This window comes from Pseudoalteromonas aquimarina (assembly GCF_049257255.1).
In the GTDB taxonomy this organism is placed as follows: domain Bacteria; phylum Pseudomonadota; class Gammaproteobacteria; order Enterobacterales; family Alteromonadaceae; genus Pseudoalteromonas.
Genome location: NZ_JBMMUG010000003.1, coordinates 115,343 through 230,685 on the forward strand (window position 1 = coordinate 115,343; position 115,343 = coordinate 230,685).

103 protein-coding genes and 2 pseudogenes (2 of these 105 running past the window's edge) are annotated in these 115,343 nt (G+C 39.4%); 56 read left to right on the top strand and 49 right to left on the bottom strand.

The window, feature by feature from the left end; all coding sequences use genetic code 11:
• Window positions 1-2,917: the 5' portion of a TonB-dependent receptor gene (locus AAEU29_RS08510; RefSeq protein ID WP_421972923.1), read on the bottom strand. The gene continues 5 nt to the left of window position 1, outside the view; the window shows 2,917 of its 2,922 coding nt (coding positions 1-2,917); it begins with the start codon at window positions 2,915-2,917; the stop codon falls past the left edge of the window.
• Between the two features lie 429 nt (window positions 2,918-3,346).
• Between AAEU29_RS08510 and AAEU29_RS08515 the strand changes: the two genes are divergently transcribed.
• Window positions 3,347-4,966 (top strand): cyanophycinase, encoded by a 1,620-nt coding sequence (locus AAEU29_RS08515; RefSeq protein ID WP_421972924.1) that lies wholly within the window; start codon window positions 3,347-3,349, stop codon window positions 4,964-4,966.
• 61 nt (window positions 4,967-5,027) lie between these two features.
• Here AAEU29_RS08515 and AAEU29_RS08520 read toward each other — a convergent pair whose 3' ends face one another.
• From AAEU29_RS08520 to AAEU29_RS08530, 3 genes are all read right to left on the bottom strand, one after another.
• On the bottom strand, window positions 5,028-5,909 hold the full coding sequence (locus AAEU29_RS08520) for a D-Ala-D-Ala carboxypeptidase family metallohydrolase (RefSeq protein ID WP_421972925.1): 882 nt from the start codon (window positions 5,907-5,909) through the stop codon (window positions 5,028-5,030).
• An 8-nt stretch (window positions 5,910-5,917) separates the two neighbouring features.
• Window positions 5,918-7,480 carry a L,D-transpeptidase family protein gene (locus tag AAEU29_RS08525; protein ID WP_421972926.1) on the bottom strand — a complete coding sequence of 521 codons (1,563 nt, stop codon included), beginning with the start codon at window positions 7,478-7,480 and terminating at the stop codon, window positions 5,918-5,920.
• Between the two features lie 149 nt (window positions 7,481-7,629).
• Window positions 7,630-8,046, bottom strand: coding sequence for a DUF2541 family protein (locus AAEU29_RS08530; protein WP_421972927.1), 417 nt, complete (start codon window positions 8,044-8,046; stop codon window positions 7,630-7,632).
• A 225-nt stretch (window positions 8,047-8,271) separates the two neighbouring features.
• Between AAEU29_RS08530 and AAEU29_RS08535 the strand changes: the two genes are divergently transcribed.
• Together AAEU29_RS08535 and AAEU29_RS08540 are read left to right on the top strand one after the other, a co-directional pair.
• Entirely contained in the window at window positions 8,272-8,688 is a 417-nt protein-coding gene (locus AAEU29_RS08535; RefSeq protein ID WP_421972928.1) for a hypothetical protein, read from the top strand.
• Between the two features lie 70 nt (window positions 8,689-8,758).
• Entirely contained in the window at window positions 8,759-9,163 is a 405-nt protein-coding gene (locus AAEU29_RS08540) for a DoxX-like family protein (protein ID WP_421972929.1), read from the top strand.
• A 100-nt stretch (window positions 9,164-9,263) separates the two neighbouring features.
• Here the strand turns inward: AAEU29_RS08540 and AAEU29_RS08545 are convergent, their stop codons facing one another.
• Both AAEU29_RS08545 and AAEU29_RS08550 read right to left on the bottom strand, forming a co-directional pair.
• Entirely contained in the window at window positions 9,264-10,046 is a 783-nt protein-coding gene (locus AAEU29_RS08545) for an AsmA family protein (protein WP_421972930.1), read from the bottom strand.
• Window positions 10,047-10,143: 97 nt separating this feature from the next.
• A complete protein-coding gene (locus AAEU29_RS08550; protein WP_421972931.1) occupies window positions 10,144-11,370 on the bottom strand; it encodes a benzoate/H(+) symporter BenE family transporter in 1,227 nt (408 codons plus the stop codon).
• Between the two features lie 32 nt (window positions 11,371-11,402).
• Here AAEU29_RS08550 and AAEU29_RS08555 point away from each other — a divergent pair, with 32 nt between their 5' ends.
• Both AAEU29_RS08555 and AAEU29_RS08560 read left to right on the top strand, forming a co-directional pair.
• The gene (locus AAEU29_RS08555; protein ID WP_421972932.1) at window positions 11,403-11,942 is read left to right on the top strand and encodes a helix-turn-helix domain-containing protein; all 540 of its coding nucleotides are present in this window, start codon (window positions 11,403-11,405) and stop codon (window positions 11,940-11,942) included.
• Window positions 11,943-12,134: 192 nt separating this feature from the next.
• Window positions 12,135-12,587 (top strand): hypothetical protein, encoded by a 453-nt coding sequence (locus AAEU29_RS08560; protein WP_421972933.1) that lies wholly within the window; start codon window positions 12,135-12,137, stop codon window positions 12,585-12,587.
• 367 nt (window positions 12,588-12,954) lie between these two features.
• On the opposite strand, the gene AAEU29_RS08565 is transcribed toward AAEU29_RS08560, so the two are convergent.
• The 6 genes and pseudogenes from AAEU29_RS08565 to AAEU29_RS08590 form a co-directional block, all read right to left on the bottom strand.
• Window positions 12,955-13,419: an Sbal_3080 family lipoprotein gene (locus tag AAEU29_RS08565; protein WP_421972934.1), complete on the bottom strand. Its 465-nt coding sequence runs from the start codon at window positions 13,417-13,419 to the stop codon at window positions 12,955-12,957.
• Window positions 13,420-13,798: 379 nt separating this feature from the next.
• Window positions 13,799-15,271, bottom strand: coding sequence for a sensor domain-containing diguanylate cyclase (locus AAEU29_RS08570; protein ID WP_421972935.1), 1,473 nt, complete (start codon window positions 15,269-15,271; stop codon window positions 13,799-13,801).
• A gap of 161 nt (window positions 15,272-15,432) precedes the next feature.
• Window positions 15,433-15,552, bottom strand: a pseudogene (locus tag AAEU29_RS08575) (DUF6500 family protein); the annotation flags it as partial.
• Window positions 15,553-16,132: 580 nt separating this feature from the next.
• Window positions 16,133-16,636: a nucleotidyltransferase family protein gene (locus AAEU29_RS08580; RefSeq protein ID WP_421973335.1), complete on the bottom strand. Its 504-nt coding sequence runs from the start codon at window positions 16,634-16,636 to the stop codon at window positions 16,133-16,135.
• A 96-nt stretch (window positions 16,637-16,732) separates the two neighbouring features.
• Window positions 16,733-17,179, bottom strand: a pseudogene (locus tag AAEU29_RS08585) (GNAT family N-acetyltransferase); the annotation flags it as partial.
• Entirely contained in the window at window positions 17,115-17,528 is a 414-nt protein-coding gene (locus AAEU29_RS08590) for a GFA family protein (RefSeq protein WP_421972936.1), read from the bottom strand. The pseudogene AAEU29_RS08585 and the gene AAEU29_RS08590, both read right to left, overlap by 65 nt.
• Before the next feature lie 104 nt (window positions 17,529-17,632).
• Here AAEU29_RS08590 and AAEU29_RS08595 point away from each other — a divergent pair, with 104 nt between their 5' ends.
• From AAEU29_RS08595 to AAEU29_RS08615, 5 genes are all read left to right on the top strand, one after another.
• Complete coding sequence (locus AAEU29_RS08595; protein WP_421972937.1) at window positions 17,633-18,871, top strand: alpha/beta hydrolase; 1,239 nt, start codon at window positions 17,633-17,635, stop codon at window positions 18,869-18,871.
• Between the two features lie 134 nt (window positions 18,872-19,005).
• Window positions 19,006-19,404 (top strand): hypothetical protein, encoded by a 399-nt coding sequence (locus tag AAEU29_RS08600; protein WP_274760316.1) that lies wholly within the window; start codon window positions 19,006-19,008, stop codon window positions 19,402-19,404.
• Window positions 19,405-19,509: 105 nt separating this feature from the next.
• Complete coding sequence (locus AAEU29_RS08605; RefSeq protein WP_421972938.1) at window positions 19,510-19,887, top strand: BlaI/MecI/CopY family transcriptional regulator; 378 nt, start codon at window positions 19,510-19,512, stop codon at window positions 19,885-19,887.
• Entirely contained in the window at window positions 19,884-21,161 is a 1,278-nt protein-coding gene (locus AAEU29_RS08610; protein WP_421972939.1) for a M56 family metallopeptidase, read from the top strand. Before AAEU29_RS08605 ends, AAEU29_RS08610 begins: the two co-directional genes overlap by 4 nt.
• Window positions 21,162-21,429: 268 nt before the next feature.
• A complete protein-coding gene (locus AAEU29_RS08615) occupies window positions 21,430-21,864 on the top strand; it encodes a hypothetical protein (RefSeq protein ID WP_421972940.1) in 435 nt (144 codons plus the stop codon).
• A gap of 81 nt (window positions 21,865-21,945) precedes the next feature.
• On the opposite strand, the gene AAEU29_RS08620 is transcribed toward AAEU29_RS08615, so the two are convergent.
• The 8 genes from AAEU29_RS08620 to AAEU29_RS08655 all read right to left on the bottom strand — a co-directional run bounded on the left by AAEU29_RS08620 (window position 21,946) and on the right by AAEU29_RS08655 (window position 30,353).
• A complete protein-coding gene (locus AAEU29_RS08620) occupies window positions 21,946-22,362 on the bottom strand; it encodes a GFA family protein (protein WP_421972941.1) in 417 nt (138 codons plus the stop codon).
• Between the two features lie 66 nt (window positions 22,363-22,428).
• A complete protein-coding gene (locus AAEU29_RS08625) occupies window positions 22,429-23,796 on the bottom strand; it encodes an MFS transporter (protein ID WP_421972942.1) in 1,368 nt (455 codons plus the stop codon).
• A 38-nt stretch (window positions 23,797-23,834) separates the two neighbouring features.
• Complete coding sequence (locus tag AAEU29_RS08630) at window positions 23,835-24,251, bottom strand: VOC family protein (RefSeq protein ID WP_274760322.1); 417 nt, start codon at window positions 24,249-24,251, stop codon at window positions 23,835-23,837.
• Between the two features lie 353 nt (window positions 24,252-24,604).
• Window positions 24,605-25,621 (bottom strand): DUF1254 domain-containing protein, encoded by a 1,017-nt coding sequence (locus AAEU29_RS08635; RefSeq protein ID WP_421972943.1) that lies wholly within the window; start codon window positions 25,619-25,621, stop codon window positions 24,605-24,607.
• 104 nt (window positions 25,622-25,725) lie between these two features.
• Window positions 25,726-26,544, bottom strand: coding sequence for an arylamine N-acetyltransferase family protein (locus AAEU29_RS08640; RefSeq protein WP_421972944.1), 819 nt, complete (start codon window positions 26,542-26,544; stop codon window positions 25,726-25,728).
• Between the two features lie 10 nt (window positions 26,545-26,554).
• Window positions 26,555-27,058 carry a flavodoxin family protein gene (locus AAEU29_RS08645; protein WP_421972945.1) on the bottom strand — a complete coding sequence of 168 codons (504 nt, stop codon included), beginning with the start codon at window positions 27,056-27,058 and terminating at the stop codon, window positions 26,555-26,557.
• A 134-nt stretch (window positions 27,059-27,192) separates the two neighbouring features.
• Window positions 27,193-29,673 carry an ABC transporter permease gene (locus tag AAEU29_RS08650; RefSeq protein WP_421972946.1) on the bottom strand — a complete coding sequence of 827 codons (2,481 nt, stop codon included), beginning with the start codon at window positions 29,671-29,673 and terminating at the stop codon, window positions 27,193-27,195.
• Window positions 29,667-30,353 carry an ABC transporter ATP-binding protein gene (locus tag AAEU29_RS08655; protein WP_421972947.1) on the bottom strand — a complete coding sequence of 229 codons (687 nt, stop codon included), beginning with the start codon at window positions 30,351-30,353 and terminating at the stop codon, window positions 29,667-29,669. Before AAEU29_RS08655 ends, AAEU29_RS08650 begins: the two co-directional genes overlap by 7 nt.
• A gap of 154 nt (window positions 30,354-30,507) precedes the next feature.
• Between AAEU29_RS08655 and AAEU29_RS08660 the strand changes: the two genes are divergently transcribed.
• Window positions 30,508-31,209 (top strand): hypothetical protein, encoded by a 702-nt coding sequence (locus AAEU29_RS08660; protein ID WP_421972948.1) that lies wholly within the window; start codon window positions 30,508-30,510, stop codon window positions 31,207-31,209.
• A gap of 3 nt (window positions 31,210-31,212) precedes the next feature.
• Here the strand turns inward: AAEU29_RS08660 and AAEU29_RS08665 are convergent, their stop codons facing one another.
• Window positions 31,213-32,175, bottom strand: a complete 963-nt coding sequence (locus tag AAEU29_RS08665) for an AraC family transcriptional regulator (protein WP_421972949.1) — start codon at window positions 32,173-32,175, stop codon at window positions 31,213-31,215.
• A 100-nt stretch (window positions 32,176-32,275) separates the two neighbouring features.
• Here AAEU29_RS08665 and AAEU29_RS08670 point away from each other — a divergent pair, with 100 nt between their 5' ends.
• Window positions 32,276-32,704: an SRPBCC family protein gene (locus AAEU29_RS08670; protein ID WP_421972950.1), complete on the top strand. Its 429-nt coding sequence runs from the start codon at window positions 32,276-32,278 to the stop codon at window positions 32,702-32,704.
• Entirely contained in the window at window positions 32,691-33,500 is an 810-nt protein-coding gene (locus AAEU29_RS08675; RefSeq protein ID WP_421972951.1) for a sterol desaturase family protein, read from the top strand. Before AAEU29_RS08670 ends, AAEU29_RS08675 begins: the two co-directional genes overlap by 14 nt.
• Here AAEU29_RS08675 and AAEU29_RS08680 read toward each other — a convergent pair.
• From AAEU29_RS08680 to AAEU29_RS08695, 4 genes are all read right to left on the bottom strand, one after another.
• Window positions 33,490-34,227: a substrate-binding periplasmic protein gene (locus AAEU29_RS08680; RefSeq protein WP_421972952.1), complete on the bottom strand. Its 738-nt coding sequence runs from the start codon at window positions 34,225-34,227 to the stop codon at window positions 33,490-33,492. The two genes, AAEU29_RS08675 and AAEU29_RS08680, sit on opposite strands and share 11 nt — an antisense overlap.
• Window positions 34,228-34,439: 212 nt before the next feature.
• Entirely contained in the window at window positions 34,440-35,789 is a 1,350-nt protein-coding gene (locus AAEU29_RS08685; RefSeq protein ID WP_421972953.1) for a class II 3-deoxy-7-phosphoheptulonate synthase, read from the bottom strand.
• 76 nt (window positions 35,790-35,865) lie between these two features.
• Entirely contained in the window at window positions 35,866-36,645 is a 780-nt protein-coding gene (locus AAEU29_RS08690) for an ATP-binding cassette domain-containing protein (RefSeq protein ID WP_421972954.1), read from the bottom strand.
• Window positions 36,645-37,628, bottom strand: a complete 984-nt coding sequence (locus AAEU29_RS08695) for a FecCD family ABC transporter permease (RefSeq protein ID WP_421972955.1) — start codon at window positions 37,626-37,628, stop codon at window positions 36,645-36,647. Before AAEU29_RS08695 ends, AAEU29_RS08690 begins: the two co-directional genes overlap by 1 nt.
• Before the next feature lie 119 nt (window positions 37,629-37,747).
• On the opposite strand from AAEU29_RS08695, the gene AAEU29_RS08700 reads away from it, so the two are divergent.
• Complete coding sequence (locus AAEU29_RS08700; RefSeq protein ID WP_421972956.1) at window positions 37,748-38,611, top strand: DNA replication terminus site-binding protein; 864 nt, start codon at window positions 37,748-37,750, stop codon at window positions 38,609-38,611.
• Window positions 38,612-38,617: 6 nt separating this feature from the next.
• Here AAEU29_RS08700 and AAEU29_RS08705 read toward each other — a convergent pair whose 3' ends face one another.
• On the bottom strand, window positions 38,618-39,835 hold the full coding sequence (locus tag AAEU29_RS08705; RefSeq protein ID WP_274760339.1) for a replication protein A: 1,218 nt from the start codon (window positions 39,833-39,835) through the stop codon (window positions 38,618-38,620).
• Window positions 39,836-40,691: 856 nt separating this feature from the next.
• Between AAEU29_RS08705 and AAEU29_RS08710 the strand changes: the two genes are divergently transcribed.
• The 4 genes from AAEU29_RS08710 (at window position 40,692) to AAEU29_RS08725 (ending at window position 47,258) form a co-directional block, all read left to right on the top strand.
• A complete protein-coding gene (locus AAEU29_RS08710; protein ID WP_372770021.1) occupies window positions 40,692-41,927 on the top strand; it encodes an AAA family ATPase in 1,236 nt (411 codons plus the stop codon).
• A 13-nt stretch (window positions 41,928-41,940) separates the two neighbouring features.
• On the top strand, window positions 41,941-42,909 hold the full coding sequence (locus AAEU29_RS08715; protein ID WP_421972957.1) for a ParB/RepB/Spo0J family partition protein: 969 nt from the start codon (window positions 41,941-41,943) through the stop codon (window positions 42,907-42,909).
• Window positions 42,910-43,080: 171 nt separating this feature from the next.
• Window positions 43,081-46,212, top strand: a complete 3,132-nt coding sequence (locus AAEU29_RS08720; RefSeq protein WP_421972958.1) for an SNF2-related protein — start codon at window positions 43,081-43,083, stop codon at window positions 46,210-46,212.
• A gap of 230 nt (window positions 46,213-46,442) precedes the next feature.
• Window positions 46,443-47,258 (top strand): helix-turn-helix transcriptional regulator, encoded by an 816-nt coding sequence (locus AAEU29_RS08725; RefSeq protein WP_274760343.1) that lies wholly within the window; start codon window positions 46,443-46,445, stop codon window positions 47,256-47,258.
• Between the two features lie 12 nt (window positions 47,259-47,270).
• Here the strand turns inward: AAEU29_RS08725 and AAEU29_RS08730 are convergent, their stop codons facing one another.
• On the bottom strand, window positions 47,271-47,513 hold the full coding sequence (locus tag AAEU29_RS08730; RefSeq protein ID WP_274760344.1) for a hypothetical protein: 243 nt from the start codon (window positions 47,511-47,513) through the stop codon (window positions 47,271-47,273).
• Between the two features lie 263 nt (window positions 47,514-47,776).
• Here AAEU29_RS08730 and AAEU29_RS08735 point away from each other — a divergent pair, with 263 nt between their 5' ends.
• Together AAEU29_RS08735 and AAEU29_RS08740 are read left to right on the top strand one after the other, a co-directional pair.
• On the top strand, window positions 47,777-49,141 hold the full coding sequence (locus tag AAEU29_RS08735; protein ID WP_421972959.1) for a DNA recombination protein RmuC: 1,365 nt from the start codon (window positions 47,777-47,779) through the stop codon (window positions 49,139-49,141).
• A 223-nt stretch (window positions 49,142-49,364) separates the two neighbouring features.
• A complete protein-coding gene (locus tag AAEU29_RS08740; protein WP_421972960.1) occupies window positions 49,365-49,760 on the top strand; it encodes a DUF3465 domain-containing protein in 396 nt (131 codons plus the stop codon).
• Window positions 49,761-49,821: 61 nt separating this feature from the next.
• Here AAEU29_RS08740 and AAEU29_RS08745 read toward each other — a convergent pair whose 3' ends face one another.
• The gene (locus AAEU29_RS08745; protein WP_421972961.1) at window positions 49,822-50,583 is read right to left on the bottom strand and encodes a DUF4097 family beta strand repeat-containing protein; all 762 of its coding nucleotides are present in this window, start codon (window positions 50,581-50,583) and stop codon (window positions 49,822-49,824) included.
• A gap of 341 nt (window positions 50,584-50,924) precedes the next feature.
• Between AAEU29_RS08745 and maoP the strand changes: the two genes are divergently transcribed.
• Both maoP and AAEU29_RS08755 read left to right on the top strand, forming a co-directional pair.
• On the top strand, window positions 50,925-51,263 hold the full coding sequence (maoP, locus tag AAEU29_RS08750) for a DUF413 domain-containing protein (RefSeq protein ID WP_274760349.1): 339 nt from the start codon (window positions 50,925-50,927) through the stop codon (window positions 51,261-51,263).
• Entirely contained in the window at window positions 51,250-51,396 is a 147-nt protein-coding gene (locus AAEU29_RS08755; protein WP_274760350.1) for a hypothetical protein, read from the top strand. The genes maoP and AAEU29_RS08755 overlap by 14 nt, the downstream gene beginning before the upstream one ends.
• A 70-nt stretch (window positions 51,397-51,466) precedes the next feature.
• On the opposite strand, the gene AAEU29_RS08760 is transcribed toward AAEU29_RS08755, so the two are convergent.
• Together AAEU29_RS08760 and AAEU29_RS08765 are read right to left on the bottom strand one after the other, a co-directional pair.
• The gene (locus tag AAEU29_RS08760; protein ID WP_421972962.1) at window positions 51,467-52,045 is read right to left on the bottom strand and encodes a GNAT family N-acetyltransferase; all 579 of its coding nucleotides are present in this window, start codon (window positions 52,043-52,045) and stop codon (window positions 51,467-51,469) included.
• A 27-nt stretch (window positions 52,046-52,072) separates the two neighbouring features.
• Entirely contained in the window at window positions 52,073-52,474 is a 402-nt protein-coding gene (locus tag AAEU29_RS08765; protein WP_421972963.1) for an MAPEG family protein, read from the bottom strand.
• 318 nt (window positions 52,475-52,792) lie between these two features.
• On the opposite strand from AAEU29_RS08765, the gene AAEU29_RS08770 reads away from it, so the two are divergent.
• Window positions 52,793-53,944 carry a capsular polysaccharide export protein, LipB/KpsS family gene (locus AAEU29_RS08770; protein ID WP_421972964.1) on the top strand — a complete coding sequence of 384 codons (1,152 nt, stop codon included), beginning with the start codon at window positions 52,793-52,795 and terminating at the stop codon, window positions 53,942-53,944.
• Window positions 53,945-54,052: 108 nt separating this feature from the next.
• Here the strand turns inward: AAEU29_RS08770 and AAEU29_RS08775 are convergent, their stop codons facing one another.
• Both AAEU29_RS08775 and AAEU29_RS08780 read right to left on the bottom strand, forming a co-directional pair.
• The gene (locus tag AAEU29_RS08775; RefSeq protein ID WP_421972965.1) at window positions 54,053-55,189 is read right to left on the bottom strand and encodes a porin; all 1,137 of its coding nucleotides are present in this window, start codon (window positions 55,187-55,189) and stop codon (window positions 54,053-54,055) included.
• An 11-nt stretch (window positions 55,190-55,200) separates the two neighbouring features.
• Complete coding sequence (locus AAEU29_RS08780) at window positions 55,201-55,572, bottom strand: substrate-binding domain-containing protein (RefSeq protein ID WP_421972966.1); 372 nt, start codon at window positions 55,570-55,572, stop codon at window positions 55,201-55,203.
• A gap of 481 nt (window positions 55,573-56,053) precedes the next feature.
• Here AAEU29_RS08780 and AAEU29_RS08785 point away from each other — a divergent pair, with 481 nt between their 5' ends.
• The 8 genes from AAEU29_RS08785 to AAEU29_RS08820 are packed head-to-tail and all read left to right on the top strand — an operon-like array spanning window position 56,054 to window position 61,917.
• Complete coding sequence (locus AAEU29_RS08785; protein ID WP_421972967.1) at window positions 56,054-56,851, top strand: DUF3450 family protein; 798 nt, start codon at window positions 56,054-56,056, stop codon at window positions 56,849-56,851.
• On the top strand, window positions 56,851-58,113 hold the full coding sequence (locus tag AAEU29_RS08790) for a MotA/TolQ/ExbB proton channel family protein (RefSeq protein WP_421973336.1): 1,263 nt from the start codon (window positions 56,851-56,853) through the stop codon (window positions 58,111-58,113). The genes AAEU29_RS08785 and AAEU29_RS08790 overlap by 1 nt, the downstream gene beginning before the upstream one ends.
• A gap of 3 nt (window positions 58,114-58,116) precedes the next feature.
• A complete protein-coding gene (locus AAEU29_RS08795) occupies window positions 58,117-58,521 on the top strand; it encodes a MotA/TolQ/ExbB proton channel family protein (protein ID WP_421972968.1) in 405 nt (134 codons plus the stop codon).
• Window positions 58,509-58,916: an ExbD/TolR family protein gene (locus tag AAEU29_RS08800; protein WP_105172298.1), complete on the top strand. Its 408-nt coding sequence runs from the start codon at window positions 58,509-58,511 to the stop codon at window positions 58,914-58,916. Before AAEU29_RS08795 ends, AAEU29_RS08800 begins: the two co-directional genes overlap by 13 nt.
• Window positions 58,916-59,602 carry a hypothetical protein gene (locus AAEU29_RS08805; RefSeq protein WP_421972969.1) on the top strand — a complete coding sequence of 229 codons (687 nt, stop codon included), beginning with the start codon at window positions 58,916-58,918 and terminating at the stop codon, window positions 59,600-59,602. Before AAEU29_RS08800 ends, AAEU29_RS08805 begins: the two co-directional genes overlap by 1 nt.
• A gap of 3 nt (window positions 59,603-59,605) precedes the next feature.
• Window positions 59,606-60,988: a tetratricopeptide repeat protein gene (locus tag AAEU29_RS08810; protein WP_421972970.1), complete on the top strand. Its 1,383-nt coding sequence runs from the start codon at window positions 59,606-59,608 to the stop codon at window positions 60,986-60,988.
• Between the two features lie 9 nt (window positions 60,989-60,997).
• Window positions 60,998-61,456, top strand: coding sequence for a DUF2799 domain-containing protein (locus AAEU29_RS08815; protein WP_421972971.1), 459 nt, complete (start codon window positions 60,998-61,000; stop codon window positions 61,454-61,456).
• Window positions 61,457-61,470: 14 nt separating this feature from the next.
• Window positions 61,471-61,917: a DUF2799 domain-containing protein gene (locus AAEU29_RS08820; RefSeq protein ID WP_421972972.1), complete on the top strand. Its 447-nt coding sequence runs from the start codon at window positions 61,471-61,473 to the stop codon at window positions 61,915-61,917.
• A 34-nt stretch (window positions 61,918-61,951) separates the two neighbouring features.
• On the opposite strand, the gene AAEU29_RS08825 is transcribed toward AAEU29_RS08820, so the two are convergent.
• Window positions 61,952-62,845, bottom strand: coding sequence for a LysR family transcriptional regulator (locus AAEU29_RS08825; RefSeq protein ID WP_421972973.1), 894 nt, complete (start codon window positions 62,843-62,845; stop codon window positions 61,952-61,954).
• A gap of 139 nt (window positions 62,846-62,984) precedes the next feature.
• On the opposite strand from AAEU29_RS08825, the gene hutH reads away from it, so the two are divergent.
• Both hutH and hutU read left to right on the top strand, forming a co-directional pair.
• Window positions 62,985-64,484 (top strand): histidine ammonia-lyase, encoded by a 1,500-nt coding sequence (hutH, locus tag AAEU29_RS08830; protein ID WP_421972974.1) that lies wholly within the window; start codon window positions 62,985-62,987, stop codon window positions 64,482-64,484.
• An 11-nt stretch (window positions 64,485-64,495) separates the two neighbouring features.
• Entirely contained in the window at window positions 64,496-66,505 is a 2,010-nt protein-coding gene (gene hutU, locus AAEU29_RS08835; protein ID WP_421972975.1) for a urocanate hydratase, read from the top strand.
• 86 nt (window positions 66,506-66,591) lie between these two features.
• Here hutU and AAEU29_RS08840 read toward each other — a convergent pair whose 3' ends face one another.
• Complete coding sequence (locus AAEU29_RS08840) at window positions 66,592-67,878, bottom strand: diguanylate cyclase domain-containing protein (RefSeq protein WP_421972976.1); 1,287 nt, start codon at window positions 67,876-67,878, stop codon at window positions 66,592-66,594.
• A gap of 228 nt (window positions 67,879-68,106) precedes the next feature.
• On the opposite strand from AAEU29_RS08840, the gene AAEU29_RS08845 reads away from it, so the two are divergent.
• Together AAEU29_RS08845 and AAEU29_RS08850 are read left to right on the top strand one after the other, a co-directional pair.
• Window positions 68,107-69,015, top strand: a complete 909-nt coding sequence (locus AAEU29_RS08845) for a histone deacetylase family protein (protein WP_421972977.1) — start codon at window positions 68,107-68,109, stop codon at window positions 69,013-69,015.
• A 48-nt stretch (window positions 69,016-69,063) separates the two neighbouring features.
• Complete coding sequence (locus tag AAEU29_RS08850) at window positions 69,064-69,282, top strand: TIGR02450 family Trp-rich protein (protein WP_421972978.1); 219 nt, start codon at window positions 69,064-69,066, stop codon at window positions 69,280-69,282.
• Between the two features lie 58 nt (window positions 69,283-69,340).
• On the opposite strand, the gene AAEU29_RS08855 is transcribed toward AAEU29_RS08850, so the two are convergent.
• Complete coding sequence (locus tag AAEU29_RS08855) at window positions 69,341-70,381, bottom strand: OmpA family protein (protein ID WP_421972979.1); 1,041 nt, start codon at window positions 70,379-70,381, stop codon at window positions 69,341-69,343.
• Between the two features lie 139 nt (window positions 70,382-70,520).
• Window positions 70,521-72,683 carry an exonuclease domain-containing protein gene (locus AAEU29_RS08860; RefSeq protein WP_421972980.1) on the bottom strand — a complete coding sequence of 721 codons (2,163 nt, stop codon included), beginning with the start codon at window positions 72,681-72,683 and terminating at the stop codon, window positions 70,521-70,523.
• Between the two features lie 155 nt (window positions 72,684-72,838).
• Between AAEU29_RS08860 and AAEU29_RS08865 the strand changes: the two genes are divergently transcribed.
• Both AAEU29_RS08865 and AAEU29_RS08870 read left to right on the top strand, forming a co-directional pair.
• A complete protein-coding gene (locus AAEU29_RS08865) occupies window positions 72,839-74,320 on the top strand; it encodes an FG-GAP repeat domain-containing protein (RefSeq protein WP_421972981.1) in 1,482 nt (493 codons plus the stop codon).
• Between the two features lie 64 nt (window positions 74,321-74,384).
• Window positions 74,385-75,107, top strand: a complete 723-nt coding sequence (locus AAEU29_RS08870) for a substrate-binding periplasmic protein (RefSeq protein ID WP_421972982.1) — start codon at window positions 74,385-74,387, stop codon at window positions 75,105-75,107.
• Between the two features lie 363 nt (window positions 75,108-75,470).
• Here the strand turns inward: AAEU29_RS08870 and AAEU29_RS08875 are convergent, their stop codons facing one another.
• Entirely contained in the window at window positions 75,471-76,700 is a 1,230-nt protein-coding gene (locus AAEU29_RS08875; RefSeq protein ID WP_421972983.1) for a NupC/NupG family nucleoside CNT transporter, read from the bottom strand.
• 21 nt (window positions 76,701-76,721) lie between these two features.
• Window positions 76,722-77,348, bottom strand: a complete 627-nt coding sequence (udk, locus tag AAEU29_RS08880; RefSeq protein WP_274761334.1) for a uridine kinase — start codon at window positions 77,346-77,348, stop codon at window positions 76,722-76,724.
• A 273-nt stretch (window positions 77,349-77,621) separates the two neighbouring features.
• Here udk and AAEU29_RS08885 point away from each other — a divergent pair, with 273 nt between their 5' ends.
• The 5 genes from AAEU29_RS08885 to AAEU29_RS08905 all read left to right on the top strand — a co-directional run bounded on the left by AAEU29_RS08885 (window position 77,622) and on the right by AAEU29_RS08905 (window position 82,787).
• Window positions 77,622-78,833: a phosphopentomutase gene (locus tag AAEU29_RS08885; RefSeq protein WP_421972984.1), complete on the top strand. Its 1,212-nt coding sequence runs from the start codon at window positions 77,622-77,624 to the stop codon at window positions 78,831-78,833.
• Window positions 78,834-78,849: 16 nt separating this feature from the next.
• Window positions 78,850-79,551, top strand: coding sequence for a purine-nucleoside phosphorylase (gene deoD / locus AAEU29_RS08890; protein WP_421972985.1), 702 nt, complete (start codon window positions 78,850-78,852; stop codon window positions 79,549-79,551).
• 221 nt (window positions 79,552-79,772) lie between these two features.
• Window positions 79,773-80,111, top strand: coding sequence for a DUF3718 domain-containing protein (locus tag AAEU29_RS08895; protein WP_421972986.1), 339 nt, complete (start codon window positions 79,773-79,775; stop codon window positions 80,109-80,111).
• 157 nt (window positions 80,112-80,268) lie between these two features.
• Window positions 80,269-81,942: a substrate-binding domain-containing protein gene (locus AAEU29_RS08900; protein WP_421972987.1), complete on the top strand. Its 1,674-nt coding sequence runs from the start codon at window positions 80,269-80,271 to the stop codon at window positions 81,940-81,942.
• A gap of 200 nt (window positions 81,943-82,142) precedes the next feature.
• The gene (locus AAEU29_RS08905) at window positions 82,143-82,787 is read left to right on the top strand and encodes a hypothetical protein (RefSeq protein WP_421972988.1); all 645 of its coding nucleotides are present in this window, start codon (window positions 82,143-82,145) and stop codon (window positions 82,785-82,787) included.
• 796 nt (window positions 82,788-83,583) lie between these two features.
• Here AAEU29_RS08905 and AAEU29_RS08910 read toward each other — a convergent pair.
• On the bottom strand, window positions 83,584-85,191 hold the full coding sequence (locus AAEU29_RS08910) for an isocitrate lyase (protein WP_421972989.1): 1,608 nt from the start codon (window positions 85,189-85,191) through the stop codon (window positions 83,584-83,586).
• Between the two features lie 254 nt (window positions 85,192-85,445).
• Between AAEU29_RS08910 and AAEU29_RS08915 the strand changes: the two genes are divergently transcribed.
• Window positions 85,446-87,614, top strand: a complete 2,169-nt coding sequence (locus AAEU29_RS08915) for a malate synthase G (protein ID WP_421972990.1) — start codon at window positions 85,446-85,448, stop codon at window positions 87,612-87,614.
• A gap of 69 nt (window positions 87,615-87,683) precedes the next feature.
• Here the strand turns inward: AAEU29_RS08915 and AAEU29_RS08920 are convergent, their stop codons facing one another.
• Both AAEU29_RS08920 and AAEU29_RS08925 read right to left on the bottom strand, forming a co-directional pair.
• The gene (locus AAEU29_RS08920; RefSeq protein ID WP_372766718.1) at window positions 87,684-88,406 is read right to left on the bottom strand and encodes a YebC/PmpR family DNA-binding transcriptional regulator; all 723 of its coding nucleotides are present in this window, start codon (window positions 88,404-88,406) and stop codon (window positions 87,684-87,686) included.
• A 281-nt stretch (window positions 88,407-88,687) separates the two neighbouring features.
• On the bottom strand, window positions 88,688-89,560 hold the full coding sequence (locus AAEU29_RS08925) for a hypothetical protein (RefSeq protein ID WP_421972991.1): 873 nt from the start codon (window positions 89,558-89,560) through the stop codon (window positions 88,688-88,690).
• A 160-nt stretch (window positions 89,561-89,720) separates the two neighbouring features.
• Between AAEU29_RS08925 and AAEU29_RS08930 the strand changes: the two genes are divergently transcribed.
• Window positions 89,721-89,963: a hypothetical protein gene (locus tag AAEU29_RS08930; RefSeq protein ID WP_421972992.1), complete on the top strand. Its 243-nt coding sequence runs from the start codon at window positions 89,721-89,723 to the stop codon at window positions 89,961-89,963.
• A gap of 275 nt (window positions 89,964-90,238) precedes the next feature.
• Entirely contained in the window at window positions 90,239-90,472 is a 234-nt protein-coding gene (locus tag AAEU29_RS08935) for a hypothetical protein (RefSeq protein ID WP_274761346.1), read from the top strand.
• 18 nt (window positions 90,473-90,490) lie between these two features.
• On the opposite strand, the gene AAEU29_RS08940 is transcribed toward AAEU29_RS08935, so the two are convergent.
• A complete protein-coding gene (locus AAEU29_RS08940; protein WP_421972993.1) occupies window positions 90,491-91,114 on the bottom strand; it encodes a lytic transglycosylase domain-containing protein in 624 nt (207 codons plus the stop codon).
• A 212-nt stretch (window positions 91,115-91,326) separates the two neighbouring features.
• Complete coding sequence (locus tag AAEU29_RS08945) at window positions 91,327-93,225, bottom strand: beta-ketoacyl synthase (protein WP_421972994.1); 1,899 nt, start codon at window positions 93,223-93,225, stop codon at window positions 91,327-91,329.
• Window positions 93,226-93,353: 128 nt separating this feature from the next.
• On the opposite strand from AAEU29_RS08945, the gene AAEU29_RS08950 reads away from it, so the two are divergent.
• From AAEU29_RS08950 to AAEU29_RS21000, 3 genes are read left to right on the top strand one after another with little or no spacing between them, the layout of a single operon-like run.
• Entirely contained in the window at window positions 93,354-94,346 is a 993-nt protein-coding gene (locus AAEU29_RS08950) for a GlxA family transcriptional regulator (RefSeq protein WP_421972995.1), read from the top strand.
• Between the two features lie 43 nt (window positions 94,347-94,389).
• A complete protein-coding gene (locus AAEU29_RS08955; protein ID WP_421972996.1) occupies window positions 94,390-94,773 on the top strand; it encodes a hypothetical protein in 384 nt (127 codons plus the stop codon).
• Between the two features lie 19 nt (window positions 94,774-94,792).
• Window positions 94,793-94,936, top strand: a complete 144-nt coding sequence (locus tag AAEU29_RS21000; protein ID WP_498049600.1) for a serine protease external chaperone — start codon at window positions 94,793-94,795, stop codon at window positions 94,934-94,936.
• A 30-nt stretch (window positions 94,937-94,966) separates the two neighbouring features.
• On the opposite strand, the gene AAEU29_RS08960 is transcribed toward AAEU29_RS21000, so the two are convergent.
• Complete coding sequence (locus tag AAEU29_RS08960) at window positions 94,967-97,084, bottom strand: EAL domain-containing protein (RefSeq protein WP_421972997.1); 2,118 nt, start codon at window positions 97,082-97,084, stop codon at window positions 94,967-94,969.
• A gap of 113 nt (window positions 97,085-97,197) precedes the next feature.
• Window positions 97,198-97,764 (bottom strand): DUF6942 family protein, encoded by a 567-nt coding sequence (locus AAEU29_RS08965; RefSeq protein ID WP_421972998.1) that lies wholly within the window; start codon window positions 97,762-97,764, stop codon window positions 97,198-97,200.
• A 56-nt stretch (window positions 97,765-97,820) separates the two neighbouring features.
• Between AAEU29_RS08965 and AAEU29_RS08970 the strand changes: the two genes are divergently transcribed.
• Entirely contained in the window at window positions 97,821-98,174 is a 354-nt protein-coding gene (locus AAEU29_RS08970; RefSeq protein ID WP_421972999.1) for a gamma-glutamylcyclotransferase family protein, read from the top strand.
• A gap of 272 nt (window positions 98,175-98,446) precedes the next feature.
• On the opposite strand, the gene AAEU29_RS08975 is transcribed toward AAEU29_RS08970, so the two are convergent.
• Complete coding sequence (locus tag AAEU29_RS08975; RefSeq protein WP_421973000.1) at window positions 98,447-99,562, bottom strand: anhydro-N-acetylmuramic acid kinase; 1,116 nt, start codon at window positions 99,560-99,562, stop codon at window positions 98,447-98,449.
• 175 nt (window positions 99,563-99,737) lie between these two features.
• Between AAEU29_RS08975 and AAEU29_RS08980 the strand changes: the two genes are divergently transcribed.
• The 4 genes from AAEU29_RS08980 (at window position 99,738) to AAEU29_RS08995 (ending at window position 108,081) form a co-directional block, all read left to right on the top strand.
• Window positions 99,738-102,068 carry a S8 family serine peptidase gene (locus tag AAEU29_RS08980; protein WP_421973001.1) on the top strand — a complete coding sequence of 777 codons (2,331 nt, stop codon included), beginning with the start codon at window positions 99,738-99,740 and terminating at the stop codon, window positions 102,066-102,068.
• 12 nt (window positions 102,069-102,080) lie between these two features.
• On the top strand, window positions 102,081-102,617 hold the full coding sequence (locus AAEU29_RS08985; RefSeq protein WP_421973002.1) for a serine protease external chaperone: 537 nt from the start codon (window positions 102,081-102,083) through the stop codon (window positions 102,615-102,617).
• 316 nt (window positions 102,618-102,933) lie between these two features.
• Window positions 102,934-106,311 (top strand): S8 family serine peptidase, encoded by a 3,378-nt coding sequence (locus AAEU29_RS08990; RefSeq protein WP_421973003.1) that lies wholly within the window; start codon window positions 102,934-102,936, stop codon window positions 106,309-106,311.
• 189 nt (window positions 106,312-106,500) lie between these two features.
• Window positions 106,501-108,081, top strand: a complete 1,581-nt coding sequence (locus AAEU29_RS08995) for a methyl-accepting chemotaxis protein (RefSeq protein WP_421973004.1) — start codon at window positions 106,501-106,503, stop codon at window positions 108,079-108,081.
• A gap of 103 nt (window positions 108,082-108,184) precedes the next feature.
• Here AAEU29_RS08995 and AAEU29_RS09000 read toward each other — a convergent pair whose 3' ends face one another.
• From AAEU29_RS09000 to AAEU29_RS09010, 3 genes are all read right to left on the bottom strand, one after another.
• Window positions 108,185-110,362, bottom strand: coding sequence for a M3 family metallopeptidase (locus AAEU29_RS09000; protein WP_421973005.1), 2,178 nt, complete (start codon window positions 110,360-110,362; stop codon window positions 108,185-108,187).
• A 78-nt stretch (window positions 110,363-110,440) separates the two neighbouring features.
• The gene (locus tag AAEU29_RS09005; RefSeq protein WP_421973006.1) at window positions 110,441-111,448 is read right to left on the bottom strand and encodes a S66 family peptidase; all 1,008 of its coding nucleotides are present in this window, start codon (window positions 111,446-111,448) and stop codon (window positions 110,441-110,443) included.
• Window positions 111,448-111,981, bottom strand: a complete 534-nt coding sequence (locus AAEU29_RS09010) for a dihydrofolate reductase family protein (RefSeq protein WP_421973007.1) — start codon at window positions 111,979-111,981, stop codon at window positions 111,448-111,450. The genes AAEU29_RS09005 and AAEU29_RS09010 overlap by 1 nt, the downstream gene beginning before the upstream one ends.
• A gap of 549 nt (window positions 111,982-112,530) precedes the next feature.
• On the opposite strand from AAEU29_RS09010, the gene AAEU29_RS09015 reads away from it, so the two are divergent.
• The 3 genes from AAEU29_RS09015 to AAEU29_RS09025 all read left to right on the top strand — a co-directional run.
• Window positions 112,531-113,256, top strand: coding sequence for a substrate-binding periplasmic protein (locus tag AAEU29_RS09015; RefSeq protein ID WP_421973008.1), 726 nt, complete (start codon window positions 112,531-112,533; stop codon window positions 113,254-113,256).
• Between the two features lie 231 nt (window positions 113,257-113,487).
• The gene (locus AAEU29_RS09020; RefSeq protein ID WP_421973009.1) at window positions 113,488-114,399 is read left to right on the top strand and encodes a DMT family transporter; all 912 of its coding nucleotides are present in this window, start codon (window positions 113,488-113,490) and stop codon (window positions 114,397-114,399) included.
• Window positions 114,400-114,485: 86 nt separating this feature from the next.
• Window positions 114,486-115,343, top strand: the 5' end (the start) of a protein-coding gene (locus AAEU29_RS09025; RefSeq protein WP_421973010.1) for a TonB-dependent receptor domain-containing protein. 1,188 nt of this gene lie beyond the right edge of the window; the window shows 858 of its 2,046 coding nt (coding positions 1-858); it begins with the start codon at window positions 114,486-114,488; the stop codon falls past the right edge of the window.

Genomic DNA, 115,343 nt, shown 5'->3' on the forward strand with positions numbered 1-115,343 from the left:
AACGGTAAGTTACACCAAGGTTATACGTAGTACCGTAAGCATCGTGATTAATTGAGTCAAAACCACGTGATGAGCCGTAAACGCTCGGTGGCTTTTTATCGAATAAGTTATCGATACTGGCGCGGATCATCACTGAATCTGATACTTCATAACCCGCACTTAAGTCCACCACAGTCCAGCTTTTCACATCGCGCTGTTCGTTGTCATCTAATTCGCCAAGTTCAATTAACTCGTCGATTTCACGGCCGCGTAAACCTTCTATATCATCTTGATAACTATCAGTATAGTTTGCACCAAGCGAGATGTAATAACGCTCTGCATCAAATGAAATTGAAAAACGACCGACATTTTCAGGGTAGCGGAATGTGCCAACAAGTTGCTCAATGTCGTCTGAGCCAGGCTTATTACGGTCGTAATCAAGGTAGTGCGTGGCGTCGAGTTTTAACGTTAAATCACCCGCATCAAAACGAAAACGCTGATCAATTTTAATGTCTAAACCACGAATATCTTGGCTACCGGTGTTTTCTAATTGAATCACATGGTCGCGATAAAGCTCTAGGCTGTACGAACGCGGATCATATTCATTGATGTAAGCCGCTAAAATTTCATCTAAGTTTGCACCCGCTTGGTCAATGTAAAGGCCGCTATTATCGGTCACACTACATACGTCTTCACCGTATGAAATACCCATTTCACCATTAGGAACTAAACCACAGTGGCGCAATGATTCATCAGTAATAGCACGGGCAAGTACCCCAGTCATATTGGTATCAATGACATCGTCGTAATTAAATTGCCAGTAATCTAATGTGACGGTGGTATCGCGACTTGGGCTCCATGCAAAACCAAGCGATAATGACTCAGATTCTTCGGCATTTAATGCGCTGTTACCTAACTCAAGACTATTTACCGTCACTTGTGTGCCGTCACCTTCGCAGTATAAATCAGCTACCGCTTGGTTAGCGCCACAATCAAAAGTTGATGTGGTTGTTCTTAGTTTTACACCTGCTTGGGTAAGCGAAGGTGCTCTAAACGAGGTTGCCCACGCTGCGCGTAACATTACTGAATCAACTGGACGATAGCTTATGCTCACTTTAGGGTTAAAGGTCGAGCCAAAGTCATCAAAATGGTCATAACGCCCTGCAAGTTGCATTTCAATTTTGTCACCTACTGGTACATAAAGCTCGGCAAATGCGCCAAATTGCGCGCGTTCAGCTTCGGCAATGCTCGAACCATAACCAAATACATCTACTAAGTATTCGTTGTCAGCATTTGCTACCGCGTTAGTTGATGGAATATCTGAAAGCTCTTCTTTGCGGGCTTCTAAACCAAATGACGATTGAATATCCATGTCGCCAATTGACATTAGTTCGCCAGAAAGCGTGAAATCCCAACCGTAAACACGGCTTTTACCGTTACGCGTTGGTGTTTCTTGCGTAAGCGCTAATGTTGCATCGTTAGTGCCATCACCCACTAAAAATGGGTTATAAAAATCAAGTAACGAACCTGCACCACAGCTAATATCGCCATTATTTTGCTGTGCAATTGTGCCATCTGAACACAACTCACCTGCTAGTGCTGCATGGAATTTATAGCGGTTGTAAACGCCCTTTACAGCCACTTGATCTGAGCGTGATTCAGAAAACATGATGCCTGTTTCCCAATCCCAATCTGCTAACTGCCCTTCAAGACTAGTAACAAAACGCATGTTTTCAGATTCAACTTCCACCGTGCGAGGGTCGTTAAAGCGCGCATCAAATTGGAAACCCCACTGCTCTTGCCCTAGCAAAGTATCAAACGGGTCAATATACAGCGAATCAAGTAATGGGTTATTGCCGTTAGCATCATCATAAATAAACAAGGCATCTTCTTTTACCCACGGGCCTTCGCTGTCATCCAGCTGGTTAATTGCTGCAGGTGTTGAATACGCAGTAGATTTAGTTTTGCTATAGAACATCTCGGTATTCCAAACAAGGTTACCCACAGCTTGGTTAAACATGAAACCACCCGACATACTTTCAAACGGTGCACGTAATACATCGTCTTGATTACCGTAGTAAGCACAAATTTGCTCGCCATATTCGGTTGTAACCGTCTCTGTTAAACAGCCTGGTGCAGGCTGTTCATTACCATCACGGCTGCTGTAGTAATAAATATTTGGCGTGTTTTCAAGCTTTGGTAAGTATGAATAACTGTTAACTAAATTAGGTGAAGCAAGGTAATCGCGGTCGCTTGCATTAAACTGGTTGCGGTCATAATAATCGGCAAATACGGTTAAGTTACCTTCGCCAATTTTGGTGCCCCAAATAAGGTTAATTTGTTTTTTACTTTCATCTGAATTTTCAAAGCTATCACCGTAACTCACTTCAACTTCACCGCCATCGAAGTCTTTTTTCAAGATGTAGTTAATAACACCCGCAACCGCATCTGCACCATAAATTGCCGACGCGCCTGTCGCTAAGATTTCAACGCGCTCAATTGCTGCTAATGGAATAGAGTTTACGTCGACAAAGTTTTGCGTGCCTGCAGCAAATGAACTTGGCGCAACGCGACGACCATTAATCAACGTAAGTGTTGCCGATGGTCCCATACCACGTAAGCTTGCTGCCGCTTGTCCTGCTGGTGTAGCGGTTGATGTACTGCCACTTTCACTGGTTGAGAATGTGCCTGCGCCGCCTTTTAGCTGAGGAATATCTTGCAGTAATTCGTAAATGGATGAAGCGCCTGAACGCTCGATGTCTTCTGCACTTAAAATTGTGATTGGCTGGGTGCCTTCAAGGTCAACGCCTTTAATGCGAGAACCTGTGATCTCAATGCGTTCTACTGATTCTGCTTCTGAATTTTTGGCTGGTTGCTCTGCAGCATGTGCTGACACTGACAGCGCTGCAAAAATGGCTAAGGTTAACTTGTTATACATACTTCACCTGTTTCTGATTAGGTGATTAAACAAAACAGACATATCCCATAAATTTGAGGGATCGATTGCGCAATTTAGACGCAACTATGCCGTGTTTTAGCCAATGTAATTGTGACAGTGCACAGTCAAAAGGCGTGTTTAATCAAAGAAATTTTATTTTTGTAATTTTTTTGGGGTGGGTTGCATACCAATAGACAACACCACGGTTGAAAACCGTGTGTCTACTCGTCGAACCACTCAGAAAGGTAGTGTGGTGAGTAGAAGTAACAAACAAGCTGATTCGCTTTTTTTAACATTTCTTCATCTCGTGTTTTTTGACATTACAAACTGGCGTGTGCTAGTTTGCATCCCGCAAAGTTCATAATTTTTATATCACAGCTTTTTTTGTGATGACAAGCCATTTTTTTAAAACTTGATTGGAAATTAATCATGAACCTTGTGTCTTTTGTAAAAAATTTCACCCTCGCGTTTTCGTTTTTTTATAGCCTAACATCCTCTGCGCAAACACTTTATTTAGCGGGCGGCGCACTTAAAACGTGTTCGAGTTTAGCGCCAAAAAACTGCATTGAAAAAACTTCATTTTCATCACATGCAAAAACCCATTCACTCTATTTAGTTAACGAAACAGCCATCACTGCGATTAACTCAAATTGGCCAAATAACAACACACAACATAAAATTGCCACGCGTAAATTGCTCAACAAAATAAAAAGCAAAAACGCCATTTCAAAAGCAGAGCTTATTGATAATTTTAAAGCGGAAAATGCCGCTTTATATCGCGCTTTAAGCAATCAAGAATATTACTTTGTATTTGATATGCTTGAACTGCCACTTATTGTGAATAATAAACGCATTAGCGAGCAAGTACTCACAAACAAAAACAAGATTAAAGGCACAACTGAGATTTTAAACGCCATTAGTTTAGATATTAAAAACGCGCCAAATAAAACCCTGTATTTAGTCACAGCGTCTTCTCGCGATCCATATGAATCCGCAGATTTTTATAACGGCTTATTTAGCCAGTACAACATAAATGCAAAGTGGTTAGCGCTGACCCCAGCGCTTGCTAAAGCCATTTCAAAACAAGATTGCGAAAACCTTGATAACTACCGTAACAAAATTAATTTAGCCTATAACCGAGACACGGTTTACCCCGATTTAACAACGCAAGAAAAAGCCTTGTGTGATGCTGGCATCGACAATTTAATCACTACCCTTAAAAACTCCGATGGCCTGTTTTTTAATGGCGGGGATCAATCGCTTACTAAGCAGGTGTTTATTAATGCTGAGACAAAAGAACCTTACCCTTGGTTTAAGGTTATTCAAAGCCGAGGAATTTTAGTAGGCACAAGTGCTGGCACGGCCATGCAATCAGGCGGCCAAAATAATTATGGCAATGTACCTATGATCACTAACGGCAGTAGCTTAAATGCTCTTAAAAATGGCGCGTTTGATGCGCCGCCTCCAGCTGAAAACTGTCAAAACCAAGGCGGCTGCCAGCACCTTGAGTTTGATGCGCTAACTTTTGATAAACACGGTGGCTTAGGTAGTTTTGATTTCGGTATTTTGGATACCCATTTTAGCGAGCGCGGCCGTACCCCTCGCTTAGCCGTTTTGATGCAAGCAACTAAGCAACAATTTGGCTTTGGTGTAGATGAAACTACTGCGCTTAAAGTGGAAAAAAGCACAGGGAAGATGTCGGTCATCGGTAAAGAAGGTGTTGTAATATTAGAGCATACGGCAAAGAACACCTTTCGTTATCACTTTATGCCTAATGGTGAAGAATTTACGCTCTCAAGGCTAAAACAAGAAAAAAGTGATGATGTAAAAGCAATATCAGGTGAAGAAAACGTTTTTAAAAATGCCATTTCAAATGGGCAAATTCGTCGCACATTGCAAGACTTTTGCAACAGCGAAAAGCAGGCAATTAGACTCGTTGAAACCGCGCAAAAAGACACACCAGTGACATTTAAAAAAGATGCAAACACGACTTGTGTAAAAACGCATACAGGTGCTTACCGCATTGAAAATATGCTAATGCGACTATAAGAAGTGATTTATCGCTGTCAGAATTTTTTGCCTTTCTACTGACAGCGATAAATTTAAAGGGTTACCAACGGGCGTTAAAACCACGGTTATCAATATGCACAAAACCGCCATGACGCGCATTTGGATAATACTTGCCAACACCGCCTTGGCGGTTGTCATGGTCTAAAAATGCGACAAAAAGGGTGTATAGATAGTCCACATCTTTTTTGTTTTGCACACCATCCCCATTTAAATCGTCCATTCGCTGATCGCCATTTTCATCAATGTATAAATCAAATGCATCACCGTATTGGTGCCTGCTGTGCTTGCCATTGCCAATCATGCGATTGTAATACGGCGTACGATAGCCACTAATGAAAGAAAAACGTTTAAATTTTATACCTTTAGAAATTAAAAAATCCTTCAAACGATTAAGCATTTTAAGCCCTTCGGTGGTGGCTAAAAAGTACTTGGGAAAGTCGGATTTTTGTTTGCTCAGCATGTTTTTAACTTGCACAAGGTCTGAAAGATAAATATTCTCATCACCTTTTTTCACCTCAATTAATCCTTTGGGCTGTGCGTACTGAGCGAGCGATTTATATGCTTGAGGATAGGTATTAAAACGATACCCTTTTAGTGCACTTATTTTTGCCGTATCGACGGGAGTTTTAACTACAAGTTGCAGCAAGGTTTTGCGGTTTGCACGATCACCGAGCGCCACGTGATAAAAGCCAGGTTCAGATGGCGCAGTTGCCAAATACACATGCTGCGATTTTTGGCTAAGCCACGGCACTGTGTTTGAAAGCGCAAACTCATCTGATAACACAATATGCAGGCGCTCATTAGGCATCAACACCACGCTATTAATGCCAGATTCAACAACAAACTCGGGCAGTGAACTTGCCTTAACTTTGCCCATTAGCATCACACAAACCACTAATCCAAATAAAAAATAACGAGCCATATTTTGCCTTACAGCGGTTGATTAAGCTTTGCTAATAGCTTTTTATCACGCTGATATATATCAGGATAAAAATGCAGGCCATCAAAGTTATGCGACACCGTCCAATACATTAAGAATACATCGAGTGGTTTGTTTAAATTAATGCGCGTTGTTTCACGGGTCTCTAAAGTATTTTGCAGTGCCTGTGCTGACCATTTTTCATCATCAGCTAAAATTGCTTCCGCTAATTTAAAGGGCTCTTTTACCCTAACGCAGCCATGGCTAAATGCACGTTGCTCTTGACCGAACAAGCTTTTAGCAGGCGTGTCGTGCAAGTAAATTGAATACTTATTTGGCAACATAAACTTAATTAAGCCCAAGGAGTTTTTCTCCGATGGACGCTGTACAAACCAATAAGGGAATGAGCGCGAAGTGATGTTTTCCCAATCAATCTCATTGGCATCTACAGGGTTGCGTCTACTGTCGACCACCATAAAATCTTTTTTATCTAAATAACCAATATCTTCTTTTACTTTTGGAATAATGCCGCGTGCAATACTGCGCGGTACAGTCCATGTTGGATTAACCACTAAATAACGCATTTGGCCTTTAAATACGGGTGTTCGCGTATAATTTCGTCCTACTACTACATTGGTTTTCCAGCTCAATTTACCTTGCTGATATAAATACAATTCATAGCCTGCAATGTTCACAATCAAAAACTCATCATCAATGCTATTTTCGACCCAACGAATGCGCTCTAAATTGGCATTAATGGTTTCTATGCGCTGTTGTTTTGAGATATTTAAAATTGCGAGTGTGTCTTTACCAATAATGCCATCTGCGGCAAGTTGGTTGAGCGATTGCAGTTTTTTAACGCCCATCACAAGATCTTCTGAATAAAGCGTGCTATCAACGCCTTGTACTTGCGTCACTAGTTGAAGGTCGTGCAATTTTTGGCGAATAAGAGGCACCGCGTCATCACGTTTTTGCGGTTTTAACACACGTCCACTAAGCGCTATTTCAGCACGTTCGGGTAAGTTATGATAAAAAATAAGCGCATCTTTTAACAACGCATATTGCGGTAATTTAGGTTTTAGTTTTGCCAATCCTTGTGGAATTGAATTGCGTGAAACATGGTAAAGCAATTGTTCGGATGCTTTTTTCGGAGATATTTCATATTGCTGATAATTCCAGGTATTTGAAATAGCCTCAGGGTTGACTTTACCTCTAATTAAATGAGTTGCGTAGGTCATTACGGCATCAGTCAGCAGTAAATCAAACGTGAGCGTGTGCTGTTTTTTACTGTGCAAGGTATGAAGTGAGTTAAGGTGATAATCTTGTGGCTTTAAACCTTCTTGCCATGCATTTTCAAGAGCCGTTATTAGCTGAGACACTGCGACATCATTTTGCCAAATCAACTCGTAGTTATTGGTTTGGTAGGCGTAGTTAACCAGCTCTTTGCTATGAAGTTTTTGCCCTTCGATTACTGGCGTTGGCGACATTAAAATCAGTTCTAATTGATCAAGATAAGATGCCTTGCTTGAAAAAGATGCCAGCAAAGCCAACATTAAAGCCATTAATGCACGCATAAAAGTCCCTTTTTTGTATGTAACTTAGTTGCTTCTGTACCAAGTTGATTAGTTTTATACCTTAAATAAACTGCCCTTTTCTTAGCGCGTAAAATGCAAAACGCGCTAACCTTCAAGGCCTAAATATGAAAATGCACAATTAAGTGCATTTAGTCTTTTTTCGCCTCAGGTTTAAAACCTAATACTGTCACTTTCGCTTTTTTGCTGATCAGTATATTGCCCATCGAATCGTAGCTTAATAGCACTTTCTTCAGTTTAATTTTTTCGCCTTTTGGTAAGGTAAGTACACGTGTTTCCATGCCTTTATTGAGCACGCCTAAAACATCGTACTCTTTTTCTTGGCCATCACTCATTACAACTTTGATATTTTTAATATGCACCGTGCCCTGATCTACATGTAATTTAATTTTAGTAACATAGCTTTCAGAATAACTCGGTTTCACTTCATCCGTTTCAGCTTTGAAAGAAACTAATTTATGGGCAACCTCAATCCATTCACCCTCCGTTTTAGCGATTGCTGAGTAGCTAAAAAATAAAGCCAAAATTATTATTAAACGTTTTATCATCATGATCCCTTTTGATATCTAGCAACATTAAGTACTTAGTTTAATTCAAAAATATATCTATTAGGTTGATTAACATCAACTAAAACAGGTACAAAAGATACAGTACATAAAATCAGCGATATATAAAAGAGCTTATGCATTTTATAAATGAAAGCACAAACTTTGCTTTTAAATTAAACGAATAAAAAAGTATACTGACCCCAAATTAAATACACTGATATTGCAATGGTTGCTCACGGTAAAATTAAATGCACTTGGCAAGATAATTTACTTCGCTTGGATGTTTTTGGTCCTTTTAATGTGATTGGCGTAAATAAAGCATTCGACGAATTAAGGCATATTGCACAGCAAGCAAAATATGAAACTTGGTTTCGCATTGATATTATCGATGAGGAAACGCTTGGCTGCCCGCAAGTAATGAAAACCATTGGCCAATCTTATATGTGGAGTTTAAATAATCACTGCCAAATGATTGCTATTGTGTGTGCTAATCGCGTACAGCTGAGCTTGCTAAATTCATTTATTGAAACATCAGGGTTAAATGTAAAAGCATTTACAGATACTGACGAAGCGCTCGCAGCCATAGCAAAATTGAACCCTGATAATACTGCACACACTCAAGAACAGCGTGAAGTTAGTTAACACTTTCACTTTAATTTGCACTTAACGTTTGTGCTGGTTCTGATTTTAATTTGCAACAAGGAAGTCGCTGTTGTCATCTATTCAAATTGCCCGCTTTATTGTGAGTTTTAGCTGGCTTTACCATGGCATTGCACCAAAACTAATACAGATTGCCCCACTAGAAAAACTCATGACTGCAAGCTTAGGTTTTAGCGAAGACATGTCTTATTACATCACAAAAAGTGCAGGGGTTGGTGAGCTGCTTTTTGGATTGCTGTTGTTTTTCTTTTACCGTTCTAAACCATTGCTTATATTAAATATTTTGGCACTTATTGGGTTACTACTATTTGTTGCAGTTTTACAGCCACAATTACTTTTTGAAGCCTTTAACCCTGTTACCACTAACCTTGGCATTATTGGTTTAAGTATGGTGCTATTGAATGACTTAAAAAATGACGCTGCAAAAACGAACTTAAAAGGTCAACAGACCCAATAACAAACAAGAATAAAAAATCAGCTTACAGTTTAAGGCTGTAAGCTGATTTTATCATTTCAAAGAGGCATCACATCAAAGTGGTGCCTTTTTTAAATAACTATTAGTTATTCGCCGCATCTTTTAACTTTTGCAGTTTATCTTTGGTGTCTTGCGATAAGTTTTTATCTAGTTCGTTAGTAATAGCTTTTTTAGCCTCTTCTTGCGCCTTTTTCTTAAGCGCATCGGTTGCTGCTTTTTCTACCGAACGCACGAGACGTTTTACCACTTCGCTGCTCAATTGCTCTGGTGTAAGGCCATTATCAGCAGAGCCTAAATTATTCATTACGATATTTGGTACAGATAGCACCTGTGGCGCCCATTTTTCGGTATGTAATTCAGCCTTATTATTAATAAAGCTAAATTTGGTAATTGCTAAACGTACTGGCTTTGCATTTGGATCGGCAGGCTTTTCTTCTGCTGGCGCGCTCTCTGATTGCGAGCCTGAGCCATTTTGTTCAAGTTGCTTAAGTAATACTTGTAAGTTTGTTTGCTGCCCTTTTTGTTCGGCGATGATATCTGCGCCATCAATTAACACCTCGTCAATCACAATAACATCACCAAACAAGCTGTTTGGTTTAATATCAAGTGCCACTTGGTTTAAATGAAATAAGTGCTTGCTGTCGAAACCTGTTGGATTTGCTAAATTTAAACCGCTTATTTCACCGCGCCCTTCTTTTAGTGAAATACTCACAGAATCAACGGCAACTTGTGAGCCTGTAACATTAGTACCAACCTGCACAATGACATGCTTCACAATGGCATCCAGATTTTTCAGACCGTAATAGGCGATAGCCAATATCATCACTAATGCAGCGGCAAATATAAAACCAATGACTTTTTTCATAAAATATCCTTATTAAATTTCAATAGCTAAATTACCCAAATAAGCTACAAGGTAAATAGCCTATTGTAAAGATGCTAACTCATTAACAAATAAAAATTTATTTTGTATAACCTAGTTTCATCAACCTTGCGTAGAGCCAACCAATTAACAGCCCCCAAACTATCGAATTAACTCCTAAAAAGCTTACGCCAGATAAAGTGATTAAAAAAGTTAACAGCGCAGGTTCACGGTAATCGTCTTCTAAAAATGCTTTTTGTAAGCACATTAATAACGTGCCAAGTAAGGCAAAACCAGCCAACATATTGGTAACGTGTATTGGAAATGCCAAAAACATCGCAACTAAACTCGAAGCTAAAATGCCAGCCAAGAGATAAAATACCCCCGCCCACATCGCCGCTTTAAAACGCTGGTTTTTATCTTCGTCTACATCATCATTCATACAAATAGCCGCTGAAATCGCCGCAAGATTCACACTAAAACACCCAAAAGGAGCAAGCACCATATTACTTAAGCCGGTGCCGATTAAAATTGGTTTTACAGGTGCGTTGTATTGATAGCTATTCATCATGGCAATTCCTGCCAAGTTTTGCGACAGCATAGTGACAATATAAAGGGGAATTGCAATGTTAATAATTGCAGCAATTTCAAAATGTGGCGTCAGCCAAATCGGTGAAGCAATTGATAGTACTGTTTTTGTAAACATAGTTTGGTTTAAGTAAAACGATGCCCCTAGCCCCATCAAAAGTAGGCACAGCATGGCGTACTTTGGCATAAATCGTTTACTCACCATAAAAGTTAAAAACATCGAAATAAATAACCAAGGCGCGTCCATTAAAGGGGTAAATGCCTTAACACAAAATGGCAATAAGATAGCCCCGAGCATGGCTGTTGCCAAAGGTGAAGGTATTCGCTTAAGCGCTTTTGCAAGTGGTGAAATAAGCCCTGTTATAAAAATTAAACAGCCTGAAACGACAAATGCGCCAAGTAATGTTGCCAAATCATAACCTGCGGCAATGCCAACCAACATTGCAGCACCAGGGGTAGACCATGCCGTTAAAATGGGGGTTTTAAAATACCAAGAATAGCCAATTGAAGTTACCCCCATTGCAATACCCAATGCCAGTAGCCAACTTTCAATTTGTAAAGGTGTAGCGCCTGCTGCGCTTGCAGCCTGCATTATAATTACAATTGAGCTAGTGTACCCAATTAGCACGGCGGTAAACCCTGCTGTGATATGACTAAGTACCAATGATTTTGGCTTCATCGTTAGGTGTTCCTTATGGTAGACTTTTGTGCGTAATAACGCACAACCAAACCATACCACTGTGCGCTATAACGCACAACAAGGTGTAACATATGAAAGATGCTATTTTTCGAGCTGAAATCGCGCAACATTTAAAGAGTGAACGCCAAAAGAAAGGGTTAAGCTTAGACAAGGCCGCAAAATTAACCGGTGTATCAAAAGCTATGCTTGGTCAAATTGAGCGGGAAGAATCTAGCCCCACGATTGCTACTTTGTGGAAAATCGCCAGCGGACTTGAAACCTCATTTTCAGCATTTTTTGCCAATAAGCCAGATTTACGTGCCAGCGAAAGGGTATTCCCCGATGACCCGCGCATGAAAATTAAAACGTTATTTCCATTTCAGGCTGATACTGGCCTTGAAGTATTTGAGATCATCTTAACGGAGCGCCACCAGCAATTATCAAGTGCGCATAGTATGGGTGTTATTGAACATATTCATGTTATTGAAGGAGAAATGGCGGTGTTTTTTGACCAGCAATGGCACCGCTTAAAACAAGGGGAAAGTATACGCTTTTTTAGCGATCAACCTCACGGTTATCATGCGGTCTCTGAAACAGCTGTTTTTCATAATATTATTAGTTATCCAAGATAAGGTTTTAGCTAGCATGTTACGAAAATTGCGTTTTTGGTTTTTTTTTGCGTTTGCCAAAATTTCCTTTGACTAGCATAAACAGTGCTTTTTCACATCACAGAAATATATTGAAACATATTAAAAATCATGTGGTTGTAGTTTTTGAGAAACTTTGAAACTTATAATGCATTCTCAACTTTGTGAGTTTTACATATGAAAAAAATAATAATCTGCTTATCTCTTATGCTACCAAATATAGCTGTTTCTTGCCCAACTTTAGAGGGAACTTGGACATCTTCTATCGAAAAATTTAAGTCATTTAATAAAAAGTGGGCAAATTTGGATGCTCGCGCTTGGGCATTTATGTCTCAAACTCAAGGGCACGAGCTAATTGAATTTAACAGCAAAAAAGAAATGCGCATTTCTACCCCAGAAATCCAAGTAAAAATGGGCGAAAAAGCCATCACCATGCCAGCGAAAGAAGAACTGATTAACTACTCAGTGTTAGGATGTAATGATACCAGTATCGTTTTACAGTTTGACCGATACGGTAAAACACAGATATCGCAGTTCCATTTTGAAAACGAAACCACCTTTTGGGAATATATGGGAAGCGCAAAGAGTGATGGCAATAGCCACATTCGCGAGTATTACATAAAAAAATAACAGATACCGGACGCTTTAAAAAGCCACTGAACACGCAAGAACATTTTGTGGGTTATTAACGGCTTGATAAATCAATTAAAGGGTCTTGCTGCCGATGATAATGGTAGCCGTTAATAAATGCCCTTCAAATAAGCCTAAAGTAACAACTAGATAGCCTTGTATGGCTTTATGTAATACAACAATTTTGTATAAACATCTTTTAAATTGATATTTAGCCGCACTCGTAAATTTGCTTTAGACAAATAAAAAGCGCTGAAACCTCAGCGCTTTAATAACTTAGCTTGCCAATTATCCACTTTTAAAAGTCGATAAAGGTACAATTTAATCTCTAGTTAGAATACGTACCTTACAGGCCTAAGGATTAGTTTTATGCTTTACAAATTAGCTTTTCTGCTTGTTTGGAATCAATTTTATTAAACAATAAATCCATTGATAGCGAAATACGCTCAGCAGCATTACCAAACTTACCAAAACCGCCACATCCAACAGTGTCTACTCTCACGTTACCGATACGATTATTTTTGTTATATAAACTAATATCTGCATAACGCATGTAAGTTGTGATATCCCACGCCCAATTTGCTTGATAAACAATCGCTTGATCATACTCAAGTACATAGTTTGGCGTTTCTACCACTTCAAACTGATAACCCTGTTTTGTTAACCAACCTGTGATTGAGTCGCGCACACCATCACGTGTACGTGTGTCGTCAATTACGGTTACTGTTTTATTGGTTTCAAGTGAAGCAGGCTGTGAGTTTTGCACTACGGTCATACAACCTGAAAGTAGTAAAGTAGAAGTAATAGCTAGTGCAGATGCTAACTTTTTCATAAATTCAAAATCCTTTGAAATATTGAGGGTCTTTTAGTCGCTTTTGCATTTTTGTTGATTATTGTAAGCGTTAAATGAACAGCCAATTATGCTGCGCAAACAAAGTTTTATTAAAAACAGTTTAACCACTACAAAACTGCTAAGAAAACCTTTTCGACCTTATGATTATTATAAAAGTTGCTTTACCAAAATAAAGCAACCACATGATTTATATCACATTTAAAGTTTGAATTCACAACTTATTATTAGCTTTATATCAACAACGGGGGTATTTTTAGCCGTTTGGTTGAAATGGTAAAATATGAAAGGTAAACGGATTACTTGAAGTAATTTTGCGTTTTGCAAACAAGGTTATTTGTAGATACGTAAAGCTTAGTGGTTAGCAGCTTTGAACTTGATTTCGACCAGATTCTTTGGCGATATATAGTGCTTTATCTGCGCGTTTTAGCAGTACTTCGAAATGTTGATCTTCTTTTTGGAGTGCGCTCACACCAATACTCACAGTAAATTCAACCGTATGCTCATCACAACTGAGAATTTGCTTTTCAACACCTTGACGGATCCTTTGGGCTAACGCTACTGCACTTTCTAAATTCGACATAGGTAAAAACACCACAAACTCTTCACCGCCGATACGCCCAACAATATCTGAGTCACGGGTATAAAGGGTGAGTATCTTCGCCGTGGCTTTTATTACTTCATCGCCTGTGGCATGGCCGTATTTGTCGTTAACCGATTTAAATTTATCTAAATCAAGTAATAACATGGCGCAATTCCCTTGGTGCCTAAGGTATTGGCTAAACACTTTATTAGCGGTTTTAAAAAAGCCACGACGATTATAAATTTGGGTTAAAGGATCTGTAATAGCTAATTTTAACGCGTTTTCTTTTGCTCGCTCCAGTTCATGGGTGCGTTCTTCTACTTTTTGCTCTAACAATGTTGTAAGGTGCTCTTGCTCATTTTGCCGTTGGCTAAACACCGCTTGCACCAATAAAACAGCCGTAAAAATAAATAAAAAGAAAAACTGCATTGAAACTTCTGATGTTGCAGAATGATGGTAATAAAAATATCCCCACCCTTGATTGCCACCAATCCACGCTAAGAAAAATACCAACATATTCATGCAACTGGTTGTGGTTGGCGATAATCTTATGGCGCAATAAAGTAATGGAAACAGTAAAAGAGATGGTTGCAAAATCGGTAAATCAAGTTGCTTATAGCCTGGGCCAAATACTAAATAACAGGTCGCGGAAATAATTAAGCTTAAGGTAATTGATTGAGTGATGGTTTCTTGTGCCATTTTATATGGCCACCGGCGCCACAAGAAATAAAGCGCAGGGCTAATAACCATTGCTGCGAGAGCATTACTGATACTCCAATTAAGAATGCCCTTAAACAATCCATCAATCCACTGCTCGCCGATAAGAAAATAAACACCCACACCAAAAATGGCTGAAATAAGCCCAATAGCTACGCAGGCTAAAATAAAATTGCCAGCAACATTTGCAACCCGTGTAAATAAATCTTGTTTTTTCAGTTGTTTATCTATGATGATAAAGGCACAAAGTGCTGCAAGTGTATTTCCGGTTGTTGTTGCGAAATTAATTGCAATATGAGGCAGTGTAAATGGGTTTAAATCGCTTAAGTAGAAATGATAGATGACTGTAAAAAAGGTGCCAAGTGCAATACCCAGCCATGCTCCGCGACCAAAAAGTATCACTGCCGCCAATGCAACTCCTGCAGGTGGCCAAACTGACAGTGTATTTAGCACCTGCATGGTAAACACTGCAAATAGCAGGTAAACAGCACAAGTGAGCACATTATATTGCCAAGGCTTTAACTTTGAGACCATTTTATCGCTTTGTTAAACATCATTTAAAATCCCTTTTCAAACGACATTAGAGGCTATTTAATACTTTCATACTACCGTTAAAAAAAGAATACAATCAATCAAAAAAATAGCCTTTAATAAAAATAGTATTAAAACTAAATTTTTATAAAAAATAATAGAGATCAGCGCCCTGCTAATACCATTTCCTTTATTTTTGTGGCTTTTTCAAAGTGATCAAGCTGGTGGGTTTCTATCCACCACCTAGCAGCTTCCATTAAGCGTTCTGGAGCATTATTTTTATTCAGGGTCTGTTGACCTTTCAGGTTCGTTTTTGCAGCAGTTTGATTGGGTTTTATAAAAGGAAGAGGCTGCGTGGCATAGTTATTCTATGTGAGCCAGCCGATAACACAGTAGAAAATCCAATCAAGCGCTGCCGAACGGTTCTTTTGAGCGCACTTTTCTCTTTGTTACTCGATATTTACTTAGATTAAAGCCACATATCGAGCGCCGCGATAAAAGTACGCTCAAGAAGAACAAAAATAGAACCGCAAAGGGCAACAGACCCTAACAAAAACGCATAAAAAGACACGCCACATTGTCGCCTTTAGCCGCAATTTTCTTATCGCATACGGCGATTATTTTTTCTCTGAGTTCCGCTCTCATTACAACTTAATCCTACTATTTGAAGTGATATTTAATACCAATTGCATTAATTAGCTGGTCATTTATTGCGACAGAGAAATGGCTCAGAAACAAGGCTTAAAATTCGACATGTAGTTGTTCTACTTTAGAATTTTAGAACGCAGTTTATGGGCTATTTAACTCGCTAGAATGATCAAATGATTAATAAAATTGGTATAAACCCCCTTTACAGCGGTTTGCTTATTTATCTGAGCATGGGTTAATTTCAAGTTTTGGCCAACGATTTTGCCATCCTTTACCTTCAACACGGGCTAAAAACACACTTTTATCACGTTTAGGGTTATGGCTTAACTTTAAATCGAATAACGAGTCAAAACCAAATGCAGCAATAAATTCGAGCTTGCCTTTATCATTTAATTTAACCGCAACTGCGGTTTCTTTTTCTGGCCAATGCGCCATAGCATCAATCACATTGGTATATGCGGCATCATTGTTTTTAATATGCATAAGCGCTTGGTTTTTAACTTGCCAGTTTAACGTTGGCATTACTTTAGATAATTCGGCTTCAAGTTGTTTATCATGACTGTGACAGGTTTGGCTGGCATCATAGTAAATCACATCAACATCATTAAGTGGCGTGTTAATATCGCCATGCAATTTATCCCACACTAGATTTCGTAAAAATCCCGCTGCAATATAACCGCTTGGAAGATTAAGCTGCTGCAATGCTTTAAGCGCGCTCATGCGTGTGAAATCGCTTTTTAAATATTGCTGCAAGGTATGCAAGTAACGGGTATCTGTTGGCCGAGCCAATAATAACTCATTGTTATCTTCGCCAACCATCACAAACCCCAAGTTAAAATATAAAAAGCGCGCTGGATTTTGCTTGAGTACACTTAGCGCCACATTGTCTTCTTGTGTGTTAGCTGTTTCAATAATCTCGCTAATAACCTTGCTGCCAAGGCCTTTATTCTGAAAATCAGGGTGTATTTGAATTTGATAAATATACCAAGTAGCTTGATCTGCCAAATAACCATACTTCACCATGCCGGCAACCTGATTATTCAAAATAATTAAATGTGTGAGTGCAAATTGGTAGTTTATGCGCGCAAGGTGCGCTTCATCTGTACAAGGTAACCCAGCTTGTTCAAGGTACTGATGCATAGTTAGTTTGCGAAGTGTTAATAAATAGCCAACATCTTCAAAAGTTGCTTTTTGCAGTTTAATCACGCGTGGTTCCTGTACCAAACGCTTCTGGATGTAACATGCCATTGTCGCCAATTTCATCCCAATGAGCTTTTGAATCTACCCAAATATGATGCGTCACCGAAAGTGCCTTATCTTCACTAATTAAACCCACCGGAATAAATTTTCGTTCACTATCGTTGTCGCCAGGCACTTTAGATCCACAAATTTTACAAAACCATGTTTGCCAATCGCTATTGGGCTTTTTCCAAGTGGCAACTGCGTCTTGTCCTTTTTGCCATTGAAAATCGCTATTGTTAACAACCAACACACCAATACCGTTAGTACCCGAAGCTTTTCGACAAATTGAGCAATGACACATATAAATATCTTTTGGCTCACTTAAAATCGTAAATTGAACCGCTTCACAATTACATTTTCCGGTGATCATATCTGTGCCTCAGTCATTAAACTTAATTATTTCCACTTTAAATCAATTTATTAGATGATGACAGCCAACTAAGGATAAAACAGCAAATATCAACAGGAACCACCATGAAACAATTAATGATTGTTTTAGCATCGCTCTTTTTACTGCTAAACACTGTGTTTACCAATGCACTAGCGTCTACTCACCAACGTATTTCTCAGACATCCAGTATTCTTGGTGAAGAACGCACCATTCAAATTGCATTGCCTGAAAATTATCTAGCAAACCCAACTGCGACCTACCCTGTAATTTATATACTTGATGGTGATTACAATTTTAAAGCAGTTACAGGCATGCTCGATATGCTGGCTAATAAAGGGCAGCTGATCCCTGATGTGATTGTGGTTGCAATTTCGGATAATGGCACATCGTCATATCGAAATTACATGACACCAAGTTTTAGTGATAAACAGCCTGACAGTGCTAGCAAATTTGCTGATTACCTTGAAAATGAGGTTAAACCCTATATTCAAAGCCATTATCGCACCGCAAATAATCATATTTTAGTGGGCCAATCGATTGGCGGATTATTTGTACTCAATACGCTTATTGAAAATCCCGCTCGCTTTAATCATTACATTGCCATTAGCCCATCGGTATGGGTAGGTGATAACGCGATTGTAAAGAAAGCTAAAAACACCTTACATACAAAAACATTTTCAGCTGTGTCACTGCATTTATCGTTAGCTGATGAAACCCAAATGGGCCAATATGATTTGATTAACTATTTAGATTTAAACCCACAAGCATCACTCACCTGGCAATTTACCCACTATCCCGATGAAAACCACAACTCTGTTGGACTTATCGCATTGAGAAACAGCTTAAAACAGATTTTTAATGGTTGGCATATAAACGAGCGAGCACTGGCAACTAAATCACCACAAAGCGTATTGACGCATTACGCTAATTTGCAAACGCAGTGGCAATTAAAACAGGCCATCCCAACGAACGTGGCGCACAGCTTAATGCGCTATCACTACCGTAATAATTTGGTCGAAAAAGTGCCTGAATTTATTAAAAATGCGAAGCAAACATTACCGCAATCAAGCCAAGTATTAACTGCCAAACAAGCCAGTTATGTTGGTCATTTCGACTCGCCCAAAAATGCATTAGCACTGCTAAAGGGTGCTGAAAAAGAGCATGAATATTCCATTGAACACTTAAAAGCCATTGCAGGTGTTTATGAACAGTTAGGTGAACAACAAAACGCGCAAACATATTATAAAAAAGCGCTTGCCCTTGGTGAAAAACAGCAAGTGGCACAATGGCAGTTGAATATATTAGCGGCAAAAGTGAAGTAAATTAAACCCTCTTAGAAACACAAAAAGCGCCAACATGGGCGCTTTTTGTGTTTATTAAGGTATTTTGTTGCAACTGGATTTAGTGTCGATTTGAATTAAACTCAAAAGATAAGCTCAATTTAATACGTAATTTTATGGCAATTGAACACGGAACTTTCACGCTGACATTACTGCCCAACAACATTATATTAGCTGATGCTAAAGGTCCCTGGAACATCGAAGCGGTTGAGCACTACCACCATGATATTTCTGAAATAGTCGCAAGCTTTAATGGTGCGCCATGGCGACATATTGCGATTTTACGAAGCGAAACCTTGTTTATGCCAGATGTAGTTGCACGCCTTGAACAACACTTTTTATGGCGCAAAAAACACAATGTGCTTTCAGACACCACCATTCTTAGCGACAGCTTCAGTGAAAACATTTCTAAACAGCAAATTCATCGCATGTTTGAAAAACTCGATATGCCCCACTTTTTTGCAAATGACTTAGATGCTGCTTTAAAGCAGATCAATGAGTTAAACGCGCTTTAATAAATTTACATAAACTGATGTTCAGTTATGTATAGAAAAAACGCTTGCAATATCTACATATGTAGAGATAACCTATATCTACACATGTAGATATATAATTAACATATGGCCCTTTCAAATTTTGAACTAGAAGTGATGCAGCTGTTTTGGCTACACAAAGAAGCCAGCGCACCTCAAATACATAAATTGGTTGCCCAAACGCGAGATGTAAAATACAGCACCGTTAAGACCATTATCGATAGGCTTGAGAAAAAAGGCAGCTTAAAACGCAGCAAGACCCATGGTCGTACAATTTTTTATGCACCAACCACCGAAAAGCAGTCAGTCAGCGTGCCATTAATTAAAGATTTTATAAATAAAGTGTTTCTTGGAAAAAGCCGCCCACTCGCGGCACACATTTTAGAACAAGAAGAGCTCTCCATGGATGATATTGAGTATTTAGAGTCCATCTTAAAAGAGCGTAAAAAGGACTTGGAGCAATGATTTTTTATTTGATGATAAATACCTGTATTACTTTGCTTGCAATGGCTTTATTAAAGTTTACGCATGGATCAAATAACGTTAATTACTCACTAACAGTATTTGCACTATCTGTTTGGCTTTTACCATACCCAGTATTAGCTGAAATACTGTCTTCAAATAACTTGGTGAGTCCTGTAATTTTGTCACAAACATTTACGACGATTAGCCAACAACAAGATAATTTAAACCGCTATTTAATCGATTATCAGCAGTTGAGTTCAATTGCGCTATTTGCCTGTTTTTTATTAGGATTATGTATATTCGCAATGCGCTTAAAAAATCAATTAAGTAGACAAGCAATTATCAAAAGTAGTAAATCATTCCGCTATTGTAGAGCGCTCTCCGAGCAATATAAGACTTCGGTATATCGTGCAGATAATGTACCAAGCGGCATGCTAATGGGCATTTTTACCAGCAAGATTGTAGTCGCGAATGCAATATCCCAACCTAATCAGCTAGCACTGATTATTAATCACGAAAAAACCCATCAAACAAGAAAAGATAACTTACGCCTAATACTATTAACCCTAATGGAAAGCCTTTTTTGGTGGAATCCACTGGTTAAAAAACTAAGCGCACATACTCGGTTTTTTATCGAAGCTCTGTGTGATGAACAATGTGCCAAGCACTACGGCCAAGCCAAATACCAACATGATTTTGCAGAGTTAATTTTACGCAACCATCAAAGCCAAAATTTAGCATTCAATTGCACTGCAACCTCAAACAAAAATAACAATATTCAACGACTAAAACGTCTCAAGGAGCAAAGAGAAATGACAATAAAAAGCAAACTAGCTTATACACTTACAATTACAACTGCTTTATTGCTAATGGCTTGGCACACAGTTGCCCTAGCAACACCAAATAAAGAGCATCAATCTAATGACTTAGGTGCGCTTGTTAACTTTGAGCTGAATGTGACAGATCGCACTGATACCAATCAACCAAGCATTCATTCCTCAAAAATGGCCATGTGGGTCAATTTTGACGAAAAAGCAGCATTTAAAATTAGTGATAAATTTCATTTCAACTTTAAAGTTTCTGAGCGAAGCGATGTTGCTGACGTTGAAATCGAAATACTTGAAATGACAGCTTCCGGCAGAAAAATTGTCTCAAAACCAAAATTATCCGTTGCCTTTAACCAACAAGCAAAAATTGAAATTGATAACTATCAGTTAAGCGAAAACGCCTATTCAATTTCTTTTGTACCGAGCAAAGCAAAAAAACCGGAATAAATAGCTATACCTTCATAAATAAGCACAAATCGCAGCTTCAAGATTTTTAATTTACTAGGCCGTTAAAACGGCCTTTAACTTTTAATTAAAACCTTCCATCATCACCACAACAATAATCCAACAGGTTATTTCACTTGTTAAATAAAAGTCCATTTATAGCAATAAGTTACAATTTTTGGTAAAAATATAAATACAAAAATGATAACGTTTTGGGTAAGAAAACGACTCAATTGCTCACGATTAAATACATAGCACTCAAGGAGGAGTATTGGTTTTTGTTCAATCACGGATTCAAGGTGTAAAGTTTAGAATTTACACTTATATAATGAAATTCGGCCTTCCTTTGCTGATACCGTTTATTGTTTCTATGGTAAAAGGTGAAAAGACGTTTGCGTTGCAATATCTTTGCTTTTTGTTAATCGTCGCAGTGCTAGTTTCCGCTTGGTTAATGCTTTTTAATTCTGGTAAATCCAAAATAGTTGAATATTCGTTAGAGCTAAACAGTGATGGAATTCACCTCACCGAGTTTGGGAAAACTAAATCCGTATTATGGAATGATTATGCGGGTTACAGTGTTAGCGGATTGCCAAAAACTGTCAGTATAAAAACGCCTTTGAATGGTGAGTTAGAATTTGGCTATTTTGTATTTAGCCAAGCGCAAAGAAATAGAATATTTGAAGCTTTAAAATTTAAAGAGCCTTAAAAAATATTCTGGACAGTATGTTTAGCACATTTGCGATTTATGATGATTAAAGTTAGCCGCATTATTAATGCGGCTAACTTGTTATTTTTTCGTTTGAAAAAAACCTGTGACTTTTTCTGCTTGTAAGCCTGTTTGATGCCACTTTGTTTGCTCTTCACAAAAAATGTTTGCGTCGACTTCTTTGCTTGGCTCTTGATCTAGGCTGCCTGCAGGTACAATCAAAAACTTTTTATTTTGCGTTAAAAACGGCAGCCCTGAGCCGCACTCGGTACAAAATACCCTTGAAAAAGCACGGGTAGGATGATCGAATCGCTTGGTTAGCTGCTCACCTTTTGTCCATGTAATATTTGTTGGTAATGTAAATAGGTTTGCAGCATGCGCGGTACCTGTAAGTTTGCGGCACTGTTCACAATGGCAAAAAAAGAATTTTTTAAAGTCATCTTTAACACTAAAGCTCACTGCACCACAGCAACAACCACCGGTTAATTGTTCGCTCATCTTCTCTCCAAACATTAAATTTCAATGGACTACAAAACACTACGCTAACCATTAACTTTATTTTGTTCAATCCCGACTTTTGGATACATTTTGCAAGGTAAAGCTAAGCACAAATGCAAGACAACTGAACACAGTGAAAAGTGCCATGACTGCCACTAACGAAAACTGCGCAATCATTCCCGATACCAAACCAATAACTAGTAGTACCACACCTATTAAGCTATTACTTAGCGCAACATAATCGGTGCGCTTATTGCCTTGTGCCATATCAACTAAATAGGTTTTACGCCCTTGCCTTACACCTTCATGTACCACCAGCAATGTAAAGAATAGCACTAAGTAATACAGGCTATGATTTTCATTCAGCCACATTAGTGTCGCTGCCACCGCGCAAATTACACTATTAATTAATGCTGTAAAGGTGATTAAAAATTTACTGTTTTTATCCGCCAACTTCCCCCAAATACGACCACTGATAAAACTTGCAATACCACCGAGTAAAATTAAACCAGCAAGCGAAACATGGCTTGAAGTTTGGTTGGTTTGCGCCATTAAAACAAAATAGGGTGCAGCAAGACCAGAGCTTATCATTAAGCTTCTGACCATTACAAAACGAAGAAACTGTGGGTCGCTTTTTAACAGATGCAGGTTACTTTTAAGAACCGATTTAGTATCCGATTGCTTATCTATGCTGCCTGCAAATTCTTTAATCGCACCAAAGCTAACTGCACTTAACAAAAAACAACAGGCTGCAAATCCGAGTAAAACATCTACGCCACCCAATTCACTATCACGAAAATATAAGAACACAGCTAAAACGATACTTGCTAAGCCTGCGATACTTGCCGCAGTACCCAAGAGCGTTCCGCGTTTACTTTTATCGATAGTTTTACCAAGCACATCTTTATTGGCAATAGATGAAATAGCGCGGGACAAACTAAACACCACTGTGAGTAACACAATAGCGATACCAGCACTAATGCCTGAAAAATTAAGCGCAACACACAATAAGGCAATCACAATTGCGCTTTGTAGTAACGCACCATAAATCAAAAAGTGTTTACGTGTGGGAAAACGACGAATATAAGCGCCAAGCATAATTTGCGGCAACATCGAGCCAGACTCACGAATTGGCACCAATAGTGATGTAAGAAACACCGGTGCGCCAGTGCTTGCCATCATCCAAGGCAATACTACTTTTGCACTTGTAAGCGCGTCGGCGATTTTGCTAAACACTAAAGCCATTAAAAATAGCAGGTAATTGCTATGCTGCACTTGGCATGCGTTATCACTGAGTTCACTACACTTTACGTGTTTTTTGGTGTTTAGCTTTGCATGGAGTTTATCGTTTAACTTTGAAAAATAAGGCATAAATCCTTTTGAGATGAGGCTATTTAATAAGGTGGTTTCAGTAATACTACGCGGTGCTAACACTAAACGATCAAACAGATAACTGCAGCACCAAACAATATTTACCTGTTAGCCATTGGATGGTCGGCATTTAATTGCAACAGATCCCAACGATTACCGTATAAATCTTCAAATACTGCAACAGTGCCATAAGGCTGCTCTTTAGGCTCACGAATAAAGTGAATACCAATTGCTTTCATACGTTCATAATCACGCCAAAAGTCATCGGTATTTAAAAATAAAAACACCCTGCCACCTGCTTGATTACCAATAAACGGTGCTTGCTCTGGCTTAGATGCTTTTGCGAGTAACAAGGCTACCCCATGTGAGTTTGGCGGAGCCACTACCACCCAGCGTTTATCTTGCTCAGCTTGATAGCTGTCTTCTAACAACTCAAACTTGAGCTTATTTACATAAAAATCAATTGCTTCATCGTAATCTTTAACAACAAGCGCAACGTGCACAATATTCTGTTTCATAGAAATCCTAAACGATTTTGAATGCCGGAGCGTGTTAACCTTCTCGGTCTAAATTCTGTTCAAATCCATAGCGCTTTGATCACAGCGTCGCTTGGTAGGAAAGTAAAAAACATAACGCTATGAGGTGAACCTATCTGGCAGCGTTTGTTTTGCATTTATACTGTGTTATCGCTCATTTATGTAGAATACTACACTACAATCGCTCTGCCTTGTCTAAATACCAAACAAACTGCCGCAGAAATTGACAGAAAAGCTCAACACGCTCTAATTCTGGATATTAAATACGGTGTCTGACAGTTTAATCGTTAAAACAACAAAGGCGGCCTAAGCCGCTTTTGAAAAAAAAAGCCTATTTAGTTAATTGCAGTAACTTCGGGTAAGGTGTAACTGCCATTTAATACCGACTCACCTGGTCGATAGATTCTAAATAGAAAATTCCACCCAGCAGAAACATCTACTCGGTTTATAACATTTCCACAAACGGCCTTTGAACCAAAGTAAGCGTCAAATGTGCCATTATCATTTAGTGTTGTATTTGATTGGTTAAACACATTGTTATCGCTTTTCATAAAACCATCATCGCCATACACAGTTATTGACCAAAAACCTTGGTTCTCTGGCACATTATAATTAGCAAAATAACATGTGTTTAAATTTGCTTCTTTTGGCTGATAATTTAGATAAGTTGCTTCATATTCAGGAAGTAATCCCCATGCTGCAGCTGCTGCAAAATGGCGAGTTTTCTCGTTAACTTTACCACGCTCACCCATCATACCGGCCCAACTATCAAACTGCTTGCTACCAACTTCATAGTTTTTACGTAATGAATCAAGGGACTCCCGATCCCAATTAAATCCGGGAAAATCATTATTACGATTAGAGACAACTTTAAATTGATCTTGCAAGGCATTGACCAAAGCAACTTCATCTTTATTCGATGGATTTTTGACCTGAATTCGCACAATCACATATACAAACTCAGTGTCACTTTTGACCTGATAAGTGCCTGGGTTATGAATAATATCAACCACATAATGATCGTTATCAATGATATATACGGATGCGTAGCGATCATCTGGCAGTTTTGGAAAAGTAACTGATAACCCTTCTTTTGCATCAAATACACCACCGGAATAAAGCACATCCCTATTCATTCGAATTACCGTTTGCTTATCTAGTGGTGTTGGCGTTCTAAAATGAAAAAAGGTATTTGTACCACCAGCATTATCTACCATCGCAGCAAACATATTGTCTGTTTCAGCACGAACAAATGAATCTTCTGTGACTAACTCTCCTGTTTTCGCATGCAAAGCACCACAGAAACTAGACAACAAAAACAATCCATTTAGCACTATTTTTTTGCTAACCATAAAAATTCCTTTTAATTGTTGAGATAAACACAACCGCTATTCGTTAAGTTATTAATAAGCTATCAGCTGAATAATTAATTAACAATAAAAAGCGCTTTAAGCTTTTATTTGGCAGCTGACTTTGCAGCTATAAAAGTAAAAAGCTTTTTTACGTCGCATTCAGAGATATCAAGTAAGCAATGCTCAATTAATAATGAATACAATTGCTGTGCTGAAGTGATGGGATACACGGCTTGTTCATTTAAAGCATCATCAAAAAATGTGACTTCACGGTTGCGAATTAACACCCGCTCGTTTTCCATAACGCGAGAAACCACCAGGTTATTCACAAATGCTGCGCCTTCGAATTGTGAACTATAAAAATGCCCAATATTGCAATCCATTTCAGTAAACTCAGCTAAATCAAAGCGGTATAGGGTTATAGGCTCTGCATTTGTTGGCGTATATTCAAGCCGATAATGATTATTAGCCATTGCTTTAATGGTATAACGCCCGCTGATGGTATCAATATCGGCATTTTTTAGCGGCACAATAAAACGTGGGTTCATAACGCCAAAACCCACATCTACAATGTATTTTTCGCCTTCAAATTCTAATAAGGTAACACGGTGTAAGCGGCCATTGCCCTCGTTATCATCAAGTAACACTCTAGTAATGAGCGGCCTGACATTAAAACCTAGTTGCTTTAATACCACATACATTACTTTGTTATGTTCAAAGCAGTAACCGCCGGTTTTATTAAAGACTAGGCGCTCAAACAAGGCGTCTTCATCAAGCGATAAATTGGCGTTTAAAATCACATTGCTACTGCTAAAGGGTAAAGCTGCAATATGCTGCGCTTTAATATGGCTGATAAGTGAAAGCCCAGTAAGCGATGTATTGATGTTTAATTGAGTTAAGTATTTTTCGACTAATTGCTCCACCACTTATCTCCTAATTATTTAAAGCAGTATTAAATTTGGCTAACGCGTTATCTTCTAAATTAAATCCTTCACGGCAGCTGACATGTAAATGTGCCAAATAGGGCATATCAAAATAAGCAAAGACTTTCTCAAAAAAACCATTAAAAATGGGGCATAACTCATCACTTGCCGAAGTGGCTAAAACAAAGGTTGGCTTATTAGCAAGGGAGCGCGCTTTAATTTTAAGAGCCTTCATATCGGTAAGCTCGGTAATACGATCAATTAAGGCTTTAATCGTTGCGGTTGGTGCATGCCAATAGACAGGAGAGGCAAAAATTAACTTATCTGCTGCCAGAATTTTTTCGACCAATGGATAAAAATCATCCTCTGGGTAATTATTTTGATAGTTGTAAGGAGTAATTGTTAAGGCATCAATATCAATCACCTCTAAGTCATGATGCTTTGCAATTTCATCAATCAGTTGCGCGGTATTACCTTGTTTATTAGCACTTGAAAATAAGACTAATTTTGTCATTTGTTGGCAGTCCATTTTTTTAAATTTGTGTGCACTTTAAAAGCTCAGGTTAGGTTGAGGTAAAGTGTTTTTTTATAAAAAGTTTCAGGCACTCAATTTACCTTATGAGTACCTGAAGAGTTTGGTGAAGGGTATTAATCCGAAAACAAAGAACGAATGGAGCTATTTAAATTTTGACGACTCATAAAAACACCGATACCCGTTATAACAACAAGAATGCTAATTAAAGTCATGCCAAGCCAGATAAAATCTGGCACATAGTTAAGTGAAAATTGTGATTTATAAATCAGTTGCCCCGCTAAATAGGTGCCGAGTATTGCCCCTGTCGCGGTAATAAATGCGGTGACCAACCACTCAATCATATTTAGCTGTAAACAGGTTTTTCGGGTAAAGCCAAAGCTTAAAATAATGCTATTTTTCTTCTGCTCTTTTGGTTCAACCGCTTTAATTGAAGCAATAATCACCACTAAAGCTAACAGCGCAATCATTACCGCAAAGCCTGCTATTACTTGCGTCACCATCGCCAATGTTTTATCAAAACGTGCAGTAATTTCTTTTAAACTTACCATACGTAAGGTAGGAAACTGCTGCCACAATAATGCAAGTAACTGCCATTGGGTATCTGCAAGTTCAATACTGGCCATAGTGTAATGCGGCGCTTCAATAAACTGTGTTGCAAGTTCCGGCATTTGCACCCAAAAGGTAATAGAGCCTGCCCCCGGTTTAAACGCATGACTTGCACTTATCGTAAAGTCATACGCTTGTTGATTAATATAAAATGTCAGTGTATCGCCAAGCTTTAATCCTAAGTCTGTCATTACCTCTTGTTCAACAGATACTTGCTGCCAGTTTTGTGTCTCTTCTTGCCACCATTTACCGCTTTCTAAACGATTATTGCTTGGTACCGTTTCACTCCAATGAAGACGAATTGCATGGCTAAACGTTGCTAAGCTATCACTTGGTTTATCGCTAAATTCATCGAGCGATAGATCATTTATATGAGTGAGCTTTGCATTAAGATAAGGTTTTACTTGCCTAATTTTAATGCCCTCTTCAGCTGCCCAATTATCAATAAATTCCATTTGTTTGCTGCTAGCTTGAGAGATAAACACATTACCGTCATGCTGGCGTTGATACATCGACATAGTTTGACCAAGGTCACGTAATAACATCAGGGTAAATAGTAATAAAAATGCACATAGGCCCACGCCCAAAATTTGCGTACTTTTACTGACTAAACGCTGCTTCATCATAAACAATGAAAAGGGCACTAAACCTGAAAACTGAGATGTGACCTTTTCACCAAAAGTTAGTCCTCCCCAGCTCATTAACAACATAATCGCCACGGTTGAAAGCACCGCAATTATCATCATGGCGGTTAAAAGCGCATTATCAGAATAGATAAATGCCACAATAAACAGCACTAAGATACTCGCAACTTTACTTAGGCCAGTATTCACCGAATTGCTATGGCCAATAAATTGCTTTGCTACGCTATTTTTAATTAGTGCAAACCATACTGGCGCTTGAAAAATAGCAAAAATAAACATCACTGCAGCCACTGATTTAAGTGCTGGTTGCAGCTGCCATTGCCAAGTTAAATTTGTAAAGGTGCTCGTTAAAAACTGAACCAAACAATAGTGCCCAGCCATCGCCAGCACCATCACAACGGGCAACAGCACAAGTACGCCAATAAACCATTTAAACAGCGAAATTTGAATACAGCTTGCTTTACTTGCACCTAGGCTCATACACAGTGCGCTAAAGTAGCGCTCTTTTCGCATTTGCACTTGTGCTAACTGCTCTATCGCGATTGCCGCCATAAAAAATAAGATAATCGAGGCAAGGCCCATAAAATTTTCTGTTCGCTGCCAAAAACGTGCAAGCGGATGCTCACCTTGTTTATGAAATAGCTGCGCCGCTGGCAAATGTGATTTTTGCCATGTAATGAGCGCATTTCGTTGCTGCGTAGTGGCAGCGATTAAATAACGATACTGCACTAAGTCATCAGCAAAATTTAGCGCGGCTAAATCGTGTTGGTGGATCATTGCGCGCATTGCCACTGAATGACCCTCCATTAATCGGTCGGGTTCGTGTTGAAGCACCCGCTCGACTCTAAAGCTGTGATTTCCAATTTGCAGCATTTCGCCAGGGGAAATTGCTAAGCTCGCAAGTAAGCGTGCATCAAGCCAAATATTGCCTGGCTCTGGGCCATGTTTGCTTACTTCCCCCTCTGATTGTAATGAAGCTGAGCTGATTAACTCTCCTTGCAATGGGTAATCACTGCCAACTGCTTTTAACTGAGCCTGTTGATACTGCCCGTTATGGGTAAACGTGGTGTTTATTTGTTGTGTCACCACTACCTTGGATGCAATTTGGCTTACGCGTGTAAACTGTGTGTCATTCAGCGTTTGCTTTTGACTTATCACCACATCGGCGCCTAATAGACCATTTAGATTATGCGCTAAATAATTTTGAATGCTGTTACTGGTAAGCGTTAGCGTAACAATAAACAGTAATAGCAAGCCGTGTACCCAACGCAATAAGCGCTGCTGGTTGCTTGTATATTCTTGCCAATAAAATTGCCATGCAAGTTTTATATTTGTGATTAACATGCTTCAGCCTCCAACTCAAAAGGCAAGGCTTGCGACAGTTTGCCATTTGCTAATTGATAAACATGCTCTGCATGCTGTGCTAATTCATTACTGTGGGTCACAATAATTAGGCTTGCGTTGTTTTCTTTACAGCAATTTATAAGATGCCTTGCCACTTCTTGCGCGCTTTTGGGATCTAAATTCCCTGTTGGTTCGTCGGCAAAAATAAACTTTGGTCCAAATACCAGCGCCCGCGCAATCGCGACACGTTGTTGCTCGCCACCACTTAATTGGCTTGGTTTATGATTTTTACGATGACCTAAGCCCACTTTTTCAAGCCAATGCGCTGCTTTCGTGATTGCCTGTTTATCGCCTCGTAATTTTAGTGGCAAGGCAACATTATTAAGTGCAGTTAGTTCCGGCAATAAATGAAATTGCTGAAAGATAAAACCAATTTGATCTCTGATAGCATCTAATGAAAATCGCTTATTACCCTCAACATAATTCACTTCACCGCAACTTGGGTTTTCAAGTCCAGATGCAAGCATCAGTAAGCTAGATTTACCCGCCCCCGAAGGTCCTGTAATTGCGTATGACGTACCTTGTTGAATAGTCATATTTAACGCTTTGAAAAGCGTGATTGTTTCATCGCTTGCAGCAAATGACTGGCTTAAATTTTTTAATTCAATGTAGTTTTTCATAATTTGGCTCACAAAAATCGAATGTGGAACCAGCTTAAAGGGGTGGATGTGAAATAGATGTGAAGACGATTTAAAACATAAAAATCCTCTTCACAAAGCTTTCACATGGTGTTTGTTAGCCTATCTTCACAATCACAACCTCTGAGACTTTTTTATGTTTATAAAACTCCTAATTACAATTATTACTTTATGTACTTTAAAAGTAAGCGCCGCTAATTATAAGGCGCTTGAGCCCACCGATTACCAAGTATTAATCAATGACGCAATTACCCAATTTGAACAAACTCCACGCGACAAATGGTCATATCAAGTGGCGCGTTACGAAAATGAAGAAGGCGATATCACCAGCAGTATTGAGCAATTTAATGCCAACAACCGAAGATGGCATTTATTAAAAATCAATGAGCAAACACCCAGCGAAGCAGAGCAAAAAGCGTTTTTGCAAAAGAAAGAAAAGCAAAAAGAAGGCGTAAATATTTCAATAAAATTACGGGAATTAATAAACCAAGAGTCCCTTACACTTCAAGGTGAAGATAACGATTATCTTTTTCTAAGTTTTTCGGTGAATTTAAAAAAACTAGGTAAAAAGGCTAGTCAAAAACTCGCTGGTAAATTGTCTTACAATAAAGCGAATAAATACATTGAGTTACTTGAAATCGAAAATACTGCGCCGTTTTCACCGATGTTTAGCGCCAAGATTACCGACTTCAATATTCAATTAGCATTTATTAAACGCGATATCAGCATTTTACCTAAGCACAATAAAATGACGATGAAAGGCACATTTGCCTTTTTCACTAAAATTGAGGAGCTATCAACAGATACCTTTTCAAATTACCAACGCTTGCAACCTTAACGTTTAGCGTAACATTTGTTGGTGCTTAAGTGGTGTGATGCCGCGCCACTTTTTAAAGGCATGGGTAAATGAAGATTGTTCTTGGAAACCAAGCTCAAAGGCTGTTTCTGCAATGCTGTACTGAGTTAGTAAAAAATCGACTCGTGATTGACGCTCGAAGGTTAATAACTCTATAAATGAGGTGCCTTGTTGTTTCAGTTTGCGCTGAAGCGTTCTTGGACTAATAAAAAGCGCTGCTGCGATCCGTGTTTGATCACATTGGCGTAAGCTCGCTTTTGCTTTTAACAAAAGCGTCACTTGCTCTTTGATATTGCTATGCGTATTGCGTGCTTGAAGTTCGCTTTCTGATACTTCAATTAACGCCCTAAACATCGCTTTGTTTTCACTTGTAAAGGGGATTGACAGTAACGCTTTTGAAAAAATAATACTGTTCGTTTTAGCGCGAATGGTCAACTTACAATTAAACCAATCGCTCAGGATCGCAAGCTCATCAGACGTTAGATCAAATGCAAAAGTGATTTCGTCGGGTTTATACATTTCACCTAAAATTTTTCGCACCGTTGCTATCCATGCTGTGGTATTTCTAAGCACCATATGTTTGCAGTTGGTACTTTTAGGGATCCAATCAAGCTGCACTTGGTTCTCTAAAGGATGAACATATGTATCGCCTATATCGGCCACCAAGGAGTCAAAACGGATAAGAGCATCAATCGCTTGCGACAGGTTTTCACAGCTTTCAACAAGGTAACCTAATACGCCATAGTCTTTTGCCTGAATACGCTTCCCCAGTTCAAAGCCAAATAAACTTTGCCCACTTAACGTTTCACCTAAACTAAGCAAATCAATGTAATGCTCCATCGCAATGCGCCCTGCATTTTCACCACATGCCATTGCTGATGGCGTTATCCCTAAGTCCGTTAAGTAGCTTAATACACTTTGCACATACACAGTTGAAACCGATGCCATAACCTTGTCGTAAAATAACAAAAACTATGTCGTATTAGCGCAAGATAAACAAGCAAAGTCAAATTAAGCTGCTAAAAGTCGTGATTAACATATAGCGTTTATGATTTCAGTTAACTATCAAAAAGCAATTAAGGCAACGCCAGATCAAATTTTTACTAAGTTGATTGATCACCCTAATTTGGATCAATTTTTTAATGCTAATTTTGCAGTGATAAAAGAGCAAGACGGTGGAGAACCTTTAGGAGGTAAGGGCTGTATTAGGCAAGTATCCATTTTTGGTGTGTCGTTTTTAGAAGAAATTATTACAGCAAATGAAAAGGAAATTCGTTATCGCGTTTTAAATGACTTCCCTGTTAAAAATCATGAAGGGGTTATTTCTTTTCAGGCCCAAAATCACGCCACAACAGTCAATTACTCCATTAAGTGCCAATCACCTTGGTATTTACCACGTTTTATATTGCGCAAATTACTTGCAAGCGACATTCGTAATTGCTTAGATAAATTAGGAGCCTTATATGATCCCCGTTGAACTCATTCTATTGGGGTTAAGCCCCGTGTTTATTATTTGCGTTGCTTTAGAGTTTATTAAGGCACGTAAACATTACAATGTTAAAGACAGCATAAACAACACCGCACTTGCGCTTTTACACCAAGGGGCAGATGCGATTATTTTACTGTTACTTATGCCTATGTTTAACTGGCTTCATCAATTTTCGCTTTTTGATATAAAGCTTACCGCGACATCTTTGCTAGTTGGTTTTATTTTACAAGACTTCTTGTATTACTGGTTTCATCGCGCATCACACAATATTCATTGGTTTTGGCTCGCTCATGTGGTGCACCACAGTTCAACCCATATGAACTTTACTACGGCATTTAGGCAAAGTGTGTTGTACCCAATTGTTGGTATGTGGTTATTCTGGTTGCCTATGATATTAATCGGCTTTTCACCCAGTTTAGTGTTTGCCATTGTGGCAATTAACTTAGCGTATCAATTTTTTGTACACACTCAGGTGATTGGTAATTTAGGCTGGTTGGAAAAAGTATTAAATACACCAACTCATCACCGCATCCATCATGCGACGAATAAGCCTTATATCGATAAAAACTACGCTGGCGTACTGATTATTTGGGATAAGTTATTTGGCACTTTCGCGCCAGAAGATAAGTCGATTACCATTAAATACGGCATCATCGGGGAGTTACCAAAAGATAATCCTCTGAGCACCAATTTTAAACAGGTATTTGTTTTGAAGGATAAGTTAAAAGCGGCAAACACCTTTAAACAAAAGCTAAGCGTGTTATTTGGCTACCCTAGTCATTAGTTAGATTAAGCTCATCTTTGCTGTATAAACGGGTGTATTTATCAACTATGTTGCTTATTACACCTTGTTCATAAAGCGCATCAATTGCAGCATTTAAACGGGGTAATAAATGCTGCTTTTGTTTATTTAAGCGAATGCGTAATAAACCTTGGGTGTGTAATTTTTGAAATTGAAGATCCACATCATACTTTTTCGCCCAGTAACTTGCAGTGAGATCACCAATTAAGATGCGTGATACACGGGCTTTTTTAAGTGCTAATATGAGCTCTCGTTCAGAGCGAAAATCTACGCGGTTAAAAGTGTTATCGTCATAATAGTAATAACCTAAAACAGTGCCGATATTATGATGATCTAAATGTGCTGTTTTGCTCTTGTCGGTTAAACCAACAAAATATTCCTTTATTGTAAATAAGGGTTTAGATAACACAAATTCAGGCCCAACATATTGTTTGGGAAACCACTCAGCACACACGGCATCAAAGTCTAATTCACCATCGATTAACGCTTGGTTGGTTCGCTTGGGCGGCATTTTCACTTCAATACCAGGGATATTTGCTTGCTCTAAAATTCGCGGAATAAGCTCACCGAGAATGCCAGGTGTTGCCTTATCTTGCATATAGTAAGGTACCCAGTTGCTTGAGCCTGAAGAATTATAACGTAAGCTGTTTTGATCTGCAAAGAGTTGAAAACACACCAAACTGCACAGCATAAGTACGATCCGTTTCAAAATACCTCCAGCGTTTAAACCGTTGCGATATAAATAATTACTTTAAAAAATAACTACCTATAGTTTAGTTCAATTTCATCGTTCTGTTACATAAAACCATTAAACGAATAATGTGCTATTTGCGATCCTTTTGGCCATAAAAAAAGGCCTACATGTAGGCCTTTTCATTTACCAATATTACTTGGTTTAGATTAGTTTTTTTAGCTTAGTGCTTACTTGCGCGCATCTTTAAGTAAGTCCGCTACAAGGAAGCCAAGCTCTAATACTTGATCCGCATTTAAACGTGGGTCGCACTGCGTACGGTAACGTTGTGCTAAGTCTTCTTCACATAAACCATATGCACCACCGGTACACTCAGTTACGTGCTGGCCTGTCATCTCTAAGTGAATACCGCCAGGGTATGAACCTTCGGCTTTATGAACAGCAAAGAACTGGCTAATTTCGCGCATAATGTTATCAAAACTACGTGTTTTATAGCCATTGCTCGCTTTTTCAGTATTGCCGTGCATTGGATCAGAACTCCAAATCACTTTACGGCCTTCTTGCTGTACTTTGCGTACAAGCGCAGGCAGTTTTTCAGGTAATACATCAGCACCCATACGCGTAATTAAGGTTAAACGACCAGGGATATTATCTGGGTTTACCGCATCAATTAAACGAATTAGTTCATCAGGGTCCATACCTGGACCCACTTTCACACCAATTGGGTTTTTAATACCACGGAAGAACTCGATATGCGCATGGTCAAGTTGACGTGTACGCTCACCAATCCACACAAAGTGTGCAGAACAGTCATACCAATCACCTGATAAGTGGTCGCGACGCGTTAACGCTTCTTCGTAACCAAGTAATAATGCTTCATGCGACGTAAATAATTCTGTTTCACGAATATTTGCAGAGTTGCTGGATGTAATACCACACACTTCCATAAACTGCAGTGCATCTTGAATGCGATCCGCAAGTTCTTGGTATTTGTTTTTCAGTGGATTAGCCGCAACAAAGCTCATATTCCAACGGTTTACTTGGTGTAAATCAGCTAAACCACCTTGTGCAAATGCACGCAGTAAATTAAGCGTTGCAGCACTATGATGGTATGCTTGCATTAAACGCTGTGGATCTGGAATACGCGCTTCTTCAGTAAATTCAAAGCTGTTAACAATATCACCACGATAAGACGGTAAACTCACGCCATCAATCGTTTCTAAATCAGCTGAGCGTGGCTTAGCGTATTGACCTGCAACACGAGCAATTTTAACAACAGGGCATTTACCACCATAAGTTAAAACCACGGCCATCTGCATTAGCGTTTTAAAAGTATCGCGAATGCTCGCCGCATTAAACTCAGAAAAGCTCTCTGCGCAATCACCACCTTGAAGTAAGAAGGCTTTACCTTCACACACATTTTCTAAATATTTAAATAAGCTACGAGTTTCTTCAGCAAACACTAAAGGCGGTGCTGAGTTAAGTTGTGCTTCTACGTTTGATAATTGTTCAGCGTCTCTGTAATTCGGCTGTTGTTGAATAGGGAGATCTCTCCAACTATTCGGGCTCCAAGGTTTCACTTCATTTTTCCTCATTCCAATATAACCTCAGTTCCGAATTTACAGGGCTAGAATTAAATTTCAAGTGATAATTTGTCTAGTTCCATGATATTTGGTAATAAGCATTATTTTCATAACTTATTTGCGCCGAATTGAGCCCAAAACAATCAACAAGATGCGCAATTTTAATATCTCGCCCAGCTTTAAATTCGCCGATTAGAGAACCATTTTTCATTAATAAACAGGGGTTTTGCGATTTAAGTGCAAAATTCACTTCGTGATGGGATGCTAAAACACAAATTCGCTCACTTATTTGCTGTAAAAAATTCACCAGCCACAAAGTATGTTTTATATCTAAGCCAGTAAACGGCTCATCCAATAACAACAGTGACGCTTCTGGTTTTAATAATTCATCACAGCCTAATAAAGCAGCGCATAAATAACAGCGCTGCCTTTCACCACCCGATAAAAACTGCAGCGGTTTTTCCAGTAAGCTTTGCACTTCAAGTCCGCTAATCACTGGATGGTGCCTTAACAATTCTTTCAAATGCTTTTTGTCACTATCAAAACAAATCGCCAGCATTTCATAACCAGTTATCGCAAAATGGGTTTGGTTCTGCTGCGTTAAATAAGCGCGGCGACGCGCTAATTGTTGTAAAGAAAGTGATGAATACACATCATTTGCAATCGAAAGCGCATCATAAGTTTCACAATAAAGACCCGCGATGCAATCGAGTAACGTTGATTTACCTGCACCGTTGGCACCAAGTAAATGATAAAACCCAGGGGTTAATTGCAAATTAGCGATACCTACCGAAAAACCCAAATAAGGCGTTACGTTAAGATTTGCAATGTTCAAAGATACTGGCGCTGTCATTACATTTGCCCCCGATGAGCAAAATGTTTAAACAACACCCAAATAAAGAGTGGTCCGCCAAGGCTTGCACTTACTAGTGCAAGCGGTAAGTTGGTACTCATTAACGTACGGGAAAGAAATTCAATAAACACCATTACTGCCGCGCCAACAAAACACAGCTTTGTGAGTAAGTACTTATTATCATTTCCAAACATCATTCTGCATGCATGAGGCACTAACAACCCAACAAAAGCAACAATGCCACCCAGCGATACCGCAATGGCCGTTAATAATGCAGCAACAGATAAGCACTCAATGCGAAGGCGTTTAACATTAACACCGTGTAATGTGGCAGTGCGATCGCCTAAATAAACAAAATTAAGTAAACGGCTGCGACGCTTTAAAAACCAAGTAATTGCTGCGGTTACTAGCAACATCACAACAGCACTTTTAACGGTAACGTGTTCAAAGCTACCTAACATCCAAACACTAAATACCCGCAATTGATCATTATTTGAATAAAAAATAAACCAACTTGATATCGCCGATGTGATCGTTGTAATACAAATACCCGCTAAAATAATTGCTAAACTAGCGAAGCTACCCAATTTCTTTGCAATAAAGAAGATCAAACTTATCGCCAGTGCAGCACCACACAGGGCAAATAAAAACATATAAAACACACTAAAATCAAAGGATGCTGAAATGAGCCCTGCCGCGCCGAGAATCACAGACAGCGACGCTATTCCCGAAATACCTAATAAACTAGGCTCTGCAAGAGGGTTTGCCAATAACAATTGAAAAAGATGACCCGCGATGGCTAAACACATGCCAACGGTGATCGCGGTAATAATTTTCGGCATGCGTAAATCAAATAAGATAACTTTGTCTATCTCATTTAAATGCCAAGGAAGTATGTTTTTACCGCCATTAAGTCCCACAAAAAGACTCAATAAAACCACCAGTAATCCCATACCATAGGTAAAAGTGACCTGTTTGTTCATTTAACATGAAAACTAATTTGTAATAGTGCGTTTATATCAGAAAATCAGCCATAAAGCTTGTTCTTGGCACCTGCTACCAATACTATCAATAGCATAGAAACCAAATTAACGTGTTTTTAATGAATAAACGCTTTCTATTGCGCGCCCATTTCGATACCTGTAACCAATTAGTTGCCGAGCTACAAGAGGCGTTGAAAAATGCTGAACTTGAGTTTTGCCACTATTACTTACTGCCAAAAATAAAAGAAGAAGCGCACCATAGCCCGCCAACGAATATTGAAGTGCAACCATTTAAAGAGATGGAAGCGCTCAATCTTTGTTTAACTGCCTATAATGATTGGTTTAAGCAACCACGTTTTAGTGGAAAATTACTGACGCGCCACCCTGCGGTGATTGGTATTAAAGGTGTTGACCCAAAAATTGAAGCGTTAATCTTAGCGATCAATGCGGAAAAGCACGCTTTTAAGCAGATCGTACTGTCAGAAAAAACCAAAGATGCGCGCTTTGAACTAGTGCACAGTGCTATTCCAAACTTAATTACCTTGGCGTTTTACAGGCAACTCTTTTTTGAGAAACGACCAGCATATTCACTGCGTTTTACCTGGATGCATAAACATTCCATTCAGCATTTAAACGTAAAGCAAGCATTGGCATTTCTACAAAATAATCAAAGCCAAAAACCCTTAATAACTGAGGATAAAGCTGCTTGGAATGTGATGCTTGAAAAGGAAAAACAGCGAATTATCAATTTAGGCGATGATCACAAATTACGTATTCGTCGTCCAATTCGTGTATCACCGCAAGTGAATGTGCGCTTTAGTGCAAGTGATCGCTACCATGTAAGCGCTGCCCTACCCTTTATATTATTTAACGCAGAACAAACAGAAAAAGTCGGGCAACTGAAAAATTACGCGAAAAAAGCAGACGCTAGGCAGAAAAAAAGCCGCTATTTAATTGAGCGACTTTTCTTAGAAACACCTTAAAAGAGATTAATCTTCAACAATTTGAACAATATCTTCTTCGTTATCAATCACAATGGCATCGTCGGCTAAACGTTTACCACTTTGGATCTCTAAGCGTTTCTTTTGTTTGTTTAAGCTAAGCATTTCTTCACAGAAATCATCCGTTGGGAACATTTCATAAACGTAATCGATGATCTTGCCTGTCTTATCTTCTTTCACATTATCGATGGTGTAATCTGAAATTACGCCTTTACTGATAAGATCTTTCATCGTTGTCGTCATATCACGGCGCAATGCTTTGAGCTTATTTTCAGTAATTTCTTCATCACCCGTAATAGAACCGTACTTTTCCATAATTGAAAGTAAACGGAAGTGATGGGTTTTGCCAGGTGCTGCATAACGCCATAAGTGATACAAACGCAGCATCATCCAACGTGATAAACCACGTTTTAATTCTTGCGCACGATTGAAGTAATACCCTTTATATTCAAGGTTATCAATCATGTTGTGTACAAAAGCATTTAAACAAGCAACACACTTTATGTTGCCCCCCTGCCCTTTCTTACCGCTAAAATGTAAAGACGATAAGAAGTTCATATTTGACTCATAGAATGAATCATCAACATCTGTATTTTTGGTGTCTTTTGCGGAGTATTTAAAGCTCAGTTTAGAACCTTGAAGAGCTTCTAATGCTTCTTTAATTTGAGGGTAAGGCATTGATTGACCAACGCTTTTAAGTTCTTGCGCTAGTTCATTCATTGAAAATACAACCGCGTATTGAATACCCGATTTAAAATTGATCTTTACAATTTTACCTTTTGACGCCAAGCGGATCAGCGCACGCTCAACCTTCTCTTCGCGATCAGATGGCCAGACTAAAAATTCTTTTTCTTCGCCTTGCTGCTTGGTACTAACAACAGCAGGCGTAATTTTCAGCTCACCTTCATATTGAATACCATCAATTCGCTCTGAAATACGGCGCGTTACAATAGTTCTTCCCGGCGCTTCTTCAACAGGCAGTTTTTTATGCCCAGAACGCACAAAACGACCCCAAAGATCGTAATGGTTGAAGGTGTTAGAATAAGCGCGTAAATCGTGGCGAGCATTTTCAACAGGAACACGAACATCTTTATTATCGGTAAATAATGCCAAATTCTCATTATCAACAGCGCTTTCAACGCCGTGGATCTGACCACGTAAGGTATCTGGCAAATTCTCAACCGAGATATTTACTTTGTTAGACATTCAAGTTCCCATCTAAATTATTATTATCTGTTAATATCATCACAGATCATTACTAAAGTTAATTAAATTAGTTAGTAAAATTATGATCCGGCCTTTATTTTTTTGCCCAGATCAAATTTTTACCAACTTAAAATAAATAAAACGACATTTTTGCAATTGAATAGTGTAAAAAGTGTACTGACAAATCAGATTTTGACGTACTGAGATCAATTTTTTACTAACAAAGCGTTTTCAGAACGATATTTTACCAACTCAAAGGCCGATTTATTAGTATAAATCTCGTTTTTTTTACCTAAACAGCCCTTCAGTTAGTAAAAAATGGTTCTGAGCCACTAAAAATAGGTGATCAATAGACTGAATGTGGATAACTCAAGATCGAATTAGTACGGATCTGATCTCAACCAAGTTAGGATCCGATCTTAATTAACACGATCTTCGATATTTGTTAAAATTGTATTCAATTTCAATGCATTATCTTAGTAAAAAGCTGATCTAAACGGCCTTTTTTGTGAATTGTGCTGTGCATAAACTGTACATTAACGGTGAATATAAAAAACACTCAGTAAAAGGCTGATCTCGTAGTAGATATAAAACGGATCTTTACCAAGTATAAATGAGATCCAGAAAAAAATAATAAAACTATATTTTACAATTAGTTATGTAAACTATTCACAGCTCTAACCTTAAATACCTTAGTATTTAACCACCTTTAAACTTATCTTTTATACCTTAGCAAAGTAATAATGTAATAAAAGGCTATTTTTTTCTTTCAATTAAATTGATGTCGTCATAGAATGGTGAAAACAGCAAATTTAATGGACATTTGCATAATACACGTAAGTGTTAAGGTTTAGCTATGACAATCACTCAAAATGCGTTAAGCACCTATAAGCTTTTAAAAGCAACAGCAAAGGTAGCAGAAGAATCCTTAGAAGGACGTATTCAGCATTATCGCGCACATATAAAGTCAGATGAAAAAGAATTAAGAACATATACCCAAAAAGCAGCAGCAGACTTGCTTGGGTGTAATAACCGTACGCTTAAACGCCGTCATGACCAAGGAGACTTTGATCACCTCGATATTAAAAAAGGTGCAAATGGTCATTATGCTTACACATTAAGTAATATTTATCAGATGGCGGATATTATGGGCATTCCTGCCGATAACCGTGCACCAGATGATAAATTACAGGTAATTGTAGTTAATTCATTAAAAGGTGGTTGCGGTAAAACAACCAGTTTAGTGAATATTGCTGCTGCACTTGCAACAACTAATATCAAACGTTACCGCATTGGTATTATCGACCTTGACCCACAAGGATCATCAACAAGTTTCTTCCCACCAGCAGAGCCTGATCCAATTACTGTGGGTGATTTAATGCGTGATTGTATTGATTTAGAAGACGGTGAAACTTGGCAAGATGTGGTTTCAAGTGCATTTGTTACAACCCATATTCCAAATATTCGCTTTTTACCTTCAGGTATGGATGACTTTTATTTTGAGCACGAAACTGCAACACAGTTAAAAGAAGGTAAAGGATACGAAGTATCACAGCATTACCATAAACTGCTCGATAAAGTGATTAAGCCAGTAGAAGATCAATTTGATATTATTTTGATTGATACTGCGCCATCATTAAATTTCATGTTTTACAACGCATTAATGGCATCAACTGCAATGCTTATTCCTGTACACCCTGAAGCAGTTGATTTTGATGCTAATAATAAATATTTAAAACGCCTAGGTGAAATTTACCACACGGTAGCGGCACTTGGTCATAATGGCTGGGACTTTATGCAGTTCTTGGTTACTAACTATGTGAAAGGTAACCACTCGCAGCGCGATATCGTAAAAGATGTGCGTAGCGCCTTTGGCCGACAAGTTATGAGTTACCCAATTAATCACAGCTCTGCAATTACTGCGAGTTCTTCGTCTTTTAATACTATTTTCGATCAAAAAACATCCGATAGTTTAGCCAGTCGCGAGTCGCTAATTAAATCGCAAGAAAATATCAAAGATGTGGTCGATGAACTGGAAATGTTGATCCGTTCAAATTGGTCTTCAACACAATGTCAGTTAGAAACAGCTTAATTTAGGTTTAACAATGGCAAAAAAACGTAAAAATGATACTCGAATCGATCCCTTTGCAACGGCAGTGGAATCGAGCAGTTTAGATGCTTTATTAGAAAATGCGAAGGCCGGTGATCAGATCACCATGCCTGCACCTTCAGATCCTAATCGTGAAATTAAGCTTTACTGCAAACTTATTAAAAATCAGGAAATTGCACACACTACTAATGTGTACGGTAAAAACCGCCGTGTGCAAGCGCTGTTAAATGAAAAATCAGTGTCAGATATTATCACCAGCATTAAAAATGATGGTCGTAACCAACACCCTGCACTTTGCTGGCAACAGGGCGATCAAGAAGTTGTTCTTGCCGGTTCTCGTCGTCGTAAAGCATGTATGATCGCAGGCAGTGACTATTTGGTATTAAGCTCACCAGATTTCACTGATGAAGATGCAAAAATCTTAGCCGTTTCATCGGATCAATACATTGCACCTAGTTTATGGGAGCTTGGTCAAGCGTATGCGCAAACCAAGCAAGATCTAATTGATCAAGGTCGCAAAGGCTCATACCGTGAACTTGCTGAAATTGAAGGTGTGTCACATACCGCGATTGCTGATGCATTAAAAGCATATGAAAAATTACCGCAAGAAGTTTTATCTCTTTACCCAACGGCAAATCATGTGGGCCGAGAAGTTGCTAAAAAACTCATTGAAGCACGTGAGAAAGATTCGGAACAATTTGCCACAAAAGTAGATGACGTTAAACAGCGTTTAACAGAGCTTACTCTTGATACGGATGATAAAACGGCACTTGCGATTACCCGTGAACTTACTTACTCAGAGCCAACTCAAAGTGCAACTCGTCAAGTAATTGATATGGGTAACAGTTACATTAGTGCGCAAAAGCATGAAAAAAGTGGTGATGTTGTTATCAAAATTGATAATCGCGTACTTACCGACAAGCGCATGGAACAATTAACCAAGTTACTTGCTAACTTTAATTAGCACTTTCTCTTTAAAAGCGCATTTGCAGCCCAGTAAATGCGCTTTCTATTATCATTTTTTAACCACAGCCTAATCAATATCATAAATTCGTCATAAATCGCCAGAATTCGCTTTGCTGCCCGAGTAAATACCCATATACTGGCAGAATTATTGATTTTTTATAGCCCCGATATGTCACAGCGCTTGTCAAAAAACGATTTACTCGCATTGTTTGATGAAATTAAAAACGAAGAACAGACTAGTTTCCCTTTAACTGAGTCGTTCTTGAAACGTTTTTTTAAGCCAGCTGTGTTCACAAAAGCAAAAGACTACTTAAGTCACGAGCTTGTACTTTGGCGAGAAGCAAGTGAAGGCTTTAAATCGATTAATGGTGAAGTTGCCAATCAGCAAGGCGAAACCTTTTACCCGCAAGCCACGATTAAACAACGTAATGGCCAACCACAAGTAACTACCTCGTGCTCATGTCGTTTAGGACAAAAATGTGAGCATATTGCGGCGGTATTCTTGTCTCTTAAAACTGAGCACTCTGGTGAATTTGGCAAAAACTACTTGTTGCACGATTGGTTTACCCGCTTAGAAGCATTGAAATCTAAGTCTGAAAATCAAGCTGACAATGTTTTACTGTTTAGTTTAGAGAAAAATGGTGATGACATTGCGCTATTGCCAAAAATTGCCCCTCGCAGCGAAAATAACTATGGGTTAGGCCGTGCATTAACAGCTAAGCAGTTGTCTTCACAAGTAACGCCAAAAGATCTCGACGAAAAAGACTTTCGTTTATTTAGTTGGATCCGTTCACAAAATACCTTGGGCAAACTTATTCTCACCGGAGAATGGGGCGCATTAGCGCTAGCTAAACTCGTTGAAACAAAACGATGTTTTTGGGGCGATGAGCGCACACCGCTAAGTTTGATCCACAAAGAAACCCTGGCGATTGACTGGCAAGAGAATGATCTTGGTGCCGAACTTAAACTCAGCATTAATGATCATCATAATTGGGTATTAGTGCCAACCACACCGCCGTATTTTGTTGATCTTGAAACAAAACAAGTGGGTGAAATTGATACCAGTCTTGCCAGTGATGAAATGAGTTTATTGCTGACTATGCCTGCGGTTGAAAAAAGTAGTTATGCACAAGCGCAAGATAAGCTCAACGGCTTATATGGCTTTGGATTTGTGCCGTATTTGGTTGATAGTGATAGCCAATCCACCACGCCACAGCCCTGTTTACGCTTTGAGTTAGTGGATGAACTACCAACTTTGGCACTGAGCTTTAATTATAAAACTGCAGTGCACAATAGCGCATTTGAAAACACCTGCATTAATCAGCTGAATAACTATGGTTTGGAACTTATTTCAAGCGAAGCCAATATTCGTTATTTCCGTTTTCCACCATCTAATGAAAACCAAGTGCAATGGCACTGGTTTATTAATGAAATATGCAACGAGCTTAAAAGTCATTTATGGAAAGTGAGTGAGCCAACTAAGCAGTTGGAGATGCCAACAGATGCGAAATTAGTGGCGCATTTATCTCGCGTGGCTAATAACAAACTGCAAGTAGATATAAATTTTTCAGTTGATCAGCTGGTATTAGATTTTAATTTATTACGTGAAAAAGCCGCGTTAATTAATAACAAGGCTAACAAAGGTTATTACATCAATTATCACCAAGATCGTTGGCTTGTGGTTAGTCGCGATGATGCGCTTAATTTAAAACATGTAATTGATCAATACTATGGTGAAAAGCGTTGGCCAAAACGCTTTACCTTGCCACTTTCTGCATTGACCTTGCTCCGCATGTGCGAAAGCACGCTATTTTCTATTGAAGATAAGCAATTAGCCGAGTTATTTTACTTAAAACACAGTGAAAATAGTTTAACGGCTAATTTACCTAAGGGCCTTAATGCTACGCTACGCGATTATCAGCTAAAAGGCTTGGCTTGGTTACAGTTTTTAGAAAAGCATGGCCTAGGCGGCATTCTGGCTGATGATATGGGCTTAGGTAAGACAATACAGGTGCTCAGCTTCTTGTTAAGTCAAAAAGAAGCGAAACGTAACTCTGTCCCAAGCTTAATTATTTGCCCAACCAGTTTGGTTAATAACTGGCTGATAGAAGCTGAAAAATTTACGCCTGATTTAAAATTGGTTGCAGTACAGGGAGCAAACCGTAAAAAGTTGTTGGCTAAAGCCGCCACAGCAGATGTAGTTATCACAAGCTTCCCATTACTGCTTCGCGATCACGAGCATTATATGCAAATGCACTTCGGTAATATTATTTTGGATGAAGCGCAAACCATTAAAAATTATCAATCAAAGGTATCGCGATTTGCCAAAGCGCTGAAAGGTGATTTCCATTTATGCTTAAGTGGCACGCCGGTAGAAAACAATTTATCTGAACTTAAATCGTTATTTGACTTTGCTATGCCGGGATTACTTGGCAGTACGGCCTACTTTAAAAATCATTTCCAACAACCAATTGAAAAAGAAAACAATGCGTATCGTGCTGAGCAATTGAACGATATTATCGCGGGTTATGTACTTAGGCGTACTAAAGCGGAAGTGGCAAAAGAATTACCAGCAAAATCTGAAATGGTTAAAGTAATTGAGCTGTGCGATAGCCAAAAAACCTTATATCAAAAAGTCAGTGAACAAATTGAATCTAAGGTGAAGTCGATTTTTGAAGCGGGTGAACAACAGGCTAGTAAGTTACTGTTTTTAGAGTCGCTTTTAAAACTCAGACAAATTTGTTGCGATCCGCGACTGATTAATAAGTCGACCGACCCTGAAGAAGCAATTAATAGCGCTAAGCTAAACTATTTAGCCGATACCTTGCCTGAGATGCTAAAAGAAGGGCGAAAAGTCATTATTTTTAGCCAATTTACCAGCATGTTGTCACTGATTGAGCAAAAACTTAATGAGATAGGCATAGACTACAGCTTATTAACGGGGCAAACCCGTCATCGCCAAAAAGCCATTGATAAGTTTCAACAAGGTGAAGTCAGTGTGTTTTTAATTAGCTTAAAAGCTGGCGGCACAGGGCTTAATTTAACAGCTGCTGACACCGTTATTCATTATGATCCTTGGTGGAACCCTGCAGTTGAGCGCCAGGCAACAGACAGAGCCTATCGCATTGGGCAAGATAAACCGGTGTTTGTGTATAAGTTGATTTGTCAAAACAGCATTGAAGAAAAAGTACAGCGTATGCAGCAAGAAAAAGCCGCGTTAGCTGAGCGCTTTTTTGATAGTAACAGCCATGGTTTCTCTGATTTTAGTGAACAAGATCTCCTGCAATTAATAGGATCGTAAATTTTTTTAAAATAAATTTGAACTTAACTGAAAACGGCTAGTCTATTAATACAGATAACATGATGAATTGCTGTTGTTGTCTAAATCCATCCCTGGATTAGTAGATTTCCCGTTGATTACTAAGTTAGTAATTTTTTGGCCAGATACATTACACAATGTGTCTGGCTTTTTTCTTTTTAGCACGTCAAAATAACTACAAATAATAAAAATTGCATTTGTAAGGCATATTCATGCGTTGGGAAGACATAAAGCGCTATCAGGTAATTGAAGCACTGTTACTGTGGGAAGGTAAGCTTAACGCCCGCCAATTAATGGATTACTTTGAAACAAGTCGCCCTACGGCACAAAAGTATATTTCAGAATACAAGCAGCTCAATCCAACAGGTTTTGAATTTATTAGCCAACAACGTGCACATATTGCCAAGCCAGATTTCACTCCACAATTTATTGATTTTGCTTTTTCAACTTACCATGCACTCTTTAATTTACAATCAAGCCAAGCAGTTACCTCGCTAGTTGAAACTTTGCCGCAAGTACATCGTAATATTAGCCCGCAACTTGTGAGGCCAATTTTACAGGCTATTCGCTACCAATTACGTTTAGATATTGGTTATATTTCACTGTCTAGCCCTGAGTTTGAAGACCGTATAATTCAACCTCATAGCTTAGTTTATGATGGTACGCGTTATCATGTACGTGCGTTTTGTGAGAAAAACCAAGATTATCGCGATTTTGTGCTATCGCGCTTTTCAGGAGAGTATGCATTTGAAGGGGATGCGTCACATAATCACACTCAAGATACCCTTTGGCAAACCGAAGTTGAATTAGTGGTGTGCCCTGATCATCGCTTAAACGACCTGCAAAAAAAGGTTATTGCGCACGACTACCAAATGACAAATCAAAAATTAGTGCTTAAAACCCGCGCTGCGTTATTAAAATATTTGCTTCAGCATTTACGGCTTGATATTTACCAAGCCGCAGCAGAGCAGCAACAAATTGTAATCGAGCCTGAGTGCCGTAAGCAGCTTACACCCTACATTAATTAATAGGTTGGCTTTTCAAAATGCCATTAATGTTAAATATGGGATCATTAATATACCAACAAAGGTGAGCGCACCTAGCATGTTATTTTGTAATAACGCTAAAAGCTGCTGATTTCGTGCTGTTCTTGCTTCGGAACATTGTTTTACTAACTCTAAAATTTGATACTCTTTCACTGCATTTTTAATAAGTTGCTGCTCGACTTTTAGCAGTCTTTTATAGCCGTTTTGTGCTTTTAAAAAATTATCTAATGTATTCATAATAAAGCCTTTTTATTATTGCTCACCCGTGGTTTAAGGTTATTAAAGCCAACTTTATTTGAAAAAGAAATAGCATGATTTTTGACCTGTAAAAGATGTTTACAGATCACTTTTTTACTAGCCAATAAAACATAATTTTACCTACGCTAATGACATATAGGTGTTAAAAAGTTTTACATGTTGCGCCGTAAATAATTGATTTATGTGCGGGTAAAAGCGCAAAAAAGGTATACTCATTATGTTGCCACAAATAGGAAAAGCCCATGCAAGCCTTGCTAAACCAACCTGAACTAGTCATTACCGCATTTTTATCGCTCTTCGCGGTGTTTTTAGTGACAGTTTTTATCATTGCTGGTCGCCATAAAAATAAAATTGCCCTGCTAGAAGCTCAGTATTTGCTAGAAAAAGCTGGGTTAGAGGAAAAGTTAGTGGGTCTGACAGCAAGTTCAGATCAAAATTTTACTAACTGGCAACAAGAGCAAGAGCGCGCCAATCAATTGCGCATTAAATACAGTGCTCTGCAAACACGCCTTACAGAGCGCGAACACAGCTATCAACAGCAACTTGCCAGCCTGCAAGAAGCGAAAACAGAACTGAAAAAAGAATTTTCCTTGCTTGCGAATCAAATATTTGAAGAAAAAGGGCAAGCCTTTAAGTCGTTAAATCAAGAAAGTGTGACTAATTTGCTTAAGCCAATGCAAGAGGAGCTCAGAGGCTTTAAGCAAAAAGTAGAAACCATTCATACTGAAGAGTTAAAACAGCGCTCAGAACTAAAAACAGAACTCGTGCATTTACAAAAGTTGAATCAAGCCATTACTTCACAGGCTGAGCAATTGACAACAGCCCTTCAAGGGCAAAAGAAAACCCAAGGAAATTGGGGCGAATTGATGTTAGAGAATGTGTTAGAAAGCGCTGGATTACGAGTGGGTGACGATTACCAACGGGAATTTAATGTAAAAACCCTTGAAGGTAATTACCGACCTGATGTGGTGGTATTTTTACCGCAAAATCGCCATTTGGTTATCGATGCTAAAACGTCTTTAAATGCTTATACCCAATATGTAAATGCTGATAATGAATTAATTGCAGAACAGGCATTAAAGCAGCATGTAATGGCGGTTAATGCGCGTATTGAGGAACTTGCAAGTAAAGGATATGACAAATTGCCAGGCTTAAACTCACCGGAAGTGGTAATTCTGTTTATGCCTATCGAATCGGCCTATGTTGAAGCATTAAAATACCAACCTGATCTATATCAGCGTGCCATCGAGAAGAACATTTTAGTAGCAACGCCTTCGACGTTATTAACCAGTATGAATATTGTGCGTCAATTATGGCGTTTTGAAGAGCAAAGTAAGCATAGCGCCGAACTCGCACAGCGTGCAGAACGTTTTTATACTAAGTTAAATGGCTTTTTAACCAGTATGCAGGGCGTTGGCAAAACCCTTGATAAAGCAAAAGAAGGCTACGATCGTGCATTTGCTCAGCTTTACTCTGGTAAAGGCAACTTAATCAAGCAAGCTGCTGAGTTTAAAGAGCTCGGTGTCGCAGTACAAAAAGAGTTACCAAAAGAATTAATTGAAAAAGCCGAGCTTGAACTTAACTTTGAGCAAAGTGAAGAAGTTTAAAAAAGGTTTTAGGGGAGAATGTAAATCCCCTTTACAGTTTTAAATGATTTGCAAAACCCGCCAATAATGTGTCATTTTCAGTCAATAAGCTTGTTATTGAAGATTAAATTTTAGCTGCAATTTTTACGCGCATTAAAATGCTTAGGGTTAGTTAACAATTATCAGCAAAAAGCACATTATTAATTTAATCACCTATTTTAGCTGTTACTCAAAGGATTGAAAAATGAAACACTTTATCGCCCTCTTATTAGCTGGTTTTTTCTTAACCGCTTACAATCTACACGCAGATGATCGTCAGCTAGGTAACGCATTTAAAAATCAGCAAAGTGATATTCAAGTAAAAGGTTCAGGCACTGTGCTTCGTTTACTACCCGATGATAATGATGGCTCAAGGCACCAAAAGTTTATTTTGCGTCTAGCTAATCAACAAACCCTTCTTGTTGCACATAATATTGATTTAGCGCCACGAATTTCAAATTTGAAAGTGGGCGATAGGGTTGAATTTTATGGCGAATACGAGTGGACTCAAAAAGGTGGCGTTATGCATTGGACTCACAAAGACCCACGTAATAAACATGCCCATGGTTGGCTGAAACACAAGGGAAAAGTTTATCAATAGTAAAGCTTTTATTCTTTGATGTAGTTGCTTATATAAGCAACTACATTAAGCAAAATGAAGTTTAATCGATTTTAACTTCACCTTTTACATTATCAATATCTAAATCGCCCGAGCCATCATCTTCAACAATCAGCCCACCTGCACCATTAACTCTAATATCACCGGAACCGTCGTCTACCTTTACTGTGCCAGCGACATTTCTGACAACCACATCACCAGAACCATCTTCAATAGTAACTGCGCCTTTAGTGTTTTCAACGGTGGTGTCGCCCGATCCATCTTCAATTTCAACATCACCTTGAATATTAGTAACGTATAATGAGCCTGAGCTGTCATCAATGTAAACTGATTTACCGCCATCAATCGTTAAGTCACCTGAACTATCATCTACCTTAATAGTGTTATTCAGCCCTTTGATAGTAATGTCGCCTGAACTGTCATCTAGTTCTAATGCCAATTTGCTTGGCATGGTAATGACAAGATCAATACTGTGGCCTTGGTTGATGTGAATATGAAAACCGTCTTGAAGATCGTGCTCAGCAATTAATTTTGCAGTATCGCCATGTTGGGTTAATGATAGCTCATAATTCAAAGCTTCACTGGTATAAATATCAGCATTTACTGTGATTTTATCACTGCTATCTGAGCCTATAATTTTAAGCGAACCAGCGCCTGTTTCAGCTACTAGTTTTGATAATTGGCTTGCGTCTAACACAAGTTCTCGCTCTATATGAGTATCTGCTGCATTTGTGCTGCCGCCAATATGAACTACGCAACCAGAAAGTAATGTTGCCATAGCGATTGCTGAAAGTGTTTTATACATGTTATTCCCTTTTTTGCGTAAAGCGCATGATTCTTAATTGGACTAAATGAAATGTATTTATTTTTCATCGTCATATTTGATTTTATGATTGTGGAATTGCAATCAGTAGGCCAATTTTTAAGTATCTGAAAAGTATGGCTTTATTTTTATGTGATTAAAATTTAAAAATTATTAAGCGAATAGTTAGTAATTTTTACTAAGCTGTTTTGTTAAATTGACTAACTTTGCTTAGCTATTCCCCATTCGCTGTATTGAATGTTTTTTAAAACTGTCATTTATCTTTCATATTTTTTGGCTAATTTTATCGCCGATTAACAGCCCCTTTTTAAGAGATAATTGTTATGACAAACACGATCCGCGCTGGACGTCGAAAGTTTTATGACGATGAGCATTTTGCAGGTGGCATAGAGCGATCTGGATTTTTTACTATTTCCGAGGCTAATTTTTTAGTTGAGTACGGTGACACGTTAAATGGATTAAACGGTGGCAGTTTATTCCCTGAAACCCTTGCTGAGTCGGAATTTGTAGCGTGTATGCAGTCAAATATTGCATCTAATAGTTACGAAGTAAAACTGTGGCGAAAGTATTTAAAAGCCGTTTATAGTGTAACGCATCGCGCTAGTGCAAATAGTTCGCGATCAGAGCAAAAGTATTCATTAGAGGGTTATGATGAAGCGTAGTTTGCAAGAAGATAGTTATTTAGAAAAAAGCAAAACCAGTAAAAAAGCAAAGCGCGAAAAGCCTAAAAGTAAGTTTGAAGGTAAAAATAAGCGTAAGAAATTTGATGATTATGATTGGGATGAACGTGATTAACTAACGTGTTAATTGGTTCTTTTTGGGCAGCAAAAAATTACTTTGTGCTGCCCAAGAATGTCGATAATGTTCAACTGAGTATTGGGTGCTTAAACTCTGGCTTTAGTAAACCAAAGCACTTTAGATCATGATAATCGTTTTTCCAAAAACCGCTTGCTCGGCGGATCCCCTCTTCTCTAAAACCAAGCTTGTTAAGTACTGTTTCTGATGCGACATTACCCAGCATGGTATCTGCTTGAATTCGATATAATTCACCAAATGGTGAGTGCGCTGAATAAGCAAATGCAATAATTGCGTTTAAAGCTTCAGTGGCATACCCCTTTCCCCAATGAGCAGAAGCAAATTCATAACCAATAACAGTATTTCGCATTTTTGGATTAAACGAATTAAAACCACACGTGCCAATTAGCTCGCCAGTTTCTTTAAGTCGAATAGCCCAACGAATACCCTCTAGCTTATCAAATCGTTGATTAAAAAAGTTTATTAAATCAAGAGATTGTTGTTTTGATGTAAAAGCTTCGATGTTATAAAACTTCACCACTTCTTGATCTGAAAAAATCAAAAATAACGTATCGTTATCATTGTTTGTCAGCATGTTTAGTGTTAATCGTGAAGTGTCTAAATTTGGAAATGGCAGTTTAGCTTCCATGACTAATCCTAGTTACTTTCGCACTGATTATGCTAATTGAATGAGTAAAATAACCCACATAGACAGCACTGAAATCACTGCGCCCCAAAACATCAACATACGGTGTAGTACATTGTTATATGTGAGGTGAACAATAGCTTGGGCAATTCTAAATCCAACAAATACCCAAGCAAGTAGTAACGCTAACTCATTATTTGTTTTGAGTATCACAAAGAGCGTAGAAACAACATAAAATAAAACAGGCACTTCAAACATATTGTTAAAGCAACGCGTTGATTTAGTTAATTGTTCAGGTACTTCTTGCCCGTCCATCGTGCGGTAGTATTTTATTTTTACACTACCATTTTTAACGCTTTTTACACGGGTAACTACAGCGACAATACCAACCATAAAGGTTAACACTACCATAGCAAACATTGCATAGATCATACTGAGCCTTTTATCTTTTTAATAGTTTAATGCTGATCTAAAAGATCATTTATCTTACTTAACCTGTTGTAACATAGAGCACTTAGTTAAATACACGTTTTTTTCTTTTAAATGGAAATCAACCTACTTTAATAGCTTGAATACTTGGTTTAGTGTGCTCCTCAACCTAAAAATTTAACGTTTGCATAATTATGGTTAATGAATGTTTGCTTAGCGGAATAGCGGGAATACTTGTCTGTGTATTTCAATAATTTGATAGCTTAATCATTTCGTCATACTTGTTTCATACACTTTGCAAAAAGTTAGTTTTTAGTATTTATGCGAATTTTATTTGTATCTCGAAATAGCAGCCATGCGAAATATTATCGAAAATTAGTTGCTAAGCTTAATCTAGACGCGCAGCTTCATGTAACCGGTTGGCCTCGTTTAGGGGCGCTGAAACACCTTAATCGTTTGCCAGATTTTGATAGCAAAGAAATGCTCGAGCATCATTTGTTACGTAAAAAAGCGCGTCATCCAAAGTTATTTTCATCAAACTTGTTTTGCCGTTTGTTCTGCGGCTACTTAAAAGCAATAGAAACGTTACGCTTTTTGAAATTTATCGATTTATTCCAAGCAGAGCAGCCAGATAAAGTTGTTGTTTGGAATGGCAAAAAACTACCAAACCAAACAGTGGTATGTGCTGCTGAATCTTTAAATATTCCAGTGATGTTTTTTGAAAATGGTTTAGTACCTAACACTACCTGCTTAGATCCGAAAGGCGTTAATTACTTATCAAGCTTGCCTAAATCGCCAAGCTTTTATTTAGAGCGAGAATTAACTGGCGTTGCTTTAGCCTCAATAGAACAAGCAAAAAACCATAAAAAGCGCTTGGCAGACAATCCTATCGAAAGCTTGCCAGAAGAGTATATTTTTGTGCCATTTCAAGTACCAAACGATACCCAAGTGGTTGTGCATTCTCCGTGGATTAAAACCATGGAACAATTATTTGATGAAGTTATGAAAGCTGTTGATGCACTGCCTTACAGCAATTTGAAAGTGGTGTTTAAAGAGCATCCTAATTGGCCCAAAAAATTCACCCATTTACATAACGCACATGCCCAAGCGGTATTTGCCAATAATGTAAAAGCAACAGAGCTAATTAAAAACGCCAAAGCTACTATTACTATAAACTCAACTGTCGGGCTTGAAACCTTACAACTGGGCGGAAAGCTAATTACCCTAGGCAATGCCTGCTACGCTCTACCTGGCATGGTGTTAGCAGCAAATTCAGCAGACCAACTTGTTGAGCAGCTTAGTGCTGTGATGGAGTGGCAGCCAAATACGCATCTTATTGAACGCTTTTTAGATTATGTAAACGGGGTTTACGCTATTCCACAAGCATGGCGACGAGCAGATAAAAATCATATACAGGCTATTGAGAGTAGGCTGTTGGGGTGTGATGAATTTTCAACACAAATCAACCACTAAATGGTGATAAGTTGTTCTTAAAACACTCTTAAATCATAGGCTAGTAAAAATAGATTATTTGAGCTTTAATAGAATAAAAGGGCAATTCCATGCCCTTTCTTATTTCAATTAGAAAACAAAGTCTATGCCCATACTAATTGTTCTTGAATCACCATGATAGGCCCAACCTGATGGCTCATGCCCTTGATCTACAAAGGTGTCGTATTGCACTTTAAAGGCAACGTTAGAATAAAAATCATAACGTAAACCGTAGCTCAACATATAGTGTTCTTCTAAGTCTTCTGTTGGGACTTTAGAACGCTCATGATCCGCCTTAGAGTAGGAAATATAAGGTTGGAATTCACCAATGTTATATACCACAGAGATAAGATATGTCGGGAATTCTGTACCTACAGCATCATCATATTCAACATAGTTCATATCAAAAAGAATGGTGAAGTCACTTATATTTACTTGACCACCTAAACCTATAAACTGTTGCGAGAAAGGTGTATAGGGGCTAATACTGCCATCTTGTTGAATGGTTTCTCTATCTCTGTCATTTTGAAAGTATACAAAACGCAGATCGAAGAAATCACCTGACATATTCCAATTAAAGCCTGCGATATCGGTCCAGTATTCATTTACTGTTCGCGCTGTACCGCCATACAGTTTATCGTAATACAGCATTTCCACATTATCGTCTGAATATTCGTTACCATAAAACGCAGTAATGGTATTTGAGTAATCACCGATTTCGAAGCTGTACATGGCATGAGCACCATCAAACTGGGTTACTTGCCACCAGTAAAGGTTTGAAGGTGGGCGCATCCAAGGGTAGGCATAGCCTACTTCTGCAAACTCTGAGAAGTAGTACATCGGGATATTTCGACGCCCAGCCATAAATGTCCAATCTTCATTGGCTTGATAGGTAACATAATACCAATCGAATTCAGGTTTGAAGTCATCTACACCTTTAGCAACCAATTGTGCAGTAACTGAAAGCTGGCTATTAAATTTATAGGTGCCTTGCACAGCAAGGATTGACTCGGCTTTAAATGTGAGATCATTATTATACTGACCAACATCATAAAAATCAGCCGTGAGAATTTCATCTCGTTTCTGCCCTGGATTAAGCGGATCATCGACTGTACCTAAGGTTTTACCTGCGATAATTGAACCGTAACCACTTATTTTTAGCTCTGCATTAGCTGATTGAGAGAAAATAATAAGCAATGCTGATGCGACTAGTGAAAGCTTTTTCATTTTATCTCTCCTCAGAATGTTGCTATGACTTTGACATCAGCTGTTACTGCGCTAGCGTCTAAATAACCAATTGCATCAGGATTCGATGCTACCGATGAAATAACAGCTGCATTTGAATCCATTTCTTGCGGTGGCGTCCCTTTACCGGTAAAAAGAATTTTCGACCAATAAGCTTTTACCTGGCTGCTCGATTTACCTAGTACTTTTGAATTGAACTCTTCGGTAGCTGGATCATTGTAGCTTGCACTAATTAAAATGGCAGAACGGCCGTTAGAGTAACTTTTGGCTTTTCCTAAAAATATTTTTTTAATGGTCGCTTGATCAAAAGTTGAATCATTGGTTGGATGGACAACAACCGCAACATCAGCGATTGCATGTGACATGTTCATTAATGTCAATGTGGATACTACACAAACAACTTTCCACGTTTTTTTGGGTGAAGGTAATAACATAGTTAATCCTTATAATTGCTGCGCTAAGCATTATGCGTATTGCATAACGATATTCAAAAAGTAGTCTTGCATGTCCCTGATATCAAGAAATTGATATTAATTTTGTTTTTAAATTTGCGAAAAAACATGTTTTTATTTTGTATTATTCGCGTAAATCTTTGCGAAATTAATGTGAGAATAAGGAAATTGCTGACGGATTTTGGTGTAAATGGGGTTTACGTTTTTGCTTAAAGTTAGCTTATCTTCCTCGATAGCTTATTCGCGGTTATCTTTATCTATTCTTTTAAAAATCAATTACTAGGTGAATATATTTAATATTCAATGCCGCTTGTCACAAAGTTGTTGCTTAATTGTTATGCATCTGTAATTCTTTTTCATTAAGGGCAGAAAAGTATTACAACAAGGATAAGCAATGAAACACGTTTTTGTGTTTGCAATGACAGCGCTGTCTTCATCGGTGCTGCATGCGCAATCTTCAGACGCTGAATTAATGCAACAATGGTTAGATTTGGAAAGTCAAAAAGGCAAACTGCAACTTAATTGGCAGGCCAATGAACAGGCACTTAAAAATCAACTTTCTCTTTTAAAACAAGAAAAACAAGCGCTAAACGCATTGCTCAAAACAGCAAATGCAGCGCGTAGTGAAGTTGATACCAAACGCTTAGCACTTACAGAACAGCAAGTAGCTTTTGAAAAAAATCAGCAAACAATAGATACGGCATTAAAAAATGCTTATCTCTTTGTTAAACGCATTACGCCACTTTTACCTCCCCCAATACAAACGGACTGGCATAACAAAACAAGCCAAATAGAGCAGACCGAGCTTCCAAATAGTGAAAAGCTTGAGCGTTTACTCAGTATGTATAAATCGGCTGATGAGTTTAATCAACGTCTTGCGATTCATAATACCAGTATGCGAATACCTTCAAACGATGGCGAATCAGAGCGTTTAGTAAATCAAATCTATTTAGGTTTATCACAAGCATGGTACATCAGTAATGATGGCGAGTTTTTTGGCTTAGGCCGAGTTGAACAAGCAGGCTGGCAGTGGCATCACGGTGAGGCTGCTAAACAACTGATTGGCAATTTAAATGATGCAGACTTACCTAGCGATTTACTTGCGATAAAAGCGATGCTTGAAAAACCGACGAATGCAGCATTTATAAAAGCCCCGTTAGCAATTGCGAGTATTGATAAGGAGCGTCTGTGATGGTTCGTTTTATGATTTTAATGGCCTTGTTTTTTAGTGCTTTTAGTTACAGTGAAACAAATGTAAATCAACAACTACTCGATCGCATTGCCAAATCTAAACAACAGTTAATGGCTATTGAGAAGCAAGTAAATCAGCAATCTCTCTCCTATCAAAAGCAAATTAATCAAGCGCTTAATGATGTTAAAGCCTTACGCGATAAAGCATCAGCAATTCAGCGTGTTGCTGACGAGCAGATTTTGAGTGTTGAACAACTTTCAGAACGTGTTGAAAAATGGCGTGCGCAAGACAACTATCAAAAATTACTACTGCAAAGCTACTTTGAGCAAAATGGTACGCCGCTTGGACAATTTACAAATGCGAATGATGAAGTAGTAATCAGTGAATCGGTTTTTAATACCCTACAAAGTCAATTAGTTGATGCACTTGTACCGCGTTGGCAACCATCGAAAGTGGTTGATGAAAATGGTGAAATTGAACATTTTAATGTACTTGAAATGGGCCCGATAGCACTTGCGTATAACCAAGAGCGAGCGTCGGGCGGGCTTATCGAAAAACATGTAAACCAAGCAATACCAAGTTTAGTCAAGGGGGTTTACAGTGAAGGCGAAGTTGCCCAATTAGCAAAGCTTAACTCAACTGGGTTAGGTACAGTAGTGTTTGATCCAACGCTCGGCAATGCTGCTAAATTACAAAATAAGCAACAAGGTATTGTAGAACACATTAAAAAAGGTGGTGTATGGGCACTCCCTATTTTATTTTTTGGTGCGTTATCCTTGATTGTAGCCCTTATTAAAGCTGTACAGCTGCTTAAGTTGCCATCCGTTAAAGCAGATCTTACCGCGCGATTATCATCAGCAAAAGACCTTCGTGGCGCCGAATTAACACTTGTTGAAATTGCAAAAAATTACCCTGTTTCAAGTCAACGTGACGACCAGCTAGTAGCGTTTTTAATGAAATATCGCTATCAAGTAGAGAATTACCTAGGTGTGGTTGCAACGTCAGCTGCAATTGCACCACTACTTGGTTTATTGGGCACTGTTTCAGGAATGATCAATACCTTTATGATGATGAATACTTTTGGTACGGGGGATGCAGCAACTGTTTCAGGCGGCATTTCAGAAGCGTTAGTGACAACTGAGCTTGGCTTAATTGTTGCCATTCCTTCACTGATTTTAAGTGCCTTACTGAGCCGTAAAGCGAAAAGTCATAATGCCAAGCTTGAGGCGAACGCTATTCAACTCAGTAAATATGAGTTTTAAACCATGGATTTATCTGTGTATTTAAAACTTTTCAGTAACGCTGTGGTTTGGGCGTTACTGGCGGTTGCCATATTCAGTTATGGCAAATTGTTATCTCTACTGTTTTTTATCAAACCTAATAAAGCATGGCTAATGCGCTGTAATTATTGGATAGCAGCATTAAAAACAATGCTAGCAGCCTTACCTTTATTGGGGTTACTCGGCACCATTAGTGGGCTGTTAAGCACTTTCAATTTTATGTCGCTTAACAACGGCCTAGATATGCAAGAGATGGTAAGTGGTGGCATTGCAAGCGCCATGTACACAACACAACTCGGGCTCGTATTTGTGGTGCCAGGTGTACTGCTTCATACCCTTTTAAAAAGCAAAGTAGCCGCTTGGCAAGTGGAGGCAGTATGCGTTCGTTAATAGAGCAAAAAATAGAAGACAGTAAAAACCAAGAAATCGATTTAGCACCCTTACTGGATGTGGTGTTTATTCTACTTATCTTTTTTATTGTAACTACCGTATTTGTTAAAGAAACCGGTGTAGAAGTTGATAAACCTAGCGCTGTTTCGAGCCAGCAATTGCAAAAATCGGTGCTTATGCTCGCCATTACAGATGCAGGGCAAGTGATGTACGCGGGCACAAATATAGGGGTTGCAGGTGTAAGAGCCACGTTAATGCAAGCGAGCAGAACTAAAGCGCGCCCTTTAGTCATTCAAGCTGATAAGCGCGTGCCAACAGAGCTCTTAGTAAAAGTGATTGATCAAGCAAAGCTTGCTGGGGTTGAAAACATCAGTTTAGCAACTCAGGTGAAATGATGGCAACACTCAGTTTAGTTAAATCGCCCAGTAACACTGTATTTAGTTTTATCGCACCTTGGTGTATCAGTACCATATTAGTTGCTTCACTTGTTTATTTACTGCATGTGCTTAAAGAAACACCAGAACCACCCGAGGCAACACTTTTGGTGCGCAAAATAGATATCGCATTGCCAACACCACCACCTCCGCCACCACCGCCAATGCGAAATCAAGCAAAAAGCAGTGACACAGCGCAAACCAGTTTAAATATTGCGGGCTTAGGTGATGGTCCTCAGGTGAATTATGCAGATAAACCTAAAATGACATTGCCAAAAGTGCAGTCGTTGGCATTACCTGAATTTACGATGGATGCCAATATTATTCAGCAGCGATTGGCACTCGACATGCCGTTAATGGCGGTAGAGAAACTTGATCAGGTGCCACAGGTTGTGAAGCAAAAGTACTTTCCACCACCGCTGTCAATTCGGCGTAAAGGCATTAAGCGAGTTTCAACAGAAGTTGAGCTGATAATCGATCAAACCGGTAAGCCTTATATTAAGCGTATCACCGATCCAGTTTACCCAGAAATGGTCGAAGTGATCCGCAACTGGGTAGAGCATGCACGTTTTAGTATTCCAAAGAAAGATGGCCAACCTGTGCAAGCAATTTATTTATATGGCATTCATTTTAATTACGGCAGATAAACAATGAATAAACTAACCCCCTTATTTTTTGCTTCGTGCGCTTTTATTGCTGTAAACAGCTTGCCTAGTAACGCAAGTAATTTAACAAGCAAATTTAAAATTGAAGTAGAACAACCAACATTTGTCTTGCCTCAATTTGCAGGACCCTATAGTGAAAAAGAGGCAAATATTGCCCCTGAAGAGTTAGAAACAGCAGAGCGCCTTCGCACGCTTCTAGAAAGTGGCGACAAGCAAGCAGTATTAAAAGAACTTGAAGCTTTTTATGACATTGAACTTAGTGTTGCTATGTTGATGTTAAAAGCGCAGCTTTATTTTGCCTTAGAAGATTATGAAAAGGCTGAAAAAACCTATCTTGCATCTCTTTCAAGAAGCCCGCAGTTAGTTCGCGCACACAGTGATTTAGGACAGCTATATTTAATCAAAGATGATCAACAAAAAGCGCGAGAGTATTTTGCTAAAGCCATTGCGCTCGGCGCAAATGATGCGGTGGTTTATGGTCAGCTTGCTTATCTTAATTTAACGCTCTATGGTCCTTACTCAGCAATTAATGCTTACCAGCAAGCACTGGCTATTGAACCTGAACAAGAGCAGTGGCAACAAGGTTTGTTTGTGGCGCTTACTCAAGCAAAAATGTATCAGGCGGCTGCAGCATTACTCAGCGAGCTAATTGCAAAATCTCCTAATGACAGTAAGTTATGGCTAAATCAGGCGATTTTAGCACTTGAACAAAATGATGGTCGCGCCGCATTGGCCTCATTAGAAATGGCTATTTTACTTGGTGATAAGCGAGAAACTAATCTTAAAACCGCAGCACAATTACATTTGCAACAAGACAGTTTTGAGCGCGCAGTTGAGCTTATCAACACCCATTTATCACAATACGATTTGGATTTGACCAGTTTAAATACTTATCTTACTTGGTTATCTCAGCGTGGTCTTTGGCAACAAAGCAAAACAATTCTGGCATCCCTTAATAGCAAACTGGCGACATTTGATGCACAAACCAAAAGTGTTATCTATTTGCATAAAGCCTTACTTAATAGCGAAACTGCCAATATTAATGATGCAGAACAAGCGTTTAAACTAGCGTTAGATGCAAATCCAAATCATGGTCAGGCGTTAATTGCTTATGCCGATTTTTTAATTGACCGAAAGTTATTCACACAAGCCGAAACACTGTATTTGCGTGCAGAAGCGCTAAGCGATTGGCAAAAACAAGCAATGCTGAGTCGTGCGCAATTATATGTTGATATTCAAAAGTACGATGCTGCGCTTAGCGTATTAAAAAGTGTGACAAGCCGTTTCCCTGAAACTCGTGGTATTTCAGAGCAAATTACTTTGCTTGAAAATATTATTGTGACAAAAAAACAACAAGCTGAAATTTAAGGAAGAACAATGAGAAACAATCTGAATCTGGGTTTAATAATTGGTTTTATGGCATTGGCTGGCTGTCAATCTATCCCAACAGACAATGAATTTGTCTGTAGCACCCAAACTGATTGGCATCAATTAGGGTTAACTACTGCGCAAAAAGGGAAAAGTGTTCGCGCTTTTGATAACTATAAGGCGCAGTGTGGTGATGCGTTACCTCAAAATGCGCAAGATTTATATCTCGATGGCTTTACCATTGGTATTAAAGAGTATTGTACCTATGAAAATGGCTTTGAACTAGCGCAAAAAGACATTGAAAATCCTAATGTGTGTCCGTTCGAAATCCGCGCAGAATTTGATAAAGGCTATAAAATTGGCTATCTCGATCGCCGTGAAAAGAAAGAAAATGCTGACTATGCTGAGCGCGAATTGGAAAGAAGAGCACTACAAAACCGAAATGGACAGTCTTCTACAGGGCAATAGGATAAGAGTTTATTATGAATAAACACCTCGTTTTAATAATGGGTATTGCAACTCTAGTGGGTTGCAATACCACCACTAGCCAAGTTGAATGCGATAACTCAATAGATTGGTTGTCGCTTGGTAGTGAAGTGGCTCTTGCTGGTAAATCGGTGCGTGAGTTTGATAAATACAAAGCAAGCTGCGGTGATAATTTACCTAGCAATGCGCAAGCATTGTACTTGGATGGTTATACGGCAGGCATACAACAATATTGTAGTTATGAAAATGGCTTTAAACTTGGTGAAAAAGGTATTCCTGATCAGCAAATATGCCCATTAGAAATAAGAGCAGAATTTGATAAAGGCTTTAAACTAGGTAGTCTTGACCGCCGTGAAAAACAGCAAAACACAGAGCTTGCTGAACGAGAGAAAGATCGTGCCTTGATCTCATCAGGCTCAGCTATGTCATCTGTAGGTGGCTGAAAACCCATTTAAAAGTGTAATCAAAGATTAAACGCTAGCGATGGCAGCGTTTAATCTCTTCAACCAGCGCTTTGGCAAGTGGCGATACTGAGCTCATTTTTTTGGTGATTAACATCACGGGAATTTGGTAGTGGTATTTCTCGGGGTGAATTGCTTTAAACAGTCCTTTATCAACCCAGTAATTAGCGTAGTGCTCTGGTAAATAGCCAATAAAGGCGCCTGATAAGATTAAATGTGCAATGCCTTCATCATGATAGGCGGTCGCACTATTTTGATAATTTAGGCCATCGTTGCGCACTTCTTTATCCCGCATGTAGTTTGAGGTAATCACCTCGGCTTGCTTCAGTAACTTATTGCGCTCATTCGATTTACAATCAAAAAGTGCATGCCCTTTGGCGCAGTATAAATAGTTGGTTTCGTTATGCAGTGGGAAGTAATCTAAACCACGCAAGTGATGACGACTTACGCCAAGCCCCACCAGCGAGCGTCCATTTACCACAGAAGTTTCTACTTCCCTCGCCTCACACACATTGATATCAAATTGAATGTTATCGCTTTTTTGCTTTAGCTCGCGAATGACCTCACTTATGCCACAGCGCGGATCGCTCACCATGGTATCAATTACCGAAATCGTTACGCGGCCTGATAGCTCATTTTTAGAGCCTGCAACTGTAGTGGCAAATGCTTCGCACTGCTGTAATAATTCAAGGCTTGCTTGGTAGGTTATGCGGCCAGGCTCGGTCAGTTCAAAACCGCTGCGCCCGCGCTTACATAGTTTGATGCCAAGGCGCACTTCTAAATCAGATAAATGTGAACTAATGGTTGAGCGGCCAATATTCAGTCGAGATTCTGCGGCAGAGAGCCCGCCACATTCCACAATTGCAACAAATATGCGCAATAGGCGCAGATCGACGTCATGAATTTGCATCTTTTTTAGCCTTGTTTTTAGTTCGATAATATCGGAATAAGCATCGATAATTATGCATTTATAAAACTTGGCTCGCAAGCTAACATTACTCTATTGATTAATCATCACAGTTAGATGACTAAAACGTTAGGAGACAACAATGACGTTTAAATACGGCGTAGATCGCCTTAATATTGATATTGTAAATGGCATTGCCGATGGCAGTGTTAAAGCAGAGCTTAGCCAAGAAGCGATTGATAAAATAAATACCAGCCGTCAACGCGTTGACAAAATGGCGGCTTCAGACAAAGCAGTTTACGGTATTAACACCGGCTTTGGTCCTTTGTGTGATACGCAAATCACCCCAGCAGAAACAAACCTATTACAAAAAAATCTGCTGATTACCCACGCAGTGGGTGTTGGTAATCCAATTGCTAAATCGATTTCTAAACTAATGCTGATCACTAAAGTGCACGCTTTAAGCCAAGGTTTCTCGGGTATTCGCCTTGAAACTGTTGAGCGTATGCTGAAGTTTATTGAGCTTGATTTAATTCCAGTCGTACCAGAGCAAGGCTCGGTGGGTGCATCGGGCGATTTAGCGCCATTATCACACTTATTCTTACCACTTTTAGGTGAAGGTGAGTTTTGGGTTGGCGATGAAATCGTACCTGCGGCGAAAGCGCTAGCTGATAATGGGTTAAAGCCAATGGATCTGCATGCTAAAGAAGGTTTAGCGCTCATTAATGGTACCCAGTTTATTTTATCGCATGGTATTACTGGCCTAACTAAGATGCGTTACCTGCTTGATCTTGCTGATGTTGCAGGTGCAATGAGCATTGAAGGTATGCAAGGTAGCCAATCGCCATTTAGAGAAGAGCTACATGCAATTCGTGCCTTTGCTGGCAATGTTGAAGTAGCAACACGCATGCGTCGTCTATTTAAAGATTCGCAAAATATGGCTGATCACACCGACTGCGACCGCGTACAAGACCCTTATTCATTGCGCTGTATTCCGCAGGTGCACGGTGCATCACGCAACGCATACAACCACTTAAAAGAACTTGTTGAAATTGAAATGAACTCGGTCACGGATAACCCAATTGTGATCAGTGAAGAAGAAGCGATTTCGGGCGGTAGTTTCCACGGTCAACCGCTGGCAATGGCACTTGATTATGCGTCAATTGCTGCAGCTGAACTGGGTAACATTTCAGATCGCCGCTGTTATTTATTACTTGAAGGTTTACACGGTTTACCGCGCCTACTCACTGCATCAGGCGGCCTAAACTCAGGCATGATGATCCCGCAGTACACCACTGCTGCACTTGTAACAGAAAACAAGTCACTGTGTTTCCCACCGTCAGCTGACAGTGTGCCAACGTCAATGGGTCAGGAAGATCACGTGTCGATGGGCAGTATTTCGGGCCGTAAACTTAACCAAATTCTTGGTAATCTTGAGAAAATCTTTGCCATTGAGCTAATGTACGCAGCGCAAGCCGTTGACTTTAGACGCCCAAATACTTGTTCAGATATTATTGAACAAAATCATGCGCTGATCCGTACTAAGGTTGCGAAATTAGAAGAAGACAGACTATTAAAGCCTGATATTGATGCCATGGTTGATTTTGTAACATCTCAGGCATTTACTGTTACGCTTAATTAAGGATAACTGACATGAACTTACAAGAATTTCAAAATAGCATAAAACAGGGTATCCCAAGCGAACTGCCTGCGCCTAAAGCATATCCTGCAGGCGCTAACCGCGCGCCAAAGCGTAAAGATATTTTATCGGTTGAAGAAAAACAGCTAGCGGTACGTAATGCGCTACGCTATTTCCCGAAAGAGTGGCACGCTGAACTTGTTGAAGAATTTGCACAAGAGCTAAAAGATTTTGGCCGTATTTATATGTACCGCTTTAAGCCAAACTATGAGCTAAAAGCACGTTCAATCTCTGATTATCCTGCTAAATGTGAGCAAGCTGCGGCGATCATGTTAATGATCGATAATAACCTTGATCCAGCAGTAGCACAGCACCCAGAGGAACTTATCACTTACGGTGGTAACGGTGCGGTATTCCAAAACTGGGCGCAGTACTTACTTGCGATGAAGTACCTAAGCGAAATGGAAGAAGACCAAACGCTACATATGTACTCTGGTCATCCAATGGGTTTATTCCCATCATCTAAAGATGCACCGCGTGTGGTTGTAACCAACGGTATGATGATCCCGAATTACTCAAAGCCGGATGACTGGGAAAAATTCAATGCGCTAGGTGTAACGCAGTACGGCCAAATGACAGCAGGCTCATTTATGTACATTGGCCCGCAAGGTATCGTTCACGGTACAACCATTACGGTTATGAATGCATTCCGTAAAGTACTTAATAAAGGCGAATCACCAAAAGGTAAGATCTTCCTAACTGCTGGTCTTGGCGGTATGAGTGGTGCACAGCCTAAAGCGGGTAACATAGCTAACTGTATTACTGTTTGTGCTGAGGTGAACCCGAAAGCGGCGATTAAGCGTCACCAACAAGGTTGGGTAGATGAACTGGTTGATAATATGCCAGACCTAGTTACACGTGTTCGTAAAGCGCAAGAAAACGAAGAAGTGGTGTCAATTGCGTTTATTGGTAACGTTGTTGATGTATGGGAAAACTTCTTAGCTGAAGATATTTTTATTCACTTAGGTTCAGACCAAACGTCTCTTCATAACCCTTGGTCAGGCGGTTACTACCCGGTTGATATCAGCTATGAAGAATCAAACCGCTTAATTCGTGAAGAACCAGAAGTATTTAAAGTAAAAGTACAAGCCACACTTAAGCGTCATGCAGATGCTGTGAACAAGCATACAGCAAAAGGCACCTACTTCTTTGACTACGGTAATGCATTCTTACTTGAAGCATCACGCGCAGGTGGCGATGTAATGGCTGAAAACGGCATCGATTTCAAATACCCGTCATACGTGCAAGATATTCTTGGCCCAATGTGTTTTGACTATGGTTTTGGCCCGTTCCGCTGGGTGTGTACTTCTGGCAAGCCTGAAGATTTAGATAAAACAGATGCTATTGCTGCAAAAGTACTTGAAGAGATCATGGCAAACTCGCCTGAGGAAATTCAGCAGCAGATGCAAGATAACATCACATGGATCAAAGACGCGAAAGAGAACAAGCTAGTGGTTGGTTCACAAGCGCGTATTCTTTACGCTGATTCTGAAGGTCGTATTAAGATTGCAAATGCCTTTAACGATGCGATTGCGCGCGGTGAGATTGGCCCAGTAGTTCTTGGTCGTGACCACCACGATGTATCTGGCACAGATTCACCATTCCGAGAAACATCAAACATTTACGACGGTAGCCGTTTTACTGCTGATATGGCTATTCACAACGTGATTGGTGATGGTTTCCGCGGTGCAACTTGGGTGTCTATCCACAATGGCGGTGGCGTTGGCTGGGGTGAAGTGATCAATGGTGGTTTCGGTATGCTACTTGACGGTAGTGACGATGCTGAGCGCCGTTTAAAATCAATGCTACTGTTTGATGTAAACAATGGTATTGCACGTCGCAGCTGGGCGCGTAATGAGGAAGCTAACTTTGCTATCAAACGCGAAATGGAACGCACTCCTAAACTTAAAGTAACGCTCTCACAAAATGTCGAAGACGATATTTTAAATAAACTAGCGTTTTAAAACTGCTTAAAAATTTAGCAAAAAGGCCATTCTAAATGGCCTTTTTTGTTGCTTAATCGGATGTTAAATCTATTTGCTAATTTAAACTAAACTTCAAAGCGGTTTTTACCTGCGCGCTTAGCTTGATACATTTTTTCATCGGCAGTACGAATAAGTGCCTCTAATGTGTTATTGCTATCAGTGTAATAAGCAATGCCTAAGCTAGCACTGATATTTACTTTGTTACTTTGCCCGACTGCATCTTTAATTTGATAGTCTTTCGCGATTTCGTTGATGGCTTTTTCAGCGAGCCTAACGGCATCTTGTTTGTTTGCAAGATTTGGCAGGCAAATTAAAAACTCATCGCCACCTAAGCGCCCTACTGTGTCTGATTCTCTAAATGTGTTTTTAAGTCTAACCGCTACTTGCTTAAGTAATTCATCACCACTACTGTGTCCATAGCTATCATTTACCTGCTTAAAACCATCTAAATCGATAAACATTACAGCCAACAGTGATTCATTGCGCTTAGCTTGTTTTAGCGTGCTTGCTAGACGCTCTTTAGTGAGCCATACCGAAGGTAATTTAGTAAGTGGGTCAAAGTGCGCAATTTTCTTAAGCTCGTTTTTGGTGTGTTTGAGCTCTTCAATAGTGTCATGAAGCTCGGTAATGTCATATTCAGTAACGAGAAACACATAATCACCACTTAAAGGATGGCGACTAATGCGAATATCAACGTTATGTCGTCTTTCACCAAGCTTGGTAAGCATTATGTGCTCTTGGCAACCCGCTTTGTGTTGCTGAGAGTCAATTAAGCGCTTTTTCCCCTCATTTGGGTTGGCAAAACGCAACTCAAAGTCACTGATATTGTCTTGTTTTATTGTTGAATACCACTGCGTAAACGCGGGGTTTTCGAACAGCCGCTTACCTTGCATATCGTAACAACTCACTGCAACAGTGGTGTAACGCATTGCTTCTGCAAAAAGCAGGTTTTCTGGTTGGCTGGTGGCGTCCATTTGTTCGCTAATAAAGGCAATAATGCCGCGGTGTTTTTCTGGCCCCAATAACACAGCTACATGACGCATTAACATCACTTTTGGCTCACCATTAGGGTAAGTTGTCCAAGGGTCGTTAGTTAAGCCCTCTTGTGCGGCTTTTACAAAGGTTTGTTCGGTGCGCTTGCGAGCGCCTTCGGTATCTGCGGATAAGTCTTTATCGATGAGTTGTTGCACATTGCTTAGTCCCCAAAAGTCAAGGGCATGATGATTGCCCCACCAAAATCCATGACGGTCTAAGTCAAATACCCAAATAATATCGGGTGAAAAGTTAAATCCACCCAGTTCCTGTGGTGATGTAATTATTGGTAAGTGATCGACAGCGACATCTTGATACACAAAAAGACTCTAGCATTTAGTTGTTTAGAATATATTACTTAATTTGATGGTGGTTGCCAGTAGATTATGGTGGCAATTAATGCATTTTTTTAATCAATAGGTGCATGTAATTCCCCCATTTTGCTGCGCAATTATTCTGATGAACAGGTATGAATAATGGTGTTTTGGCAAAGACGCAGTGCCTTGTTTCAGTTACACTATCAATTATAACAATTTACCAAAGACACAATGACCAATCCCAACTTACCCCTTGTTTACCATTCTAATTATTCATTTAGTTTTGATGAAAAACACCGCTTTGTAATGAGTAAATTTGCACGTCTTTATCAATATTTAGATAGCAAAGGGTATATCAATCAGCGCAACTTATATCAGCCGCCTGTGGGGGATTTTAAACCGATGGAATTAGTGCATTGTGAAAGTTATGTATATGATCTCTTTCATAACCAACTTGATAGCAAGGCGATGCGACGCATAGGTTTGCCATGGTCAGAACAATTAATGGCACGCACCTTTACCGCACCGTTAGGTACGCATTTGGCGGCTGAACTTGCGCTTGAACACGGTATCGCCTGTCATTTAGCTGGAGGCACGCATCATGCGCATTATGATTTTGGTTCAGGCTATTGTATGGTAAATGATTTGGCCTACACAGCAACACGGCTAATTAATGAAGGCAAAGCGCGAAACGTACTCATCTTTGATTGTGATGTGCACCAAGGCGATGGCACTGCGGCTATGCTTGCCCATAACCCTTATGTGTTTACCTGTTCAATCCACTGCGAAAAGAACTTTCCTTTTCGAAAGCAACACAGCGACTTAGATATTGGCTTAGAGATAGGGTTAACTGATCCTGATTATTTAAATATCGTATCAACTACTTTAAATGACTTAATTGAGCAGCTAAATCCCTCGCTTGTTCTTTACGATGCTGGTGTAGATATTTGGCAACAAGATACCTTAGGTAAGCTTGATATTAGTTGGCAAGGTATCGCGGCCCGTGATTATGCTGTGCTTGAGATTTGCCAGCGTAAAGGCGTACCAGTAGCCACTGTGATTGGCGGTGGCTACGATAAAGATCATCAGCGATTAGCAGAGCGTCATGCATTAGTGGTTGAGCAAGCAGCTCGCTTCTAAAAGTGACCTCAATTAAGTCGGAATTTTTAATTTTGGTTTCGAGATTTTATGCAACACACCCTTTCCCCTAATAAACTATTACACAGTAAATGGACGGCTGTGTCACCGCAAAATAAAGAAAAGCATTTTATGGTAACGAGTGTTGAATTTGATGAAGAAAAAAACGTGGTTGAATGTATTATTGAAGCAGTTTTAACCAAGCGCGAGCAAAGCATAAACTGGCGCAGCCTGAAAGATCCCAAAGTGTGGAAAATGGGTTGGCAATAGGTTTTTCAGTCACAAAAAAAGCCTATAACTGAGTTATAGGCTTTTGATTAAAAAAGTCTTACTTCGTTTTCTTTACTTGCTCTAGCAAGGTCACAGTAACGACAGCGCGACGATTTAGCTTGTGTGCCTCTTCGGTATTTTCTAGGCTGAACAATTCATTTTCACCTTCACCTGTTACCGAAATATTTGCTGCATTTACACCATGATTATTTACCAAAATAGCCTTAACTGCTTCTGCGCGCTTAAGAGATAATTTTTGGTTATAGTCGCTGTCACCGAGGGTCGATGTGTGACCGCTAATTTTTGCTTTCACATCGCCACTTTTTAAGTACTTGGCAAATGCTTCAATATCAGCAAAATAGTTAGGGGCAACTTCAAATTGATCATTGTTGAATAAGATTACTAAACGCTCAATAATTTCATGTTCTTCAATTACAGTACAGCCTTTGCTATCAACAACTTCATTACTTGGTGTGTTTAAACAATCATCTTGACCATCTGCTACACCATCTTGATCACTATCGAGAGGCGCAGGTGCTGCTTCAAGTTGTTTGCTTGGTGCATTGTTGTTTGCAAACGTGTATGAAACACCAAGCTTTACCGCAGAATCTATGTAGTCATTGCTTTCCAGTGACTTAAGTAAGAGCGCTTCAGTATTCACAGTCCAGTTATCAGCCACTTCAAGGTAGCCACCAAAACCAACATTTGCTGCGCTAAACGAGTCATATACGTCGATTTGTTTTATACCGCCAACTAAATAAAAACCTGATGTGCCTAAGTGGTAAAGCGCATCAATACCAACACGATGACCTGATTTATCTTGTCTAGTTGCCTCAATCGCAAGATCAAGTTTTGCAAGCTCTAAACGAGCTGCGAAGCTTTCGTTAAAACGGTAACCAAAGTCAACACCTAAACCAAGAGACTCACCCATTCGTTGCTGGGTGGTTTCTTCAGGATGCCAATGAGCAAAATAATAATCAGCAAAGCCAGAAATATAAAAACCAACATCTTTTTCTGACTGTTGAGCATTTACAGTTGTTGCTGATGTTGCTAAAGCAATTACGGGGATTAATTTTGCTATCTTCCCTTTGAAAATCATTCTTTATTCCTAATACAAAAGTGTGGAAAAAGCGCATTCTAACAGTGAATTATGACAATGCAAGATGCTAATCAATATAAAATTTTTTGAATTAGATGTTTAGAATATAAAGCCGTCTAGCTGTAAACCCCATTTACAGTTATTCAGCTTGTTCAACTCTTACTTGATTAATACGTAATAACACTTCGGCTGCGGCTTTAGCGTCATCGAGGGCGCGGTGATGATTTTTTAGTTCAATATCTAAGTCGGCACAAAGTTTACCTAGAGAATACGATTTATAGCCGGGTAAATATTTACGTGCTTGTTGTACGGTACAAATTTTAGCGCGCGAATACTTTTTGTTTAATCGGGCAAACTCTTGGCGAATAAAGCCATAATCAAAATTAACGTTATGGGCAACAAAAATAGCATTTTGACTAAATGTATCCAACTTTTCGGCAATATGCTCAAAAAGTGGGGCGGCTTTTACCATTTCATTACTAATACCAGTCAGTTCAGTAATCATTTTTGGAATATGGCGCTCAGGGTTTACGAGTGTTTGCCAAGTATCAGTAATAACGCCCTGCTCTATTTTTACCATACCGATTTCTGTAATGCGATGCTGCTCTTTTTTCCCACCTGTAGTCTCTATATCAACTACTACATAGCTTTGTTCGCTATTAAAACGCCACTCAGTGCGTTGAATTTTCACCTTAAAGCCCGCGTTAATAAGGTGCTTAATGCTGATTAATTGATTGCGTCTTAAGCTATCGCCTGGTGCTTTTATTTCTTCAAAGTAGAGCTCACCATTATCAATTACCATTAAATCGGGATAGCCATCACACAATTCTTTGAAATTTTTGCACATATTTAGTAAATGGCCATGTACCGCTTGAATCGGTGCATACTTTATAAACTTTATGAGTACATCTAAAAGTTCAGGGTGCCAATAAAATAAGCCATTTGGCTCACCTGTGTAGGTGTTGATGGTGGCTGTTAGATAGTCAATAAATGCATCTTTATTGTTTAAATGTGCGAGCTTTTCATTAATTTCCAATTCTAATGTGCAAAAGAAAGAATCTTCTTTGAGTATTTTGGGGAAATAGGAAAACTCATTAGCACGTTTTGAACTAGGATGTTGGTAAAGTTCATGCCAAAAAGTGAGCGCAAATAAAGACCGCCATAACTTGTTTTCAGTAAAGTAGCATTGCTTTTGTTGTTTGATATAACGTTCTTTTACGCCGCTTTCAACTTGCCCTAAATAGGCCTCATCAAGAGCGATTGGCTCGCCTGAATCGCGTAAAATATCGGTTAAAACACTGGTGCGCTTTTGGTTAAATTTTTGCGCATAAAAGTCCTCTGCAAAAAGTAATAACGCTTCACTGTCAGGATCATCCAAAATTTCAACTAAGAGCGCTTCACAGAGTGCTTTTCGCTCTGATTTATAGAGCAAACGTATATATTTTTCTTTTGCTGCTGGGTGATGCGAGAGGCTTAATAATTGTTCAGCAAGTGCGCTGTTATCTGCCAGAAGTGCTATCGCTAATTTATATAAACCATGATGGTATTTTTGCGCTGAAGTAAAACCTATTGGTTGTTCAGCGTTTAAGAGCGTTTTGGCTTGAGATGTTAAAGCAGGAATATCAGATTTATCTGTTTGCTTTATGTCATTAAATAAGTTGGCATGGAGAAATGCGCTTTTAGCTTCATCCATGTCAACAAAATTGGCTTGTTGCTGCTGTACACCTTGCGTTTGCATAACGCCTAAATCGCGCAGCGAAAATTGATTAAGTCTTCCCGCTAAATGGCCAAAGTATAAAAACAGCAAATAGTTAAATGTGCTTTGTTTTGCAAAGTAAATATGGTTGGTGACAATAGGGTGTTTTTTTACTACATCGTAGCTCAGAGCACCATTTTGGTTGTTTAAAACAAAGTTTAGCCATTTGCTTTTATTGGCACTTTTAACGGGTTTATCGAACTCTAAACTAGCGCTTAATTCGATTAGGTCTTGTTTATTTAACTGTGAAACAAAATCAGAAAAAGTATGTTTGCTTATGCGCGATACAAACCCCGACTTTCGAAGTTGGTTAATCGCAGTAGGCGCATCGTTGATTTCGCTGTAATGCAAAGTATCTTTTCGGATAAACGCCGATTTACGATTTAGAATGCGCACTAAAATACACTTTGCATCTTCATTTAATGTCTCAAAGGTATTTAAAAAGTCTAGCTCTGAGGCTGCCAATAAATGCGCTGAAGTGGTTTTAATAAACGCTACAAACTCAACAAAGTGAGACAAATAATACTTTTCTGGCAACTCTTTCATTGGATTGGGGTCTTAACAACGCGATTACAATATTTTGCGCTGCAAAAGTCGACTAATCAATTGTTTTGCACGTATTAACATTTTCTAACCAATTAGCTTTTACTGATCCATTGAGGATTTGTTAATTTACGTTTATTCACATTCACGGAAGTAACATGAAAATAATAACAGCATTAATCGTTACTCTTGGCTTTGTTAGCACAGCAAGCTTAGCAAATAATAAAAACACCTTATTTAACGAAGTACTTATTGATACTGAGTTGACCTTGTCACAGCCTGTTTATCCGCTTGATTTGCTACCAAATCCAGGCAAAGAGCTGATGCTTATAGGTACCTTAAACGGACAACAGTACATTGATATTTATGGCGCATCAGAATCATCTTTGTATAACCGTATTAAAAGAGTAGAAGTACCTAAAAGCATGTTGGGCTTTGATGTTACACAATGGCAAAACGCGCAGCAGCAAGTGTATTTATTTTCCGCAGAGGCTATTTATCAATTACAACTGGAAAACGAGTTGCTAATTAAGCCTATTGTCGATATTCAAACTTACCTTAAAAAAGACACTGCGCAGCATTTATCAAAAATGGACTTTGTACATAACGTAAATAACGACCTCAAAGCAGACTTTTTAACGACAGACTTAAACGCGAGTTTTCTCTATTTATCAGGTGAGCTTGGCTACGACAAAGTGAATGTTGATTTACCTGCTCGGTTAGTAATTGAAGGACACAGTGCCGAAATTGAGCCGCCACGATTCGCTTTTTTTGATACCAATGAAGATAAAATAGCTGAGTTAATTGGTTTTAAAAATGCTGAGTTAACGCTATTACCTAGCATTAACGCCAAAAATGCCCAAGTGATTAAGTTAAAAGACGACATTATGGTGGATGATTGGTGGCATACAAAAGATGCCGATGGCGAATCACTTGATCAAAGTAATCTTGTTTACAGGAAGTTAGAGCGTATTGAGGATGTAAATCATGATGGAATTTTTGATTTAGTAGTGCGCTATACTAAAAGTTCAGGGGCGCTTGATAGGCAAAATGATTATGAAATTTATAGCGGTACGATTGATGCGGGCAAAATTGTTTTTCAGCAAAAAACCAGCTCGCTTATTCAAGACGAAGGCACTTTAACCGATCTTACTTTTGTTGATATTAATGGTGATAAGCAATTAGAGGCGTTAGTTTCTGGCTTTGATATTGGCGTGTCGCAAATTATTGGTGCGCTGTTATCCGGTTCAATCTCTCAGGACGTCCATCTGTTTTATCAAAACGGGCAGGGCAATTTCACGCCAAAAAATAAAATAACCCGCGAAGTAGAGCTGAGTTTTAGTATTTCAAAAGGGCGCAGCGGTTCTCCTGTGGTACTGTTTGCTGATGTAAACGGTGATGGCAAAAAAGACTGGGTGTTGTCAGATGAGCAAAAAGCGGTCAACGTTTATTTAGCTAAAAGTAAGCATGACTTTGAGCGTAGGGCGACAAAATACAAAACCATTTTACCGATGCAGGGCAGGCGAGTGGTCAGTACCGACTTAAACCAAGATGGACGAGATGATCTGGTGATGAGTTATGGCAGACTTGATGATGAAAACATGCGAAGCACCATAAAAATATTGTTCGCGCAAAGCTAAATAGTCGTATTAAGATATAAAATTCTCAACTACACTTACACATTATTTAATCAAGGATGTGTTTGTGCTTAAACGTATTTTTGCTGCCAGTTTGCTGGCAGCATGCTTTTCTTCCTATGCTGGTGCGATTAAATTTGGCTTTAATCAACAGCACTATTCACCTCATGTTATTCGTGATGATAATTTTACAGCACAATCGGGTATTGTGCTGGATGTTAGCAAAACCGTTGCTGAAGAAGCTGGTTTTATTGCCAAATTGGTTCCTTTACCACGCAAACGTATTGAAGGATTTTTAGTTGAAGGCAAAATAGATGCGCAGTGCCATACTAACCCTGCTTGGTATACAAACCCGAATTTAATTTGGAGTGTTCCGCTTTACCGCGATTCTGATGTGGTGGTGAGCAATCGCAAATTAGCCTCACTTGATGCCTTTTATGAGAGCAAAGATTTTAAACTAGGTACTGTGCTTGGCTACAAATACCCTGAAATCGCTCCTTATTTTACCGCAGGCAATATTAAACGTTTTAATAGTACCTCGTCTAAAGGTAGCTTTGCGCGCTTTATTAAGGGTGAGCTAGATGGCTTTGTTTCGTCTCTAAGTGAGGCGAATTACTTGGTGCAACTTAAACGCTTTAATGTGCTTGCAATAAACGACAATCAAATTCATTGCACGTTTTCGCCAAAGCTAAGTGAAGAGAAACGAAACCGCTTATTAAAGGCAACTGAGCAGTTAAAAGAGAAAGGTGAGTTTGAGCGTATTCTTGCAAAATACATCAAGCCAGATTGATAAGGTTTTACAATAGCTTAGGCAAATAAAAAGGGCCCATAAAGGGCCCTTTGGTTTTCTCTAGTATCGTTCAAATTTTTTGCCAGTCTTAACCCCTTAAGACAATTAGGCAACCCTTCGCAGGGCTCCAGTACCGGAGTGTTAATCAAGTACTTGGATTTGGTAAGTGAAACTGCCGTAGCACTTTCACTAAATAAAGCGGCTATACAAGTAACTATACCCTTGGGTATTAACTCAACCTACATCCCACATGCAAGTAGCTGTTGATTTAGCACATTTATCAACGAATTCGTTAGTATCGTGCCTGCAATAAAAACGAATAACTACTTTGTTCAGTTAGCGTTACTTCTAGCCGAGTAACCGTTATGCAATCGACAGGAAAAAGCCTGCAATTGCTGCGCTCATTAAATTAGCCATCGAACCGGCTAATACCGCGCGTAAACCAAGTTGCGCTATGTCTTTACGGCGACTTGGTGCCATACCGCCAATGCCACCAAGCAAAATAGCGATAGAGCTTAAATTAGCAAATCCACACAACGCAAAGGTAACTACAGCTTTCGTGTGTTCGCTCAATTGCGCTTGGTAATTCATAAAATCTAAGTAAGCAACAAACTCGTTAACAACCAGTTTTTGTCCGATGAAACTACCAGCAAGTTGCGCTTCACTCCACGGAATACCTAGTAACCATGCGATTGGTGCGAAGGCATAACCTAAGATTTGTTGAATGGTTAAATCTGGGTTATCAAACCAGCCACCAATCCAGCCAACTAAACCATTTGAAAGAGCTATTAATGCAACAAATGCTAGCAGCATTGCACCTACGTTCATTGCTAGCTGCATGCCGTTTAATGCACCACCAGCAGCTGCGTCAATCACGTTTACAGGTTTTTCATCTGTGTGATCTAATTCATCTAAACCTTGTTTTGGCGTTTCAGTCTCTGGCACCATCATTTTTGCCATTAAGAAACCACCTGGTGCAGCCATAAAGCTTGCTGCAATAAGGTATTTTAATTCAACACCTAAGCTCACATAACCCGCTAAAATAGAGCCTGCTACAGTTGCTAAACCACCTACCATTACGGCGAATAGTTCAGAGCGAGTCATGGTTGCGATAAACGGTTTTACAACCAGTGGCGCTTCTGTTTGACCAACGAAAATATTGGCAGTAGCTGAAAGTGACTCTGGCTTAGATGTACCTAATAATTTTTGCAGGCCACCACCTAGAATCTTAATTATCCAATCCATAATGCGTAGGTGGTATAAAACCGCAACCAATGCAGAGAAAAAGACAATTACTGGAAGTACTTTTATTGCAAAAACAAAACCGATGCCTTCGATTTCGTTACCTGCTAAGCCGCCAAACAAAAAGCGAATGCCATCATTCGCATAGCTAATTACGTTGGAAACACCAACAGAAATGCTGTTAAGTACTTCACGTCCAGCAGGTACGTATAAAACAAACGCACCGATCAGCACTTGCAGTGCAAACGCACCACCTACTGTGCGTAAGTTAATTTTTTTTCGATTAGTTGAGCATATAAATGCAATGGCGAGCAAGCTCGCGATACCAACTAAACTCATTAAAGAGGTCATAAATCTTTCCCAAGTTACCTTTTATTGAAGTAATTGTTTTATTTTGCTTTTTAGTATATCAATGGCAACTCGATTGCGCCCCCCTCGAGTTACAACAACGTCTGCGTTGTGCTTCGATGGGTCAATAAATTGGTAAAACATGGGTCTTACCGTTGCTTGGTATTGCTCAATCACAGATTGCAAGCTTCTACCACGCTCTTCTAAATCCCGCTGCATACGGCGCATCAAACAAATATCAAGCGGTGTATCAATAAACACCTTAATATTAAATTCATCGCACAATTTTGGATCTGAAAGAAGTAAAATACCTTCTACAATCAGAATTTTAGCTGGCTGAATTCGACGTGTTTGATCGCTACGTGTATGTTTAGCGTAGTCGTATACTGGAATATCTACCGGTTCGCCTGCTTTAAGCTGATTTAAATGCGCTAATAATAGCTCATGCTCAAATGCATCTGGGTGATCGTAGTTCGTTTGCGTTCTGTGTTCGAACGGCAAATGAGACTGATCACGGTAATAGGCGTCTTCTTCAATAATGGCGATAGCACCGGGTGCTAATTCATTTACTAGCTCATTGTAAATCGTTTGACTAAACAACGACTTTCCAGAAGCAGATGCACCTGCAATCGCGATAATTGTGCGTGTCACAAAAACGTTACCTTAAAAATCATTACAACAGTGACTTACCTTAGCAAAAAAGCGCACAATTATCTTTAGTTAGTGTCGCCTACCGGTTCTTTCCTGAATACCGCGACAAATTTAGCCCCTTTAACTGGTTAAAAACAGGACAAAAGTCCTGTGTTACCTATGGCGCAAAGCCTAGAGTATTTATAACGCTAACGTAAATTGGCTAGGCGAAATATCTGCCAGTAGCTAAACTAAAAGCAAACACCTTTTTGGTCATATTAAACTGAGGTAACGATGGCAAGAGCGCTAATTTTAATGGCAGACAGTTTAGGTATCGGTGCTGCACCCGATGCTGAACGCTTTGGTGATAAAGGTGCAAATACTTTAGCCCATTTATTAGCAGCCTATCATGGTGAAACGGGCGACAAGCTAGCGTTACCAAATTTATCGAAACTGGGTCTTATTGATGCGTGTGAAGAGGCGAGCAATACCAATTGCCAAGTTGCTGAACGCAATGCACCAATTGCAGCTTATGGTTATGCAAAAGAAATTTCATCAGGTAAAGACACGCCATCAGGGCATTGGGAAATGGCCGGTGTGCCTGTGCTTTTTGATTGGGGTTATTTTCACGATAAACAAAACAGTTTTCCAGACGCGTTTATTGAAGAATTTATCAAACGCGCAAATGTGCCAGGTATTTTAGGCAATTGTCACTCATCAGGCACGGTTATTTTAGAAGCGCTTGGTGAAGAGCATATGAAAACTGGCAAGCCAATTTGTTACACCTCAACAGATAGCGTGTTCCAAATTGCATGTCACGAAGAGACATTTGGCCTTGAGCGATTATATGAGATTTGCCAGATCGCTCGAGAGTTATTAGACGAATATAATATTGGCCGTGTGATTGCACGCCCATTTTTAGGTAATGCAGCAGATAACTTTGCTAGAACGGGCAACCGCCGTGATTATTCTGTATTACCTCCTGCACCAACATTATTAGATAAACTTGCCGAGAATAATGGTGCGGTGATTAGCATTGGTAAAATCTCAGACATTTATGCACACCAAGGCATCACTGAAAAACACAAAGCGCCTGGTCTTGAAAACTTAATGGCAAAGACCGTAGAAGTGTTTGGCAGTGCAAAAGATCACAGCCTAACGTTTGTTAACTTAGTGGACTTTGATGAAAAGTTTGGTCATCGCCGCGATGCTATTGGCTACGCAAAAGCACTAAAACAATTGGACGACTATATACCTGAGTTTTTAGCGTTACTTGGTAAAGATGATGTATTGATGATCACAGCTGATCACGGCTGTGACCCAACTTGGCAGGGCACCGATCACACGCGTGAATACGTACCTGTTATTGCGTATACACCAGGTATGAACGCAGTAAATTTAGGTGAACGCGACACCTTTGCCGATATTGGCCAAACCTTAGCCCAATGGTTCTCACTTGCACCATTGGAATATGGAAACAGTTTTAAATCTCAGCTTGGCAGCTAACTTAATAGGAAAGATTATGAGCACTCCACACATTAATGCACAATTAAATGATTTTGCCGAAACGGTATTAATGCCAGGCGATCCGCTTCGTGCGAAACATATTGCTGAAACCTTTTTAGATGATGCACGTGAAGTAACATCAGTTAGAAATATTTTAGGTTATACAGGCACATACAATGGAAAACCTGTGAGCATCATGGCATCAGGCATGGGTATTCCTTCAATGAGCATTTATGCTCGTGAGTTAATTGTCAGTTATGGCGTTAAAAACTTAATTCGTATTGGTACCTGTGGCGGTATTGGTAGCGACATTAAAATTCGCGATGTTATTTTTGCACAAGGTGCATCTACTGACTCAAATGTAAACCGTGCTCGTGTACAAGGTTATGACTTTGCTGCAATTGCAAACTTCGACCTGCTTGTAAATGGTGTAGAAGCGGCAAAGCGTTTAGGTATTTCTGCAAAAGTAGGTAATGTTTTCACTACAGACACTTTCTATCAAGCATCAACAGAGTTATATCAAAAGCTTGATAAGTTAGGTGTGTTGGCAGTAGATATGGAAACTGCAGGTCTTTATGGTGTAGCGGCTGAGTATGGCGCAAATGCAATGGCATTATTTACTGTAAGTGACCATGTTATTACAGGCGAAGCAACACCAAGCGAAGAAAGACAAACTAGTTTTAATGAAATGGTTAAAATTGCACTAGAGTCAATTTAACGGTTTTATTAAATTCCTCCTAAACAGTTGTGAAGTCAAAGCCAGTATTTTTTACTGGCTTTTTTTATTCTGAAAGGAATTTTAAATAACTGATAAGTGAACAGTTACACATTTTATTACAGATAGATCGTAAGATTAACACTGTGATTACCTCTGCAACAGGCGAAATTACTGATGTTTGCTACTTTTAATAGGCGTTCAAAGAGAATGAGGAATGGACTATGAAAGCATTAGCATTAACCGTAGTGAGTGCATCACTATTAGCGTTACCAACAGCGAGTATCGCATTTGATAAATCTACCATTGAATCAGTGCTAGTTCAGGCGTGTAAGGATGTAAAAAGTAATAACGTTTATAAGTTGCGCTCCAATTTAAAAACCAATCATCTTAGCACTCATGTTATTAGCGAAAAGCTAATGTGTAATGGCGAAAGTGTTTACGATTTCGCGATGACACATAATGCGGATAAAACGGCAAAAGTATTAAGAATTGGCTCAGTATCAATTCATGATGTTGCACTTAATAATGCAGATAAAATTTGGGTTTGGCTAGACGAATAACCTTTAAATTTAGATAGTTATTAAACAGTCTGCATATATCTGCAGGCTGTTTTGTCAACCCCCTTTACAAAAAATATTGTCATCACATTTCCAAGCTACTGTAATATAAATGCCATCTAAAGTTCATAACATACCCGAAAAAAAATGAGGTATGGCAATGGAACACGAAAAATTACAACTTATCGATCAAATCGTCTCAACTGCCAAACGAGAGTTTGATATAGATTTAGCAACAGAAAAATTACTTTCCGAAGAAGAATATCGCACCTTAGTGTTTACCGAACTAGCAAGTTTAGAAAATGTTGAGCTTAATCGCTTAATTAGCTTATTTGACCAAGCGAGCAATAATCCACAACAAGCATCAGTGAGCCATGAGCAATCAACACCTCATCGAAATAAAGGTGTGCTTATTGCCTCATCAATTGCAGTTATCGCACTTTGTGCCATTGGCGCATGGTTTGGCTTTTCTGGAACAAAGACGCAGCAAAATGAAATTGTTGCTTTACCAGCCAAAGTTGTTTCACAAAAATCACCTGAAATGACAAAACCTAAACCAGTAGAGCAAACACTTGAAGTCGCTTATCAATCATTGTTCGCAATTCATGGCTCTAACACCATTGGTGAAAAATTAGCGCCCGCGTTACTAAAAGCTTATTTTGAAGAGCAGGGTGCTAAAGAGATAGATTGGCAGCAAGGACGAATAGCAACAGAACGCACCATGAAATTTGAAATGGGTGGTGAGAAACTTGCGATTGGTTTGGCAGCACATGGTTCTTCAACCGCCTTTAAAGCGCTTAATGCCAATATGGCGCAGATAGGGATGTCATCTCGTAAAATCAAAGAAAGTGAAATAGAGGCACTGAAAGGACAATCGGGTGACCTTTCCAAACTAGGCAATGAACATATTATTGCGTTAGATGGCTTAGCGATTATCGTTAATCAAAATAACCCGTTAAAAACGATCACGACAGAAACACTATCACGTATTTTTTCTGGTGAGATTAGTAACTGGGCTGAAATTGGTGGTGAACAAGCTCCTATTAATGTGCTTGCTCGCGATGATAATTCAGGTACTTTTGATACCTTTAAATCACTGGTGTTAAAGAAATATGGCCGTAAGTTAACGAAGAAAGCAGAGCGTTTCGAGTCGAGCTCTGAACTGTCTGAGCATGTTTCACGTGATGATTTTGCCATTGGCTTTATTGGTTTAAATTACATTCGCTACAGCAAGGCACTTGCAATTGCCGACAGCAGTGATACAAAAGCGATTTACCCAACGCGCTTTACGATTGCAACTGAAGACTATCCACTTGCTCGCAGACTTTACCTTTACACTCCAACTAACAGCGCAACCCAAATTAAAGATTTTGCCAATTTTGCAATTTCAGACCGTGGTCAAGAAATTGTGCAAGAGTTGGGGCTAATCTCACAGTCTATTCGTGTTGAAGATGTGGCATCTAGTGAATTAGCACCAGACAAATACAACCAATATGCCAAATTAGCGAAGCGTTTGTCGTTAAACTTCCGTTTTAACTATGCAACACGCGACTTGGACAACAAAGGTAAGCGAGATTTGCAACGTTTAGTCTCTTTTGTTGAAGATAACCCAAGTAAGAAACTGGTACTTATGGGCTTTTCTGACAGTATTGGTGCACGTGACAAAAACACCATGCTATCGTTAAGCCGTGCTAAAAGTGTTGAGCAAGAGCTAAATGCACGTGGCATTAACGTCTATGCAGTTGAAGGTTTTGGTGAAGATATGCCACTGGCCAACAATGATAATGAAGTAGGGCGCGAACGTAATCGTCGTGTTGAGGTATGGGTACTTTAGATAACCTGTTTATTATCGTTTACTAATTTACTAGTGTGATACTTTACCTTTATAGGGTGAAGTATCTCGTTTTAGCAGACTCAACTTGTCTTTGCTAAAGTCGTTTCACATCCTTTATTCTTAAATTCCGCTTGTTTAGTCATAAGTCTGTCATTTTTCTCGCTTAAACTCTGTGCTTCAACATTCAGGAGGGTTATAAAGTGCACAATTTATTGATGGATAAAGCGAGTTTATCGCAAGTGTTTCTAGCTTTTGCACCAATGGAAGCTTTGAAAGTAAAGAATAATATTGAATTTGCAATTAATGCGTTGTCACTTCCTTCAACTGAACTGCTTGCTGAAATGCAAACTTTGGGTATTGATTTACCAAGCACGCCAAGTGCATCTAAAAAAGTTGATTTAGCAACAATTAATAGCACAGTGCTTACCACTCATTTAACAGAGCTCTTCTTAGATAAGCATAAATTGCTTAAAACCTTTTCTGAGTTTTCACTTAGTGAGCAAGTAGCATTAAGAGCGTTTTTAAATAACCTGATGCCAATGCTACATCTTCCTCCAGCATCCTTAGTCGAAAAGATGCAGCGTGAAGGTGTGCTGGATGCATTAATGGGCGAAGAAGATAAAGCACAAGCTGTTAAAAATAAAATAGCCGCAATAAATGCTGCTAAAGAGGATAATAAACTCGATGCTGTGAAAGCGCGTCTTGCAAAACTTTCTGAAAGCCAAAAGCAATGTCCTGACGAGCTAAAAATAGCGCGTGTAAAGGCAAATTTGAACAAAGCGGTGACTGAGACACAGCCTGCAGAGCTGATAGATATAAAAAATAAGATTGTTCAGCTAGGTTAATCCTTATTAACAGAGCACCATTTTATTAACTCAATGAGCAACGCTTACTAAAATCACTTTTAACCACCTTCTGTGGCCTGTACCAGATGCTTACAAAGCAAATTTTTACTAACTTACAGGCCTCGCCCCTCATTTTTAAACACTGCACAGTAAAAAACCTCATAAAAAATGACGAAAATTTACAGCAGAGATCATCATTTTACTAAGTACGCTTAAAAAACGGATTAAAAAGGTAGAATAAGTTAGTAAAAAATTGATCTGTAAACCCCGTTCAGGCAGAAAAATACCAACTCGTTAGTAAAATTATGATCTGTGATGCCAGAAACTTGGTTTAAATGGGACTTAACTTAGTAAAAATGTGATCCAGCTATGTTTTCGATACTGATTTTTGAATTCACCTAGTAAAATTATGATCTCAAAGTCGGAAATGTTAGTAAAAATGTGATCTCAAATTAATCTTGTTAGTAAAATTCTGATCTTAAATAAACTAGTTTTGCCACTTTTAGCTGCTATAGCTGACATAAGAAGCACAGCAATGCATCAAAATTGAACAACTGTTAACGTTAGTTTTACAAATTATGGGTTTTAGATTTAGCTAGTAAAATAGCGATCTGATTTTTAAGTAGGTAAATCAGTACTTAGTAAAAATATGATCTAAGTCTTAGGTCTGTGTCACAAATGAAAAAAAGGCCATATGGCCTTTGGATCACAGTTAGGGATACATAAAATTTTTTAAAAAAGCTAGGCGCTTTGCCTAGCTTAATCTTTATGGCGAATAATCTTTGCCCTGTGGGTATTAAGAGAACTGGTTCATAGTGTTGTCTTCACCAGCTGCTTTAAGCGCAGCGTCACCAGAGAAGTACTCTTTGTGGTCATCACCCATGTCAGAACCCGCCATATTTTGGTGTTTAACACAGGCAATACCTTGACGAATTTCTTGACGTTGTACGTTTTTAACATAACCAAGCATACCTTGCTCACCGAAGTACTCTTTTGCAAGGTTATCGGTTGATAACGCTGCAGTGTGGTAAGTAGGCAGTGTAATTAAGTGGTGGAAGATACCTGCTTCTCGCGCTGCATCAGCTTGGAAAGTACGGATCTTCTCATCAGCTAATGCTGCAAGTTCAGTGTTATCGTACTCAACACTCATTAGCTGGTCGCGGTTGTATTGTGAAACATCCTTGCCTTCTTCAACCATTGCATCAAATACTTGCTGACGGAAGTTTAGCGTCCAGTTGAAAGATGGTGAGTTGTTATAAACTAGTTTTGCATTAGGAATAACTTTACGAATTTCATTTACCATAGCACCAATTTGGCCTACGTGTGGCTTCTCAGTTTCAATCCACAGTAAATCTGCACCATTTTGTAATGATGTAATACAATCAAGTACACAGCGCTCTTCACCAGTACCTGGGCGGAATTGGAATAGGTTACTTGGTAAACGCTTAGGACGAACAAGTTTGCCGTTACGGTTAAGAATAACGTCACCATTTTTAATATCTGTAGATTCAATTTCTTCTACATCTAGGAAAGCGTTATATTGGTCGCCTAAATCACCCGGTTCATTGCTTACTGCGATTTGCTTGGTAAGGCCTGCACCTAATGAATCGGTACGCGCTACAATAATGCCGTTATCAACACCTAACTCAAGGAATGCATAACGAACAGCATTAATTTTCGCTAGGAAATCTTCATGTGGAACCGTTACTTTACCGTCTTGGTGACCACATTGTTTTTCATCTGATACTTGGTTTTCAATTTGAATACAACATGCACCCGCTTCAATCATTTTCTTCGCAAGTAGGTAAGTTGCTTCTTCGTTACCAAAACCTGCATCAATATCGGCAATAATTGGCACAACGTGGGTTTTATGGTTTTCAATTTTATCCAGCACAGCTTGTTCAGTTGCGCTATCACCAGCTTTACGGGCTGCGTCTAATTCACGGAAATAACCACCTAATTCACGCGCATCTGCTTGACGAAGGAAAGTGTATAGCTCTGCAATTAGTGCTGCTACAGACGTTTTTTCATGCATTGATTGGTCTGGTAATGGGCCAAATTCGGAGCGAAGTGCTGCTACCATCCAGCCAGAAAGGTATAAGTAACGACGGTCAGTGTTATTTTGGAAATGCTTTTTAATTGAAATCATTTTTTGTTGGCCAATAAAACCGTGCCAACAACCTAGAGACTGAGTGTACTTTGATGGGTCTTGGTCGTACGCTTCCATATCTTTACGCATGATATCTGCAGTGTAGCGTGCAATCTCTAAACCATTTTGAAAACGATTTTGTAGACGCATACGCGCTGCTGACTCAGGGTTAATGTTCTGCCATTTTTTGTCACCAACTTCTTTTAAAGTTGCAATGCGGTCAATCTCTTGTTGGTAAGTAAGTTGTGTAGCCATCGTTATCATTCCTTCATCTTGTTTAATTGGATGGCGCTGGTGTTATTAACTCACTGAGCAACAACATTGAACGGGTAGCGCCTTTACATCTAAGTTAGGCTGAATCGTAATGATTTATGAAATTTATAGTTTTTATCACCAATATTTATCTAATGAATGCCAAAAACAAGCTTTCTTGTGTAAGTTAGATAGAATCAAGTAACCAAAATATTTAAACGCATACAATTGTGTGCCACTTCAAGGTGAGAAAACTTATGACAACACGAATTCACCACGCAGGGTTAGCAGTAGACCCGAGTTTATATGCCTTTATTAACCATCAGGTTATTCCAGGCACAGGTGTCGATGTAGAACACTTTTGGCAAGGCTTTTCAAAAATAGTGTCAGAAGTGACGCCTATCAATCGTGCGTTGTTGGTGAAACGTGACGACCTTCAAGTGCAAATCGACCAGTATCATCAAGCACATTCCAATTTTGACTTCGACCATTACAAACAGTTTTTACAGCAAATTGGCTACCTTAAAGCTGCGCCAAGCGATGTTACTATTAGCACTGAAAGTGTTGAGCCAGAAATTGCAACCATGGCCGGTCCTCAACTTGTAGTGCCTGTAAGCAATGCACGTTTTGCGCTGAACGCAGCAAATGCACGCTGGGGTTCGCTTTATGATGCGCTTTATGGCACAGACGCAATTTCATATGAAAACGGTCGAGAGGCAGGTAAAGAATACAACCCTGTTCGTGGTAATGCCGTGATTGATTTTGGCCGCGAATTTTTAGATCAAGCACTGCCATTAATCTATGGCTCGCATAAAGATGCCACTGATTATGCAATTGTTGATGGCAAACTGATTGTAACCCTGAATAATGTTAGCCAAAGTGGCTTACAAACTCCTGAACAGCTCGTGGGCTATAACGGAACAAAACAACAACTGAAAGAATTAATCCTGCAAAATAATGGGTTACACATCATTATTCAGTTTGATGAAAACCATCAAATTGGTAAGCAGGATAATGCCCATATTAAAGATATCGTGCTTGAATCGGCACTTACAACCATCATGGACTGTGAAGATTCTGTGGCGGCTGTGGATGCTGAGGACAAAGTAGGGGTTTACAGCAATTGGCTTGGTTTAAACAAAGGCGATTTATCGGTTGAGTTTGAAAAAGGCGGTAAAACACTTACACGTGCGCTTAACCCTGACCTTACCTTTACTGATTTAGCGGGGGAGCAACAGCAGCTCAAAGGTCGTAGTTTAATGTTGGTGCGTAATGTTGGTCATTTAATGACAAACCCTGCGATTTTAGATAAAAACGGCGATGAAATTTTTGAAGGGATTATGGATGCAGTGATCACCTCACTGATTGCGCTTCATGACCTAAAAGGGAACGGTAAACTTAAAAATAGCCGCGCTAACAGCATTAATATCGTGAAACCTAAAATGCACGGCCCTGAAGAAGTTGCTTACGCGAACACCTTATTTTGCAAAGTAGAAAATCTCTTAAATCTTCCTGAAAACACGTTAAAAATGGGTATTATGGATGAAGAGAGACGCACATCGGTAAATCTTGCTGCGTGTATTTCTGAAGCGAAAGAGCGCGTTATTTTCATCAATACTGGGTTCTTAGATAGAACAGGTGATGAAATTCATACCAGTATGTTAGCAGGCCCAATGTTGCCAAAAGAGCAAATCAAAGCGCAAAAGTGGATTGGGGCATATGAGAACAATAACGTTGATGTCGGCCTTGCGTGTGGCTTAAGTGGCAAAGCGCAAATTGGTAAAGGCATGTGGCCAATGCCAGATGAAATGGCCAAAATGTTAGCGCAAAAAACAGCGCATGTGCAAAGTGGGGCGAACACAGCTTGGGTACCATCACCTACGGCAGCTACATTGCATGCGCTTCATTATCATCAGCAAGATGTATTTAGCTTGCAGCAAGACATTAAACAACGAGTAGCGGCAAATGTGGATGATATTTTATGTCCGCCACTGCACCCTGAGCCAAAATCGATGACTCAAGAAGAAATACAAAATGAGCTCAATAATAATGCACAAGGTATTCTTGGTTATATGGTGCGCTGGGTAGAGCAGGGTGTTGGCTGTTCGAAAGTTCCTGATATTAATAACGTTGGCTTAATGGAAGACCGAGCAACACTGCGTATTTCTTCACAGCATATGACTAACTGGTTATGTCATGGTATTTGCTCTGAAAAACAAGTGATTGATACCTTAGAAGCGATGGCAAAAGTGGTTGATAAGCAAAATGAAGGGGATGTTAACTATCGATACATGGCGGATAACTATGGCGAAAGTGTTGCTTTCCAAGCTGCTCTTGAGCTAGTACTTAGCGGTACAAAACAGCCAAATGGTTATACTGAGCCAGTATTACATCGTCGCCGTTTAGAGTTTAAAGCAGCGAACTAATTACTTGAGGTGTAAACCCCATTTACAGAAAAGGCCTGATAATTCAGGCCTTTTTAAGTTAACTATTAATTAGTCTTTTACGATAGCGTTATGGTAGATGTTTTGTACATCATCGCTGTCGTTAAGCATATCCATAAACTTTTGGAAAAGTGGGATATCATCGCCTTCAATGTCTACGTTTGTTTGTGGAACGAACGTAATTTCTTCCACATCTAACTTCACATCAGGAAATGCTTCACTTAACGCTGTTTTAACGTTAAAGAACTCGGTATGTGGCGCAAAAACAGATACGATGCCGTCTTCTAGTTCAACGTCAGTCACATCTACATCTGCCATCATTAGTGCTTCTAGCACTTCTTCGTCGTTTTCACCTTCAAAAGCAAATACCGCTTGGTGATCAAAACTATGCGCAGCTGTACCTGGGCTACCAATTTTAGAATTAGTTTTAGTAAATGCTAAGCGAACATCTTTGATTGTACGGTTAGGGTTATCGGTTAAGCAGTCGATAATTACCATACAGTTGCCAGGGCCGAAACCTTCGTAACGTGCTGGTTGATAATCTTCGCCAGAGCCACCTTTTGCTTTTTCAATCGCTTTGTCGATAACGTGAGCAGGTACTTGGTCTTTCTTTGCTTTGTCGATAAGGCGTTTTAACGATAAGTTAGTATCAGGATCAGCACCGCCATTTTTAGCGATTACGTAGATCTCTTTACCGTATTTAGAGTTTACTTTTGTTTTTACAGCGGCGGTTTTAGCCATCGCGTTCTTGCGAACTTCAAACGCTCTTCCCATCTTAATTCACTCTCTATTTTCGCAGGAAATTTAGTTGCCTGATTCTAACAAGTCATTACAAAAACGGCTAGTGTTAACATGCTGGGTTTTTAATAACTATTATTTACGAAACTTAAATCGCAGGCTATTTAACATAACATTCAAAAATAAAAGTGATATATGAATTATATTTTAAACATTCACCATATGAATGTTGATAAACGTGGGTTGTGATTTAAATCAATGAAACTTTTAAAAGTGACGATTTTGTTATGGGATAAATTTTAATGTGGAAGAGGAGTTTAGAAACGATATCCAATGCGCCAGCTAAAACTTGAATAATCATCCTTAGGTAAAAAAGCAAGGCTAGTATCAAGCTCGATCATCCATTCAGGTGTAATATCGTAGGTGATGAATAAACTTAGCTCGGCGTAATCATCATCGCTATTGTAAGTATGCGATTGTCTGCCAGCAAAGCTCACAACACCCTCTGGCCTTTTTGGGCCATCACCCTGAAAGAGTTCATTCCAGCGAATTATGCCACCAGCAAGCAAATATTGATCAGGCGTTATTTGAATTACCCTTGACGCTGAAAGCAATGCACTTAATACAATGGTTTCATCTTCTAGCGAATCGGTAAAAGCAAAGCCCAAATCATTTTCTTTAACCAATTTATTGCGATAGCGCCACTCATTGTATTGAAGAGATATAGAAGGCTCTACAACCCACTCATCTAAAAATATGCCGTAACCAATAGCAAGGCCATAACTTGGTGCATACGTCGTTTGTTCATTGATAGGTAGATTTAAAAAAGACTCATTGTAATCACTTTGCCAATAGGTGTAATTGGCAGACACGGCAAAACTATCAACAAAATAAGTGAGCGTTGAAGCATAGGAAGTTGAATCGATTGTCAGTTCGTTTAATTTGCCTGAAATTTTCGTTTTATCCCAATCAATGTAATCAAGACTGATGCGAAAACTCTCGTTAATGTCGTGTGCTAATGAAATATAAGAGCCACTAGGTGCAACACTGGTCAGCGTGCCTGACTGGTCAAGTGGTAAATCTGAGTGGCTTTGGCCAATTTTTACTTCCAATGCATGCGCACTGGCACAAATACCAAACAACATGCTTGGTAAAAAACAACAATGTGCTAAGAAGTTTAAATGGCGCATAGCGAACTCTTTTTGATACTGCGATGCTGATAATAACAACAAATTGCGCACTGACTTAGCAGAAAATGCTAATAAAATGTGAAACTTTGTAATTCAATTAAGCTGGCATTAAGTTGAAATTAGTTAAGGTAAGGAAAACAGTGAAAGAATGAGGTGTTTTATGGAGTATTTTATTCTTGCTAAAAACAGAGAATTAGCAGCTATTCCAGCGGATAGAAAACTGTTCGAAACTTACCAAAATTTAGGTTACCGCTTCTTAGAAAAAACCAGTTGTTGTAATGAAAAGGCAGCATTAGCTGAGGCTAAACGAAAATATGGTCAAAATCGCAAATATAAAATTGTGGCTGCAATGCTATTCGTTTTTGTAGCCTACTGGCTTTATTTTTATACCTTATTAACTTAATACAAATGCAAATCGCATATCACTTTTGTATTAGGTAGGGCACTTGTTATGGCCCTACCTATCTCGTTATTTAGTCTATCTTTTTAACGTTATTCTTATTGCGCAATTTAAAGTTACCTAGCTAAATCACGATTTAACTTATCGATTTTTATTCACTATTGCTAATTGTGTATTGCACTTTGTCGTTACTTAGTATTTAATAGCCGCCACTTTTTTGCCTAGTGCAAAAATACCGAAGTTGGTATTGGTTAGAGAAATAAAAATAACGGTGCGTTATGGATTTTTATATCCTAAAAAAAGGTGATGAGCTAAAAGCGATCCCTGCAGACAAAGCAATTTGCAAAAGCTATGAAAAATCAGGTTATAGCTATATTGATAAAGTGGCTGCATGTACAGAGCAAGCTGCAATAAACAAGCTAAAGGGCAATACCCTTGAAACACTTAAAGGACCTCTTATCCGATTAAGTGTGGTGATTTTTGCATTAGTATTACTGTGGTGGGTTAGTTAACTACCACAGTTTGCTCATCTAGCTTGGTGAGACTTTTCGTTTCTTTTTATTAAGCGCTACACGATAGCGGTTATGTAAAATCCCCACCCTTTCAACATACGCTTTTGTTTCTGCAAAAGGTGGTATGCCTTTATACTTTTTCACCGCATTTGGTCCTGCATTATAAGCTGCGGTTGCTAAGCGAATATTACCATCAAACTTTTCAAGCAAATAAGACAAGTATTTTACGCCACCAAAAATATTCTGCTCTGGTTGAGCTGGACGTTTCACACCCATATATTTTGCCGTTGCTGGCATTAATTGCATTAGCCCCACAGCGCCTTTTTTTGAACGTGCATTTGCTTTAAAGGCAGATTCCGCGTGGATCATCGCTCTTACTAATGCGGGGTCAACATTGTGCTGCTTACTGGCTTTTGCAATTTCAAGATGATACTTATCTGGGTAGATAGGAATTTTATGCCAATTTAAAGACGAGCGTAACTGACAGGCATAGCAGCCTGTACGATAGACACTGTAGCTGTGTTTTACCGGTTTTCGGTCGGTAAAAGCAATGGAACCATCGCTTTTTACATACTGATAAATTGGCTTAGCAGTCACTGAAAACGCAAGAAACAGCAAGATATAAAGCAGTTTAAAATTCATGTTTGATGTGGCGTTACTTATTATTCTAATTATGGCTAGAAAGGATATATTTTCAACTCTTTCTACGGTGGCTACTTTACCTGTTTTTGCCTTCGCTTTATAGCCTAGAGAGATGAAATAAGGCTGCTTTAGATCATAAAAAAGTAAAAAGGCGCATAAAGCGCCTTTAGGAGATGACAGAGTGTCCTTTTTACAAAGGAGAATGAATTTGCTTACACCATATCATCGAAAGGGTTTGCTGCAGTTAACTTCACAGTGTGAGCGAATCCTGGCAGCGAAATTGTATCTTGCGTCAGTTCAATCTCATTTTCATCGATTAAACCATCGCCAAAACGATAAATTAGTTCATATTCACCGTTGTTAGCAGCATTGTGATAGACCGCTTGACTTTGTTTTGTTGATGCAAGCTTGTCGCGATAAAGTGTCATTGCACTTTCACCATGGCGCTTTGTTAGCATCTCAAGCGTGACGTTTGCTGAAAACATCGGTGCAGTGGCATTGTTACCGCCAAAACCTTTTGAGTTAATAAATGCAATATCTTGGCTTTCACAAGCATAATGCTCCGTGCGAATATCTAGTCGCTCGGCGTAAACATCATCTGCAACTTTATCAATCGTGGTAATACCTGGCATGATGTTGTGGCTGAAAATACCCAGCGCCATTGCCATTTGGTCACCACTTGCAGGGCCAATTGTATGGCCAACGAATGCTTTTGGAGCTGCTAATTTCCAGTTATCAATATTGAATGCTTTTGCAACACGGTCATAAATTAGTGATTCAGTAACACGGTTTTGCGGTGTACTTGAACCATGAGCAAGAATATAACTGCGCTTTTGTACTGCTTCTTCACCCAAAATGCTGCTAGCAAGTGCTACAGATTTTGCCATGGTAATATAGTTACCAGGACCTGGCGCTGTAATTGATTTTTTAATGCCGTCTGCATTAACGAATACATCTGGTACCGAACCCATTACATCTGCACCTAACTCAAGTGCAAGCGCGTCGTCCATTAGCACAGCAAATTGCGCACCTTCGCCAATTGTAAAACCACAATTTTCACCAAATGGGCGACTTGTACGGCGTAAGTCTGGGCTATCGCTGTTATCAAGTTTTTTCAAACCATCTACATTGGCAAGCGCACTCATATTGCCAAATCCTTCAACGATTTCAGGAGTAATGGCGCAGTCTACACTGCCAACAATCGCAACTCGCGTGCGTCCAGCTTTAATATCGTGCACTGCAGCGCGTAAGTTGTATAAGAACGTGGCGCAGGCACCTGATGTTGTAAAAGTTGTACCCACATTGCCAGTTACATAAGCGTTGATAAAATCGGTCGACATGGTATTTAAACCAAGTGCTAGGTTTTTTGTACTAACACGGTCACCTTTAAGGCGGTTTTTCATCATGCCGCCAAATGCTTCATCTTGCATTTGCCCAGCAACTGATGCTGAATAAGTGCCAATTTGGTCTGGGTCAACTACAGCTAAAACAGCATCCCAATCAAGACCTGTTGATTTAATCGCATCGGTTGCTGCAAAAATGGTCGCTTGTAAGCCACGAGGTTGATAGCGGCTATTGTAAAGTGAACTTGGATCAAACCCTGTTGGAAATTGACCAGCCGCTTTAATTGGATTATCGCGGAAAGTATCATGTTTTAACGATAACTCGCCTGAAATTGACACTTTTACTTTTCCACTTTCAAGTGTCTCTATTTGCCAATCTCTAGGTACAGGCGAAGGTAAATGACGGGCACTTGTTTCGAAAACGATGTGTTCACCATCACTAGGTACAACCGTCATTTTTTGATGACCATGTGTTGCATCAACGTCAAAGTGATTTTCTTCTATCTTACGAATGAGAGTACCAGCTAGAATTTGCTCACCATACTTGCTTTCAATCGCTGAAGCGAGGATCGGCTGATTTTCATGATCAACTAATGCTCCGTTTTCTTGGCGAACTAAATTCATTAAAGTAGCAAGTCCAAGAAATGTTTCTTGTCGTGCTTCTTGAGTTAGCTTGTCTAAAACGATACGACGAAACCCTTGGTGAGCAGATGTTCGTCCTGCGGCATTAATACCACCCATTCCAACAACAATAGGTAATGCAGTCATAAAAACCCTAAATTCATAAAATTTGTATTATTTAGGTACAGTTTATTTTGATTTTAGCTTTTTGTTTGTGTTTAATTGGTCACAATTTTGGTTTATATGGCCATTTTAAACTGGTTTGAGCAGTGAATATGACAAAAAAAACAAAAGTAAGGCTGTTACTTTACCCTCAAGTACTGGCAACCAGTGTCACTTTACCTGTTGAAATGCTAAAAGCGGGTGAGGCATCTTGTCACGATAGGCGCTTCAAAAGCCTAGATATTAAGTTTGTTGCAAATCAACAAGAAGTGATTAAGTGCCGTGCAGGTTGTGCATATTTGCCCGACCTAACCGTGCATTGTGATGATGCTGCTGACTTTATTATTGTGCCCGGTATTTGGCGAAATCCACGCCCGGTGATAAAACAAAATCATGCTGCCATTTCATATTTGGCCAAGCAATGGCAGCAAGGAGCCACTATTGTCGGTGTGGGAACAGGTAATTGCTTACTGGCAGAGGCAGGGTTATTAGATAATCACGCGGCGACAACTCATTGGCATTACGCCAAACAATTTCGTAAAGACTACCCACTAGTTGACCTTAAACCTGAGTTCTTTATAACCCAATCTGAACGTATCTTCTGTGCCGCAAGTTTAAATTCACTAGCTGATATTATGGTTTACTTAATTGCGCAATTATTTGGTCGAGATGCCGCGCAAAATGTAGAGCGTAATTTCTCACATGAAATTCGCAGACCATACGAAGAGCAGCGTTATTTAGAGGGGGCAGTAGATAGACACCCAGATGAGCTAATTGCGCAAATTCAATTTTGGTTGAAGAACAATTTAGCCAATGATGTATCGTTATTAGAAGTGGCGGAACAATTTGGCATTAGCCAAAGAACATTATCAAGACGTTTTAAAGCTGCGACAGGAACCACCGCAAATCATTATTTACAAAAAATGCGATTAGAAATGGCTCAGGAGTTACTCGCGTCAACAAATCTAACTGTGCAAGATGTTGCTGTCGCGGTTGGTTATGTTGATCAAGGTTATTTAACTAAAGTTTTTAAACGAGAACTGAAGCAAACCCCATCAGATTATCGCTTGCTGGTGAGGAAGAAATTGTTTAAAACGGATTCGTGATTTATTCTTGTTTGAGGAAAGCTGTATATAAGGATATTGAGTAATGACAGACATAACGAAACTTCTATCGTTTTTTTCTTTGATTTTAGTCGTGGGTTGTAAAAGTTCAGGTGTACCGGATAATCAAACAACATCAAGTTCTTACCAATCTGGCAACGAAGTTGATAAAGTTTGCTTTGGAGTATCACGTGAAGGAAGGTGGAAAAACCTCAATAACGAAAGTAATTCATTTATTTTGAGTAATCGAGATGGAGATTTTAGAGTTGACTTAACAAAGACATGTGATGTCAACAATCTGCAATTGACCATTGGTGCATATGGCTTTGGACGTTGTCTTAAAAAAGGTGATTACTTAATTATGCAAGATGGCTTTGATGGGCAAGATAGGTGTCATATTACGCAAATTCATGAATGGATAGCTAAATAGGATTAAGGTAATCAGCAGTATAAATAGCCTTTATCAACAGTATTACATCTTAAAGACTCAAAGTAACCGTGGCTTATTACCATTAGTTGAGGTGCTTAAACAACTTGATGGTGTGAGTTCAGTGACAATTGAACTTGCAAATAAAGGTATAATTCAAAAATAACACCTCAATGAAAAACGTCTGCGAACTTGGTTAAGTAGCAGGCGTTTTTTCACAGTCCATCTCGGTGAGTCTAGTTACTACAGAAAAGGGATCCTGGCTTGCTAGTTCCTTATCGAATGTAATATGGTTGATTGGCTTTGATATAAAATAACCTTGTGCATAATCGCAGTCTGCGGCTTTCAAAATAGTGAGTTGCTCAGCTGTTTCTACCCCTTCAGCGATCACTTTTAAGCCAAGTTTATGCGCCATTACAATGATTGCTTCGCACAGTGCTTGGTTTTGCTTTGAGTGCTCTAAATTCATCACAAAGGCGCGATCTATTTTTAAGTAATCGAGATCAAATTTGGTTAAGTATGACAACGAGGCATAGCCCGTTCCAAAATCATCAAGCGAAATAGCTACCCCTGCAGATTGAAATTTCTTTAATGTTTCTTTTATCACTTCATCATCGTCAAGTAATAGGCCTTCTGTAATTTCAATACAAATACCGTGTTTTAATCCAAGTTGTAATAAAGTGTTGAGCCATATTACATCATGTTGGGTGGTATTTACTTGAAACTGCGCAGGTGACCGGTTAACGCTAATCTGGAAGTTTTCGTCATAGGCTAGTTGCCACTTTTTAACTTGTTCGGCTGCTTGTTGAAAAACCCAATTGCCGATATCGATGATCATCCCTGAAGTCTCAGCTAACGGTATAAACTCAGCTGGGCTCACCATGCCAAGTTCCGGATGATGCCAACGTATGAGTGCTTCGGCTTTATGTATTGTCATATCTGAGATGGAAAGAATGGGTTGATAAAGCACTTCAAATTGTTGGTTAATAACCGCAAGCCGCAACTCTTGTGTAAGTAAATGAGCTTTTTCAGTTTTCTCTTGTAGCTTTTTATTGAAATGACGATACTGCTTACGCCCTTCTTCTTTCGATAAATACATCGCTTGGTCGGCAAAGCGCAGCAACTCATCCATTTTTTCACTGTGATCCGGAAAAATAGTGATACCGATGCTGGCTGAAATAAAAATGGATTCATTATTAATGTAAAAAGGCATTTCAATTGCGTGGATCAGTTTACCAGCAATGTTTTCTACATCTGCCATGCTATGAATATTGCATAGTAGTGCTGTAAATTCGTCTCCACCTATGCGTGCTACGGTATCAGTTTCCCTTAAAATAACCTTTAAACGCTCTGATACCTCAACCAATAATAAGTCACCTGCATTATGACCAAGGGTATCATTTACTTCTTTGAAATGGTCTAAATCAATGAACAGCAGTGCAAATTTGTCTCCTGAGCGTTTACTCTTGATGATTTCTTGATTTAATCTATCGGTAAACATATTGCGATTTGGCAATTGCGTTAACGCATCAAAATTGGCTTGGTGCCAAATAACTTGTTGTGATTGTTTTTTCTCGGTGATATCTGACATGGAGCCTACCATGCGATAGGGGTCACCTTTTTCATCGCGCAGCGCTTCACCTACAATATGAAACCAAAGTTCATGTTGTTTTGCGCTGTACATACGCACTTCGATATCGAATATCTCAAACGGGTCAGACAAATGAACATCAAGGTTGGCATTAAATTGTGCAATATCGTCTGGGTGAATTTGCTCAGTGAATGAAGCAAATTCATTGCCAAAAGCGAGGTTATCAAAGCCCAATAATTCGGTGAATTTGGTTGAGTAAAAAACTTCGTTTGAGACGATATCCCAATCCCACACACCGGCACTTGCGCCTTTAGCTGCCAGTTCATAACGCTGTTGGCTTAAATAAAGTTTTCGCTCGGTTTCATTTAGGGCGGTAACATCTTCGATAATGCCTAGATATGCTACTAGCTGTTTATTTTCATAAAGTGGCTCAGCATGAATTGCGAGTAACTTGTTTTTGTTTTTTGATGCGGAGCGAAATGTATAGTGAAAGTTTTTACCTTTAGCAGTACACGCATACCAATGTTTAATTGCACGTTGTCTGTCATCTGCATGCATGGCGGAAATATAACTACTGCCAACAATACTGGTATTCTTTAAATTCAGTACTTTATACAAAGCATGGTTTGCAAAAATGCACTCTCCATTTGGTTTAGCCACAAACAAACCTATGGGTACATTTTCAAGCACTGTATCTGCTGAGACCGCAATGTTTTTGACCAAGTTCCTTACCAAGATAACAATTCCATTGATTAAGTTGACAATAAGCTTTTAATAATTGTAGTCAAAATTCCTTTGCGTGCTTATTTTCCAAGTATTTTTATGTAATTTTTGTATTACAATTCGGGTAAATGAAACCGATCAAGTTCAATTGCATTGGAATGAACAAGTAGATGGCACATTTGTGCTAGAAAATCGATTTTAATATTGGATAACTGACGGTAGTCGAGAAATGGGCATACCAAGACTTTATCTTCACAATTAAATGCAAACTCTTGATTTAACCAACAGAGTTCGCTATTAAGCAATCTTGTATTAATTAATTTTTTTGCATAACAGCGCCCCGCAATAATATGAAGGACATTTTCTTTACTTAGATCGGGGGGGCTAAAAAGTAATGCAGTAGATGAGTTTTGTTGAAGTAAGTGATTGTCGCGGTATTGCTGCCAAGTCGTTTCTTTTTCTCGTCCGTTAAATACGCTTGGGTGCAGTGTATAAATAAACTTGGCAAATACATTGAATTGTTTTCGCCAGCCGTTTCCGCATTTTGCGCCTATTTCTTTAATTGCACCTTTAGGAAGCGCTATCAAGTTCTGTGGAGATGCAAAATGAGAATATAAAGGAGCATTTTCCACATAAAAAGCAATGCGATAGTGATTGCATCCGAAACCAACTTCTGACATGTTTCTCAGGTTTTTAATTGTTTTATTTACTTTAACAAAAATCGAAAGGATTAGGTATGGAACGCTTATTTAGTTATGGCACTTTGCAACAAGAAAATGTGCAACAAGCTAATTTTGGTCGCAAATTAGAAGGCGAAAAAGCAATTCTCACAGGGTATTGTTTGTCTGAAATTAAAATAAATGACGAGCAAGTGGTCAAACAAAGTGGTAAAGCGTATCACCCTATCTTGGTGTTTACCGGAAATAGTCAAGACGAAGTTAAAGGAAGTTGTTTTTTGCTGACGACTGATGAGCTTGCAATGGCGGATAGTTATGAAGTTGCTGAATATACCCGAATAAATGCAACCACCAAAGATGGCAAACCCTGTTGGATATATGCAGCAACAAATGAGGTGGTAGACAAACTTTAGCTTTGCAAGTAAGTTTGCTAATCAAAGCGGTTGTTGGTAGTTGTCATCATTAGCACTGTTATTTTGGTCAACGTCCCATTGGCGTAAATTTAGATGACAAATTTGATATAAAAGCAAGTAAGTTTCTTTGAGTGATTTCATTGTGGCATCTCCTTTATTTGTATTGATAATGGAAAATCTGTGCCAAAAATAAAATTTAATAGAATCAGTTGATTAGAATTTTAGCCAAGAAGGCGTTGATTATGTTGGTGCAACTTTGCACCAACAAATAGCTATGGTGCAAAGGTGATTTGCCCAAGCACTGCAGCCTGTTTAGCACCCGTCACAGAAGGGGCATTTGACGGCAGTTTATTAATAGTTCGATAAGCCATCCAAGCAAATGCCATCGCTTCCATAAAGTCTGCGCTGATACCAAATTCATCACTTGTTGCAATCCGCCAATTTGATAAATGGTATTGAATACGCTCAACTAAAAGCGAATTTTTGGCCCCTCCACCACACAAAATCAGCAAACCACTTTTTGCTATTAGAGGTTGCGCTAAAGTGATAGCGGTGAGCTCGGTGAGTGTTGTTAAAGTGTCATAAGGCGACAGATTGGTGAACTCAGTAAAAGCGTTAAGCCAAGCTAAATTGAAGTATTCTCGCCCTGTGCTTTTAGGTATTTCAGCTGAAAAATAGGGGTCGTTTAGCATAGTTTTTAGCAAGGTTTGATTGATTTTCCCTTTTCTCGCCAAAGCGCCATTGAAGTCATACTCTTTATTGAAGGCTTTTTTTGTAAAGCTGTCGATCAAGGTATTCCCTGGGCCTGAATCGAATCCAAGCAATTCATTTTCATCACAAAGTGATAAATTCGCGATCCCACCAATATTAGCAAAAACTAGGGCTTGCTCTGGCAAATTTAAAGGTAACTGAGAACGTAAACTTTGGTGAAACAATGGCACCAAAGGCGCACCTTGGCCGCCAAGAGCAATGTCCATTTCACGGAAATTATGTACACAATCAATACTTGTTTTAGTAGCTAATACACTCGCATTAACTAATTGTAATGAATGGGCATGTTCTCCTAACGGATGGTGAAAAACCGTTTGACCATGAACACCAATTGCTTTAATTGCTGATGATTTGAGATTCTCTTTTTTAAGCAACGCATTTACGGCGTCAGCATATTCAATAGCCAGCTGGTGTGAGATAACCCCAATCTCAGCAAGATTGCATTTTTTCAATGTGATAAGCGAAGTTAATAGCTGCTTTAATGTTGATGTAAAGGGGGTTTCCAAGCTCGCAACTAAGCGCGTTTGGTTTTCAACAATTTCCACAATTGCAATGTCTATTCCGTCAAGGCTAGTCCCTGACATAATGCCAATATAAAGTGATGGAGTGTGATTCATAATTACGTTTTCGTAAAAAATATAATCTGATTGTAAAGTCAAATCGCGGTATATTAAAATTCGTAGACTAAGAAAATGTAAAAAAATATTTAAAATGCAAACATTTGTAAATAGCGTGTTGTTTGATTTGTGAACCCTTGTTAACTTGTCACTAATTTATTAACAAGGGTTGATTATGAAAAATAATAAACTGAAGTTATCAGCACTAAGCGCAGCTATTTTAATTTCTCTAGCTGGTTGTGGTAGTGACAACGATAACAAAACAACTGTTGCACCTGATGTAGCTCCAACTGCAAATGATGTAATGGTTGCAGATGCAATGCAATGGATGGTTTCTGAAGGGCAGTTAAATGCTCGTGATGGAAACTACGATGAACTTACTGTTTCGTTTAGCGAAAATGGTGAGTCTGTTAGTGCCGAAGATGGTGTTTATACCTTTTCACATGGTGTACTAGAGCTTGATGGTCTTAACTTTAAGTACGTTAACATTTCTGGCGAAGATGCAGAAATTGATTATACAGTTACAGCAAATGGCAAATCAGCATCTGCTAAACTAGTTGTTTCGGGTGTTAAAGGCGATCCACTTGCTAAACATCAGTGGCATCTGCGTAATACAGGTCAAAAAGCATTCGCTCTAAGTGATGAAATGAAGCAAGGTCTAATTGATTTATACGTAAACGATTTAGGCATTATGACTGAAGAAGAAGCAACAGCATATTGGGATGCTGAATTTGCTGATGCAGAAGCTCATTATTTAGTTGCTGGTGAAGACATCAAAGCCGTTGAAGCCTACAAACAAGGTGTAACTGGTGCTGGTGTAACGGCGGTTGTTGTGGACTCTGGTCTTGAAATTCGTCATGAAGATCTAGCTCCAAATGTATTGCCTAATCGTTCATTAAACTTAGTTCAAGGTGCACTTGATAAAACTGATCCTACTAGCGCAGCAGTAAATGGTGACCATGGTACAAGTGTAGCAGGTCTAATTGCAGCTAAAGGTTGGAATGGCTTAGGCGGCCGAGGTGTTGCTCCAAACACTGGTCTAATCGGTATGAACTATTTAGGTTCTGGTGATAAAGTTGCTCAAACAGACTTCTTAGTGCACGGTTTCCCTGGTTCTGGTATTACTGCTAATGAAGAAATTTCAGCGTTTAACCGCAGCTATGGTATCACTTTCCCAGTGTATATTGGTTATTCAGAATTAGATGAGCAAATCGAATCGTATCCAAATTTATACCTTCGTGGTGGTAAAGGTGCGACGAATATCAAATCTAGCGGTAACAGTTTTGAAGATGGTGGTCCAGAAGGCTCTTTCTGTGCAGACAATGGTGCGAATGATTTAGGCCTTACTTGTTATAACGGTAACAGCGAGCCTAGCCAAGCGCATCCTTACTACTTCTCAGTGGGTGCAGTTAATTCAAATGGTAAACACACAAGTTACTCTTCAGCAGGTGCTAACGTTTTAGTTGCAGCTCCATCTGGTGAGTTCGGTCGTTGGGCACCTGCAATGGTTACAACAGATCCTATGACTTGTTTAAGTGGTGTATCTGGTTACGAAGGCCGTAATATTGCAGGTTGGAGTGCTGCTTACGGTGAAGCATTTGCTGCAAGCCAATATGTATTCGATTACCCAGGTCACCCAGAAAACCCAAGCTGTAACTATCGCTCTACAATGAATGGTACATCATCTGCAGCGCCTAACGCGGCCGGTGTAGTTTCACTTATTTTATCTGCAAACAAAGACTTAACATGGCGTGATGTACGTCATATTTTAGCTAATACGTCGACTAAAAATGATGCGAGCGATGAAGCAATCAAACTAACTGTAGGTGAAGGTGAATTTGTTGCACACGATGGTTGGATTGAAAATGCTGCAGGTTATAAGTTTAATAACCTTTACGGCTTTGGTCGTGTAGATGCTGGCGCTGCTGTTGCTATGGCAAAAGCATATGATACTAGCCTAGGTGAAGAAGTTGTAAGCGATTGGATTGGTGCTGGTTCTGTTGTTGGTCAAGAAGACTTAATGGTAGAAATTCCAGACAACAATGCTGAAGGTGTATCTTATAAAGTCACTATTGAAGAAGACGTTAAAGTTGAAGCAATTCAGTTTAAGTTCGATATTTTCAGCAAAGAAATGGGCTTTGGTTTTGGTACAGCAAATGGTCCAGTTCAAACTACAGCTGGTACTGACTTAGCAATTGAAGTTACATCTCCAAGCGGTACACGTAGTGTATTACTATCTTCGAAACAAGCGCTTGTTTACCCTGCATTTGATTTTTACAGTGGTTGGCAGCCTGGTTATATCTTGAAAAATGGTACTTTCCTAGCTAATGCGTTCTATGGTGAATCAGCGAAGGGTGAGTGGACTATTCGTTTAGTTGATACATCTGGTGATAGCTTCGCAACTGCTGATGGTGGTTCGTTTGGCTTTATCGGCTACGTTAATAACACAACCCCAACTACGATGACTGGTGCTGCGGTTCGTGTATTTGGTCATGCGGCAAACTAAGGAGTTTATGCAATGAAACTTAAATTATTATCAATGACAGTAGCTGCGATGACGTTATCAACTCAGGCTACTGCGGTATCAAAGTTTGACGCTGGAGTTGCTGATAAAGTTGATACACAAAAGCAAGTACAACAATTATCAAAAGCTGATTTTGGCATGTATAAGGTTGAAAAAGGTTTAGCATTAGTGCCTTCATCAATTGCGGCTGCTGATAGCGTGATTGCTTCAAAAGGTGAGAATGCAGTTGTTGCTCTTGAAGTTCCAAATGACTTAGTTAAGCCTGGTAGCCTTGTACGTAACATTTTCACAGGTAACTTAGCGCCTTTATCAGGTAACATCTCTATTTTACTTAAGAAAGGTGTTTCGGCTAATGATGTTGCTGCTGCAACTGGTTTAAAGCTTGAGTCAAGCTTTTCTGGTACAGACTTAGCTGTGGTTTCTGTTGCAGAAAACCAAGATGTTTTAAAAGCGCAAGAGCTATTAAAAGCATCAGGTCTGATTAAAGAAGCACGTATTGAAGTATTAGAAGCACGCCATACAGCGCGTTAATCTGATTACTTAACTTGTTAAAGCCCGCTTCTAGCGGGCTTTTTTCGTTTTATGATAAATTTTTAGAGTTTATTTTTTTATTATTAGATTTTAATAAATATATCTCACTTAAAATTACTTTATCTATCCAAACTACTTCTTCAGTAATTTAGTTATCTTTCTATTTTATTTTAATTGGTGTAATTGCAATTAAGATACTAATCAGTATTTCTTAAATATTTGTAAACGATGTGTTGCTGTTTTTGGCTTATGTTGTTAATTTTAGTTGTCCAATAAAAAGGTTTATCTAAAATTATTTTCCTAGAGGGAAGTCACAATGACAAAATTTGGAACAAAAAGAACAGTAATCGCGTTATCAGTTGCGTCAGCGATTGCTTCAACAGCGGTAAATGCAGCAACTTTTGAACAATATAACTACAGCGGCGCTAAAGCAGTAAAAGCGCAGGCGACTAAAAAGAGTGATGGGCAAGAAGCGAGAGAAGCTTCTGCTTGGTTAATTAAATTAAATACGCCAGCAATTGCTCAAGTTAAAAATGTAGATTTAGGAAAGCAAACCGCTTCTATTATGGCTTCTCAAGCTATGGTTGAATCTGCAATTCAAAGCCAAGACTTGAATATTACCATCGTGGCTAAAACGTCTAAACTTGTTAATGGTCTTCTTGTTAAGGGTGATAAAAACGAAATTGACCAACTAGTTTCACACAACGAAGTAGATGGTGTTTACCCAATATACGACTCAAAACTTCATATCGCTGACAGTGCTGATTACATAAAGGCAACAGAGGTAGTTGCATCGGGTGTGGCAAAAGGTAACGGTGTTAAAGTTGCAGTACTTGATACTGGTATCGACTATACACACGCAGCGTTTGGTGGTGAAGGTACAGAAGCTGCTTACGTTGCCGCTGCAGAAGACCCAACTGACGCAGTAGCTTGGCCACAGGGTCAGGTTATGGGTGGCTACGATTTCTACAATATGGACCCAGATCCAATTGATGCAGGTACAAGCCATGGTACTCATGTATCGCACTCTGTATCAGGTATAGCACCAAATGTTGAATTATATGTGTATTCAGTGTGTGCTGGTGGCTGTCCTGGTGTAGCTCAGTTTATGGCGCTTGAAGCTGCAATGGATCCAAATGGTGATGGCGATATTTCTGACCGTGTTGACGTAATCAACATGTCACTTGGTGGTGATTTTGGTGATATCGCAACAGATGGTGTAGGTCTTGCAATTAATCAAGCTGTAAAACTAGGCACGAATGTTGTTATTTCTGCTGGTAACGATGGAGCATATCCGTTTATTGTTGGCGGTCCAAGTACCTCTGAAAACGCTCTATCAGTTGGTGCAATGACGCACCCTACAGATGAATCTCTTATTTCAAGCGGTACAATTAACGGAGAAGAAGCAATTATTCAAACAGCTTCTTTTGGCCCTCAAGAAGCATATACCCTGTCAAATGAAGATCTTGCAGTTGTTTATCCAGATGCAAACCAAACAGCTTGTGAAGCATTTGCAGATGGCACAGATTTTACTGGTAAAGCAGTTGTGCTTGACCGTGGTGGTTGTGCATTTGTTACAAAAGTACTAATGGCACAAGAGAAAGGTGCAGCTTTTGTATTTATTGCAAATAATAATGACGATGGCACACCAGCTCCTATGGGTGGCAGCAGTACTGATGTAACTATTCCATCGGTAGGTATAACTTATGCGGCAGGTATGGCGCTAAAAGAGTCTGGCATTTTCTCAATCAATGTAGAAGCAATCGTTACATCGGGTGCAATTGCGTCGTTTACATCGCGCGGTCCTTCAATGGATGGTTTATTAAAACCTGAAATCACAGCCCCAGGTGTAAACATCATGACTGCTCACCCAGGTACAGGTACAGGTCTTTCTGGTGCAACTGGTACTTCATTCTCAGGGCCTATGACTGCAGGTGCTATGAGCTTACTGAAAGAAGCGCATCCTAACCGCAACGCGATGGAACTAAAAGCAACCATCATGAATACGGCGAACCTTGATGTAACGATGGAGCCACGTTCAGTTAACCCAGATACAGAACTTGCACCTATTAGTTACATTGGAGCGGGTCTTGTAGATGTTAATAAAGCTGCGCATTTACCTGTAGCTGCATGGTCAAAAGATACAAAACAAGGTGCATTATCACTTGGTCTTGTTAATCCATCACAAGCAACAGATTACGTTAAAACAGTACAAGTTAAAAACTTCACAAGCGAAGCTAAAACGTACTCTTTAAGCTTAGAGCAGCGTTTTGCAAATGATATTGAACGTGGTGCTCTAACGGTTTCACACCCTGATTCAATTACAGTGCCTGGTGGTCAGACTGTTTCATTTGATGTGACGTTTAATATTGATCCTGCAAAACTTCCTGAGTGGACACTTGATCAATCAAACATTGGTACTCGTGATGCTACATCAGATCTAACTAACTTAGAATTAGACGGTGCGCTTATTTTCTCTGAAGGCGGTGAAAAAGCGTTCCACCTTGTATATCACACATTACCAAAAGCAGCTGCTGAACTTACATTCGAGCCAGTAAAAATGGAAGGTGGTACAGCCCATAAGGTAACAAACGTTGGTGCTGCACTATTCGAACCATTCTTTGCTCCAACCACTGTAGCCGATGATGTAGATGGTAATCGTCTTGACTTAGTGGGTGGCTCAGTTGAAATGATCCCTGTACCGGGTGAATACTGTGACTCAGGCTATGCTGTTTTCTCAACGTTAATCATGAATGAAGGTGTTAACCACAGCTACATTGGCGGCTTTATGGTTGATTTCGATTTAGATCGTGATGGTCAATACGATGTAACTGCGCAAAACGGTAAGCTTGAGTGGTTCTACGATGTTGAACCAACACAAATTTCATTCACACACGCTTATGGTTCAACAAGAGGTTGGTTAGGTAATATGTTCCATACTACCGGTAATAATCATATGACCATGATGTCGTGTTTAGGTGCATTTGGTTTAACTGCGGATGATATGGGTCTTACAGCAGATGTACGTTTCCGTGTTGAAGAATACACATGGGAACCAGTAGCATATAACTCATTAGATTCAGCAACTGGTACTTACACATTTACGCCTGCTCAGCCGATTGCAGCGTTAATGACAACAGAAGGTAATGTGGTTGAATCATTAGCAACTGGTGAGTCTGCTTACCTTGCTCACGCCGGCCAAGACTTTATGATTCTTTCAGAGTCTGGTTCAAAAGCAATCAATGCAACGCCAAGCGCTGACCGTGCTGTAGCACCGATGCTTGCTGATGCAGAATTCTCAATCGCTGAAAATTCTGAGAATGGTACAGTTATTGGTATGTTAGAAGTATCTTACGGTGCAGAGCTTGCAAATATGGCTTCTGAATTTATCGTAGTTAATCAAACATCAACAGCAGTTAAACTTGAGCAGTCAGGTGAGATTGTTGTAGCTGACAAATCAGTACTTGATTATGAAGCAGGTCTAACTGAAATCGAAATGGAAGTTGTAGTAACAGATACTGCAGGTAATATTTCTGAGCCAGCTATGGTGAAGATTATGGTAACGGATGTGAATGAAAATCCATTACCAGAGCCAGTAACACCACCTAAAACGAAGAAATCGTCAGGTTCATTTGGTTGGCTAGCACTATTAGCTGCACCACTGGCGTTTATCCGTCGTAGAAAAATGAAGTAATTATTTCACTTTGTTGAAAAAGCCCGCAAATGCGGGCTTTTTTTAGTGCTTTTGTCTGACGTATCAATTGATTAGATCTGTGTATACTACTTGCCCCCGAAAAGTAGTTTGAAAAAACTACGGTGCGCGTACTGTGTACTACAATTTATTTAACTAGATAATTTTTCTGATTTTTATTGGCGTCGTGTTATGCAAAAAAAACAAACCCTCACAGGCAGTGAGGTAAAATTAAAGTTTTCTCAACGGATTGTTTCAACCACCGATCTGAAAGGTCGTATTACCTACGCAAACCAAGACTTTATTGATATCAGTGGCTATCAAAGCGAAGAACTTATCGGTCACGGTCATAATATTGTCCGTCACCCAGGTATGCCAGCACTGGCTTTTAAAGATCTATGGGATACCATCAAACAAGGTAAACCTTGGATGGGTATTGTAGATAACCGTTGTAAGAACGGTGATAACTATTGGGTAGATGCTTACATTACTGCAGTGATGGAAGGGCAAAAAATTGTCGGTTATCAATCAGTTCGTTTAAAACCTGAAGAAGAATACCTAAAACGCGCTAAAGCGCTTTATAGTGCGGTAAACAATGGTCCAAGTATTGGTCAAAAGCTAGCAAGTGCACTGTCGTTTAACTTGATGGGTAAACTGACTATTTCAAGTGTTCTTGCAGTGGCTATTCCTGCGATAGTTGCTTTAATGTTTGGCTTATCGCTTAGTCACCTTTGGCCTTTAATCTTTGCTTTTATTCTATTTACAGTTTGTTCAGGTTTAATTGCAAAACCGTATCAAACTGCAGCAAAGAAAGCGCGAGAGGTGTTTGATAACGATATTGCTAAGCAAGTATACACTGGCAGAACCGACGAGTTAGGTCAGTTACAGCTCACAATTAAAATGCTGCAAACCCAACAAGAAACCATAGTATGGCGTATTAATGATGCAACCACAGGGTTAGATACCGTTGCACATAGCACGATGGATACTGCTGAAAAAACTAATCAATTAATGCAGCAACAAAATCGTGAAGTAGAGCAAGTTGCAGCGGCGATTAATCAAATGTCTGCTACGGTAAAAGAAGTGGCCCAAAACGCTTCACTTACCGCTGATGCAACACAAGTTGCGGATAACGAAGTGGTCGAAGGTCAGCAAGTTGTTGACAGAACCACCGCAGATATTAACGAGCTAGTACGCGAAGTGGAATCAGCTGTAGCAGTTATTAACAAACTTGCTTCAGACAGCCAGCAAATTGGTACTGTGGTTGATGTTATCCGCGGCATTGCAGAGCAAACCAACTTACTTGCACTTAATGCCGCAATTGAAGCGGCAAGGGCAGGTGAGCAAGGCCGTGGTTTTGCGGTTGTGGCTGATGAGGTTCGCACACTTGCTGCGCGCACCCAATCTTCAACCGAAGAAATTCAGCAAATGGTCGCTACATTACAACAATCTGCTGGTGAGGCGGTTTCTGCAATGCAGCAAGGGCAAAGTCGTGCAGAGCAAAGTGCTGAGCAAGCACAGCTTGCTAAAGCATCGCTAAGCCGAATTTTGGACGCGGTAAATACCATTACCGATATGAGTGCGCAAATCGCCACAGCTGCAGAAGAGCAATCTGCGGTATCTGATGAAATTACTAAAAATGTAATTAATATTGATAACGCTAGTAAAGAAACACTAGAAGCGTCTGAACATGCTTATGAGTCAACTGAAAAACTGTTAAATGAAGCTGAGCGTTTAACTTCGATGGCAAGGCAGTTTAGCCAACACCGTTAATGTTTGTTTAAAAAACGTATTAACGTATTTTTAGTTGATACGTTAAATTTGAAATTAAAAAAATGCCGCGATATTCGCGGCATTTTTGTTTTGAATTACTCGGTTATTTTACCGGAAAACCACGGTCACGCATCAGCGCTTCAACTTCAGCATCACGTCCTCTAAATAAACGATATGCCTCTGCTGGGTCTATTGCATTACGGATAGAGAATAAGTGCTTAACAAGTTTGTCAGCTAACGCATTATCGTAAAAACCACCTGGCGCCTCAGCAAATGCTTCCGATGCATCTGATGTCAGTACTTCCGCCCATAAGTAGCCATAATAACCTGCTGAATAGCCTTCACCTGAGAAAATGTGACCAAAATGCGTGCTGCGGTGGCGCATCACAAGTTCATTTGGCATACCAATCGCATCCAGCTGCTCTTTTTCAAATTTAGCTGGGTCAATCTTTGCCGGATCGGTTGTGTGATAAAGCATATCCATAATTGCCGATGCTAAATATTCTGTCGTTTTAAAGCCTTGATTAAAGGTTGCTGACTTCTTGATTTTAGCCACTAGCTCTTTAGGCATTGCTTCACCCGTTTTGTAGTGAACTAAGTAGTTGTTAATCACTTCATCAGTTGTTAACCAGCGCTCAAGTAATTGCGATTGGAACTCAGTGTAATCACGCACACCTGAATGAGATTTAGGGTAAGCAACTGTCGCTGATAAGAAGTGCAGCGCATGACCAAACTCATGGAAATAGGTTTCAGCATCTGACCAAGATATCAGTGTTGGCTCACCTTCAGGGCCTTTAACAAAGTTAGAGTTATTTGATGACAATACGGTTTTCTTACCATCAAATGTCGTGTGGCTGCGATAGGTTGTTGCCCACGCACCAGAGCGCTTACCCTTACGGCCGAACGGATCAAGGTACCAAAGGCCAATGTGCTCGCCAGTGGTTTTGTCTGTAACATCCCATACGCGCACATCTTCATGGAAAACAGGTACTGAGCCTGCAGCCACTTCTTTAAAGTCAAAATTAAATAAGCGACCTGCAACATAAAACATTGCTTCACGTAGTTTATCTAGCTGTAAATACTGCTTAACTTCGTTTGAATCAAGATCATATTTGGCTTTACGTACTTTTTCTGCGTAATAGCGATAATCCCATGGTGCAATCTTAATATTTGCGCCTTCGCTGTCAGCAATCGCTTGCATATCAGCAACTTCTTCCTCAACACGCGCAATTGCCGCTGGCCATACTTTATCCATTAATGCTTTAGCATTTTCAGGCGTTTTTGCCATACGGTCTTCTAAACGCCACTGTGCGTAGTTTTCGTAACCTAATAACTGCATACGCTCGTGACGAAGCGTTAGGATGTCTTTAATGGTTTGATTGTTATCGTACTCATCACCATTACCGCCACGGTTGTAGTAGTTTTTCCATACTTGTTCACGCAGTGCGCGTTCATCTGAGTAGGTTAAAAACGGATCCATTGACGAGCGAGAGTTAGTGATAGCAAACAGCTCTGGTTTGCCACGCTCTTTCGCAGCAGCTTTTGCGGCAGAAACCAGTGATTCAGGTAATCCAGAAAGCTGCTCTTGCGTTAAAAATACTACATAGTTTTCTTCATCTGCTAATACGTTGTTAGCAAACTTAGTGTGAAGGCCTGCAAGTTCTTGGTTGATTTCTGCAAAGCGTGCTTTTGATGGTTTGTCTAGGGTAGCGCCATTACGTGCGAAGCTGTTGTAAGTTAACCAAGTAACGCGTTGTTGCTCTGCTGAAAGTGACTTAAGAGCTTCGCTTTCATACACGTTTTTAATACGTGCAAAAAGCTTTTCGTTTTGCGTAATTTTTGAATTGAAAGCCGAAAGCTTTGGCGCCATTTCTTTTTGAATAGCGCGGAATTCTGCGCTTGATACGTTTGAGCGCCAAATGCCATAGTAAGTGTAAACGCGGCTTAATAAACTACCTGAGCGCTCTAATGCAGCAATAGTATTTTCAAAAGTTGCCGGTTCAGGGTTATTTGCAATTGCATCTACTTCAGCCAATTTCTGCGCCATTGCTGCATCAAATGCAGGCTTTAGTTCGCTCAATTTAACTTTATCAAATGCTGGCACCCCATTATAAGGGCCGCTGAATTCAGCAAGAATCGCATTATCGTTTTTATTTTCTGCAGCAATTGTCTGCTCGACTACAGGAGCGGTATTTGTTGCACTAGGTGCTGACTTTTCGCCGCAGCCCGATAAAGCGAATACCGTCGCTATCGCAACAAGCGAAAGGTTACGTTTTTTCATTGTATGTTCCTAATATTCTATTTTTGAGCGCACTAACGCATGCTAAAAAGCTTTACGCTTAAGTACAATGTTTTTGCGTTAAATGAGCGTTTGCTTAAGCTCAAGCTCAGGAGTTATCTCGCAGAGTGCGCCATTGATAAGCGTGAGGTTAGGTGCTTGGTGGCCAATATCCATATCAAACATAATAGGTATGTGAATTTCAGCTTGTTTTAACGCTTGGTGAAAATCTAACTGTTTATCGACAATTGCTCCAGCATGACGGCCAATTAAAAGTGCATTGATACGTGATAAGTGCCCTCTAAACTTTAGCATCAACAATGCGCGAAGCCATGCCGTTGGTGATAATTCGGCGTTTTCAATGTATAAAATAACGCCATCTTGCTGGTAGCTTTCGCAAAAGCTTGCAAGGTCAAAATAAGGGCTATCTAAGGTAAAAATAATGGTATCTAAACAACCGCCAATTAACCGTCCAGAAACGCTTTTATTGGGCCAGTTTAAGGTTTGCCAGTTTGTCCGTTCAGTTAAATTATAGGGAGTTTCTGGGTTTTCAATGATATTGCTATGTTCTTTCTCAAAATAGTTAGATGGGGTCTGAGAAAAACATTCCCCTTTACCCAAAGTAATTGCGCGGAAAAACGCCTGTGTTACATCATCTTGCTGATTGGGAACAAGCTGCATTAAGTTAGCTGTGTGCATGCTCGCCCAACCTAGGCGAGTGGAAAGGGCAATTTGCAAGGTACTGACATCTGAAAAACCAATAATCCATTTTGGTTTAGCCGCTGCTAACTTGTCATAATCAAGTAAATCGAGTAATTCCATTGCAAATTCACCGCCCCATGGCGGCAGAATGGCATCAATACTGTCATCAAGAAGGTACTGCATTAGTTGTGAGGCACGTATTTCTTTAGGTGCGCTGACATGCTGGTGGTTATGGTTTAAATTAGGGTCTAGCACAAGCTTAAAGCCTAATGCCTCAAAATGGGTTAGTGCCAAGGTTAATCTTGGCTGAAATGCTTCAGCCACGCCAGACGAAAATGCACAAACAGCAATTTTACTGCCTGCAATCAGTGCATTGGGATACTGCATTACCTATCTCTTACATAATGGTTTTGCACCACTGTATCGATATACATCTGACTTTCCAATAGTTTAAAGCCTAAAGGTTCGGGTAAATCACCAAATAATGGATAACCACCACCTAAAAGAACAGGAATTCGTGTCAGGATCATTTCATCAACCAGGTCTTCTTTTAAAAAGCTTTGAATGGTTTTGCCACCGTCGATGTATAAGTTGTGATAGCCAAGTTCAGTTAAATTTTTAACGATGTTTTGCAGCTCACCATTAACTAAAAAAACTTTGCCTTCAAAGCCTTTGGGTACTTGCGTTAATGTGTTGGTAAGAACAAATACTGGTTTGCTATAAGGCCAATCAACATCAAAAGAAAGTACCATTTCAAAGGTGTTTCTGCCCATTAGTAAGGCATCAATGCCTTCGAAAAAAGCATCAAAACCAAGGTCATCTCCAGTTGGGTTTGGTAATTGATGTAACCAATCAATTTTATTATCTTTATCAGCGATATAGCCATCTAAGCTTGTTGCAATAAATACTTTATTTGCCATCTCAGTGTCTTCTTCTGTTGAACCAAAACTTATTGGAATTGTTATTTTATTTGGCTCAAAAAAAGCATAGCCAAAGTGAACAAAAGGGTCTGTTTATCTTTGTTGATATTTTCAGCAATAGGATATTTATTCCGATAGCAAAGTGGCATAAACGTGATTTAGCATGCTAAATGAGTGAAGTGCCAATGCCGGTAGCGGAATCAATAGCCATTGCCCTTTAGGGATGAGGTTATAATCGACTTTTTATGCGTCAAAAATATCGCATTTAGATTAGTTAACCTCACTATATACCATCTTAAACAAGGCGATTTTAGCTCTCAGCTGAATTATTAAACAAAGAACAACAGACCCTAACTTAACGCAAAAATATTAATGGTGCTAATAACTGTTAGTTGTTTAAAGTTGTTAGCTAACTAATTAATTAGGAATAAAAAGCATCACAATGCAGCCTTTTTTTAATAAGTAAGCGCACTAGTCTTAGCTAAAATTTTAAACGAGCGAATTGTTCATCAACTTCTATACTTAATGTTGTTAATAAAGGGAGATAAGATGTTTCGCTCATTGCTTCTTATAGGCTGCTTATTTAGTTTTTTGTTAAAAGCAGAAAGCTATACCGTGCTCAGTTATCACAGCGCCAACCCCCCTTATAGTTTTGTTGAAAACAAAAAAGTGAAGGGGATTTTCCCTGATATCTTTAACCGTATCTCAGAATTAACAGGCCATCAGTTTAATTTTGTAAATTTTTCTGTTGCCCGAGGCCTTAATTTATTTGATCAAGGCAAGATAGATATTGAACCTGGGGTCAATCCTCTTTGGCGTCGTCATACAAAAACGCCTGGTATTTATAGTGACTTTTATGCTTCTTCTCGCGAAGTTGTGATCAGTAAAACACGCAATCAAGAGAAAGCTCCGGGGGATCTTTACGGTAAAGTGTTAGGCGTTGTTCGGGGCTATCGCTATGGATCATTTGAACAACACTTTGCTGAAAATAAAATTTTAAAAGTCGATGCGCGCTCTGAACTCGAGTTATTAACGCAAATAAATCATGGCCGAATTGATTATGCCATCATGGGTGAAGCAACCGCGCTTTATTACCAAAAAGTAAACCATAAAATCCACTTAGCACCGGTGATGACTGTCAGTGAATTACCCGTCGCCATGCGTTTACAACCCAACTTATCCTCGCTTCAGCAAGAGCTTAGCCGTGTTTTACATGAAATGTCAGAAAACGGTGAAATAGAGAAAATTTACGCAAAATATGGGACGAAACCCTAGCTTTTCGAGTATGCTTAAGCCCCCTGTTCTTGCTTATGTATTTTATGAAGTACGTTATTTTAACGCCCTTTCCTTTTGCTTTTACAACAAAGGAGTTTGGCGGTTTAAACTGGCTTTTACACATTTTAATTTCTAATAGTGTTAAGTCGTTAAACTCATTTCTTCGATTCAGTATTAGCCGTCTATTTACCTGCTTAGGCTTTTTACACCATGATTTAAAAGGCCTTAAACATGACTAATAGACAGTTCTTTTTGTTACTTGTGCTTGCTGCTATTTGGGGTGCGTCATTTTTACTTATTCGTATTGCGGTTGACAGTTTTGCACCAGTATTTTTAATTGAAGCACGCGTGTTATTTGCTGCATTAAGCCTCTCGTTGATGGCAATTTTTATGCGCCGAAAAGTAGTAATGAAAGGATTATGGCGGCACTACTTTTTTGTCGGGCTTTTTAATTCAGCAATACCTTGGATGCTATTTGCCTATGCAGCGCAAACACTCACGGTTGCAATGCTCGCAATTTTAAATGCCACAGCGCCAATTTGGGGCAGCTTAATAGGGCGAATATGGCATGGTGAAAAAATTTCTAAACAGGGGTGGTGTGGCTTAGGTCTTGGCATTTTAGGTGTCATTCTTATGGTGGGATTAGCCCCTGAAATGATAAATAGCCAAAGCTTAAATGCGATATTTGCCGCAACATTTGCTGCTATGTGTTATGGCATTGCTACAAATTATACCAAGCACGTAAAACACCAAGTCTCAGGTTTTGATACCTCTCATGGTAGTTTGTGGGCAACAGTTATTTTACTTATTCCATTGCTACCGTTTTTCCCAATGAATCAAATGCCTTCAACCGATGAATGGCTAGCAGTGGTTATATTAGGTATTGTTTGTACTGGTGTGGCACTTATTTTTTACTTTGATTTAGTGGCAGAAATTGGCTCAGCGTCGGCACTGTCAGTGACTTTTTTAATTCCTGGGTTTGCTGCAATTTGGGGTTACATTGTGTTAGGTGAGGCATTAACCTTTAATGTGGTTGTCGGCATCATCACTGTTCTACTCGGTACTATGTTAGTAACCGGCTTTTCACCTATGCGTTTTTTTAAAAAACGTAAAGGGGATTTACACGCGCCAAGCAAACTGTGACATATTGTCGCAGTTTGCGCTTTTGGCTTTGTCTTTAGTAATCAGATTACAGAAAATTTGCGTTAGTTTGTATACGGAAATTTTTTATGAAAAGCACCTTAAACGCAATTACCTTATGTATTCTCTCGGTTCCATCTACGTTTGTATTGGCAAATGGTGAAATGGAAGTAATTACGGTTTCGACTCAGATACAACAATTCGAAATCTCGACTGAGCAGGCAACTGCCAGTGTCTCTTTACCTGATGTGTCCGATTGGTTGCTTTCGGTACCGGGGGCAAATGCCAATAAAAATGGCCAAATTTCCGGTATAGCTCAATATCGTGGATATTATGGCGACCAAGTTGCGGTTGCAATTGATGGTGTTAAGCAAATAGGCGCAGGCCCAAATGCGATGGATGCGCCGCTAAGTTATGCATCACCTTTACTAATTGAGTCAGTTGATGTCTACCGAGGTATTGCCCCGGTAAGCAGTGCGCTAGACTCAATTGGCGGTGTGGTAAAAGTGCATCAAAAACGAGCAGCAGATATTGCAAGTCACGAGCGTAATTTGGCTGTAACGGGTACCTATCTTAATAACTTTGATGGTTACAATTTATCTGCTGTTGCAGGTGCCGGTTTTGATTCATTTGCAGTGAACAGTTATGTTGCCTTACAAAATGCTGATGATTATCAGGACGGTGTTAGCAGAGAAGTACATTCATCACAAGTAGAACGATTGCAGTATGGTATTGATGCAGCGTATCGCAATCATGCTTCAAGCATCGGACTAATTTGGCAACGAACCGATACCAAACCAACAGGTACTGTTGCGCTGCCAATGGACATTGATTATGTGGAAAGTGATCGCGTTAAGCTTGATTATCAAACTAACATTAATGACATATCCGTTGATTCCTACGTTGCTTACCATCAAGCAGAACATGGGATGGATAATTTTTCACAA

Excerpts from the sequence above, each read along its gene's own strand:
- AAEU29_RS08515 (WP_421972924.1), top strand. The coding sequence starts at position 3,347 with ATGAACCTTGTGTCTTTTGTAAAAAATTTCACCCTCGCGTTTTCGTTT.
- AAEU29_RS08520 (WP_421972925.1), bottom strand. The coding sequence starts at position 5,909 with ATGGCTCGTTATTTTTTATTTGGATTAGTGGTTTGTGTGATGCTAATG.
- AAEU29_RS08525 (WP_421972926.1), bottom strand. The coding sequence starts at position 7,480 with ATGCGTGCATTAATGGCTTTAATGTTGGCTTTGCTGGCATCTTTTTCA.
- AAEU29_RS08530 (WP_421972927.1), bottom strand. The coding sequence starts at position 8,046 with ATGATAAAACGTTTAATAATAATTTTGGCTTTATTTTTTAGCTACTCA.
- AAEU29_RS08535 (WP_421972928.1), top strand. The coding sequence starts at position 8,272 with ATGGTTGCTCACGGTAAAATTAAATGCACTTGGCAAGATAATTTACTT.
- AAEU29_RS08545 (WP_421972930.1), bottom strand. The coding sequence starts at position 10,046 with ATGAAAAAAGTCATTGGTTTTATATTTGCCGCTGCATTAGTGATGATA.
- AAEU29_RS08555 (WP_421972932.1), top strand. The coding sequence starts at position 11,403 with ATGAAAGATGCTATTTTTCGAGCTGAAATCGCGCAACATTTAAAGAGT.
- AAEU29_RS08560 (WP_421972933.1), top strand. The coding sequence starts at position 12,135 with ATGAAAAAAATAATAATCTGCTTATCTCTTATGCTACCAAATATAGCT.
- AAEU29_RS08565 (WP_421972934.1), bottom strand. The coding sequence starts at position 13,419 with ATGAAAAAGTTAGCATCTGCACTAGCTATTACTTCTACTTTACTACTT.
- AAEU29_RS08570 (WP_421972935.1), bottom strand. The coding sequence starts at position 15,271 with ATGGTCTCAAAGTTAAAGCCTTGGCAATATAATGTGCTCACTTGTGCT.
- AAEU29_RS08580 (WP_421973335.1), bottom strand. The coding sequence starts at position 16,636 with ATGAGCGCGCTTAAAGCATTGCAGCAGCTTAATCTTCCAAGCGGTTAT.
- AAEU29_RS08590 (WP_421972936.1), bottom strand. The coding sequence starts at position 17,528 with ATGATCACCGGAAAATGTAATTGTGAAGCGGTTCAATTTACGATTTTA.
- AAEU29_RS08595 (WP_421972937.1), top strand. The coding sequence starts at position 17,633 with ATGAAACAATTAATGATTGTTTTAGCATCGCTCTTTTTACTGCTAAAC.
- AAEU29_RS08600 (WP_274760316.1), top strand. The coding sequence starts at position 19,006 with ATGGCAATTGAACACGGAACTTTCACGCTGACATTACTGCCCAACAAC.
- AAEU29_RS08605 (WP_421972938.1), top strand. The coding sequence starts at position 19,510 with ATGGCCCTTTCAAATTTTGAACTAGAAGTGATGCAGCTGTTTTGGCTA.
- AAEU29_RS08610 (WP_421972939.1), top strand. The coding sequence starts at position 19,884 with ATGATTTTTTATTTGATGATAAATACCTGTATTACTTTGCTTGCAATG.
- AAEU29_RS08620 (WP_421972941.1), bottom strand. The coding sequence starts at position 22,362 with ATGAGCGAACAATTAACCGGTGGTTGTTGCTGTGGTGCAGTGAGCTTT.
- AAEU29_RS08630 (WP_274760322.1), bottom strand. The coding sequence starts at position 24,251 with ATGAAACAGAATATTGTGCACGTTGCGCTTGTTGTTAAAGATTACGAT.
- AAEU29_RS08635 (WP_421972943.1), bottom strand. The coding sequence starts at position 25,621 with ATGGTTAGCAAAAAAATAGTGCTAAATGGATTGTTTTTGTTGTCTAGT.
- AAEU29_RS08645 (WP_421972945.1), bottom strand. The coding sequence starts at position 27,058 with ATGACAAAATTAGTCTTATTTTCAAGTGCTAATAAACAAGGTAATACC.
- AAEU29_RS08650 (WP_421972946.1), bottom strand. The coding sequence starts at position 29,673 with ATGTTAATCACAAATATAAAACTTGCATGGCAATTTTATTGGCAAGAA.
- AAEU29_RS08655 (WP_421972947.1), bottom strand. The coding sequence starts at position 30,353 with ATGAAAAACTACATTGAATTAAAAAATTTAAGCCAGTCATTTGCTGCA.
- AAEU29_RS08660 (WP_421972948.1), top strand. The coding sequence starts at position 30,508 with ATGTTTATAAAACTCCTAATTACAATTATTACTTTATGTACTTTAAAA.
- AAEU29_RS08665 (WP_421972949.1), bottom strand. The coding sequence starts at position 32,175 with ATGGCATCGGTTTCAACTGTGTATGTGCAAAGTGTATTAAGCTACTTA.
- AAEU29_RS08670 (WP_421972950.1), top strand. The coding sequence starts at position 32,276 with ATGATTTCAGTTAACTATCAAAAAGCAATTAAGGCAACGCCAGATCAA.
- AAEU29_RS08675 (WP_421972951.1), top strand. The coding sequence starts at position 32,691 with ATGATCCCCGTTGAACTCATTCTATTGGGGTTAAGCCCCGTGTTTATT.
- AAEU29_RS08690 (WP_421972954.1), bottom strand. The coding sequence starts at position 36,645 with ATGACAGCGCCAGTATCTTTGAACATTGCAAATCTTAACGTAACGCCT.
- AAEU29_RS08695 (WP_421972955.1), bottom strand. The coding sequence starts at position 37,628 with ATGAACAAACAGGTCACTTTTACCTATGGTATGGGATTACTGGTGGTT.
- AAEU29_RS08700 (WP_421972956.1), top strand. The coding sequence starts at position 37,748 with ATGAATAAACGCTTTCTATTGCGCGCCCATTTCGATACCTGTAACCAA.
- AAEU29_RS08705 (WP_274760339.1), bottom strand. The coding sequence starts at position 39,835 with ATGTCTAACAAAGTAAATATCTCGGTTGAGAATTTGCCAGATACCTTA.
- AAEU29_RS08710 (WP_372770021.1), top strand. The coding sequence starts at position 40,692 with ATGACAATCACTCAAAATGCGTTAAGCACCTATAAGCTTTTAAAAGCA.
- AAEU29_RS08715 (WP_421972957.1), top strand. The coding sequence starts at position 41,941 with ATGGCAAAAAAACGTAAAAATGATACTCGAATCGATCCCTTTGCAACG.
- AAEU29_RS08720 (WP_421972958.1), top strand. The coding sequence starts at position 43,081 with ATGTCACAGCGCTTGTCAAAAAACGATTTACTCGCATTGTTTGATGAA.
- AAEU29_RS08725 (WP_274760343.1), top strand. The coding sequence starts at position 46,443 with ATGCGTTGGGAAGACATAAAGCGCTATCAGGTAATTGAAGCACTGTTA.
- AAEU29_RS08730 (WP_274760344.1), bottom strand. The coding sequence starts at position 47,513 with ATGAATACATTAGATAATTTTTTAAAAGCACAAAACGGCTATAAAAGA.
- AAEU29_RS08735 (WP_421972959.1), top strand. The coding sequence starts at position 47,777 with ATGCAAGCCTTGCTAAACCAACCTGAACTAGTCATTACCGCATTTTTA.
- AAEU29_RS08740 (WP_421972960.1), top strand. The coding sequence starts at position 49,365 with ATGAAACACTTTATCGCCCTCTTATTAGCTGGTTTTTTCTTAACCGCT.
- AAEU29_RS08745 (WP_421972961.1), bottom strand. The coding sequence starts at position 50,583 with ATGTATAAAACACTTTCAGCAATCGCTATGGCAACATTACTTTCTGGT.
- maoP (WP_274760349.1), top strand. The coding sequence starts at position 50,925 with ATGACAAACACGATCCGCGCTGGACGTCGAAAGTTTTATGACGATGAG.
- AAEU29_RS08755 (WP_274760350.1), top strand. The coding sequence starts at position 51,250 with ATGATGAAGCGTAGTTTGCAAGAAGATAGTTATTTAGAAAAAAGCAAA.
- AAEU29_RS08760 (WP_421972962.1), bottom strand. The coding sequence starts at position 52,045 with ATGGAAGCTAAACTGCCATTTCCAAATTTAGACACTTCACGATTAACA.
- AAEU29_RS08765 (WP_421972963.1), bottom strand. The coding sequence starts at position 52,474 with ATGATCTATGCAATGTTTGCTATGGTAGTGTTAACCTTTATGGTTGGT.
- AAEU29_RS08770 (WP_421972964.1), top strand. The coding sequence starts at position 52,793 with ATGCGAATTTTATTTGTATCTCGAAATAGCAGCCATGCGAAATATTAT.
- AAEU29_RS08775 (WP_421972965.1), bottom strand. The coding sequence starts at position 55,189 with ATGAAAAAGCTTTCACTAGTCGCATCAGCATTGCTTATTATTTTCTCT.
- AAEU29_RS08780 (WP_421972966.1), bottom strand. The coding sequence starts at position 55,572 with ATGTCACATGCAATCGCTGATGTTGCGGTTGTTGTCCATCCAACCAAT.
- AAEU29_RS08785 (WP_421972967.1), top strand. The coding sequence starts at position 56,054 with ATGAAACACGTTTTTGTGTTTGCAATGACAGCGCTGTCTTCATCGGTG.
- AAEU29_RS08790 (WP_421973336.1), top strand. The coding sequence starts at position 56,851 with ATGGTTCGTTTTATGATTTTAATGGCCTTGTTTTTTAGTGCTTTTAGT.
- AAEU29_RS08795 (WP_421972968.1), top strand. The coding sequence starts at position 58,117 with ATGGATTTATCTGTGTATTTAAAACTTTTCAGTAACGCTGTGGTTTGG.
- AAEU29_RS08800 (WP_105172298.1), top strand. The coding sequence starts at position 58,509 with ATGCGTTCGTTAATAGAGCAAAAAATAGAAGACAGTAAAAACCAAGAA.
- AAEU29_RS08805 (WP_421972969.1), top strand. The coding sequence starts at position 58,916 with ATGGCAACACTCAGTTTAGTTAAATCGCCCAGTAACACTGTATTTAGT.
- AAEU29_RS08810 (WP_421972970.1), top strand. The coding sequence starts at position 59,606 with ATGAATAAACTAACCCCCTTATTTTTTGCTTCGTGCGCTTTTATTGCT.
- AAEU29_RS08815 (WP_421972971.1), top strand. The coding sequence starts at position 60,998 with ATGAGAAACAATCTGAATCTGGGTTTAATAATTGGTTTTATGGCATTG.
- AAEU29_RS08820 (WP_421972972.1), top strand. The coding sequence starts at position 61,471 with ATGAATAAACACCTCGTTTTAATAATGGGTATTGCAACTCTAGTGGGT.
- AAEU29_RS08825 (WP_421972973.1), bottom strand. The coding sequence starts at position 62,845 with ATGCAAATTCATGACGTCGATCTGCGCCTATTGCGCATATTTGTTGCA.
- hutH (WP_421972974.1), top strand. The coding sequence starts at position 62,985 with ATGACGTTTAAATACGGCGTAGATCGCCTTAATATTGATATTGTAAAT.
- hutU (WP_421972975.1), top strand. The coding sequence starts at position 64,496 with ATGAACTTACAAGAATTTCAAAATAGCATAAAACAGGGTATCCCAAGC.
- AAEU29_RS08845 (WP_421972977.1), top strand. The coding sequence starts at position 68,107 with ATGACCAATCCCAACTTACCCCTTGTTTACCATTCTAATTATTCATTT.
- AAEU29_RS08850 (WP_421972978.1), top strand. The coding sequence starts at position 69,064 with ATGCAACACACCCTTTCCCCTAATAAACTATTACACAGTAAATGGACG.
- AAEU29_RS08855 (WP_421972979.1), bottom strand. The coding sequence starts at position 70,381 with ATGATTTTCAAAGGGAAGATAGCAAAATTAATCCCCGTAATTGCTTTA.
- AAEU29_RS08860 (WP_421972980.1), bottom strand. The coding sequence starts at position 72,683 with ATGAAAGAGTTGCCAGAAAAGTATTATTTGTCTCACTTTGTTGAGTTT.
- AAEU29_RS08865 (WP_421972981.1), top strand. The coding sequence starts at position 72,839 with ATGAAAATAATAACAGCATTAATCGTTACTCTTGGCTTTGTTAGCACA.
- AAEU29_RS08875 (WP_421972983.1), bottom strand. The coding sequence starts at position 76,700 with ATGACCTCTTTAATGAGTTTAGTTGGTATCGCGAGCTTGCTCGCCATT.
- AAEU29_RS08885 (WP_421972984.1), top strand. The coding sequence starts at position 77,622 with ATGGCAAGAGCGCTAATTTTAATGGCAGACAGTTTAGGTATCGGTGCT.
- deoD (WP_421972985.1), top strand. The coding sequence starts at position 78,850 with ATGAGCACTCCACACATTAATGCACAATTAAATGATTTTGCCGAAACG.
- AAEU29_RS08895 (WP_421972986.1), top strand. The coding sequence starts at position 79,773 with ATGAAAGCATTAGCATTAACCGTAGTGAGTGCATCACTATTAGCGTTA.
- AAEU29_RS08900 (WP_421972987.1), top strand. The coding sequence starts at position 80,269 with ATGGAACACGAAAAATTACAACTTATCGATCAAATCGTCTCAACTGCC.
- AAEU29_RS08910 (WP_421972989.1), bottom strand. The coding sequence starts at position 85,191 with ATGGCTACACAACTTACTTACCAACAAGAGATTGACCGCATTGCAACT.
- AAEU29_RS08915 (WP_421972990.1), top strand. The coding sequence starts at position 85,446 with ATGACAACACGAATTCACCACGCAGGGTTAGCAGTAGACCCGAGTTTA.
- AAEU29_RS08920 (WP_372766718.1), bottom strand. The coding sequence starts at position 88,406 with ATGGGAAGAGCGTTTGAAGTTCGCAAGAACGCGATGGCTAAAACCGCC.
- AAEU29_RS08925 (WP_421972991.1), bottom strand. The coding sequence starts at position 89,560 with ATGCGCCATTTAAACTTCTTAGCACATTGTTGTTTTTTACCAAGCATG.
- AAEU29_RS08930 (WP_421972992.1), top strand. The coding sequence starts at position 89,721 with ATGGAGTATTTTATTCTTGCTAAAAACAGAGAATTAGCAGCTATTCCA.
- AAEU29_RS08935 (WP_274761346.1), top strand. The coding sequence starts at position 90,239 with ATGGATTTTTATATCCTAAAAAAAGGTGATGAGCTAAAAGCGATCCCT.
- AAEU29_RS08940 (WP_421972993.1), bottom strand. The coding sequence starts at position 91,114 with ATGAATTTTAAACTGCTTTATATCTTGCTGTTTCTTGCGTTTTCAGTG.
- AAEU29_RS08945 (WP_421972994.1), bottom strand. The coding sequence starts at position 93,225 with ATGACTGCATTACCTATTGTTGTTGGAATGGGTGGTATTAATGCCGCA.
- AAEU29_RS08950 (WP_421972995.1), top strand. The coding sequence starts at position 93,354 with ATGACAAAAAAAACAAAAGTAAGGCTGTTACTTTACCCTCAAGTACTG.
- AAEU29_RS08955 (WP_421972996.1), top strand. The coding sequence starts at position 94,390 with ATGACAGACATAACGAAACTTCTATCGTTTTTTTCTTTGATTTTAGTC.
- AAEU29_RS08965 (WP_421972998.1), bottom strand. The coding sequence starts at position 97,764 with ATGTCAGAAGTTGGTTTCGGATGCAATCACTATCGCATTGCTTTTTAT.
- AAEU29_RS08970 (WP_421972999.1), top strand. The coding sequence starts at position 97,821 with ATGGAACGCTTATTTAGTTATGGCACTTTGCAACAAGAAAATGTGCAA.
- AAEU29_RS08975 (WP_421973000.1), bottom strand. The coding sequence starts at position 99,562 with ATGAATCACACTCCATCACTTTATATTGGCATTATGTCAGGGACTAGC.
- AAEU29_RS08980 (WP_421973001.1), top strand. The coding sequence starts at position 99,738 with ATGAAAAATAATAAACTGAAGTTATCAGCACTAAGCGCAGCTATTTTA.
- AAEU29_RS08985 (WP_421973002.1), top strand. The coding sequence starts at position 102,081 with ATGAAACTTAAATTATTATCAATGACAGTAGCTGCGATGACGTTATCA.
- AAEU29_RS08990 (WP_421973003.1), top strand. The coding sequence starts at position 102,934 with ATGACAAAATTTGGAACAAAAAGAACAGTAATCGCGTTATCAGTTGCG.
- AAEU29_RS08995 (WP_421973004.1), top strand. The coding sequence starts at position 106,501 with ATGCAAAAAAAACAAACCCTCACAGGCAGTGAGGTAAAATTAAAGTTT.
- AAEU29_RS09000 (WP_421973005.1), bottom strand. The coding sequence starts at position 110,362 with ATGAAAAAACGTAACCTTTCGCTTGTTGCGATAGCGACGGTATTCGCT.
- AAEU29_RS09005 (WP_421973006.1), bottom strand. The coding sequence starts at position 111,448 with ATGCAGTATCCCAATGCACTGATTGCAGGCAGTAAAATTGCTGTTTGT.
- AAEU29_RS09010 (WP_421973007.1), bottom strand. The coding sequence starts at position 111,981 with ATGGCAAATAAAGTATTTATTGCAACAAGCTTAGATGGCTATATCGCT.
- AAEU29_RS09015 (WP_421973008.1), top strand. The coding sequence starts at position 112,531 with ATGTTTCGCTCATTGCTTCTTATAGGCTGCTTATTTAGTTTTTTGTTA.
- AAEU29_RS09020 (WP_421973009.1), top strand. The coding sequence starts at position 113,488 with ATGACTAATAGACAGTTCTTTTTGTTACTTGTGCTTGCTGCTATTTGG.